Here is a 114,845-nt window from a genome sequence, read left to right as displayed (position 1 = left end):
TAGCCGAATGCAGGCGGACTATGTCTATCCGACCTTTGGCGACCGGACATCACCCAAAGAATGGGCCGAGCTGGGCAAGCCAGACTTGATCGACAAGGCAACCGCGCGGAAAGAGGAAATCCTGTCCATGCCGTCACCAGCCCGGTTTGATCCACTGCTTGACGCCCAGATCCGCGCAGGGTTCAACATTCACCTTCCCGCGTAACCGCACAAAAAGGGTAAAAAAAGGGGGCCGAGGCCCCCTTTAGTTTCGCTTTCCAGGCTCATGTCGTTGACCGCCCGGTGATTTTTTTGCCTGCGGCCTGGACTGCGCATGGGACGAGCGCACCCGTCCCGTGAAAGAGTGGGAAAGAGCAATATTCCGCCCCACCCTGTTCCCGGTCGACACGGGCATGTCGACCGAGTGGAAAAAGGCAGCTTAGGTAAGTCTCAGTGCCTTTCTCCGTATTCGTCGGGACCGGATATCCGGGGGGAAGATCACGGTCCCTACGCCCCATTGCCGAGGCGCTTGCCTTAGCTACACCCGCTTGTTGCCCCGCAGGTGTTGCATTTCATGCAGGTGCCGTTGCGCACCAACGTGTAATTTCCGCACTCGCCGCAAGGATCGCCCTCATAGCCCTGCATCTTGGCTTTGGTGCGAGCGTCCATACTGGTTGCCACTGCGGTTTCTGCGACCGGGGCCTCAAACGTGGCCGCGCTTTCGGCCATGCCATTCACCTCGGGCTGACCACCATTGAACACGACCAAGTCTTGTGGCAACCGCTTGCGCAGATATCCGGTCGAGCTGATTTGTTTTAGCACTTCCAGTGACTTGGAAGCCGCAGTTTCAGTGACCTCCGAGACGTTCGAGACACCTTCTTCCTCGCCGCGGCCCAGATCGTCGAAAGTTGCGCCTTCGGGCTTCACATGGGCCAGATCGGTGCGGTCCAGATAGCTGACGGCCAGTTCGCGGAAGATGTAATCAAGGATCGACGTCGCGTTCTTGATCGAGTCGTTGCCTTGCACCATCCCTGCCGGTTCAAACTTGGTGAAGGTAAAGGCGTCCACGAACTCCTCCAGCGGTACACCGTATTGCAGGCCGACCGACACAGCGATGGCAAAGTTGTTCATCATCGCCCGGAAGCCAGCGCCTTCCTTGTGCATATCGATGAAGATTTCACCCAACTGTCCGTCTTCAAACTCACCGGTCCGCAGGTAAACCTTGTGCCCACCAACGATCGCTTTCTGGGTGTACCCTTTGCGTCGATGCGGCAGCTTTTCGCGATGGCTGCGGATGACTTCCTTGACGACCACCTTCTCAATGACCTTTTCGGCCAGAATGGTGGCTTTTTCCTGCGGCGAGCCGCTTTCCAGAATTTCGGCCGCCTCGTCGTCATCCTCGACCAGCGCCGCCGCCAGAGGTTGCGACAGTTTCGAGCCATCGCGATACAGCGCGTTGGCCTTCACACCCAGCGACCACGACAGTTCGTAAGCCTTCTGGCAATCCTCGATGGTCGCGTCATTCGGCATGTTGATCGTTTTGCTGATCGCACCCGAGATAAAGCTCTGGGCTGCCGCCATCATGGTGATGTGGCTATCAACCCCAAGGAAACGCTTGCCTTTCTTGCCGCACGGGTTGGCGCAGTCGAAGATGGAATAGTGTTCTTCCTTCAGATGCGGCGCGCCTTCCAGCGTCATGGTTCCGCAGACGTGGTCATTGGCTGCGTCAATATCGGCCTTGGTGAACCCAAGATGGCGCAGCAGGTCGAAGGTCGGGTCATTCAGCTTGGTCGCCGGGATACCCAGAACGCCCGTGCAGAAATCCTCGCCCAGCGTCCACTGGTTGAAGACAAACCGGATGTCGAAGGCGCTTTCCAGCGCGGCATCCACCTTGGCCAGCTCATTCGGGCCAAAGCCATGACCAGTCAGCGAAGTGTGGTTGATCCCCGGCGCGTTACCGATGGTGCCGTGGCCAACCGCATAACCCACGATCTCTTCGATCTGAGACGAGGAATAGCCCAGCTTTTCCAGCGCCGACGGCACAGAGCGGTTGATGATCTTGAAGTAACCGCCACCGGCCAGCTTCTTGAACTTGACCAGAGCAAAGTCCGGCTCGATCCCCGTGGTGTCGCAATCCATCACCAGACCGATGGTGCCGGTCGGCGCGATCACGGTGGCCTGCGCGTTGCGGTAACCGTTCTTTTCGCCGAGGCTCAGCGCCTCATCCCAAGCGGACATGGCCAGATCAACCAGACGCTTGTCCGGGCAGTTGCCGTGGTCCAGAGGCACCGGCTTCACCGCCAGTTTCTCATAACCTTCGGTCACACCCTGCGACGCGCGGCGGTGGTTGCGGATGACGCGCAGCATGTGATCTGCATTCCGCTCATAGCCTTTGAACGGACCCAACTCTCCGGCGATCTCGGCTGAGGTCGCATAGGCGACACCGGTCATGATCGCGGTCAGCGCACCACAGATCGCCCGGCCTTCGTCCGAGTCATAACTGTAGCCCATATTCATCAGCAGACCGCCGATATTGGCATAACCCAGACCCAGCGTGCGGAAGTCATAAGAAAGCTGCGCGATTTCCTTCGACGGGAACTGCGCCATGGTCACCGAGATTTCCAGCGTCAGGGTCCACAGACGCGACGCGTGCATGTAATCCGCCGCCTGGAACTCACCATCCTTGAGGAAGGTCAGCAGGTTCATCGACGCCAAGTTACAGGCCGTGTCGTCCAGGAACATGTACTCCGAGCACGGGTTCGAGCCGCGAATCTCGCCGTCTTCGGGGCATGTATGCCATTCGTTCACTGTATCATGGAACTGGATGCCCGGATCGGCACAGGCCCAAGCTGCATGGCCAACCTTTTCCCAAAGATCGCGCGCCTTGACGGTCTTGGCGACCTTGCCATCGGTGCGGTTGATAAGCTGCCAATCGGCATCTTTTTCAACGGCGGTCAGGAACGTGTTGGTCACGCGGATCGAGTTATTCGAGTTCTGGCCCGAGACCGAGCTGTAGGCTTCCGAATCCCAGTCCGTGTCGTAGGTCGGGAATTCGATACTGTCGTGGCCCTGTTTGGCGTAATCCAGCACGCGCTTGATATAAGTCTCTGGGATCGCAACCTTTTTAGCCTCGCGAACCGCTTTCTTCAGGCTTTCATTCTTATTGGGATCATACGCATCATCCTGCGCACCGTCCCAGCTGCGGATGGCCTCGAAAATGCCGTTCAGCATCTTCTCGTGCATCTTCGATCCGGCAACGATCGAGGCCACCTTCTGCTCTTCGATCACCTTCCATTCGATGAATTGCTCGATGTCCGGGTGATCTGCATCGACGATCACCATCTTTGCTGCTCGACGGGTTGTCCCGCCTGATTTGATCGCGCCAGCGGCGCGGTCGCCGATCTTGAGAAAGCCCATAAGACCCGAGGACTTGCCGCCACCCGACAGCGCTTCGCCCTCTGCACGCAGATGGCTGAAGTTGGTCCCGGTGCCCGAGCCGTATTTGAACAGGCGCGCCTCGCGCACCCAAAGATCCATAATGCCGCCTTCGTTCACCAGATCATCATCGACGGACTGGATGAAGCACGCGTGCGGCTGCGGATGTTCGTAAGCGGATTTCGATTTGGTCAGCTTGCCGGTTTTGTAATCGACATAGTGGTGCCCCTGCGCGGGACCGTCGATACCATAGGCCCAGTGCAGGCCGGTGTTGAACCACTGCGGCGAGTTCGGCGCGGCGCGCTGGGTCGCCAGCATATAGCGCATCTCGTCAAAGTATGAGCGCGCGTCTTCCTCGGTCGTGAAATAGCCGCCCTTCCAGCCCCAATAGGCCCAGGCACCGGCCAGACGATCGAACACTTGCTTGGAAGACGTCTCTCCGTCGAATTCCGCGCCATCGGCAGGCACCGAGCGCCACAGGAATTCGGGAACGTCTTTCTCTTTGACCTTTTTCAGCTTGGACGGAACACCCGCCTTGCGGAAATACTTCTGCGCGATGACGTCGCTTGCGACCTGGCTCCAGCTTGCTGGAACTTCAATATTGTCCAACCGGAAGACGATGGTCCCATCCGGGTTCCGAATCTCAGAAGTGGCCGACACGAAGTCCAGATCTGCGTAAGCATCCTGTCCCGATTTGGTGAATTTTCTGTCAATCTTCATGTCCGCCGCCCTAGATTCAATCACTTGTTCATTTGGCATCAGGTCCAGAACATTGGACCCTCGACCTTGCCCGAAATTTAGGGCGCAATAGCCCGGGCGCTGTCTTCGACAACGCAAACCCGTCCTAACGGTTGCACGTTAGTATGATGTGCTTTCCGACCCTCGCCCTGTGCCATACTTTGGCTTTACCACCAGATTTAGTGGCACCACCTTCGGCCCATACAATCTGGCGTATTCACCCATAGAAGGTCAACGTCATTTTTCAGTCATTTTTGAAATCTTTTTTGTTGACCCGCTGTCAATAAACGCCCCGCGAGGCGCTGCGCATGATTCCTCCACAGTTTCATCCACGGCGCCCGGTCTTTTCAGCAGCCCGGGGTCAGAACAATTAACTGTGTTTGCGCACGCGGTTATCAGCAATTGATAATCCTGCGCTAAGGTAACTAAGCTGAAGCAGAATCAAAACCGGACCGATGCAGCAAGCAGAAGCGGTCACAATATGCGGTGTGATGGAAATGGAGTGCCGAATCTGATGTTGTCGCTTCGCTTGTTTCCAGTGCTGCTGTTAATAGTGGCCTGCACACCACAAGATGTACCCCGCCCCACACGCAGTGCCCAATTCCAAAGCTACCCTCAACGTTTGTTCGATACCTTTGAAATCGGGTGTGACGGCCCCGGAGAGGAATTTAGCCGCGTGGGGAATCGGGTTTTTGAATGCTCTGAACTTCTACCGCCAGACACGACCGCCTATTTGATTCTCAACTACGACGGCTATCCTCAAGACCTCCCCAAAAGCGTCATGCGACTGACATCAACTAAGAACACCACAGGCTATCGCGTTGATGCCGATTTGTACTTTAGCGTTCCGCAACGAACCGGACCGTCCGTCAAAGTGCCTGTGGAAAGCCAAACACTGGATAAAGCGCTGTCCGCGCTCTACCAGGCAATGGGTGGATCACCAGCATTGTAAGAAGAAGTGGTCGGGGCGGCAGGATTCGAACCTACGACCCCCTGTACCCAAAACAGGTGCGCTACCAGACTGCGCCACGCCCCGGACCGTGCGCCTTCCTAACGATGCCTTTCTGATTTGAAAAGCCCTAACAGGGCCAAATTGCAGGCCCGTGCGAAAAAACTTCGTGCTGCATCAGAGTTCCCGGTGTGATCAGGTAGCGGTCAGCAAGGCCAGCGTTGATTTCCAGCACGGCATACACCGAATCTCCGCCTCCAATCGGTGTGAGATCGCCGGGTACTGCGTGGCTGTGAACGTGAATCACTGTGCCGACTCGGTCCAAAAATATCATGTCGAGCGGAATCAGCGTGTTCTTCATCCAGAACGCAACTCGTTGAGGTGGGTCGAATACAAACAACATGCCCGACCGCGGCGGAAGTGATTCCCGAAACATCAGCCCGCGCGACCGTTCTTTCGGTGTCACTGCCAGTTCGACTTCAAAACTGACCTGCGACTTGTCATTTCGCAGATTTACGCGATCCGCTCTGCACGCCGCCAACGCCCCTTCGGTCCAAAGCATAGTCAAAATCGCAAGAACCGTAAGAACTCTGATCATGTCGGATTAGTCGTCCAGCGCCGCTTCCCAGGCGAGCACCTGCGCCGCCATGCGTCCACGCTTGCCGTCGATCACACGCATCGCCAACGCTTCGCCCGGCTGCAGATCTGCCAGCCCGGATCGGCGAAGAACCTCGATATGCAGGAATACGTCTTCGCCTCGACCAAAGACATTGGCAAACCCAAAGCCCTTGCCCTTGTCGAACCACTTGACGCGCGCCGCTTCAAGCGGAGCCTGCGCGATAACGACAGGGTCCAGCTCTGCAAAATCCGCAAGCATCATCGTGTCTGTACGTACCGGAGGATCAACGCTGATCACCTCAACCGCCTGCACGCCACGATCTGTGCGGTGGGTCATAATCTCGATGCCTGCGCCATCGGCCACAGAGCTTTGGCCAAAATTACGCAAAACATTCACGTGCAGCAGAATGTCCGGGCCGCCATCGTCAGACACAACGAATCCATACCCCTTTGCGGGGTCGAACCATTTTACGTGTCCACGAACGCGGTACATGCTGTTCAAATCTTCTGGCACGGTGTTTCCATCGAGAGTTTTAGCACTTCGTTAAGGGTCCGATGTGTATGGGAATGACCCACAATTTCAAGCCGAAAAAATCCTTTATTTTCAGCGTTTTGCATTTCTCGGCACGCGAACGTCATGGATTCAACCTTTGTATTTGCCAAGACGAACCTGCGCGCTCTCGCCGCCATTGAAACCGGTCGTGCAGTCGAAACGCTCCGTCGGCCCAAAACTCGATCTCGGTCGGCTCCAACCGATACCCACCCCAGAACGGCGGACGCGGAGGATTCGGCCCCATTTTCGCCGTTACCTTGGCAACCTCGGCCATCAGGGCCGAGCGGCTGCTGAGAGGCTGAGATTGTTTTGACGCCCAAGCTCCCAACCGGCTTTTCAAAGAGCGAGACGCATAATATTCATCGGCTTGCGGCCCACTTTCCCGAGTTATTGTACCACGAACTCGAATTTGACGCCGCAAAGATTTCCAATGCATCACAAAAGCGGCTTTGCCGGCGCTATCAAGTTCGGCAGCTTTCGCACTTTCGTAGTTGGTGTAGAAAACAAATGCGTTCTGCTCGATCTCTTTCAGCAGAACCATCCGCACATTGGGCAAACCATCAACGTCCACGGTCGCCAGGGCAATCGCGTTGGGATCATTCGGTTCACTGTCCCTGGCCTCTTCCAGCCACCGCGCCGCGATAATAAACGGATCGGCTCCGGCGAAAATGCCGTCTCTTTCGCTCATTTCCATCCCCTGGAAACTATTGTGGTCCACAGTAGGGCGAGAACCCGCCACGGGCAAGAGCACACGGCCTTGATGCAACGCATCCAATGGCATAAACCATCCCAACATGACGCGAAGACAGGCGGAGAACCGAACATGTCAAATCAGTTGATGGCCGGCAAGCGCGGCCTCATCATGGGACTGGCCAATGATAAATCAATCGCTTGGGGAATCGCCCGTGCATTGTCAGAAGCTGGAGCAGAGCTGGCTTTTTCCTATCAGGGGGATGCGCTGAAAAAACGCGTCGACCCCTTGGCGGCGCAACTCGGCAGCGAAATCGTCCTGCCCTGCGACGTCAGCGATGAAGAGTCGATCGACGGACTTTTCACGGCGCTTTCTGAAAAATGGGGCAAGCTGGACTTCATCGTTCACGCCATTGGATTTTCGGACAAGAACGAACTGCGCGGTCGCTATGTCGATACGTCGCGCGCGAATTTCAAGCTGACGATGGACGTATCGGTCTATTCCTTCACAGCCGTCATGCAGCGCGCCGAGAAGATGATGTCCGAGGGCGGCAGCGCCATCACGTTGACGTATTACGGTGCCGAACAGGTGATGCCGCATTACAACGTCATGGGCGTCGCAAAGGCTGCGTTGGAAGCCTCTGTAAAGTATCTGGCCGAAGACCTGGGCAAGGACGGTATCCGGGTCAACTCGATCTCGGCCGGTCCTATCAAGACACTGGCCGCCAGCGGGATTGGCGACTTCCGCTATATCATGAAGTGGAACGAATATAACTCGCCCCTGCGCCGCAACGTGACAATCGACGATGTGGGCAAGTCGGCACTGTACCTGCTGTCTGACCTGAGCAGTGGCGTGACTGGTGAAAACCTGCACGTCGATTCGGGCTATCACATCGTCGGCATGAAAGCCGTCGACGCACCAGACGTTGAGAAGGGTTAACAGCATGAGCGCCAAGGACCGTCTGCCCCACGAAAAGGGCTTTCACATAAGCTGGGATCAGATTCATCGCGATTCCCGTGCTTTGGCATGGCGTCTGGATGGGCAAGGCCCGGACGACGGTGCATGGCGCGCTGTTGTTGCCATCACACGTGGCGGCATGGCCCCCGCGATGATTGTCAGCCGCGAGTTGGACATTCGGACCGTTGATACAATCAGCGTGCGGTCCTACCACCATCAGGAACAGGGTGAAGCCGAGGTTCTCAAGGCTCCGGACGCGGATTTGATGGGCGACGGAACCGGCGTTCTGATCATCGACGATCTTGTCGACAGCGGAAAAACGCTGGAGCTGGTGCGCGCGATGTATCCCAACGCCCATTTTGCGACCGTCTACGCCAAGCCCAAGGGCCGGCCAATGGTGGATACCTTCATCACTGAGGTCAGCCAGGACACGTGGATTTTCTTCCCGTGGGACATGGCCCTGCAATATGTCGAACCCTATCGCGGTACCGACTAACCCTGACGCCTCAGCGCCGATTCTTTCTAAAGTCAGAGAATACAGATGACCCGGACACGCACTGCCTCAACCTTCGCGCCACCGGTGATGGAGGCGCGGCGCTGGCTGGACGGTGTGGACTTCCCGGAGGACCGCCCGCTGATCAACGTCAGTCAGGCGGCTCCGGTTGATCCCCCGCCGCTGGCTCTGCGGCAGGCCATGGCGGAATTCGCGATTTCCGAGGATTCGGCTCATCTCTATGGACCCGTGCTGGGGAACTCTGACCTGCGCGATGAACTGGCCGCCCAGATCAGCGCGCATTACGATGCAACGGTTCGCTCGGATCAGGTCGCAATAACCTCGGGGTGCAATCAGGCATTCTCGGCCGTGATTTCAGCGATCACTGATCAAAGTGATGAGGTGATCCTGCCAACCCCATGGTATTTCAACCACAAAATGTGGTTGGACATGGCTGGCGTGCGTGCCGTCGACCTACCGACCGGCGATGATCTTCTGCCCGATCCTGATGCCGCCCGAGCGTTGCTGACGGACAAGACCCGGGCAATCGCACTGGTTACCCCCAACAATCCGGGCGGCGTCGAATACCCCGCCGATCTGGTGTTAGCGTTCTACGAATTGTGTCGCGACGCGGGTATCCGGTTGATCGTGGACGAGACCTATCGTGACTTTGACAGCCGCAGCGGACCGCCGCACGATCTGTTTCGCCAAACTGGTTGGGAAAACACTCTGGTTCACCTTTATTCCTTCTCAAAAGCCTATCGGCTGACCGGCCACCGCGTTGGGGCAATCGCCACCGATGTCGCGCTGCTGGGTGAGATCGAAAAGTTTCTGGATACTGTTGCGATCTGCCCCGGTCAGATCGGTCAATTCGCGGCACTTTGGGGCATGCAGAACCTTCCTGAATGGCTTGCGGGTGAAAGAGAAGAAATTCTCGACCGGCGCGCCGCCATTCAAGAGATGTTGCCTGTTTTGACCGGCAAAGGATGGCGTCTGCTTGGGCTTGGAGCCTATTTCGCGTATTTCGAGCACCCGTTCGACATTCCGTCAGACGAGCTGGCCCGCCGTCTGGTGCCAGAGGCCGGTGTCCTGCTGCTGCCCGGCACCATGTTCATGCCCAAGGGTGACCCGGACGGGGAACGGCAAGTGCGCATCGCATTCGCCAATCTGGATCGCGCCGGACTGGGTCAACTGTTCGATCGCTTACAAGCCCTTTCCTTCTGAGCTTGCCCCCCGGCGGTGCGCGTCGTATTCAGGGCCGCAACCGACGGGGCAGTAACCTGCCAAAAAGCACAAAGAGGGCAAAATGGCCGCAGGCATGAAAAACCTTTCAAAGACATTTGTCTGGATATTGATGGGCCTTCTGATGCTGGGTCTGGCCGGTTTCGGGGCAACCAGCCTTACCGGGACTGTTCGGACAGTTGCACAGGTGGGCAACGAGGATATCTCGGTCAACGAATATGTGCGTGAGCTTCAGCGTGAAATTCGCGCCGTCGAAAATCAGACCGGCCAACCGCTGCAAATGTCTCAGGCGCTTGAGTTCGGTTTGGATCAGCTCGCCCTGTCCCGCCTGACCGCTTTGGCCGCGTTTGACAACGAAGTTGGTTTGCTGGGCATTTCAATCGGTGATGAGAACCTGCAGAAGGAAATTCTGGCCATTCCCGCCTTTCAGGGCGTTAACGGCACGTTCGACCGCGAAGCCTATCAGTTCCAGCTTGAACAGGTCGGCATGACCGACACAGAGTTCGAGACCGACCTGCGCAAGGAATCGGCCCGTACCATCGTGCAGGGCGCGATCATGGGTGGTGTTGAGATGCCGCAGACCCTGACAGATGTCCTGACGGATTTCATCGGCGCACGACGCAGCTTTACCGTCGCAACGCTGGCACCTGATGCCCTGACCACGCCCGTTGCCGCCCCCACGGACGCGCAGGTGCAGGCATACTATGATGAGAATTCCGACCAGTTCACCCTGCCTCGCACCAAACAGCTAACCTATGCGATCCTGTCGCCCGACATGCTGCTGGACAGTGTTGAGGTTGACGAGGATTCGGTTCGCCGCCTGTATGATCAGCGCTCGGCCGAATTCCTGCAACCCGAACGCCGTCTGGTCGAACGCCTTCCCTTTCCGTCCGAGCAAGAGGCCAAGGACGCAATGGCGCAGCTAGAGGTCGGTGGAACCTCGTTTGAGCAACTCGTTCGTGACTACGAGCTTGAGCTCAGCGACATCGACCTCGGCGACGTGACCCGCGAGGATCTGGAAGGTGCTGCCGACGCCGTTTTCGCGGCCGAGCTGGATACAGTCGTCGGACCATTGCCGACGGTCTTCGGACCTGCATTGTTCCGCATCAACGGCTCGCTTGCGGAAAACAACACCTCCTTTGAAGACGCCGCCCCGATCCTGCGCGAAGAACTGGCCGCAGATCGCGCGCGTCGTCAGATCGAGGCGCAGTCCGAGGACATCAATGACTTGCTGGCCGGTGGTGCCACCTTGGAAGAACTTGTTGCCGAAACCGAGATGGAACTGGGCCAGATTGACTGGACACGCCAGAGTGAAGACGGCGTCGCGGCCTATGAAGGCTTCCGTTCCGCCGCCGAAGTAGTTCAAGACGGTGACTTCCCCGAGGTCGCTTTTCTGGAAGACGGCTCGATCTTTGCGTTGCGTCTGAACGACGTTCTGCCGCGCCGACCTGAACCTCTGGACACAGCCCGCGAACGCGTGGCCGCAGCTTGGACTTTGGCCGAAACAGGCAAAGCCCTTGAGGAACAGGCAAATGTGGTTCTTGAACAACTGAAGGAAGACGGCGATTTCACTGCCACAGGTCTGCCGTTCCGGGTGGAAAATGCCCTTACCCGCACGGCCTTCCTGGAAGACGTGCCTGCCGACTTCATGACACAGGTTTTTGAGATGGAGCCGGGCGAGATGCGCGTTGTTCCCGCCGCCGGAACCGCCCTGATCGTGCGTCTGGATGAGCTGTTGCCGCCGGACGAAACCGATGAGCTGCGTCAGGCGCAAGAAGCATTGGCCGCGCAGTTGAACCAAGCTCTGGCACAGAACATTTTCGACGCTTATGTCCGCGACGCGCAGGTGCGTGCCCGCCCTGTCGTGGATCAGCGTGCCCTGAACGCCGTGCAAGCGAGCTATTAAAGAGACCCAAGATGGCCCTTACCCCAGATTTCGACAGTTTCGCACGCGCTTATGAGGCGGGTGAAAATCAGGTCGTTTACACGCGTCTTGCCGCTGATCTGGACACTCCGGTGTCGCTGATGCTCAAGCTGACCGGTGCGCAAAAAGATGCGTTCATGCTGGAATCGGTGACTGGCGGCGAAGTCCGCGGACGGTACTCGATCATCGGTATGAAACCCGACCTGATCTGGCGGTGCCACGGAGAAACCTCGGCCATGAACCGCTCGGCCCGGTTCGACCCCGAAGCGTTCACCCCGCAAGACGGCAACCCCATGGACAACCTGCGGGCGCTGCTGGCAGAAAGCCGGATCGCACTGCCCGACGACCTGCCGCAGGCCGCTGCCGGATTGTTTGGGTATCTGGGCTACGACATGGTTCGTCTGGTCGAGTATCTGCCGGACGTGAACCCCGACCCGCTTGGTCTGCCGGATGCGGTGATGCTGCGCCCTTCGGTCGTCGCAGTGCTTGACGGCGTGAAGGGAGAGGTGACCGTCGTGTCGCCAGCTTGGGTCAGCGAAGGACAATCTGCGAAAGCTGCCTACGCGCAAGCGGCAGAGCGTGTCATGGACGCGGTGCGCGATCTTGAACGCGCCATGCCTGCTGAGACACGCGATCTGGGGGATGCGTCCGAGGTCGCCGCGCCGGTATCCAACTTTACCAAGTCCGGCTACATGGAAGCCGTTGAGAAGGCCAAGGAATATATCCGCGCTGGCGATATCTTTCAGGTCGTTCCGGCGCAACGCTGGACGCAGGATTTCCCGCAACCGCCCTTTGCGCTCTACCGATCCTTGAGGCGCACAAACCCGTCGCCCTTCATGTTCTATTTCAACTTCGGCGGCTTTCAGGTTGTCGGTGCCAGCCCCGAGATTCTGGTGAGGGTGTTCGGGGATGAGGTTACGATCCGTCCGATCGCCGGAACCCGCCCGCGTGGAGCGACCCCAGAGGAAGACAAAGCCAACGAGGTGGACCTGCTGGCCGACAAGAAAGAACTTGCCGAACACCTGATGCTGCTGGACCTGGGCCGCAACGATACCGGTCGCGTCGCAAAGATCGGCACGGTGCGTCCGACAGAAGAATTCATCATCGAACGCTACAGCCACGTCATGCACATCGTATCGAACGTCGTTGGAGAACTGGCCGACGACAAAGACGCATTGGACGCGTTCTTTGCCGGAATGCCGGCCGGTACGGTCTCGGGCGCGCCTAAAGTGCGGGCGATGGAAATCATCGACGAGCTAGAGCCTGAAAAGCGTGGAATTTACGGCGGTGGCGTGGGGTATTTCAGCGCGGGCGGCGACATGGATATGTGCATCGCACTGAGAACGGCGATCGTGAAGGACCACAAGCTGTACATTCAGGCAGGCGGCGGTGTCGTTTACGACAGCGACCCCGAGGCTGAATTCATGGAGACCGTCCACAAGTCCAACGCGATCAGGCGCGCAGCCGCGGATGCCGCGCGATTTACCGGCAGCGGAAACAGCTAAGCGAGAGGCTAATCCGGGATTGGCCTCGCAACCTCTTATTGAACCTCTTGCATCATGACTGCCGAAATCGGCGCCATGGCGACTCGGCCACCGCGATCTTCCAGCCCCCACAAAAGCAGGGCTGAGATCGTGTCGGGCCGCAACCTGCCGAGCATGACAACGGTTCCCTCCTGCCCGGCGCGAAATGCGGCCTGATCCAGAAAACGCCGCATGATTTTGGGGTCCTGACGGGCACCATCTATGTCACGAAAGATCACACCCGACGGAATACCGTTTCGCGCGGCGAGTTTCTGCACCGTGTTCAGGCCGTTATCCTGCGTGATCAATCCGCGCCCCGTGCCGCCCGCAATCGCAGCGACCTGATCTGCCAGTTTTCTGTTGCCCTGAATTCCGGTCTCGACACCTTCGAGAATACCTACTGTTTCAGGAAGCACGTCCAGCCACACGGACAAAGAAACCTCGGCGTCCTGTGCGCTTGCTGCCTTGGGCAAGTCAGCCATTGCCAAAACCTCAAACCCCGCCGCGCGGTGCTTGGCCATCTTTTCTGCTGCATCCGGGTCAGTGGGGCTAATGGCAAAACTTATCGGGTAAGGGAAATCCTGCAGCGCCTCGGCACCATAGGCACCTTCATCGTCAATCAGAATAATCGACATCAGCGGCTTGGCCTCGGGGTTTTCAAACTCTGCGGCATAAGCTTCGATCGGTTTTCCTGGGGCAACCGGTTCACCTTCGGTCGTCGTTGCGGCGGCCTCGCTGTCTCGCTCGGTTAACGGCACGACCCTCTTGCCGATCGAATTTGGAGCATCCTGCGATTGTTCCACACCGATCTGGGGCACCGCGGCGATCCGGGGCAAGCTGCGTGGAAGAACATCTTCGTCACCTTCGACCGCAATCGGACTATCCTCGAAGGGTTTTTCTTCGTTTTCCTGCTCGTCCAGCGCAGCGACCTCTGTCTCATCTGGGGCAGCCTCAACCTCGGCCTCCTCAACAACCGGCGCGGGAGGTTCAGGCGAGTCTTCCGCCACAATCGGATCTGCTTCTGCAAGAGGAGCCTCGGGCAACGGTGCTGGCGCTTGCGGGGCAATAGGAGCCTCGGTCGAAATCGTCACGTCGGCACCGCCAGCCTGCTGCGGAGATTGACCGACCTGGGCAGCCATGTCGTTAACCTGTGGCTCTGCATCCGTTGCCGTTTCAACATCAGACAGCCCAGCCAACGTGTCTGCCTGTTCCTCTGCCGCTTCCGCCTCACGCGGGGGCAGCTTTACCAATCCAGCATCCGAGACGGGCTCAGAGACATCCGAATTGCCTTCAACCGTTTCCACGGGTGCCGGTGTCGGAGCGTCTTCAGCCACGGCGGGCTTTCGGGTCAAAGGTGTGTTCAAGGACAAGGCCGCACCCAGCAGCAACACAACGACCGCGCCCGCGATCAGTCCGCCCACAAATCCGCCCATAACAATTGCCTCTCGTCTTAATCCTGCTTCGATCGCCTGTGCGCCGTCTCATGCGACACTCACCTACAGGCTCGTCAAGATTGGGATGTCCCCTTGACGCTGCCTCGCAAGCCTGAACATGTATGTGCGAACATTATATCGCGGCTCGGGGCTGCATCGCCAGTCCCAAATGCCCAATCCGAGACAAGTGCCCAAATGCTGCTGCTGATCGACAACTACGACTCGTTTACCTACAACCTCGTCCATTATTTAGGCGAACTTGGCGCCGAAATGGTCATTCGCCGAAATGACGCGCTGGATGTTCAGGAAGCGATGGCGATGAACCCCGCCGGTATCCTTCTCAGCCCGGGGCCGTGCGACCCGGATCAGGCTGGAATTTGCCTTGCTCTGACCGAAGCTGCCGCTGAAACCGGTACGCCTTTGATGGGAGTTTGTCTGGGGCATCAAACAATCGGGCAAGCGTTTGGGGGCAAAGTCACGCGCTGCCACGAGATCGTGCACGGAAAAATGGGCACGATGCACCACACAGGCAAAGGTCTTTTTGCCGGATTGCCCTCTCCGTTTGAAGCCACCCGTTATCATTCGCTGATCGTGGACCGAGCCACCCTGCCCGATTGCCTTGAAATCACTGCTGAGCTTGAAGATGGCACCATCATGGGCCTGCAACACAAGGAACTGCCCATCCACGGTGTTCAGTTCCACCCGGAATCCATTGCATCAGAGCACGGCCACGCCCTGCTCAAGAACTTCCTGTCCGATATGAAAGTCCCCGCATGAGCGACGCTCTGAAACCACTGATCGGAGCCGCTGCCGACCGGCCCCTGACCCGCGCCGAGGCCGAAGACGCCTTTGGCATACTTTTTGACGGAGCAGCCACACCCAGCCAAATTGGTGGGCTGCTTATGGCCATGCGCACTCGCGGAGAAACCGTTGAGGAATACGCAGCCGCGGCGGCTGTCATGCGCGCCAAGTGCAACGCGGTCAAAGCCCCGGCGGGGGCTATGGACATTGTCGGAACGGGCGGTGATGGCAAGGGCACCCTGAACATCTCAACCGCGACCGCCTTTGTCGTCGCAGGCGCAGGCGTGACCGTGGCCAAGCACGGAAACCGCAATCTCAGCTCTAAATCAGGTGCCGCAGACGCGCTTGGACAATTGGGAATCAACGTTATGGTTGGCCCGGAAACCGTTGAAAAGGCGATAAAAGAGGCTGGCATCGGCTTTATGATGGCACCGATGCACCATCCAGCAATCGCCCATGTCATGCCGACCAGACAAGAGCTTGGCACACGTACCATCTTTAATATCCTGGGTCCGCTTACAAATCCGGCAGGCGTCAAGCGACAACTCACAGGCGCGTTCAGCCGCGAGCTGATCCGCCCCATGGCCGAAACCTTGGGGCTGCTGGGGGCAGAACACGCCTGGTTGGTTCATGGTTCCGACGGAACGGATGAATTGACCATCACAGGGCTAAGCTGGGTTGCTTCACTTGAGGACGGTGTGGTCAAAGAGGTTGAATTGCACCCTGAGGATGCCGGACTGCCCGTGCATCCATTTGAAGACATTCTGGGTGGGACACCCGAGGAAAACGCCGTCGCTTTCCGCGCCCTTTTGGACGGTGCACCATCAGCTTATCGCGACGCGGTATTGCTGAACGCCGCGGCCGCCTTGGTGGTGGCAGACGCGGTCGGGGATTTAAAGGAAGGCGTGGCAAAGGCTGCCGAAAGTATCGACAGCGGGAAAGCTAAAGAAAAAATTGCGGTCTTGGCCCGCATTACTCAGGAGGCCGCATGACCGAGACGGTTCTGGACAAGATCAAAGCCTACAAGCTCGAGGAAGTTGCATCAGATAAAGCACACAAATCCTTGGAAACACTGGAAAGTGAGGCGAAGGGAGCACCCGAAGTTCGCGGATTTTCCAAGGCTCTGCAATCTGCCGCGCGGCAAGGATACGGACTGATTGCCGAGGTGAAAAAGGCCAGCCCGTCAAAGGGTCTGATACGCGCGGATTTCAACCCGCCTCAACTGGCGCAAGCCTATGAAGAAGGAGGCGCGGCCTGTCTTTCGGTTCTGACAGACACGCCCAGCTTCCAAGGTGCAAAAGACTATCTGGTCCAAGCACGCGCGGCCTGCTCACTGCCGGCGCTACGCAAGGATTTCATGTATGATCCGTATCAGGTTGTCGAAGCCCGCGCTTTGGGCGCAGATTGTATCCTGATCATCATGGCCTCAGTCGAGGATGAACAAGCGGCCGAGCTTGAACAAACTGCCTTCGACTGGGGAATGGACGTTTTGATTGAGGTCCATGACGAGGTGGAACTGGAACGGACAACCAAGCTGAAAAGCCCTCTGATTGGGATAAACAACCGCAATCTCAAGACGTTCGAGACGACTCTTGACACAACACGGCGGCTATCCAAACTCGTGCCCGCAGACCGGACGATCGTATGCGAAAGCGGCCTGAGCACGCCGGCTGACTTGGCGGATATTGCCAGATATGGCGCGCGGTGCTTTCTGATTGGTGAAAGCCTCATGAGGCAGGATGATGTCGCCACGGCCACACGAAACCTACTGGCGAACCCTCTGATACCCGGAGTGATGTGATGCCACTGACGCACTTTGATGCACAAGGTCAGGCCCACATGGTGGACGTGTCCGACAAGGCTGTGACAGACCGGGTTGCTGTCGCTGCCGGTCACATCAAGATGATGCAGGAAACCTTTGATTTGATTTCCGAAGGCCGCGCCAAGAAGGGCGACGTTCTTGGGATCGCACGCCTTGCGGGGATCATGGGAGCAAAGAAAACACCGGACCTGATACCCTTGTGCCATCCTTTGCCGGTCACCAAGGTCGCAGTCGAGTTGACATTGGACCCGGACTTGCCGGGTGTCCAGATTGAGGCCACCGTCAAAACTGCAGGTCAAACCGGCGTTGAGATGGAGGCGCTGACCGCGGTCTCAACCGCAGCTTTGACCGTCTACGACATGACCAAAGCCGTGGACAAAGCCATGCAGATTGGCGGCATTCGAGTCCTTTTGAAAGATGGTGGCAAGTCAGGACGTTACGAGGCGTCATGATTTCGGTTGAGGACGCACGGGCGCTACTTTTTGATCTCGTCCCGAAACTTCCGGGCGAAGCTGTTCCACTGGCACAAGCCGCCGGGCGTATTCTGGCAGAAGATGTGACCGCCACGCGGGATCAGCCTCCGTTTGCAGCTTCTTCGATGGATGGGTACGCCGTCAAATCCTCGGAAGTGGAACTGCACGCCATGTTCAAGGTGGTCGGGGAATCCTCGGCTGGGCGTCGCTTTGAAGGCCGCGTCGGGGCGGGCCATGCCGTTCGGATTTTCACCGGGGCACCGATACCGGATGGCGCTGATTTTGTTGTAATACAAGAAGATACAGATCGTCGTGGAGACCTGATTACGATCACTGATCTGCCCGGAGCCAAGGACAACATTCGGCCCGCCGGAGTAGACTTCAAGGTCGGCACCAAAATTACCGCGCCGCGTATCCTACGACCGGAAGACGTGGCGCTTATGGCTGCGATGAACGTCGCAACTGCTTTTGTGGCGCGTAAACCGTCGGTGGCTCTCATTTCCACCGGAGATGAGCTTGTGATGCCCGGTGAGGTACCGGGACCGGATCAAATTATCGCTTCAAATACCTTTGGTCTCAAAGCCTTGCTGGAAAAAGCCGGAGCAGATGTTCGGATTCTTCCAATTGCGCGAGATACCATAGCGTCCCTTGAAGCCGCCTTTGGCCTTGCGAAAGGTGCCGATCTGGTTGTGACGATCGGCGGGGCATCTGTAGGAGACTATGACCTTGTGTCCAAAGCCTCGACCGGATTGGGGATGGAGAGGTCTTTCTACAAAATCAGGATGCGTCCCGGCAAACCCCTGATGGCCGGTCGTTTGGGAAATACGCCGATGGTCGGGCTTCCGGGAAACCCTGTAAGTGCAATGGTTTGCGGCTATTTGTTCCTCGTGCCGATGGTTCAGCGGATGCTGGGACTTGAACAGGCCGTACCTGCGTTCCGCCGTGCTGTACTGACCGAACCTATCGCCGAAAATGGTCCGCGTGAGCACTATATGCGGGCTGTTCTGGATGAAAATGGCATTCGGGCCTGCAAAGATCAGGACAGTTCCCTTCTCAGTGTTTTGGCCGACGCGAACGCCCTTTTGGTCCGAGAACCCAATGATCCCGCGCGACCTGCTGGTGACAAAGTCTGGTATCTGCCGATTTAAACCTATAGCAAAATCATTGACACAAAACGTGAACATGCGTAGAACAAAATAAAACGCATGATCGGTGAGGTATGAGCAATGCTGACCAAGAAGCAGTTGGATTTGTTGGAATTCATCCACAAACGCGTTCAGGCGGACGGTGTTCCGCCCAGCTTTGATGAAATGAAGGCCGCGCTGGATCTGCGGTCAAAGTCAGGCATCCATCGCCTGATTACTGCGCTGGAGGAACGGGGATTTATCCGCCGTCTGGCTCATCGGGCGCGAGCTATAGAAATTGTGAAGCTGCCGGAAAGCCTTGGCGGGGAACCAACTGTCGCGTTCAAACCTCGGGTGATCGAGGGTGACAAGCCCGAAAGCCAACGCCCGGCGAACTTGGAACCGGTAACTGCCAATGCGATGGAACTACCGGTTATGGGCCGCATCGCTGCTGGCGTTCCGATTGAGGCGATCAGCCATGTCTCGCATCACGTCGCTGTCCCCGGCATTATGGTGTCCGGCAAGAGCGAGCATTATGCCCTTGAGGTACGCGGCGATTCGATGATTGACGCAGGTATCAACGATGGTGACGTCGTGGTGATCAGAGAATCCTCCGTGGCCGACAACGGGGACATCGTCGTCGCATTGGTCGAGGATCAAGAGGCGACTTTGAAACGTTTCTTCCGTCGCGGGCATGCGATAGCACTCGAAGCAGCTAACCCGGCATATGAAACCCGCGTTCTGCCTGAGGAAAAGGTGAAGGTCCAAGGCCGTTTGGTCGGCTTGATCCGTAGCTACTGATAACGTTTGCGGCCCTCACCCTGTCGTGGGGACCACAACCTGCTGCCGATCTCATCCCTGCTGCTTGTCAGTTTGTTCCCCGATAATGCAAGACTGCCGGTTTCCGTTAGGTTATCGGGATCGAAAATCCTGCATTCGCCCGACAGGTCAACTGCCACCGCGGAAACTATGATTTGGTTCGATTCGCATTCATCAAAGATACGCGCGGCACGTTTTCCTGTGAGATGAACCACTTCAGTACCTTTCCAAAAGTAGCGCTGAACTAAATCAGCCCCCGGCCAACGGTCGGCAGCTTGGATTTGGTTTGCGCCATCCCCGTCATTCTCAAGCCAAACCGTTGCAATGAACCCGCTGCCCTTCTTTTTGCTCAGCGCCCTGCCCTGATCCGTCATTACGCCAACCAAGCCTCCTGAATCGGCGATTAAAATGTCAGGGCGCTGACCCTGCCCCCAAAGCAGAAAAGCCACGGCTACAGCGACACCTCCGACCCATCTTGCAGAACCGCTCCACAGCGTCAGCCACAAGGCACCAAGCGCGAACATGGGAAGGACATAGCTGGGCGGGCTAACCACGTGCCCCTGCGCTCCGTCCAGGCCAGACACCCAATCCGCGACCACCAGTATCCATTCAAGACCCAGTCCCATCACGGCCAATGCCAGCATCTCGAGCCCAAATGGAGCGAGCAAGGCTGCAACAACTGCGGCCGGCACTACAATCGTTCCCATCATCGGAACTGACAGCATGTTGGCCAGCAACCCATAGTGTGAAATTGTATTGAAGTGAGCCGCCCCGATCGGGGCTGTCGCGAACCCGGCGATGGCAGAAGACATCAGCAATCCGGTAACAGGCTTTGACCATTTTGGCCCGGGCAACGGGCCGTAGTCACGTAGCGCCCCAAAGACCGCAACCAGTGCCGTAGTTGCCGCAAACGACATTTGAAACCCCGGACTCAGCAAGGTTTCTGGCCGTAGCGACAGAACGATCAAAGCTGCCACTGCAACAGCGCGCAGAGAGATTGCGCGCCGGTCGATCAGTATCGCAACCAGCATCACACTCGCCATTATGAACGCGCGTTCTGTCGCGACGTTTCCGCCAGACAGCATCAGGTAAATGACGGCGGCGATCAGTGCTCCAACCGCTGCAAGTTTGCGCACCGGCCATCTGAGGGCAATCATTGGTAGGGCGGAAAGCGCAATCCTGAAAGTCAGAAAAACGAACCCTGTCAGCAACCCCATATGCAAGCCGGAAATTGCCAACAAATGCGCAAGGTTGGACGCCCGCAACGTGCTCAACGTCTCATGCCCCATTCCGCTGCGGTCTCCGGTCGTGACGGCGGCGGCAAATCCCCCAACCTCACCGGGCAGGAGAGAGCGAACATGCTCGGAAACCGACATGCGCCACGCCGTTATGCGAACGCGTTCGGTATCCTGCGGTGAAATAATCAGAACCGGAACGCGTGTGTAGCCTACCGCGCCAAGGCTCTGGAACCATGCGTGACGGCGAAAATCGAAACCTCCGGGCTCAACCGGGCCTTGCGGCGGCGACAAGTGGCCGGTCGTCATGATCCTTTGTCCGGGCGCAAGCGCGACATCTCCACCATGCAGCGATAGCCGGGCGCGCTGCGGTCGGCTGTCACCATCCACGCCGTCCAGCCGCACCTGGTCCAGCGTCACCCGCAGAGCATCCGACGCGGACCGATCAATGGCCACAACCCGCCCTTCAATCGGGCCGTAGTAGCGCCAGGACAAGACCGGCGCGGCCACGGTATGGGCCCGCACTCCCGCAAGAATGAATCCGGTGGCAATCAGAGCGCCACCGATCACCAACGCCACCCAGCCGGACCGCCACTTGCAAACTATTGCGCAGGCGATCGCGATTGCAGCCAAAAGACTGGCATAGACCTGCCATCCCGGTTCAAAGCGGAGCGAAAAGTACAGCCCGATACCGATGGCGAGACAGACCGGAGACCATTGAAACAATTGGCCCGTCTGGTTCAGTAGCGCGGTCTCGACCCGTGCCAGAACACGCATGGTTGCCCCCGTCCTTCCGGCTCGTTAGACAGGCGCCAATCTATGCCCGACACGGTTACCAAAAGGTTAATCCACACAATGTCTGATCAGGTCGTCACCCGTTTCGCCCCGTCTCCCACCGGCTTTTTGCACATCGGTGGCGCACGCACCGCTCTGTTCAACTGGCTTTTCGCGCGCGGTCGCGGGGGCAAGTTTCTGCTACGGATCGAAGATACGGACAGGGAACGCTCGACCCCTGAAGCGACGGCCGCCATCCTTCAGGGTATGGAGTGGCTGGGGCTTGATCACGATGGCGACGTGATCAGCCAGTTTGAAGGCGCACAGCGCCACGCAGAGGTCGCGCATCAACTGCTGGCCGAGGGCAAGGCGTATAAGTGCTTTTCAACACAGGAAGAAATTGCGGCCTTCCGTGAACAGGCAAGGGCCGAGGGTAAGTCCACCCTGTTCCGCAGCCCCTGGCGCGATGCTGATGCCTCAACGCACCCGGATGCTCAGTTTGTGATCCGTATCAAGGCTCCGCAGGATGGCTCGACGGTGATCCGAGACCAGGTGCAAGGGGACGTGACAATTCGCAATGACCAGTTGGATGACATGATCCTGCTGCGCTCGGACGGTTCTCCGGTCTATATGCTGGCGGTTGTGGTTGACGATCACGATATGGGCGTGACCCACGTTATTCGCGGCGACGACCACCTGAACAACGCTGCGCGCCAAATGATGATCTACGAAGCAATGGGCTGGGACGTTCCTGTCTGGGCGCATATTCCGCTGATCCACGGGCCAGACGGCAAGAAGCTGTCAAAGCGTCACGGCGCATTGGGCGCTCAGGAATATCAGGCGATTGGATATCCGGCCGCTGGAATGCGCAATTACCTCGCCCGGCTGGGATGGAGCCACGGCGACGACGAATTCTTCACGGATGAACAAGCGAAAGAGTGGTTTGACCTGGACGGAATCGGTAAGAGCCCTGCCCGCTTTGACTTGAAAAAGCTTGAAAATCTCTGCGGTCAGCACATTGCAATCGCCGACGATGCCGCACTGCGGCAGGAAATCCAAGCCTATCTGAAAGCGGCGGGACTGCCTGCGTTGACGGACACACAATCCGGTGATCTGGAGCGTGCGATGTATTGCCTCAAGGATCGGGCGCGCACATTCCCGGAACTGCTTGAAAAAGCGCATTTTGTACTGACATCCCGCCCCATTGAACCAGACGAGAAGGCGGCGAAAACACTCGCCTCTGTATCCGATGGTATACTGAATGAATTGACGCCGCATGTGCAAAATGCTAGCTGGTCGCGGAACGAACTGGAGGATGCCCTGAATTCTTTTGCAGAGGCGAAAGGGCTGAAGTTCGGCAAGCTGGCTGGACCCTTGCGGGCCGCTTTGGCTGGTCGGGCTGTAACTCCTTCGGTTTTTGACATGATGCTTGTGTTGGGGCGCGATGAAACCCTGGCACGGCTTTCTGACGCAGCGAGTTAAACCAAAGCTTAACATTTGGGTAACGCTGCTCCGCTAACACCCGGACTGCGCGTCAGCGCGCATCCGTTGCCCGTAGGCTCGGACAGCGATCCGACTTGCGCATGAATGAGGAAGGGACACTATGACCGACAGCAACAAATCAGCCACTCTGACAGTCCATGGTGAAACGTACGAGTTGCCGGTTCATTCGCCAACCGCAGGCCCGGATGTCATCGACATTCGCAAGCTGTATAATCAAGCCGGTGTCTTCACCTATGACCCGGGCTTCACCTCGACGGCGAGCTGTGACAGCACAATCACCTATATCGACGGTGAAAAAGGTGAGCTGCTGCACCGTGGATACCCCATCGACCAGCTGGCTGGAAAATCTCACTTCCTCGAGGTTTGCTACCTGCTGCTGTACGGAGAGCTGCCAACAGCACCCGTTCTGGAAAAATTCGAGACCACGATCACCCGCCACACCATGCTGCACGAACAGATGCAGTATTTCTATCGGGGCTTCCGCCGTGACGCGCATCCGATGGCGATCATGGTTGGCGTTGTGGGTGCGATGTCCGCCTTCTATCACGACTCGACTGACATCAACGATCCGCGCCAGCGCGAGGTCGCCTCGCACCGCCTGATCGCCAAGATGCCGACCATCGCGGCATGGGCGTTCAAGTACCACACCGGTCAGCCCTTCGTGTATCCGCGCAACGATCTGGACTATGCGTCTAACTTCCTGCGTATGTGTTTCAGCGTTCCGGCGGAAGAGTATGAGGTCAACCCGATCCTCAGCCGTGCCATGGATCGCATTTTCACCCTGCACGCGGATCACGAGCAGAACGCCTCGACCTCGACCGTGCGTCTGGCCTCGTCTTCGGGTGCGAACCCATTTGCCTGTATCGCGGCTGGCATCGCCTGTCTTTGGGGTCCGGCCCATGGTGGTGCAAACCAAGCATGTCTGGAAATGCTGGAGGAGATCGGCAGCGTCGATCGCATCCCAGAATATATCGCACGCGCCAAGGACAAGAATGATCCATTCCGCCTGATGGGTTTCGGCCACCGTGTCTACAAGAACTTCGACCCTCGTGCGAAGGTGATGAAGCAGTCCGCCGATGAAGTGCTGGATCTGCTGGGCATCGAAGACAACCCGAAACTGCAAGTCGCCAAGGCGCTGGAAAAGCAGGCTCTGGAAGATCCGTATTTCGCCGACAAAAAGCTGTTCCCGAACGTGGACTTCTACTCGGGCATCATCCTCGAGGCGATGGGTTTCCCGACCTCGATGTTCACCCCGATCTTTGCCCTGTCGCGCACCGTTGGCTGGGTCAGCCAGTGGAAGGAAATGATCGCCGATCCACAGAACAAGATCGGTCGTCCGCGTCAGTTGTACCTGGGCGAAACCAACCGCGACTATGTGGACATCGAAAACCGCTGAAAATAGCGAAATATCTGAAAGCGCCCCGGACCAAGTTCCGGGGCTCTTTTTGTTTAGAACAGGGTAAGCTGATCCCCCGCCTGAGCGGGCTTTGCAAACAGGTCACAACGCAGCGGTGGCGTCTGCGATGCAAGCCCCAACCGCTTAAGAGCCAATGAAAACCTCTTGGCGATCAGTCCGGCATACTCTCCTTCGCCGCGCATTCGGTGCCCCCAGCGCGGGTCATAGTCCCGCCCACCGTGCATCTCTCTGAGCTTTGACATGACCTTTTCAGCTCGCGCGGGTTCGTGATCGCGCAACCATTCCTGCCATAAGCCGGACACTTCACGCGGCAGGCGCAGCATGATCCAGCTTGCAGCGTCCGCGCCTGCGTCTCGTCCCGCTTCAAGCAGGTGCTCCAACTCGTGATCCGTCAGGCCGGGAACAAGCGGCGAGGTCATGACGCGAACAGGAACCCCGGCACCGGTTAACCTACGAATGGTCGCCAGCCTTCGCTTGGGCGACGGCGCGCGCGGCTCCATCCGGCGAGACAGATCGGGGTCCAAGGTCGTCAGCGATACACCTACGCGCACCAAACCGCGTTCAGCCATCTCAGCTAGAATGTCCAAGTCACGCTCGACCAGCGTACCCTTGGTCACGATACCGACCGGATGCTGAAACTCTTGCAAAACAGACAAACAAGACCGAGTTATCGAGAGGTCCTTCTCAATCGGCTGATATGGATCGGTATTTGTCCCAAGAGCGATCGGCGCGACCTTGTAGCCGCGTGCTGACAACTCGTTTCTGAGGACCGTCGCAGCATTCGGACGTGCAATCAGCCGGGTTTCAAAATCCAACCCTGGCGACAGGCCGAGATAGGCGTGCGTCGGACGCGCAAAACAGTAAACGCACCCATGTTCGCACCCTCGATAAGGATTGATGGAGCGGTCAAATGGCAGATCGGGCGAGCGGTTATACGTAATCAGGCTACGCGCGATTTCTTCTGAGACATCGGTCCGAAGTACTGGCAAGTCGTCATCGGCAGCCCATCCATCGTCAAATTGTTCGGACTCGAATCTCTCAAACCTTCCCGCCGAATTTGACGTGACCCCCCTACCCTTAATGTTAGGCGCAGCCATTTTTGTTTCCCTTTTGTTCTCATTCTAGACATAAGGGAACTGAGTAAACCGGACAAGCCCCCTCGTTGAACAAGGGCGACGCAACTAGAGTGTCACGTTGGTGCGGTTTCAAACCCTTTTCTGAACGAAATGCAGGATGTTCATGCAGAAAATGACGTCGAGTTGATCAATATTTTGCCGTATAGGTCGGTCCCGGAACCGCCAAGGTCGCAATCGTCACAGTCGAACTGCGGCGAAATGGCCAAAACGGAAAAAATGCCACCACGGGCAATATGCCCGAACAGATCAGGGAAACGCCCCATGTCCGATGAAGAAGACATCGTCCTGTCCGAACTGAATGACGACGAACTGGTCGAACAGATGTTCGACGATCTTTATGACGGCCTGAAAGAAGAAATCGAAGAAGGTGTGAACATCCTGCTGGAACGCGGATGGACCCCTTATGACATCCTTACCAAAGCTCTCGTCGGTGGCATGACCATCGTTGGCCATGACTTCCGCGACGGCATCCTGTTCGTTCCCGAAGTTCTGCTGGCCGCAAACGCGATGAAGGGCGGCATGTCCATCCTGAAGCCTCTGCTGGCCGAAACCGGCGCACCGCGTGTTGGCAAGATGGTCATTGGCACTGTGAAGGGTGACATCCACGACATCGGCAAGAACCTTGTGTCGATGATGATGGAGGGCGCTGGTTTTGAGGTCGTGGACATCGGCATCAACAACCCGGTCGAGAACTATTTGGAAGCGCTGGAGTCAGAGAAGCCGGACATTCTGGGCATGTCCGCACTGCTCACGACCACGATGCCATACATGAAAGTGGTAATCGACACACTGGTCGAGCAAGGCTTGCGTGAAGACTACATCGTTCTGGTCGGCGGCGCGCCTTTGAACGAGGAATTCGGAAAAGCCATCGGCGCAGACGCCTACTGCCGCGATGCCGCCGTTGCGGTGGAAACAGCCAAGGATTTCGTGTCGCGCAAGCACAATCAACTTGCAGGCTAAGCGCCGTTCAAGCATTTAGACTAAGGCTGCCCCTTGAGGGCAGCCTTATTCGTTTAACCACTTGCATATAAATATAATTTTACTAACTCTCCATTTGCGGGAGTTGAACTCGCGTATTAAGCGAATTTCATTGAAGAAATTTTGGGGTTAGTTGATGCCAACAACATTCAACGTAATTTTTCTGGGCGACCTTCCACTCATCGACCCGACCGAGGGAAATAATGTGGCCGAGAACGCAGGCGCATTGGTTGGTCAAACCTTCGGCGGCCCCGGCACGCCCCTGTTTGAAAACGCGGCCGTCTGGAGCCCCGTCGGAAACCCTGGTGCAACCTACGAAAACGACTCGAACGTTGATTTTGATCTATTCTCTGTCGACGGCAATGTAACCCTGTTCGACGCAGCCGTCGCGTACAACGCGACGATTACTTATCTTGACGGAACAACCGCAGACATTACCGCCGTTGTTGCCCAAGATGTTTTCGGAAATACTTACCTCGTGCCCGAATTTTCAGCCAATGCTGATCAGGCGGCTCTTGAAGCTCAAGCCATTCTTTCGGTGTCAATAAACAGCATCGACACTGACACAACGAATGGACTGACTGCAAACCGCCAGGACTGGAACATCGCGACATGTTTCACGACTGGAACGCTGATTGAGACAGACCAGGGACAGATCGCGGTCGAGGATTTGAAGGCGGGGGATCAGATCCGCACCTATGATCACGGGCTGCAATCGCTTCGCTGGGTTGGCCGTAGAACGGTGCGCGCCACTGGTACGTTTACCCCGGTGCTTTTCAAAGCCGGAGCGCTGGGAAATTCTCGGGACTTGTTGGTGTCGCAACAGCATAGAATGTTGGTAAGTGATTGGAAAATTGAACTGAATACCGGCCACGCAGAGGCGCTTGCCCCTGCCCGCCAACTTTTGAACGATACCGACATAGTGATGCGGCCCGGCGGTTTGGTAACCTATTTTCACCTGATGTTCGACCAGCACGAACTGATTTGGGCCGAAGGTTGTCTGACCGAAAGTTTTCACCCCGGTGTCCAGGCTTGGAACAGCCTGGCCGACGCAACACAGCAAGAGATTCTGACACTGTTTCCAGAGCTGTCAGCTCAAGGAGTTTCTGCCTATGGCCCAACCGTCCGCCCGTCACTACAGTCGTATGAAACACGTGCGTCGGTCGCCTGACGCAGCATGTCGGAAGCGGGCTTGCCTTCATCATTCTTTCGTCCTTTGATGCTGCGATCGCACCGGGAATGAAGCCATGCCGCATAACAGCACGCCAGATGACGCAAGCCTGACGTCACAGGGTTATACCGAATCCGGTCGCAAGGGCGGTATCCTGCTGCTGGCCTGCGGTGCGCTTGCGCGTGAGATTCTGGACCTGAAAAACCGCAATGGCTGGGATCACATGTCATTGACCTGCCTGCCCGCGATTTTACATGTCTACCCCGAGCGGATTACTCAAGCCGTCGAAGAGGCTGTCGCCAAACACCGCGACGAGTTTGACCAGATTTTTGTTGTCTATGCTGATTGCGGAACCGGGGGGCTATTGCAAAAAGCCTGCGCGGAGATGGGCGTAGAAATGGTTAAAGGGCCGCACTGTTACTCATTCTTTGAAGGGAACCAAGCCTTTGACGCTCGTGCCGAGGACGAGACAACGGCCTTCTACCTGACAGACTTTCTAGCCCGACAATTCGACGCCTTTGTCTGGAAACCACTGGGGTTGGATCGCCACCCTGAGCTTAGGGACATGTATTTCGGGAACTACACGAAGCTGGTCTATCAAGCGCAGACAGACGATCCCGACTTGACCGAGCGCGCGCGCAAGTGTGCCGAACGCATGGGGCTGACGTTCGAGCGTCGCTTTACCGGGTACGGAGACCTTGAGACCACTCTTTCAGGTTGGGCCAGTCGCGGCCACTCGGACTAAGGAAATCAGGCGTTTTCCTGAGCCACTTCGCGAATGCGTTCGATCATGGCCCGAAGACCGTTTGAACGCTGGGCTGACAGGTGATCGTGCAGACCAAGACGCGCCAGTTCGCCACCCGCATCGATCATCGGCACTTCGCTGACCGGCAAACCGTTATACAACGACCGCAAAACCGCGATCAGACCACGCACGATCAACGCATCGCTGTCGCCGTCAAAATGAAAAACTCCGCCTTCGATCACCGGGTGCAGCCAAACTTGACTGGCGCAGCCATGCACCTTTGTAGCTGGAACCTTGAGCGCGTCGTCCAGCGGCTCCATCGCCTTGCCTTGATCAATGACATGGCGATACCGGTCTTCCCAGTCCTCCAGGAACTCGAAATCCTCAACGATTTCTTCAAAGGCAGGCGTTGCCATTTCGCGGCGGTCCTTTTGTTGCAGCTACATTGGTGTAGCTATGCCCCCGACCGTCGACTGTCCAGCCCTTGGGATGGGTTTTCAAAGACGGGAAATTGCGATAACCCATTGCGGAATTTAACGCTCTGAGCTGGGTCCATGCAAAAACCGTTGTCACTTGTAATATTCGCCGTACTGACCCTGTCTGCCTGTAATAACTGGAGTGACTCGCGCGCCAACCCGTCCAATTGGTTCGGTTCCAGCACGTCCACGCCGACAGAAGCACCAGCATATGATCCGAACGTGCTCGTGCCGCCGGAACGTGAAGGCACCGGCCTGTTCTCAAGACCCGATCCCGTAGACAACAGCGTGCCGATTGCAAGAATCGACGAGCTTAGGATCAATCCGACGCCCTCGGGTGCGATAATCTATGCCAGCGGAACTGCGGCGCGACAGGGTGCACATGGCGCGCAGCTTGTTCGCGTTGAAAGCGAGGAAAACCGAAAGAATGGTGTTCTCGAATTCACCTTCCGCGTCAGCTATCCCAGCTATGCAACAAACCAGGGCACAGAACGGTCGCGGGCGGTGTCAGACGCAGCAAATGTCAGCTTGGATGATCTGCAAAACATCCGTCTGGTGCGCGTCGTAGGTCAGCAGAATACGCTGGAATCTCGTCGCCGGTAACAACGGTCAGAGTGAAACGACCTTCACCGACTGCCCTTTGGCGGCCAGCGCAATCTTGCCTTCGCATAGTTTGAGCGCATCCTCACCAAAAGCCTCGAACCGCCACCCTGACATGGCTGGTAGTTCGCGTTCACCGGCTGCGATCTGATCCAACTCGGAACTGGTGGCGATCAGCTTTGCCGCGACACCCAGACTTTCTGTCTTGGACTTCAACAATACGCGCAGGAGGTCAGCCAATGCCGGGTTGACCTTCAGCTTGTCCCGGCTGTTGTCCACGCGCGGCATCTGGTCTGGCGGGCAGTTAACGCCTTTTTTGACAGCCGCCAAAATGCCTTCGGCAATCACGCCCTTGCGTGCCTCACGCAGCAAGAGCCGGGATCCCCCCAGGTCTGACGCCGACTTGGGCTTGGTCGATGCAAGCTCGATCAGGGCGTCGTCCTTGAACACTCGACTACGCGGAACGTTGTTTTCCTGCGCATAAGCCTCGCGAAACTGGGCCAACTCTCGGACGACGGCCAGAAATTTAGCGGAATTCGTGCGGGTTTTAACACGTTTCCAAGCGTCTTCCGGGCGGATGTCATAGGTTGCCGATTGTGTCAGAGTCCACAGCTCCTCGGCGACCCAATGGCTGCGTTTAGATTTCTCCAATTCCGCAGCGAGGTGTTCATAGATTTGTCTAAGATGGGTCACGTCCGCCAGAGCATATGTCTTTTGCGCCTCGGACAGCGGGCGTCTAGACCAGTCGGTAAAGCGGGATGTCTTGTCTACACCCTGCTTGCAAATCTTGCGGACAAGGGTTTCGTAGCCAACCTGCTCACCAAATCCGCAGACCATCGCGGCCACCTGCGTATCAAACAATGGCTTGGGGAAAACGCCGGCTTCTACCCAGAAAATCTCAAGGTCCTGGCGAGCCGCGTGAAAGACCTTAACCACGTTTTCATTGCTGAACAGCTCGTAAAGCGGGTCCAGGGACATGCCATCTGACAACGGATCGACGAGAACGGCGCTATCTTCATCGGGCGAAGGGACTGCCAGTTGCAACAAGCACAACTTGGAATAGTACGTGCGCTCTCGCAGAAACTCGGTGTCTACGGTGACATAGGCGTGATCCGCGGCGGCTGCGCAAAACTCGGCCAACTCTTGCGTCGTTGTCAGGGTTTTCATTCGAGGTGCTATTCTTGCTCTTGTATTTTGTTACTGCCCGTCAGTTCTTTGACATCCCAAGCTGTGGTGCAGACCATAGGCTGAATACCGGGCAAGTGTAAATCACCCTGACAGGTTCACGGCAGCAGCACTGGGGTTCGATCACCGCTGGCGTAGCGCCGCAGAACGGCCGGATATAGTTTGTGTTCCCAAACCAGAACACGCGTGGCCAATGCTTCGGGTGTCTCGTCTGGTTCAATATTCAAACGGGCCTGCCCCAAGATCGGGCCGTCATCCAACGCGGCCGTGACCTCATGTACCGAGCAGCCATGTTCCGCATCGCCAGCGTCGATCGCGCGAGCGTGCGTATTCAGACCCTTGTATTTAGGCAACAGTGACGGGTGGATATTCAGCATCCGCCCCTGAAAACGCGACACGAAATCCGCGGTCAGAACCCGCATGAAGCCAGCAAGACAGACGATATCCGGCTGGGCTTGTTCCAACGGCTTCATCAACTCGGCCTCGAACGCGGCGCGGTCACCCTTGAACGGTCGGTGATCAACCGCAGCCGTGGCAATGCCGCGATCGGCGGCCTTCACCAAGCCGCCCGCCTGGGGATCATTTGACAACACCAGACAGGGCCGCGCGGGGTGATCGCCGGTCATGCTATCAACCAGCGACACCATATTGGAGCCGCCCCCCGAGATTAAGATGGCGACGCGCTTGTGGCTCACAGCAGTTTGCCCGAGTAAGACACGCCCGGCACGTCTGTGACGGTGCCGATCCGGGCAACTGTCTCTCCTGCCTCGGCCAACAAGGTGGTCAGCTCATCTGCGCGTGCGGCGTCACAGACGACAATCATGCCGATGCCGCAGTTGAAGGTCTTGAGCATTTCTGCCTCGGCTATGCCGCCAACATCAGCCATCCAACGGAAAACCGGCGGCAAGTCCCATGCGTTCAAGTCAATCTGCGCGCCAAGCTCATCATGCAGCACACGCGGGAGGTTTTCAGTCAGGCCACCACCGGTGATATGCGCCAGCGCATGAACGCCCCCTGCCCGGATCGCTTGCAGCGCCTGTTTGACATAGAGACGCGTGGGCGTCAGCAGCGCCTCGCCCAGCGACCCCTCGCTGAACGGCGACGCAGCGTCCCAGCCCAGCCCGGACATCTCGACCAGTTTGCGCACCAGAGAATAACCGTTGGAATGCACTCCGTTCGAGGCCAGCCCCAACAGCACATCGCCCTGCTGAACTCCGGCGGGCAAATGGGCGCCGCGCTCCATCGCGCCGACAGAGAAACCGGCCAGATCAAAATCACCATCGGGATACATACCCGGCATTTCGGCAGTTTCGCCACCGATCAGGGCGCAACCGGACTGAACGCAGCCCTCGGCAATGCCTTCGATGATCCGTGCGGCAGTGTCCGTGTCCAACTTGCCCGTTGCGAAATAGTCCAGAAAGAAAAGAGGCTCGGCCCCCTGACAGATCAGGTCGTTGACACACATGGCCACCAGATCAATGCCGACACCATCCACGACGCCGGTATCGATCGCGATGCGCAGTTTGGTACCCACGCCGTCTGTTGCACCAACCAGAATCGGATCCTGATACCCGGCGTCCTTGAGGTCGAACAAAGCGCCAAACCCGCCAAGGCCGCTCATCACGCCCGAGCGGTTCGTCCGCTTGGCTGCTGGCTTGATCCGGTCGACCAGAGCATTCCCTGCATCAATATCAACACCCGCATCAGCATAGGTGATTCCGTTCTTGCCCGCTGTCATGGCCAACCCCTTATGAATGGTTCTCGGGCGGGTTAGTCGATTGTTGGGAATGTTGCAACGGTCAGGCTTGACGCGGACGTTCACCGTGATACCCAAGGCGCGTAGGCGGGCCTGTAGCTCAATTGGTTAGAGCAGAGCGCTCATAACGCTTTGGTTGGGGGTTCGAGTCCCTCCGGGCCTACCAAAATTCTGCTTTAGCGCCAGCTAACGAACTGGCACACGGAGTAGAAATAGTCACACGGATCAAACCATCCGAGGACAATAACACTGGATACGGCAGCTACTATTGCCAATATCAACCAATTCAATGACCTCACCTCACTAGTAACTTGGACACACATCAGTGTTTCCGGGTTTCAAGCGAAACAATTCAGGTCGACACAAATCGACATACGGAAACAAAGGTGAGGGCCAGCCGAATCAATGGCCTAACTATGCCCCAAACACCCGCTATTCGTTCCCTAACCCTATCATAGCACACTCAAGCATCTGGAAAGGCATCACTTTCGATTCTAGGTGAAATTTCTTCCGAGCGTGTCTTTTTGCGAACCAAAAAGGCTACCGTCCGATTATTATATCAGCACTCAGCCCACCCAAGCGTTCGCTTTTGCCCAGCCGCAGCACGCCGCCATGCGCGCGGGCGATATCAGAGACGATCGCCAGACCAAGCCCAACGCCGCTACCCTGATTCTGGTTGCGTGCGGGATCCAACCGGGAAAACGGCTTCACCGCCTCAGAGCGCTGTTCAGGCGCGATGCCGGGCCCGTCATCTTCGACCCGTATTCGCACCGCCTTGGGCGTTACCGACAGGCTCACTTCAGCGCGGTCACCGTAGCGAACAGCGTTACCAATCAGGTTCTCAACCGCGCGACGGATTGCGGTGGGACGTAACAACGCGGTGCCTTCGCCTTCCACTGAAACCAAGCTGGCCTCCAGCCCTGCGCGGCGAGCATCCTCGACAATCTGCCGCAGCAATTCCTCGGGCTGAACTGTCTCAGGCGGGCCTTCAGCAGCGCCGCGCGAGAAATCCAGGAATGCGTCCAGCAACAATTGCATCTCATCCACATCTTGCTGCAGAGGTGCTGCCTCATCTTCGGGCAGCATGGACAGCCCGAGCTTCAGCCGCGTCAGCGGTGTCCGTAGATCATGGCTGACCCCCGACAACATCAGCGTGCGTTGCTCCATCTGCCTTTCGATACCAGCGCGCATGTCCAAAAAGGCGCTTCCTGCTGCGCGCACTTCTATTGCGCCTCCGGGGGAATACGGCACGACCCTGCCCCGACCGAACGCCTGGGCCGCGTCTGCCAATCGTGTGATCGGGCGAAGCTGGTTGCGCATATACAAAAATGAAATCGAGGTCATGACGACGGCAAAAAACAACATTGTCACGATCAACTGATGCGGAGCGGTGGGCGACAGACGCCGACGGTCCAAGGTCAGCTCAAGCAGACCAACTTGAGTTTCGAGGTACAATCGCGCCTCGTCCCCGATGGGCAGTGCAACGGCGACAAGATCCTGCAACATTTCGTGCAGATCGGATTCAACCTGCGGAGCGATAAAGTCGTACCAACGACGGATACCCAAGTCTGGCTCTTCGTTAATGTCCAGAAAACGGGCCTTCATATCCAGTGCAGCTATGTCCTGACGAATTGCGGCTATGGCCTGTTGCTGAGTTTCGGCATCCTCTGTCGCCCCCACAACCAGCAGAACCTCTCGCGCGGCTGCACTGGTCATTTGCCCTGTCACGTCCTCGAGGTGCTTTTGCAGGAAGGCAACGCCTACAACCAGCAACAGCACGACCACTGGCAGAACCAGGATCAGAACCGCGCGGGCATACAGGCTGCGCGGCATATAAGATTTGAGCCACCGGCTGGACATGCGCTAAACCTAACGGGCTGATCGGACAAGAGAAAGAGTTCAAAATGCAGGCACCCGATGATTTCAACCCGACTCCCGGTCAGCCTATCGAGCTTCGGACCGATCTTCGACTTATCCTAGCGCCGAATCCCTCGCCAATGACCTATCGCGGAACGAATACCTATCTACTCGGAGAAAAGGACTGCGCTGTCATCGACCCCGGCCCTCTGAACGAGGTCCACCTACACGCGATTCTGAATGCACTGCGCCCAGATCAGCGGATCAGCCATATCATCGTGACACACACACATCTGGATCATTCCCCCTTGGCCGCACCGTTGGCCGAAAGAACGGACGCGCCGATTCTCGCATTTGGCGGCCCCGAGGCTGGCCGCAGCCCCGTCATGAAGAAGCTGGCGCAACAAGGTCTTGCAGGCGGTGGCGAAGGCATCGACAAGGATTTCCGTCCCGACATCGAACTTTCTGATGGAGAACTGATCGAAGGTGACGGCTGGAATCTTGAGGTCATCCATACACCCGGCCATCTGGGAAACCACATAGCCTTGGGATGGAAGGATGTCTGTTTTACAGCCGATCACGTTATGGGATGGGCCAGCTCATTGGTTTCACCACCGGACGGAGATCTGACGGACTTCATGCACGCATGCTACAAACTGCGACAGCGAAACTGGTCCATTTTTCACGCAGGTCACGGCGCGCCAATCCCGAATCCTGCTGACCGGTTGGACTGGCTGATCAATCACCGGCTTGCGCGCGAAGCACAGATTCTTGAGGCACTGGCAGACAAGCCCGGCACCGCTCGGGATTTGGCAGAGAGTATCTACACCGAAACGCCTGCGGCTTTGTTACCTGCGGCCGAAAGGAACGTTTTTGCGCATCTTGTCGATTTGTACGGTAAATCAATGGCTTCCCCCATCGACCAGCTATCGGCCAGCGCGCAGTTCAAGAGGCTGAAATGATCTGGCAATTTTTTTTCAACCCAGTGACATTCTGCTCTGGACGTCAAAATTTGTGATTGTTATACGGCCATCAGTTCCGGCGTAGCTCAGCGGTAGAGCAGTTGACTGTTAATCAATTGGTCGTAGGTTCGATCCCTACCGCCGGAGCCAAATCACCCCTCAAAAATGATAGTGTGTTTTGGCAAAAAGCCTGACCTGAGAAGTGTCGAACCCTGTCTAAAAAAACTTCCATCAGCCCTCTGGACGGCGCAGATGCAGGTTGCTATACGGCGCAAACCGTTCCGGCGTAGCTCAGCGGTAGAGCAGTTGACTGTTAATCAATTGGTCGTAGGTTCGATCCCTACCGCCGGAGCCAATTTCACACATCCTTTGCAGTGTCTCGCCGTTAATTCTAATCAAGGGCGAGCTGCGTGCGCAGCTATCATCAGGCTGGCTGTCGCTTATGCAGTAATCAGGTTGGCTAATAAGAACTCGCCACTGGGAACGCGATCACAATCCTTAGTTGGAACTACTTGTGTAGGTCGCCTAGCTTGCATCAAGGTTTGTCGATTGAAGACCAAGCCCATTGAATCGATGCGGCTAAGGTTGCTGGCAACTTTTTTGTTGTGCCGGGCATTTCAACTGCGGAATGGGCGGCTCAGAAATCGAAGGGACCAAGTATCATTTGGTCACGTGTTCAATCTCAAACCGCCCAAGCGCTTTGCATTTTGGGCACCAGTTTAACCTGCCAGTTCATCCGAAAAGTCGGCGCGCAAGTTGCGTTTCAGAACTTTGCCCGTGGCGTTCAACGGCAGAGCGTCCACAAAGACCACTTTGTCCGGCACCTGCCATTTGGCGATTTTGCCATCAAAGAAGGACAAAAGCTCCTCCTCTGTGGGATTTTGGCCTTCTGCTTTTACCGCAACCAGCAAGGGGCGCTCATCCCATTTGGGGTGTGGAACGCCAATCACGGCTGCGGTAGCTAGTTTGGGATGGGCTACGGCGATGTTTTCTAGTTCGACCGAACTGATCCACTCACCCCCTGATTTGATGATGTCTTTGGATCGGTCGCGAATGGTCATGTATCCGTCGGGGTCCAAAGTCGCCACGTCTCCGGTGGCGAACCAGCCGTCCTGTAGCAAATCCTGATCCTGCATCTGGAAATAGCTATCCAAAACCCAATGACCGCGCACCATCAGATCACCCTGAGTTTCTCCGTCGCGGGGCAGCTCATTGCCGTCGTCATCCACGATTTTCATCTCAACGCCATAGCAGGGGCGCCCCTGACTTTCACGCAACTTGTGTTGCTCTGCCGCTGGCAACTTATCGTGCTTGGCCAAAGGCTGGTTCGCGGTGCCAAGGGGGCTCATCTCGCTCATGCCCCAAGCGTGAACCGTATCGACATCATACGTCTCGCGGAACGTTTCGATCATGGATGGCGGGCAGGCCGCGCCTCCTATGACCGTGCGCTGCAGGCTGGCCAGTTTGCTGCCGGACTTATCGGCATAGGCCAACAGCCCTTGCCAGATCGTTGGAACCCCCATTGCCAGCGTGACGCCATAAGTGTCTATTAGCTTGACCAGCGCTTCGCCGTGCAAATCCGGCCCCGGCAATACCATGCGTGAACCGGACATCGCGCAGGCATAGGGCGAACCCCATGCGTTTACATGGAACATGGGAACAACGGGCATAACCACGTCCATCGCGGAATACCCGATTACATCACGCGTGTTCGAGCCGAAGCTGTGCAAAACTGTCGAGCGATGAGAATACAGCACGCCCTTTGGATTGCCCGTTGTGCCCGACGTATAGCAAAGACTGGATGCGGTGTTTTCGTCAAAACTGGGCCACTCAAACCCTTCGTCGCCGGTTTCGATCAGCTCATCGTAAAACTGAACACCGGGAATTTGCGAGATCGCGTCATCGTTCCTTGGCCCCATCAGAACGAAATGCTGCACTTCGGTCAGATGCTCTTTGATCGCCGCGACCAGAGGAATAAAGGTCGCGTCAAAGAACAGAACCCGGTCTTTCGCATGGTTCATGATGTAGGTGAGTTGCTCGGGGAACAGTCTTGGGTTGATCGTGTGACACACAAAGCCCGCACCGGAGGTTCCATAATAAATTTCCAGATGCCGCCGATTGTTCCACGCCAGTGTCCCGATACGCGCTTGCGGCTCAAGACCCAGTTTGGTCAAGGCTGACGCCAGCTTTCGCGCATTTACGGCTATTTGAGACCAGCTACTTTCAGTCACCGTCCCGTCAGTTTCGACCGATATGATCTCGGTCTGACCGTGATAGCAGTCTGCGTGCTCAATCAGCGACGAGATCAGCAATGGCTGCGTCATCATTTGTCCTAGCATGGACATCCTCCCTATGTGTGGGCCGCTTCTGTGTGGCGGCTCCTTGTTCTTGCTCTGCCGCGTTCAGCAGCAAAGCACGCGTTCCAGTTGGACCCTGCCAATCATTTAATTGTCTGACAATACGAGAATGTAGTGTGCCATCATACCGGATCCCAATTTTTTGTTATCAACCCCGATGACGCATGGCGTAGGCCACCAATGCGGCGGTTGAACCATCCTTTTCCGCGGCACTTTCCTGCCCATCTACGATCGGCCCAAGAGACGTGGCCAGTTCCTTGCCCAGCTCAACGCCCCACTGGTCGAAGGAATTGATCCCCAGCAACACGCCCTCAACGAATACACGGTGTTCATAAAGCGCGATGATCTGACCCAAAACAAACGGAGAGAGCTTGGGATAGATCAGTGTGGTGGATGGGCGATTGCCGGGAAAGACACGATGGCGGGCCTGACGTTCAAGCTCGGAACCCTGTAGTCCTTTTGCGGCCATCCGTTGCCGCGCTTCCTCCAGAGATCGTCCTCGCATCAACGCTTCGGACTGAGCGAGGCAGTTCGCAAACAATAGCCGATGATGGTGCGAAAGCTCAGGCTCGTGCCCCTCGGCGGCAACCATGAACTCACACGGGATCACGTCGGTGCCTTGATGGATCAACTGATAAAAGGCGTGCTGCCCGTTGGTTCCGGGCTCGCCCCACACGACAGGCCCGGACGGAACGGTTAACGCGGCCCCATCCATAGCCACGGATTTGCCGTTCGATTCCATTTCGAGCTGCTGAAAATATGCAGGCAACCGTAACAACCGCTGATCATAGGGTAATACCGCGCGGCTGGCGTGGCCAAGCACTTGCCGATGCCAGACACCGACAAGCGCCAGCAGCACCGGCATGTTTTCACCCCAGTCAGCCGCGCGGAAATGCACATCCATCGCCTGACCGCCGCGCAGAAAGGCGTCAAAAGCGTTCGATCCCACGGCAATCATCACGGGCAAACCAACCGGGCCCCAGACCGAGTATCGGCCTCCGACCCAGTCCGCAAAGCCGAATACCCTGTCTTCGGGAATGCCGAACGTCTTGGTTTTGTCCAACGCGCTGGATACCGCCGCGAATTGGGCCGCCGGATCGCCCCCGCCATCGGTCATCCATGCCCGAGCCGTGCGTGCGTTGGTCATGGTCTCAATGGTCGTGAAGGTTTTTGAGGCGACAATGACCAGCGTCCGCGTCGGATCCAGTTGTCGCAACGTGTCCGCGATATGCGCGCCGTCCACGTTCGACACGTAATGCAACCGTGGCCCATCGTGATACGGGGACAAAGCATGAGTGGCCATGACCGGACCCAGATCAGACCCACCGATTCCGATATTCACCACATCCGTAAAGCTGCCCCCTGCCCCGGCGATGGCACCGCCGCGCACCTCCTCCGCAAAAACCCGCATGCGTTGAAGCGTGTCCAATACGTCAGGCATGACATCCAGACCATCAACCTCGACCGAGCCACCGTCCAGATTACGAAGGGCCGTATGCAGCACCGCGCGACCTTCGGTTTCGTTGATCTTCTCTCCGGTGAACATCGCCTCGCGACGGTCGGCCAGCCCTGCCTCGTCGCACAGTTGGATCAGGGCATCACGGATCGTCCCATCTATCTGAGTTTTCGAGTAGTCAAACAGCAAATCCCCGGTCGAGGCTGAAAAACTCTGCGCCCTGTCTGGCGACTGCTCGAACAAATCCAAAATTGCGCGATCCTGCGCGCCGTTTGCCAGTGCTTTGAGGTTGCTCAGTTTCATAGCTGTCACTCCGCCCAGTGTACCGTCATGCCGCTTAGTACCGCTGCGATCGGTGCCTCATCCGGGTGCAACGTGAGTGCGCGGTTCAGAGCTTCGCGCTTTGCGGCCCCGAAAATCACCAGATGTTTGGACAACGCCCCATCCAAAATCGGCGCCGTCAGGGTGATACGCGCCTCCGGCTGGACTTCGGTCCGGGCGATTGCCAGCGGCGGGGCGTGGCTATCAAGGGCTGCCTCCAAACCCTGCATTCCGGGAAACAACGATGCGGTGTGCATGTCTTCCCCCATCCCAAGAACAAGAACAGACAAGGGAAGGACCGGAGTGATCAGGCTTTCGATTTCCGGCAGCACCGCCTCGGGGTCTTTGCCGTCCAGATATAGCGGAACGTATTGCGCCGCAGATGCACGATTTGTCAGCAGACGCTCACGGATCAGTTTTTCGTTGGATCGGTCACTGCTGCCGGGCACGCAGCGTTCATCCGTAGGAAGAACGCGCACCCTGTCCCATTCCAGATCAGCGGCGCACAACCCGTCAAAAATCGGCCCCGGAGTAGTGCCGCCCGGAACCGCCAACGAAACCATATCATGATGCAGCAACGCGGCGTCCAACTCTCCGGCCAATACGTTTGCGACGTCGATGGCCAGCATGTCCCTGTCGGCGTATTCCTGAATTTTCATGGGTTTATTCCTTGCCAGCGGCGACCATCTCGTTTCATCAGCAGCTCGGCGTCGCCCGGTCCTGTGCTGCCACTTTCGTAAGGTTTCGGAACGTCTCCGCGCGCGCGCCACCCCGCAATGATCGGATCAGTCCACGCCCATGCAGCTTCGACCTCATCCCCGCGCATGAACAAGGTCTGGTTGCCGCGGATGACATCCATCACCAGCCGTTCGTAAGCATCCGGCGGATCCTGATTTTCCGGCCCCAATGCCTCGGCAAAGCTCATATCCAAGGGCACATCGACCAGACGCATCCCCCCTTGCCCCGGTTCCTTGATCGTCACTTTGAGCGTGATACCTTCGTTCGGCTGAAGGCGGATCGATAGTACGTTAGCATGGCGACCGTCCTGTTCGCCAAAGATGGAATGTGGCGCGTCCTTGAACATCACGTTAATCACCGACGATCGGGCCACCAACCGCTTGCCCGTGCGCAAGTAAAACGGAGTTCCCGCCCATCGCCAGTTGCTGACATGCGCCCTCAGCGCCACGTAACTTTCCGTGGTGGAACGTGGATTGCCAACGATCTCACGATAGCCTGGCCCACCTCCCTCAAACTGGCCGCGCACGATGTGATGCGGCTCGACCGGGTCCAAGGCGCGGATGACCTTCAACTTTTCGTCCCGCACGGCGTCTGGATCGAATTTGGCCGGCGGCTCCATCGCGATCAGGCACAAAAGCTGCATCAGGTGGTTCTGCATCATGTCGCGCATCGCACCAGCGCGTTCATAATACCCCTCCCGACCGTCGATCCCCACGGATTCAGCCACAGTGATCTGAATATGATCCACGTACTGGCTGTTCCAGAGAGGCTCGAACAACATATTACCGAACCGTACAGCCATCAGGTTCTGAACAGTCTCTTTGCCCAGATAGTGGTCGATCCGGTAGATTTGTTTTTCGCTGAAATGCACGGCCAAGGTTGCGTTCAGCGCGCGTGCGCTCTCCAGATCATGGCCAAAAGGTTTTTCGACAACTATCCGCGTCTGAGGGGTCGCAAGGTCATGAGATTTGATCCGCTCGGCCAAAGGGCCGAACAATCCCGGCCCTACCGAGAAATAAAACGCACGCACGCGATCAGGCTTCAACTTGCCGGATAGCTGATCCCACCCGTCGTCAGCAGCACCGTCAAGCGCCACATATTCAACGCGTTCCAAGAAAGCGCTCAGCGCGACCGAGTCCAAACAATGCGCAGGGGCATGGGTCGCCAGCGATTCGGCAACCAGATCACGAAAGTCGGCACTGTCATGTTTCGTCCTGGCGGCGCCGATGATTTGCACCCCATCGGCCCACTGGCCAGCGCAAAACCGACGAAACAGAGCCGGAAGGATCTTGCGCTGCGCCAGATCACCGGTTCCGCCAAAAATGACCAGATCGAATGGGTCAACGGGTATGACACGAGAAACCATGCGTTTTCCTTACCTTGCCCCAAAGGTCATGTCCAATGTTAGCGCAATCACTACTGCAAATTTCCGCAACATCAAATCTCTGTCAGGTTGTGCGCACCCCACTTAACGAACCGCAACCAAAAAGCTAAGTCAGTGTAAGGACTTCAAGGAACCGGAAACCGGAATGAAAGACGACGCCCCAAGCAGCGCCAATATCGGCAAGTTTCAGAACAAATTGGTGACAGCAGACGGACAGGCCCGCGCGTCCGTGGCACTGAAAAACCCCGAAACCCTTTGGTTCAACACGGGCACCTTGTGCAATATCGAATGCCTCAATTGTTACATAGCCAGCAGCCCGACAAACGACGCTCTGGTCTACATTACCGCGGATGAGGTGCGCGACTTCCTGGATCAGATCGAGGAACGGAATTGGCCTGTGCGCGAAATCGGGTTCACGGGCGGCGAACCGTTCATGAACCCCGAAATGATCGAGATGGCACGCGCCGCGCTTGAACGGGGTTATGAAGTGTTAATCTTGACCAATGCCATGCAACCTATGCTGCGCCGAAAAATGCGCGACGGGCTGCTGGGCTTGCGTCAAGACTTTGGCGACAAGCTGTCATTGCGAATTTCTGTAGATCACTATCGGGCTGAACTGCATGACAAAGAGCGCGGCGAAGGCACCTTTGACAAGACCGTGGCTGGAATGGAGTGGCTGCGGGACAATGGTTTCAAGATGGCCGTAGCCGGACGAACGGTTTGGGACGAAACCGACTCACAAAGTCGCGCGGGATATGCGGCCTTTTTTAAGGCACAGGGGTTTGACATAGACGCGCAGAATCCGGCGCAGACCGTCCTTTTCCCCGAGATGGACGAAACTGCCGAAGTTCCTGAAATTACAACAGCTTGCTGGGGAATTTTGGACAAGTCTCCTGAGGCGGTAATGTGCTCAAATGCGCGGATGGTGGTAAAGCGCAAAGGCGCAGAAAAACCTGCGGTGCTTGCCTGCACGCTTCTCGCCTACGAGCCAGAGTTTGAGATGGGCCATACGTTGGCCGAGGCCGAGGCCGACGTCCATCTGAACCACCCGCACTGCGCAAAATTCTGTGTTTTGGGTGGGGCAAGCTGCTCTGGCTGATCAGTTCAGTTCAGGAGATTTCCAGTATTTGGTTCCTGAGGCACCAGCGGACACACGCCACCCTTTCTTGCTGAGCACAAAAAAGGACCGACCATCAGTAAAGCGCAACGTTTCGTCAGTGCGTTCATCCCCGTACATTGCGGCCGATTCAGCGGTCGCGTCATAGCCTTGAGCGATGAACTTGTCCAAATCCGCCTGTGTTTCAAACAGGATAACAAATTTGGTCTCGAACCCGCCTATTCCGATCGCCGCCCCGACGCCGCCAGTACCCATGTTCATATAGACGTGCTGGCCAGTTTCCTTGGACACTGCAACACCGCGCCCGTACCCAGCCGACACAGGGAAAACTGTCACCTTCCGCGAATCAAAAACTGCATATCCCGCGCTGACATCGTACAGCGCCTCCGCCTCTGGATTCTCGGCCAATAATTGCGCCAAGACATCGCTTGCCATGACATCCAGCTTGGCGCGTGTTTCTTCCGGGGTTGCTTCGTTTGACAGCAAATCGGCAGTAGAGTCGATCGTATCGTCAACCGCGCCGACACCTTTTTCAACCGTACTCCCGACACTCTCAGCGCCACGACCGATGGCATCCGCAGTGTTTTCCGCGCCCTTTTTGATTTTATCCAACACCCCCTGAGCGTCAGCGGACTGGCAGAGAAGCGTCGCTGCGACGGCAAGAAACAAACCACGGTGCATAAAGCGATTCCATATGTGACCAACAAGTTGTCCGTCACTTTAACCGATGTTGGCGCAATGAAAACGCCGTTCAATTCACCCGAAATTCACCCACCACATTTCGCCATTCGCCAGGCGCGATCATCTTGCGATGTGTGAACCGGACCGAGTGCAGCGGTCCCTCAATCTCTCGCTGCCAGAAATCTATGAAATCGAACAGTTTCGGATGATCGGGCGCAAGATCATAATCCTGCCAAATAAAGGTATTCAGAACGTGGATGTAGTCGGGCATGTGATAGAAAAATTCCGCCGTCGTCAGCCCGTATCCCTTGAGCATTAATTCGGTTTCGCTTTGCTCCATGCAGACCTCCAATTTCTTGCAAGGTCTCTTTAGCGTAGCACAGAAATCACCAAATACTTGGATAACAATATGTTACCCCAGTGTTACCGTGGTTTTTTGCTCGAAATGCTCAGCTTGCTTGCACCTTATGTGCCGGGTCTGATAAGATGCACACACAAGATATAGACCCAAGCCAAAGATCGGGCAGTTTACGTGAGCGATACGCCAGAAACCCCAGAAAACATGGATGAAACCCCGCCCGAGCGTCCCGTTTATGACGGCCCGACGGTGTCCATCGAATCCGAGATGCGCACGTCCTATCTGGACTATGCCATGTCGGTCATCGTGTCCCGCGCGATCCCTGATCTGCGCGATGGCTTGAAACCGGTTCACCGGCGCATTCTCTACGCCATGCACGAAACCGGGAACACGCACGATAAAGCCTATCGCAAATCGGCGCGTCCGGTGGGCGATGTGATGGGTAAGTACCACCCACACGGCGACAGCGCGATTTATGACGCGCTGGTGCGGATGGCGCAGGATTTCTCGATGTCGCTGCCGCTGCTGGATGGTCAGGGCAACTTTGGCTCGATGGACGGCGATAACCCGGCGGCCATGCGCTATACCGAAGTGAGAATGGACAAGCCTGCCGCGTCCCTTCTGGCCGATATCGAAAAAGAGACGGTCGATTTTCAGGACAACTATGACGGCAAGGATAAAGAGCCGACCGTCCTGCCCGCGCGTTTCCCGAACATGCTGGTCAATGGCGCCGGTGGTATCGCCGTGGGCATGGCGACGAACATCCCGCCGCACAACCTTGGCGAAGTCGTCGATGCGACTCTGGCCCTGATCGACGATCCCGACCTGACATCCGAGCAACTGATTGAATACGTCCCCGGCCCCGATTTCCCGACCGGTGGTGTGATGCTGGGTCGATCCGGCGCGCGCAAGGCATATCTGGAAGGTCGTGGCAGCGTCATCATCCGCGCCAAGACGCGGACCGAAGAAATCCGCAGGGACCGTTATGCCATCGTCGTGGATGAGATTCCCTATCAGGTGAACAAGGCCGCGATGATCGAAAAGATCGCCGAAGCTGTGCGTGAGAAACGCATCGAAGGCGTGGCCCACGTGCAGGACGAATCCGACCGCAACGGCGTGCGGGTCGTCGTGGAGCTGAAACGCGATGCGACGCCCGAGGTGGTCTTGAATCAGCTCTATCGCTTCTCGCCTATGCAAACCTCGTTCGGCTGCAACATGCTGGCCCTAAACGGTGGCCGGCCCGAGCAATTGACCCTGCGCCGGTTCCTGACCTCGTTCATCGACTTCCGTGAAGACGTTGTCGCCCGCCGCACCGCATACGATCTGCGCAAAGCGCGCGAACGCAGCCACATCCTGTGTGGTCTGGCCGTGGCCGTATCGAACGTGGACGAAGTGGTCGCGACCATTCGGTCCTCGGCAGACGCGGCCGAAGCCCGCGAAAAGCTGATGACCCGCCGCTGGCCTGCGGCTGAGATTGAGGGCTATCTGCGCCTGATCGACGATCCTCTGTCCAAGATGAACGACGACGGCACCTATAACCTGACCGAAGTTCAGGCCCGTGCGATCCTTGAACTGCGCCTGCAGCGCCTAACCCAACTGGGCGTCAAAGAGGTCACGGACGAGCTGGAGCAACTGGCCGCCAAGATCAAGGAATACCTCGACATTCTGTCCTCGCGCGAACGCATCATGTCGATCATCGGCGATGAGCTGCGCGAAGTTCGCGATCAGTTCGCCGTACCCCGTCGCACCGAGATCGTCGACTGGTCTGGCGACATGGAAGACGAAGACCTGATCGAGCGTGAAGACATGGTCGTGACCGTCACCTCCGGCGGATACATCAAGCGTACCCCTCTGGCCGATTTCCGCGCGCAAAAGCGTGGCGGCAAGGGCTTGTCGGGGATGCAGACCAAGGAAGAAGACGTCGTCACCAACCTCTTTGTGGCGAACACGCATACGCAACTGCTGTTCTTCACCACCGAAGGGATGGTCTACAAGCTCAAGACCTGGCGTCTGCCGCAGTCCAGCCGAACCGGTAAGGGCAAGGCCATCGTCAACATCCTGCCGATCCCCACGGGCGTCTCTATTGCCGCGATTATGCCCGTCGATGTGCCGGATGAGGAATGGGAAAACCTGCAAATCGTCTTCGCCACCAGTGCGGGCGACGTGCGGCGGAACCGTTTGTCAGATTTCACCAATGTGCGCCGCAACGGTAAGATTGCGATGAAACTGCCCGAGGGTGTTGAGCTGGTAAACGCCCGTATTTGTTCCGAGGACGAAGACGTGATGCTGGTCACCAATTCGGGCCGTGCGATCCGCTTCCGCACCACCGATGTCCGCGTCTTTAACTCGCGCGAGTCGACCGGTGTGCGTGGCATCAGGCTGACCAACGGCGACCGAGTTGTCTCGATGTCCGTCATCCGCCATTTCGAGGCCGGTCCGGACGAGCGCGCCGCCTACCTCAAGATGCGCCGCCTGATGGCTGGCGTCACGGATGAGACCGAAGCGGATGAGGACGAAGGTAACGCAGACAGTGTGCTGCCCCAGGAACGCTATGCCGAGATGTCGGCGGCCGAAAACCTGATCCTGACCATTACCACTGGCGGTGCGGGTAAGCTGAGTTCCAGCCACGACTACCCGGTGCGGGGGCGTGGCGGTATGGGCGTCGCAGCCATGGACAAGGCCATGCGCGGCGGCGAACTGGTGGCCTCGTTCCCGGTTGAGATCGACGACCAGATCATGCTGGCGACGTCCAAAGGCCAGTCGATCCGTGTTCCGGTTGACGGCATCTCATTCCGATCACGCAGCGCGGGCGGGGTGAAAGTCTTTAACACCGGTAAGGGCGAAGAGGTTGTGAGCGTCGCCTGGATTGCCGATCAAGGCGACGAAGACGCGGCAGAATAGCCTTCTGACACTCAAGTCCCCCGCAGCACAAGTTGCGGGGGATTTTTTTGGCTCACCGTTGGCCGCACCATACTCCCTTTACCACGCAACTGGCTCTCACTTTTTTCAGGTAGACGGAACGCCTATACAACCCTTTGAACGTCAAACAGATAGAAGTCAAAATGATTACTTTCCCAAGTTTTTTCCGATCTTTGTTCCACGCTTTGATGCTGTTCACGGCCGCCCCAACATTCGCGGCGGAACTGTTTGTTATGCCCGGCAGCAGTGCAATGTTCTCGTAGGAATACGCCCAATTTGCACCTGACCGAACTCTTGACGAGAAATACGAGCAATGTGACCTGCTTCTGACCGGAGGTATCGTTCGCGGTGACCTTCAGCGCTTTCATCAGCTTTATGACTACTGGGACGATGACGAAGGCGGTTCGTATACAACGTTCATAGAAGACGCCACGCTTTGCCTTTCAAGCCCCGGCGGGGATCTGTACGAAGCCCTCCGAATTGCGAGTTTCTTCCGCTATATCGACGCCGATTTGCATACAACCGTTCTTAGCGGAGACCTGTGTGCGTCTGCCTGTTCTATCCTGTTTCTTGCCGGTGCTGATTTCTTTGAAGGCGAAAGCTATTCGACTTTCGCCACCCGTGCGATTCAACCCGGTGCACAGCTTGGAGTTCACGCCCCCCGCATCGAACTGGGCGGAGAAGGCCCATACTCCAAGCATGACGTCGAAAGCGCGTATTCTTCAGCGATCATTAGTTCGGCAAAGATTTTTGAGTTTTCTCAAGAGCTTGACGTCGAGGGGCGGGCCTATATGAACCCGTACCTGTATCAGCGAACACTCAGCACTCCTCCGCAAGACATGTACTATATCGACACTGTGGGCGATGCGATACTTGGCGATGTCCCGGTGTCAGGCGTCAAACTGCACGCCACGTTGAACGAGACCCTGATCGACACCATTTGCGACAATGCATTCATGCTGGATGACGGTCTGTTTGATTGGGCCTTTGGTCCGACCTGGAAACGCCATCCGCTTGCATCGGCCAAAGAGATCGCTTGGGACTTCTACGACATGCTTGACGATGTTGAGACACAGGAATGGGACCCCGATCCGGACTACCGCACAAACACGAAGGTCGAACAGGTAAACCACACCGCCTATGGCTTCAAACGCGGCTATCAGGTGAGCGGACCATACTACGCCCAGGATTGCCTGGTTCGTATCGACACGTCCAGCAATGTTGGCGATGATGTTTATCTGGCCAACCACGAAGACATCTGGTCCGCCAATTTCGACAGCCCCAAAATTCAGATTATGGTTGCCGAGCAATTCCCTCATGGTTTTGCAGACAGCGACGAAGACTACGTCGCACGCCCTTCTACGTATTGGGAAGCCGAGGCCACATCAGACGAATCGCAAATCCGGGAATACTCGGCTTTGATGGCCTTTCCCTTTGAGATGCCATTGGCGGAATTGCCGCGCCAAGCCCCCAAGCCGGAACAACCACCTGAACGATCACTTCACGACTTTGACTGTGACGAATTGTGGTATGCCAGAAACTACCTGTTTCACATCAACGGGTATTGCTTTGGCTCCGACCGCGGCAAGAGCGTTTTCAGCAACGACGAATGCTTTACCAAGTCACCGGAACTGGACGATGTGGAACAGACTCTCATGAAGGTCATAAAAGCCCGCGAAAATGAGCTTTCCTGCAACTGATCCTCTAGCTAAGACAGCGGACTGCAGCCTAAGAAGGCTGCGGTCACAGCCCGTAAAGACCGCCGAACTTGCTTTCGAGATAGTCCAGCAGTGGATCTGCGCTGGGCTCTATCCCGCTTGCCCTGCGAATGACTTCGCGCGGGGCGAACAACCCTCCGTGACGCTGTACGGTATCCCTCAGCCACCCAGTCGCCCCGCTTGTGTCGCCCTGCGCAAGCTGCTTGTCCAGGCTGGGGACAGACGTTTGCAGCGCTTGATACAGACATCCTGCATAGACGTTGCCCAAAGAATAGGTCGGGAAATACCCAAACAGCCCAACTGACCAGTGCACGTCCTGCAAACATCCGTTGGAAGGCTTATCGACCGCGTACCCGAAATCAGCTTTGAAACGGTCGTTCCACGCAGCTTCAAGGTCTTCGACCTGCAGATCACCTGACATCAGGGTGCGCTCAAGATCGAACCGCAGCATGATATGCAGGTTGTACTGCACCTCATCCGCTTCGGTCCTGATATAGCCGTTATGCACACCGTTCACGGTGGCATAAAATGTGTCCTCGTCCGCGATCCCGAAGTCGCCAAAGGCTTCTGTCATCTGACGGAATAGCCACCCGGTAAAGGCACGCGAACGCCCTATCTGGTTCTCGTAGATCCGGCTTTGGCTTTCATGAACACCCATCGAAGCACCGCTTCCCAACGGGGTCAGCGCATAGGCTTGGTTGATGCCCTGTTCATAGGCCGCGTGACCGACCTCGTGAATTGTCGAATAGAAACAGTTGAACGGGTCCGTCTCACTGGTACGGGTGGTGATCCGAACGTCCAGCCCACTGCCCGAGCTGAATGGGTGAACGGCCTTGTCCACTCGACCTGTGTTCAGGTCATAGCCGAAGGTGGTGGCCAATTTCTGAGACAGCCGCATTTGCGTAAGCTCATCAAACGTGCCCCTCAGCGTCTGAGCCGCAGGTTTGTCCAGCACCGCCGAACGCAGAGCTACCAGTCTTGGGCGCATCTGATCGAAAATCTCCGCGATCTGCGCTCCAGTCGTGTAAGGCTCGTAGTCCTCGACCATCGCGTCGTAAACATCGCCACCCTGCGCCAGCGCCTCGCCTTCTTCGCGCTTTAGGGCGACGACCTCATTCAGCACGGGCAGAAAGGCTGCCACATCCTCGTCCGCACGCGCCTGCGCCCATGTGCCCTGCGCGGCCGAGGTAACGCGAGCGATGGCTTTGGCCAGATCAGCAGGCACCTTGATCGTGCGCTCATAAGATCGGCGGATTTCGCGCAGCTGCGCCTTGCCGACCTCATCCTGCGGATCGGCTTGCTCTAGCCAATCGGCCACGCGCGGGTCCGAGCGGCGGGCATGTAGAACAGCCTCAATCGCGGCCATTTCCTCGGCCCGTTGCGGGGCGGCCCCGCGCGGCATCACCGTTTCCTGATCCCATCCAAGCCGCCCGGCAATCTGCCCCAGCGCCGAGGTTTCGCGTTGAAAGGCCATCAGGTCGTCAAAAGCGGTCATGTCACGCTCCGCGGATCGAGGTTGCGATTGGATAGGCGGTCAGGAACCGCGCGCGCAGGATCAGAGTCCAGACGACAACGGCCATGAACTGATGGAAAATCGCGATCTGCCACGGAGCGGCATAGACCACGGTCGCGATCCCGATCACCACTTGTAGCAACAGTGCGGCGAAGGCTGCGTTAAAGGCGAAACGGGTTTGCGGATGCGCACTGGTACCGCCGCGCCGCCAGACAATGACGCCAAAGATCAGCAACAAATAGCCCGCGCAGCGATGGATGAACTGCACCAGACCGGGGCTTTCAAAAAAGTTGCGCCACATCGGTTCAAGCATCGTGGCATCAGGCGGCAAAATCTGCCCGCCGATCAACGGCCAGTCGGTAAAGGACCGCCCTGCGTCGATCCCGGCCACCAGAGCGCCGAACAGAATTTGCAGGAAAGCAAAGTGCATCAGGCCGGTCGAGAGAGAGAACAGCTTCGCCTCTTTCGCGCGTCGGGCCTGCATCAGGTCGCGTTCCTCGCGGCCCAGCTCGAAAATGTACCAGGCCAGAAAGCCAAGGATCACAAAAGCTAGGCCCAGGTGCACCGCAAGGCGATAGCTGGCGACGGCGGTCATCCCCTCGCCCTGCGTCACGCCCGAGGCGACCATCCACCAGCCAACGGCCCCTTGCACGCCGCCCAGTACGCCGGGGATCAGCAGCTTAACGGTCCAACCGGTCGGAATTTTCCGCGCCACAAGGAAACCAAAGAACCCGATCGCCCAGACCAGACCGATCACGCGCCCCAGTTGGCGGTGGCCCCATTCCCACCAATAGATGAATTTGAAGTCATCCAACTCCATCCATTGATTCTGAATGCGCCACTGGTCGATCTGTTGGTATTTGTCGAACTCGGATTGCCAGTCGGCCTCGGTCATCGGTGGGATGGCCCCAGTAATGGGCCGCCATTCGGTGATCGACAAGCCGCTATCGGTCAGGCGCGTCAGCCCACCCACGGCGATCATGATCACGACCAGCGCAAACAGCACCATCAGCCACGCCCGGATCGCCTTGCGCGCACCACCGCGGCCGCGGTCGATCATACCGGGCTGAACCGCTTCTTGTTTCTCGTCGCCCGAGACCTCTTGGAAGATGCTGCGCTTACCGCTCATGCTGTCCTCATGTCCTTGTTTCGTCGCAAGCTAGGGTGAAGCGGAAGAGAGGTCCAGCCTCAGCCCTTTTCCTTCCAGCGGACCATCTGACGCATGATCCCGTGCAACATCTGCACATCCGCCCGCGTCATCCGCATCCGCGACCACAGGTTGCGCAGGTTGGTCTTCATACCCTCGGCCTTTTCGGGAGGGTAAAAGAACCCCGCCTCGTCCAGCCGATCCTCATAATGTTCAACCAGTTTTTCGACCTCGATACCCGTGGCCCAGTCGCCCTTGCCCAGATCGGTGGCCTCATGAACGACATCGGCGCTCTGGCGCATCCATTCATAGGCGGTCAGCAACACGCATTGCCCAAGGTTGAGCGAGGCATATTCCGGGTTCACCGGGACCGAGATAATCGCATTGGCCTTGGCGATATCCTCATTTTCCAGCCCCGCGCGTTCGGGGCCGAAGAGAACGGCGACCTTTTCGCCTGCCGCGACTTTCTCGGCCGCAATCTGCATGGCGCGTTCGGGACTGTAGACCGGCTTGGTCAGGCCGCGCTGCCGTGCGGTTGTGGCAAAGACAAAAGTGCTATCAGCCAGCGATCCGGCAAGATCGTCGAACAACTGCGCCTCGTCCAGCAACCGCCCCGCCCCGCTGGACATGGCCACGGCCTTTGGGTTCGGCCACCCGTCGCGCGGGGCCACGATCCGCATCCGGTCCAGCCCGAAATTCCACATCGCGCGCGCGGCGGCTCCGATATTCTCACCCATCTGAGGGCGCACGAGCACAAATGAAGGCTGGGGCTGATCGCTGGGCATGGCTATCTCCGAAAAACTCCGGCCTGCTCTAATCCCCCCGCCTGATTAGGGCAAGCCGCCCCTGCTTCTTCTGTTCCCAAATACTTCCGCCGGAGGCATAAAAGTTTGCTTCCCCCGTTCAATCCGCTAAACCGCGCCGAGAACTGGAAACCGAAGGACGCGCCATGGACACCCCCGAGCAGCCGCAGATTTACCTGATTACGCCTCCGACCATTGCGCTCAGTACCTTTCCCGAACAGTTGGGTCGCGTGCTGGACAGCGCCGAGATCGCCTGTATCCGCTTGGCTCTGGCAGGAAATGACGAAGACACCATCGCCCGCGCTGCTGACGCCTGCCGCGAAGTCGCCCATGCGCGCGACGTGGCCATCGTGATCTCGAACCATGTCCTCCTGGCGCAACGGCTGGGCTTGGACGGAGTGCATCTGGATGACGGCTCGCGCTCGGTTCGCGCTGCGCGCAAGGAACTGGGTACGGATGCCATCGTCGGCAGCTTTTGTTCAGCCTCAAGCCATGACGGTATGACCGCCGGTGAAAACGGCGCGGATTACGTGGCTTTCGGCCCGGTCGGTACATCTACTTTGGGTGACGGCACCATCGCTGAAAAAGACCTGTTCCAGTGGTGGTCCGAAATGATCGAGGTGCCGGTTGTCGCCGAAGGCGGCCTGACGCCCGAGCTGATCCGCGACCTCGCCCCCCATACCGATTTCTTTGGCATAGGCGACGAAATCTGGTCGCAGGACGATCCGGTTGCCGCTCTGAAAGCGCTCACCAACGCGATGTAAGCGTTAACCCTTGCACCGGCGCTGACGCTGCGGCATGACACGGGCATGACTCAGAACAGCAACATCCTGTGTATTGGCTCGGTCCTGTGGGACGTGATCGGACGCTCGGCCAGCGCCATGCGGCAGGGATCGGACGTGCCGGGGCGGATCACCCGCCTGCCCGGTGGCGTGGCCATGAATATCGCCATGACGCTGGTGCGGTTCGGCATGACGCCAACGCTGCTGACCGCCATTGGCCGCGACCCCGAAGGGGATGAGCTGGTCAATTCCTGCGCCCGATTGGGAATGGTGACAGATCACGTCTATCGCTCGCAGGATTTGCCGACCGACCGCTACATGGCCGTCGAGGGCGCCAACGGACTGATCGCCGCCATCGCCGACGCCCATTCGCTTGAGGCAGCGGGGGCCAAAATCCTGCGCCCGCTGATGCACGGACCTTTGGGCTATGAGAATACACCGTTTGCAGGTCCGATTGCGCTGGACGGCAACCTTACGCTGGCGCTGTTGGAGGAAATCGCCCAAAGCCCGGCCTTCGCCAAGGCCGATCTGCGCGTGGCCCCGGCCTCACCCGGCAAGGCCGAGCGCTTGCTGCCCTTCCTCAAACACGCCCGCGCGACGCTTTACGTAAACCTCGAAGAGGCCGGCATCCTGTGCCAGCGCGAATTCACCGATTCCGAATCCGCCGCCAAGGGTCTGCTGGACCGTGGCGCGCTGCGGGTGCTTGTCACGGATGGCGGTAGCTCTGCCACCGTCGGCACCGCAGATGAAATCCTGACCCAAACACCCCCGTCCGTTCTGGTCACCCGTGTCACTGGCGCGGGTGACACATTTATGGCGGCCCATATCGCCTCAGAATCCGGCGGAGCAACCAGCGACGAGGCTTTGACCCGCGCCCTGCACGCCGCCGCAACCTACGTTTCCGGAGAAACCCCACTGTGATCGACATTCACTACTCAGCCGAAGTGCGCGCCGCCAAAGACGCAGGCCAGCCCATCGTTGCGCTGGAAAGCACCATCATAACCCACGGGATGCCCTACCCTCAGAATATCGAGGTTGCCGCGCAGGTCGAACAGGACATCCGCGACGCTGGCGCGGTGCCCGCGACAATGGCGGTTATCAAGGGCACGCTGCATGTCGGGCTTGAGGCAGACGAACTCACCTCTCTGGGGCAGGCTCAGAACGTTGCCAAGCTGTCCCGCGCGGACATGGCCGCGTGTATGGCCACAGGCGGCACAGGCGCAACAACGGTTGCCGCCACCATGATCGCGGCCCGCTACGCCGGGATCGAGGTCTTCGCGACCGGAGGCATTGGCGGTGTCCATCAGGGGGCCGAGACATCCTTTGACATCTCTGCCGACCTTCATGAACTTGCGCAATCGCCCGTAACCGTTGTGGCCGCAGGCGCAAAGGCGATACTGGACTTGGCCAAAACGCTGGAAGTCTTGGAAACGCTGGGGGTTCCGGTCATTGCCTATGGCCAGGATGAATTCCCCGCCTTCTGGTCCGCAAAGTCCCAATTCGACGCCCCTTTGCGCATGAACAGCCCGGATGACATTGCGAAATCCCACGCGACCCGGCGCGCGCTCGGTCTGCCCGGTGGCCAGCTTGTCGCCAACCCCATCCCGACTGAGGATCAAATCCCCGCCGAAGAGCTGGCCCCCATCATTGCATCGGCCCAGGCTGACGCTGACGCGCACAGGATCACAGGCAAAGGCGTCACGCCCTACTTGCTGCAACGGATCTATGAGCAAACCGAAGGCCGGTCGCTAACGGCGAACATCGCACTGGTGCGTAACAACGCGCGACTGGCGGCCGGGATAGCGCGCGCACTGTCAGAACGAAGCGAATGACATAACCCTATTGTACCAAGACCCCGGACTGCTTAACTAATTCGGCAAACCACTCAGGACCGCAATGAACACACCGTTTGATGAAGAACCGCACCGTCGCCCGGGACTTTTCTCCCGTCTGCGCGCCTCTTTTCTGACGGGCATTGTAGTCATTGCGCCGGTTTGGCTGACGATATGGTTGATCTGGTCGGTTGTTGGCTGGATCGACAGCGCTGTTCTGCCCCTGATCCCACAGCGGTTTCAGCCTGAAGAATATGTAGGCATCAACCTGCGCGGCGTCGGTGTCGTCATTTTCCTGATCTTTACCGTGATCGTGGGCTGGATCGCCAAGGGGATTTTGGGACGTTCACTGATCCATTTCGCCGAAAGCCTTGTGAACCGGATGCCGGTTGTTCGTTCGGTCTATTCCGGGATCAAACAGATTTCGGAAACTGTATTTGCCCAGACCGAGCGATCTTTCGAGAAAGCCTGCCTGATCCAGTACCCCCGCCGGGGAATCTGGGCTATCGGTTTTGTCTCGACCACTGCGAAAGGCGAGGTCACACTGCACGCAGAAACCGCGGGCGAGCTTTTGAGTGTGTTCGTTCCAACGACACCAAACCCGACATCGGGCTTTTTGCTGTTCTTCCCAGCCGAGGACGTGATCCTTCTGGATATGTCGATTGAAGACGCGGCCAAATTGGTGATTTCCGCAGGGCTAGTTTACCCCAACGAAAAAGACCCGACGCAGCCGCCCGAGTGATCAGCCGAACATCTCGGGCAGATTGACCGTACTGCGTGCCCCAAGATCGTCCTTGTGGTTCGCCAGAAACCGATCTGTTGCCCCGCGCCCTGCATCCTTGAGCTTTCGCAAAATCACCGGATTTGGGACCGTCTTGGTCGCCACCGACAGATCATTCATCAACTCGTCATCCGCGATCATGTGAACCAGAACGCGGCTCATCTCTCCGGCCTTGAGTTTGCCGTCCGCCAATAGCCGTTGAACAAAGCTGATAGCACGCAGTTCCCGAAACAAGGACGAGTTGAAGCTGATCTCATTGATACGGTTCTGAATCTGCTGAGGAGTTCGCGGAACCTCGTCCCGTTCCAGCGGATTGATATTCACAACGACCACATCGTCAGGCAGATCACCCTTAAACAAAGGATAAAGCGCCGGATTGCCGGTATATCCACCGTCCCAATAGGCCTCGGTCCGGCCGGATTTCGGATCGAAAATCTCGATCGCCTGAAACAGGTTCGGCAAACAGGCCGAGGCCAGAATAGCATCCGTCGAAACCTCGTGTCCGGTAAAAACCCGTATCTTTCCGCTGCGCACACAGGTCGCGCAAACAAAAAGCTGCGGCCCTTGATCTGCGCAAATCTCGTCGAAATTGAATCGGTCCACCACCGGCTCAAGCGGATTGCGGTAGAAGGGGCCATAGGCGTAGGGCGAAACCAACCTTGACCAGGCATCGCCAACGGAAAACGGCAGCGAATATTCCATCGCCTGCGCGATCTGCGCAGGTTCCAACGACTGCATCCAATTGGCGAGACGCATGTCCCCGACTGCACCCATCCGGGACCACAAGACGTTCAGACTTTCCCGCGCCCCGTCGCGCCCGTCGCGTACCATGCCCGACTTGAACGCCGCCCCGTTCAACGCCCCGGCCGAGGTTCCTGTGATTGCCGCAACCTCGATATCTTCTTCATCCAGAAACCGATCCAGCACACCCCAGGTAAACGCCCCATGCGCACCACCGCCTTGCAAAGCCAGATTGATCCTTTTCACGATCCCACCCCTTCTTCTGTTTAAAAATACTTCGGGGGTGTGGGGGCAGCGCCCCCACGAAATCTCACAAAGCGGTCCAGCCGCCATCCACGGAAATCGTCGTCCCAGTGATCTGCGCCGCCGCGTCCGAGCACAGGAACACCGTCGTGCCCCCCAGTTGCTCGACCGTTGCAAATTCTTTCGACGGCTGTCGCTCCAACAGGACGTTCTTCACAACGTCCTCACGGCTCATGTTGTATTCCTTCATTGTGTTGGGAATCTGGGCGTCGACCAATGGCGTCAGCACATAGCCCGGACAAATCGCGTTGCAGGTGATCGGCTCCTGCGCAGTCTCAAGCGCGACGGTTTTCGTCATCCCCACCACCCCATGTTTGGCCGCGATATAAGCCGCCTTGTAGGGTGAGGCAGTCAGACCATGCGCCGACGCGATATTGACCACGCGCCCCCATCCGGCCTTGCGCATCATCGGCAGCGCAGCGGCGGTCGTGTGAAAGGCCGAGCTCATGTTGATCGCAATGATTGCGTCCCACTTGTCGACCGGAAACAGGTCGATCGGTGAGACATGCTGAATACCCGCATTGTTGACCAGGATATCGCAGGCCCCCGCCTGTTCGATCAGCGCGCGACACTCATCCCCCTTGGACATATCCGCCTTGATATAGCGCGCGTTAGTGCCGGTCTCTTGCGAGATTTCAGCGGCTAGGGCGTGATCTTCATCCAGATCAGTGAAAGAGTTCAGAACCACGTCCGCCCCAGCCTTGGCCAGTTCGCGCGCAACCCCCAAACCAATCCCTGAATTCGACCCTGTTATGACTGCGGTCTTTCCTGCAAGGCTCATGGCCACTCTCCCTCAGACTCCATGTTGGCCACACAGTGCCATGCTGCACATGCAAAGAAAACGGGGAATGAACCAAGCGGCTCGCTTAAAGAACCAGCACAAAAAAAACGCCCGCACGAAGCGGGCGTTAAGTTATTGAGGCAGGTTTCATACAGGCAAGAAACCTATCGAGCAGTGCATCCTTTATAGGCAATTCCACGCTTCCGTCCAAGCTAAAAGTTTGAAAAGAAGAAAAATCATCGGTACGATGAATCCCAACAAAATAAGGCCAGAGCAGGATTGTTTCCAAAATGAGCCCCGATTTTCTACGACCCGTTCGCCAAGTGACCACGGGAATCACTCTGCTTTTGGGCGCGTCAATCGCCAATGCAGATTCGTCGCATGGCATAGCTATGTACGGGGACCCCGCCCTACCACCGGATTTTGTGTCTCTGCCTTACGCAAACCCCGACGCGCCGAAAGGCGGGAAAGTCGTGTTCGGAAATACCGGCGGCTATAACAGCTTGAACCCGTTCGTGCAAAAAGGGACCTCTCCTTGGCAGTTGCGGTTTTGGACGCATGAAAGCCTGATGGGGCGTTCGTGGGATGAACCCTTCACACTTTACGGCCTGTTAGCCGAATCAGTTGAGACTGCTCCGGACCGGTCTTGGGTCGAATTTACGCTGCGCGAAGGGGCGCAGTTTTCGGACGGAACCGCCGTCACGGTCGATGACGTCATCTGGTCGTATGAAATCCTGGGCACCGAAGGGCACCTTCGGTATCGCGGTCTTTGGGGCAAGATCGACACCATCGAAGCAACCGGCCCCCGGACCGTGCGGATCACATTCAATGAACCCGACCGCGAACTTGCTTTGATCGCCGGGCTGCGTCCGATCCTGCAAAAGGCTCAGTGGGAAGGTAAGGATTTTGCCAACGCGGCGCTGCACGATATCCCGATTGGCACCGGACCGTATGTGATCGACGGGTATGAGGCTGGTCGGTTCGTCAATCTGCGCCGTAACCCTGACTATTGGGGCAACGACATCCCGTTCCGTCGCGGAACGATGAATCTGGATGAAATGCGGATCGAGTTCTATGGCGACGGCACTGTTCTGTTCGAGGCGTTCAAAGCCGGAGAATTGACCGCCGTGCGTGAGTTCAATGCTGATAAATGGGAAACTCAATACAATTTCCCTGCTGCTCAGCGAGGCGATATCGTCAAAACCGAAATCCCGCACGGCAAGCCGTCGGGTATGACCGGCTATGTCATGAATACCCGCAAAGCGCCGTTCGACGACTGGCGCGTTCGCGAAGCCCTGACGCTGGCCTTCAATTTCGAGTTCATCAACGACACGATCACCGGCGGCGCGCAACCCAGGATCACGTCCTATTTCTCGGGTTCGGATCTGGCCATGCAGCCGGGTGCGGCGACAGGCCGGGTGGAGGAGCTGCTTCAGCCCTACGCCGCAGACCTACCGCCCGGAACGCTAGAGGGGTATGTCCTGCCAGAGGGTGATGGCTCGGCCCGCAACAGGTCAAACATCCGCAAGGCCACTAAACTGCTGTCCGACGCAGGTTGGACCATTCAGGACGGCGTCCTTCGCAACGCCAATGGTCAGGCATTCACGCTGAACGTGCTGCTGCAACAGGGCGACAGCGAAGGCGAGACCGCCATCGAAATCTATACCCGCGCGCTGGAGCGTCTGGGGATTCAGGTTTCGACAGAGCAGGTAGACAGCGCGCAGTTTACGGGGCGTACCTCTGATCTGGATTTTGACATGACGTTTTTCCGGCGCGCGCTTTCATTGTCGCCGGGCAATGAACAAAGACTTTATTGGGGCAGCGAGAATGCCGACACCCCGGGTACTCGCAACCTGATGGGTGTCTCCTCTCCCGCTGTGGACGGGTTGATTGACGCCATGCTTGCGTCAGAAAGCCATGAGGACTTTGTTGCCGCCACCCGTGCGTTGGACCGTGTGTTGACGGCCGGTCGGTACGTCATTCCAATCTGGAACTTTGATGTCGGGCGAATTGCCCACGCCAAGGAACTGAAACAGCCGGAAACTTTGCCAATTTACGGGGATGGGCCGGAATACATGCCGCAGGTTTGGTGGTTCGAGGAATAATTCAGGCAACCGCACCTTCGCTGGAACGGCAGCCGACGCCTATGGCCGCCCGGCTTTCGGCGGAAAACAGCACACGCCTGCTGTGGTTCCACATATAGCGGTCAGGGAATTTTCGTTCCGCTACAACTTGAGCCGCATACTATTGACTGTTTCATACTGGAATTTCCACACAAAGGGCTTTACGCAATACATCTTTGCGATGTAACCTAAGGGCATTATTGCGCTTAGTGTTTTCTGATTATTGCTTTGACTTTAGAAACATAGCTTTTTCTCAGCAACGCAGCGCACAGAATTCGCGGACCAGCTTCCACTCACTCCAATCTTAGGTCCGTATGCCCGTTGCGGATTGCCTGCAACGGGCACCTTGCTTCTCAGGAAAGTCGATACGCAGTGCGACATTTTGTCATACGCTGATGGGGCAACCCCCTCCGTACCCTGTTTGTGGCCGAGCAGCTTTGAAACCTGGAAACCGGAAAGCTTGCAGATGTTGAACTGGAATGATCTGACGCAAGATTGGGATGCGATGTACACACGCGCCAAGCGGCGTTTTCCGAACCTGCGCGACAAGGACAAACTGCTGCTCAGCAAGGATCGCAAAGGGTTCGAGGCGTATCTTGCCGAACGTCACCACCTGACAGTGAACGAAGCCCATGAAGAACTTGAGGACTTTCTGTTCACCGAAGGTCTGAATCGAGAATTCAGCCGAGCCCTAAGTAAGTGATGTCACCCAAAGAATAGTCGCGTCTTCGTCACTGACAGACACCACGTTGTGGCCCATGCTACCGTCGTAATAGGCGCTATCGCCGCGGCGCATTTCAACGGGTTCGTAGAACTCGGTGTACAGGTGAACAACGCCCGTAAGCACGTATAGAAACTCTTCACCGTCGTGACGCACCCAGCCGTCGAACTCGTCCATCGAACGCGCGCGCACTCTGGCTCGGTATGGTAGCATCTGCTTTTTCGTCAGCGTCTCGGCCAGCAATTCATGCTCATAGGTGGTGGTTGGATGGGCGGCGCCCTCACCCATACGCGTAACGGCCATCCGGCCGATCACCTGTTCTCGCTGCGGCGGAGTGAACAACTGGGGCACTGATATCTCAAGCCCGGTCGCCAACTTCTTTAGCGCGTCGTAGGTCGGAGACATCTGACCGTTTTCAATCTTGCTGAGCGTTGACCGCGCCAGCCCCGCCTGCGTTGCGGCCTGCTCGAGCGTCCAATTCCTTGCCTTGCGCAGTTCGCGCACGCGCGCGCCAAGGTCCAACGGCTCAACTTCCGTTGGTTCGCCCGAGTCTCGGGCAATTCGTATCAGGGATGTCTGGTCTTGGGTGCTCATGCGCCATTCATAGGGCCAGCCAGACCTGCTTGCAACGCAACATACGCCACGTTAGCCAGACGATATGCTTTCTGTTTTCGATCAAGGCCCTCCTCCTCGCTGTCCCGCCCCTTTCAATCTGGCGGCTCATGTGCTGCGACAAGCGGACCGAAACGCCGAAAAAACCGCGTTGTCGGTGCTTGGGCAGTCTACTGCCGAACACTGGACATACAGCGACCTAAAGCAAGCTATTCTGGGAACAGGCACTGGCCTGCTACAAGCTGGGCTGAAACCCGGTGACATCGCGCTGATGCGGTTGGGAAACACCGTGGATTTCCCGGTGGCATATCTGGGCGCGATCTCTGTTGGCATCATCCCCGTGCCGACCTCGTCGCAACTGACCGAACCTGAAACAGCCCGCATGATACAGGAACTGACCCCGGCGGTCGTGCTTAGAGATCCAGCCGTTTCCTGTGCCCCTCATCCGTTTCAGATCGACCTGGCCGACCTTGCCGAAATGAGGAACCTACCCGCCGCGCCATATCAAATGGGCGACCCGGATCGGATGGCCTATGTCGTCTATACCTCGGGCACTTCGGGGAGACCTCGGGCCGTTGCCCATGCGCACAGGGCGATTTGGGCACGCCAGATGATGGTCGACGGCTGGTACGGTCTTCGTGAGACGGATCGCCTGTGTCACGCCGGCGCGTTCAACTGGACCTACACACTGGGCACTGGGTTGATGGACCCGTGGACCATCGGCGCGACCGCGCTGATCCCCGAGCCGGGTACGGACCTGTCCACGCTGCCAACTCTTTTGCGCGATCAACGCGCCACCATTTTCGCCGCCGCCCCCGGTGTTTTCCGCAAAATCGTGAACGTGGCACCGGACCTGCGCCTGCCCCATCTGAGGCATGGCCTGTGCGCCGGAGAAAAACTTTCGCCGACGCTCCACGCACAGTGGAAACGCGCCACCGAAACCGAACTGTATGAAGCCTATGGCATGTCCGAGTGTTCAACCTTCATCTCGTCCAGTCCCGAGCACCCCGCGCGAGGCGAGGCGCTGGGACAACCGCAACCCGGTCGCCGCGTGGCGATCCTCGGGCCGGACGGCCCGGTCCCGCAGGGGCAGGAAGGCACCATCGCCATCCATCGTTCGGATCCCGGCCTGATGCTGACCTATCTGAATGCCCCCGACGAAGCGCAGGCACGGATGCAGGGCGATTGGTTTCTGACCGGCGATCAGGGTGCAATGGCGGTAGATGGGCAGATCACCTATCTGGGTCGTGACGACGATATGATGAACGCAGGCGGGTATCGCGTGTCCCCGGTCGAAGTTGAGGCCGTGCTGTCCCAATACCCCGGCATCACACAGGTTGGTGCTGCGGCAGTTGAGGTAAAACAGGACACATTCGTGATCGCAGCTTTCTATACCGGCCCAGAAAAGCTGGACGAAGATGCGTTGCGCACCTATGTCGAGGCAAATCTGGCGCGCTACAAACAGCCGCGCGCCTTTGTCCACCTGCCCGAGCTGCCAACCGGCGGCAATGGCAAACTCCTGCGCCGGGCGCTTCCGGCCTATTTCAAGGCGACCACCGAATGACCCAGACCGTCAAACTTGACATTATGTCCGACCCGATCTGCCCGTGGTGCTATATCGGCAAGACCCATCTGGACAAGGCGCTGGCCGCGATCCCGGATCATCCCTTTGTCATCGAATGGCACCCTTTCCAGCTTAACCCTGATATGCCCGACGCAGGCATGGACCGCCGCGAGTATCTGGAACGCAAGTTTGGCGGCAAGGACGGTGCTGTCCAGGCCTATGCCCCGGTTGTCGAGCACGCGGAAAATGCCGGTCTTAAGATCAATTTCGAGGGGATGAAGCGCACGCCCAACACGCTGGACGCCCACCGCCTGATCCATTGGGCTGGGATCGAAGGAAAGCAAAACGCAGCCGTCGACGCCCTGTTCGACGCCTATTTCGTACAGACCCGCGACATCGGAGACCACGAAGTACTAGCCGATATCGCCGATAGCATCGGCATGGACGCTGCCGTCGTGCTGAAGCTGCTGAAATCAGATGCCGATCGTCAGGATATCAGCGATCGCGACACGCATTCGCGCCAGATGGGGGTAAGCTCTGTGCCGACCTTCATCGTCGCCAACCAGCACGCGGTTCCCGGTGCCCAACCACCGGAAATGTGGGAGCGTGTGATCGGTGAAATCATGTCTCAGCTTGAGGCTTCCCCTGCAAATTAGCACAGACCTCTGTGCACATTTGATCTCTGGCGCCACCTGACCCACCGTGATAGCGCGATCAGGTTAGGAGGTTGAAATGGCTGATCGCATGTCTCGGGGAGAGTTCGTCGCACTTGTCGCGATGATGTTCGCAACAATCGCGTTCTCGATCGATTCCATGCTGCCCGCCCTTCCTGAAATTGGCGCGCAGCTTAGCCCTAACGATGTGAACAAGGCTCAGTTGATCCTGACATCGTTTGTGTTGGGCATGGGGATTGGGACATTTTTCACCGGTCCTCTTTCTGACGCTTTTGGCCGCAAACCGGTCATCTACGTCGGGTCAGCGCTGTATATCCTGGCCGCCGCAGTTGCGTGGACCAGCTCTTCGTTGGAAATGCTGCTGATTGCTCGCGTCGTTCAAGGCATTGGCAGCGCGGCACCGCGCGTTGTGGCCATGGCCGTTATCCGCGATCTTTATTCGGGTCGAGAGATGGCGCGCATTGTCTCGATCGCCATGATGATCTTCACTCTGGTCCCGGCGATTGCGCCCATGCTTGGGGCCGGTGTTATCGCATTGACCGGGTGGAGGGGAATTTTTGCCTCGTTCATAGTGTTTTCTCTGATCACCATCTTCTGGATGGGATTGCGCCTGCCCGAGTCTCTTGCAGTTGAAAATCGCAGGCCGCTTCGCCTGCCCTTGATGATGGATGCCGCACGGCAAATGTTTACGCACCCGACCGTGCGGGTTTCGATCATGGTGCAAACGTTGTGCCTGGGGATGCTGTTCACCATGCTGACGATGGTGCAGCCAATCTATGACATCATCCACGACAGCGCCGAGAGCTTTCCGTTCTGGTTCGGTTTCGTGGCGCTGATGTCAGGCTCTGCCAGCCTGCTGAACGCGGCCTTGGTTATCAAGCTGGGCATGCGCAGAATCGTGACGTGGGTTCTGGGTGCTCAGATCGTGTTTACAACTTCGGTCATCATTCTGAACACGGCAGACTTGTCGCCAAGTGTGTCCTTCGCCGTATTCGTAAGCTGGCAGACCGCAGTCTTTTTCATGGCAGGTATGACCATGGGCAACCTGAACGCCATCGCGATGGAACCGATGGGCCACATTGCAGGCATGGCAGCCTCGGTCATCGGAGCGATTTCAACGGTCTTCGCCGCCGCGATTGCAGCACCGATTGGCCTGCTGTTTGACGGCTCAATCGCGCCTCTGGCGGCCGGAATTCTGACGATGAGCACGCTAGGCTTTGGCCTGATGCTGCATATGGGGCGGATCGAAAACAGATTGCTCGCCTGATCTGTGCAGTCCCGGTGAATCAGGCTAGTCTCCCCTCAATCCGAGGAGAGATTTTCAATGAGCGATTATTACGATCTGGGCACACATACATGCGCGGTCACGACCACCTCAGCCGAAGCGCAGCTTTGGTTCGACCGTGGGTTGGTCTGGACCTACGGTTATAATCACGATGAGGCCGTCGTCTGCTTCCAACGCGCTGTCGAAGCTGACCCGGATTGCGCAATGGCGCACTGGGGTGTCGCCTATGCCGCTGGCCCAAACTATAACCTGCCCTGGGATCTTCTGGATGAACGCGGGAAGAAGAAGGCGCTGACGCTGGCTTATGACGCAACCCAACGGGCGCTTGCTTTGTCCGACGGTTGCACTCCGGTGGAACAGGCGCTGATCCGTGCACTGCCTGCCCGATATCCGCAGGGCGCCCCAACGGGCGATATGCACCAATGGGACCACGATTTCGCGGACGCCATGCGCGCAGCCTTTGCCGAGCTGCCCGACCATCTGGACCTGCGCACCATCTACGTTGAATCGCTGCTGAACCTGACGCCCTGGCAGATGTGGGATTTGAAAACAGGGAAGCCGGCCGAGGGTGCAGCAACACTCGAAGCGCAAGACGTGCTGGAAGACGCCATGGCGAATGATCCAGCGGCCATGTCTCATCCCGGCCTTCTGCATCTTTATGTGCACCTGATGGAGATGTCGCCGACCCCCGAGAAAGCGTTGAAAGCAGGGGACATCCTGCGCACCTTGGTGCCTGATGCAGGTCATCTGGTGCACATGCCCACTCATATCGACGTTCTTTGCGGTCATTACCAGAACGTCGTGCACTGGAACGAAAAAGCGATCGAAGCAGACCTGAAGTATTATGAGCGCGAAGGCGCCTTCAACATATACACCGGCTATCGCCAACACGATTATCACTTTGTCATCTACGGCGCGCTGTTTCTGGGTCAGATCGAACCCGCTCTGCGCGCCAATCAGGGCATGTGGGACACCACGCCCGAAGAAATGTTGCGCATCGAAAGCCCACCGATGGCGGATTATTTTGAAAGCTACATGTCTATGGGGCCGCACATCCTGATCCGCTTTGGCCGCTGGGAAGAAGCCAAGGCGCTTGAGCCACCCGAGGACACCGATCTGTTCCTTACCCTGACCGCAACGACCTATTATGCCCGCGCCATCGCTTTTGCGGCGACCGGTCACGTGCCCGAAGCCGAGGCCGAGGAACAGCTTTTTCTTGCCGCCAAAGCCCGCGTCCCTGATACGCGGCTGTTGCACAACAACCGTGTTGTCGACCTTCTGGATGTCGCGCGGGAAATGCTGCGGGGCGAGATCGAGTACCGCAAAGAGAATTACGATACAGCCTATGCGCATCTGCGACGCTCGGTCGAGTTGGACGACAACCTACCTTATGATGAGCCGTGGGGCTGGATGCAGCCTACTCGTCACGCTTTGGGTGCGTTGCTGTTTGAACAAGGTCACACCGCCGAGGCCGAAGCAGTCTATCGCGAGGATTTGGGATTAGGCGGCACCCTTAGCCGCGCCTCGATCCACCCTGACAATGTCTGGAGCCTCAAGGGGTTGTACGATTGCCTGAAAGCGCGTGGTGAGACCGACGAGATCAAGCAAATCAGCCAAAGGCTGGACCTGGCATTGGCCCGCGCTGACCGGGCTGTTGGTGCATCCTGTTTTTGCGCTCAGGCGGCGATGAGGGCCGCAGAATGAAATACATCTTAATGCTCGCCGCTGTCATTTGCGGCCCGGCCCTAGCGGATCGCCAGTCATTCCCTCCGGTAGACGAGGCGGATCAGGATCCAACCCTCGTGGCGTTTCGCAGTGATTTGTTGGCCAAAATAAAAGCGCGCGACACCGAAGCGGTTATCGCCGCGGCCTGCCCCGACATTTATCTCAGTCATGGAGGGGACGGAGGTCCAGAAGAATTACGCGAACGTTTGGTCCTCGATCCTGAGACGCTGCCTGAACAGGATCGCAGGCACGCCGACAAGATCAGCGAATGGTTTTGGACGGATATGGAGCACACGCTCGCTCAACCCGGATATTTCAACGACGAAGGCGAGTTCTGGATGCCGCATCAATGGCAGATCACCCTACCCGCCTCGCTTGACCCCTACATGGCTTATTTCGTCAGCGCCGAGGATGTGACACTGCGCCAAAGCCCGAACCTTGGTGCGCCCATTCTGGATTTGATCAGCTACGAAGTCGTCATCGTCCGCGAATATTCCGAGTTTGATGACTATCAGCAGGTTCTGTTGACCGATGGCGGCCAAGGCTACATGCACGGCAAATTTCTTTGGCCGATGGTCGGGTATCGCGCTGCATTTGCCAAATCAGACACCGGCCAGTGGCAGTTGTGCACATTTGTTGCGGGCGACTAGTACGCCCACCTAGCAAACGCTCAATACGCTCTAGGTTTTGGCCTTTTTCTGGGCCATTACCTTTTCTGCCAGATCCCGCGCGATAGAAAACGCACCCTTGATCTTGTCGCTGTCCTTTTTCCAATCGCGCCGCACGACGATCTTGTTGTCTTTGACCTTGGCCAGCCCACGCTGGTTCTGGATGAATTCGACCAACCCCTGAGGCGACGCGAATTTGTCGTTGTGGAACTGGATCGTCGCGCCCTTTGGCCCACCGTCCAGCTTTGCAATACCGGCGCGTTTGCACATTGCTTTGATCCGCACAACCAGCATCAGGGTGTTGACCTCTTTCGGCAACTTGCCGAAGCGGTCAATCAGTTCCGCTGCAAAGCCTTCCAGTTCGACCTTGGTCGAGAGCGACGAGAGGCGACGATACAGGCCCAGACGCACATCCAGATCGGGCACGTAATCCTCGGGGATCAGAACGGGCACACCCAGATTAATCTGCGGCGCCCATTGGTCATCGGCATCCGACAGTCCCTCCATCTCACCGGCTTTGATCTTGGCAATCGCTTCTTCCAGCATCGACTGGTAGAGTTCATAGCCCACATCGCGCATCTGGCCAGATTGTTCCTCGCCCAGCAGGTTGCCCGCGCCGCGAATGTCCAAATCTTGGCTGGCCAGCGTGAACCCGGCGCCTAGCGTATCCAGCGACCCCAGAACGCGCAGGCGTTTCTCGGCCGTTGCGGTCAGTTTCTGGCGAGGTTTCGTTGTCAGATAGGCGTAGGCACGCGTTTTTGATCGCCCTACCCGGCCGCGTATCTGATAGAGCTGCGCAAGGCCGAACATATCCGCCCGATGCACGACCATCGTGTTCGCGGTCGGAATATCCAGCCCGCTTTCCACAATCGTTGTTGCCAGCAGAACGTCATATTTGCCGTCGTAAAAGGCGTTCATCCGGTCATCAAGTTCGCCCGCTGCCATCTGCCCATGCGCGACCACATAGGTCAGTTCGGGCAGTTGCTCTTTCAGGAATTCCTCAATCTCGGGCAGGTCCGAGATGCGCGGGACCACATAGAAACTTTGCCCACCGCGATAATGTTCACGCAGCAACGCCTCGCGGATTGTCACCGCATCGAACTCGCTGACATAGGTGCGGATCGCCAGACGGTCGATGGGTGGTGTGCCGATGATCGACAGGTCGCGCACCCCGGTTAGCGACAGTTGCAGCGTGCGCGGGATCGGCGTGGCGGTCAGGGTCAGAACGTGGATGTCCGAGCGAAGTTGTTTCAAGCGCTCTTTGTGACCGACGCCGAAATGCTGTTCTTCGTCGATGATCAGCAGGCCCAGATTGTTGAACCGTATCCCCTTGGCCAACAGCGCATGGGTGCCGATCACGATATCCACCGTGCCGCGCGCCAGGCCGTCGCGTGTTTGCTGAGCGTCTTTTGCAGAGACAAAGCGCGACAACTGCCGCACCTCCAGCGGGAAGCCCCGGAACCGTTCCTTGAAGCTGGCCGCGTGTTGGCGGGCCAGCAGCGTGGTCGGCGCAACCACGGCCACCTGAACACCTGACATGGCGGCGACAAAGGCGGCGCGCATGGCGACCTCGGTCTTGCCAAAGCCCACATCGCCACAAATCAGACGGTCCATCGGCGCGCCCGAGTGCATGTCCTCCATCACCTCAGAAATCGCGCGCAGCTGGTCGTCGGTTTCCTGATAGGGAAAACGGGCGCTGAACTCCTCCCACGCGTGGGGCGGCGGGTCCATCACGGGCGCTTTGCGTAGCGCACGCTCGGCGGCGATGCGGATCAGCTTGTCCGCCATCTCGCGGATGCGCTCTTTCAGCTTGGCTTTCTTGGCCTGCCAAGCGCCGCCACCCAGACGGTCCAGCAAACCTTCGTCATGGCCGTATTTGGACAGCAGTTCGATGTTTTCGACCGGCAGATACAGTTTGGATTGCTCTGCATACTCCAGCAGCAGACATTCGTGGGCGGCACCGGCAGCGGTGACGACCTCCATGCCGATATATCGCCCGATACCGTGATCCACGTGCACCACCAGATCGCCGGGGCTGAGGGATTGGGTTTCGGTCAGGAAATTCTCGGCCTTGCGGCGTTTCTTGGGTTGGCGGATCAGGCGATCACCCAGCACGTCCTGTTCGGCAATGACCGTCAGGCCTGGGGCTTCAAACCCATGTTCCAACGCCCAGACAGCCAGATGCAGCCCACGTTTGCCAACGCGCGTGCCATCGGTAACGGGGATCGCCTCGGCCAGACCTTCATCCTCGATCAGTCCGGTCAGACGTTCCCGCGCGCCTTCGGAATAGGACGCGATCAGCACCGGGCCTTTTGCCATCTTGTCGGTGATATGTGCGGCCAGCGCCCCAAACAGGCTGATGCTTTCCTGCTGACGCTCAGGCGCAAAGTTGCGCCCGATCCGCCCGCCCGCGTCGATCACACCCGGCCCGCTGGCCTGTGGCAGAGGGCTAAATTGCAATACCCGCCGGTCTCCCACAGCCTGTTCCCACGCCGCATCGTCCAGATACAGCAATCCGGGAGGCGTGGGCTTATAAACCGTGTCCATGCGCGAACGGTTTTCCAACGCCAGACGCCGGGTTTCATACTGATCGGCAATCGTATCCCACCGCGCCAGACGCGCAGGCGTCACCTGATCATCCAGCGAGATCGTGGCCCCCGGCAGATAGTCGAAAAGGGTTTCTAATCTTTCGTGAAAAAAGGGAAGCCAATGTTCAACGCCCTGATGTTTACGCCCCGCGCTCACCGCCTCGTACAGTGGGTCATCGGTGCCCGCCGCGCCGAATTCAATGCGATAGTTCTGGCGGAACCGGGTAATGGCGGCTTCGTCCAAAATGACCTCAGACACCGGGGCCAGTTCCACAACCTCAAGCTTTTCTGTCGTCCGTTGCGAGACAGGATCGAACCGGCGCGCGCCGTCCAGAACGTCTCCGAATAGGTCCAGCCGCACGGGGCCGGACTCTCCGGGTGGGAAAATGTCGATGATACCGCCGCGAACGGCATAATCTCCGGGCTCCATCACGGTGGGACTTTGGGTAAAACCCATGCGCACCAGAAACGCGCGCAGGGCTTTTTCGTCAACGCGGTGATTCACTCGTGCGGTAAATGCGGCCTGCTTCAGCACTTCGCGCGCCGGAACACGCTGTGTTGCCGCATTGAGGGTTGTCAGCAACACGAAACGCTCTGGCATCTGATGGACCAGAGCCGCCAAGGTCGCGACCCGCGCAGCCGCGATATCCGCATTCGGCGACACCCGGTCATAGGGTAAGCAGTCCCAGCCGGGAAACACGAAAACAGGGACGTCTGGCGCAAAAAAGGCAAGCGCCGCGCGCATCGCTTCCATCCGCTTGTCATCACGCGCGACATGGCAGACCGGACCGCCGGTCCGGGTCATTTCGTTCAGAACAAGCTGTGCGTCAAACCCTTCGGGGGCGCCGCCAACCGTTACATGGTTCGGAGCCGTCATCGCCTTGCCTTTCCGAATTCTCTATCCCAGAACGCTGATCGAAAAGTTTTGATACATACCCCAGAGCGATGTGATCAAGATCGAAATCATCCCGACGATCTGCGTATAGATTCTGCATCGTGACAGAATCTTTGAAACGATTTCCATACCGGCCTCTGCGCGTCGCAGTTTGCGCGCGGCGGATATGTTGATCAGCATCACTACGCACAGCGGAAACAAAAGCAGAAATACCGCCTGCGCGAACTCTACACCGTAATAAAAACCAAGCGTCGCTAGCCCCGTAAAGCAGAAGCAACTCAGCGCAAAAATAACCAGCCCGGACACATCCGCGATGTACAACAGCCGATTCCTGTTGATCCTGACAATGTCCATAAGATCTTTCTCGGCCTGCCCGCCCATACGGCGCGCGCGCACGACCAGATCATGCGGCACACCCATGGCCCAATGACTAGCCGAGGACCATAGAACCGCCAGCACGATCCAATACCAAAGATTGGAAAAGCTGCGCATGTCAATAAGTTCAAAGATCGAAGAGTATACGTCCACGCGCCAGCCCTTTGTTCACTGTCCTTAGGGACCCTCTTCGCACTGCCGCGTCCATCGTTACCCTTGAGACTACGCCGAATTCATGCCACCCAATGCAGGATTATTCAAGGAGAGCGCGACATGAAACCGACCATCGCCCCTTTTCCAATGACCCGTTTTCGCAGAGTGCGTCAATCTCAGGCGGTGCGGAACCTTGTGCGCGAAAACTCCTTGACCGTCGACGATCTGATCTGGCCGGTTTTTGTGCGCGATGGTGAAGGCATCGAAGAACCCGTGCCATCCATGCCGGGTGTCGTTCGCCGTTCGGTCGATCTGATTGCGAAGGCCGCAGTCGAAGCGCAGGCACTTGGTATTCCCGCGATCTGCATCTTCCCATACACCGACCCCAGCTTGAAGACCGAAGACTGCGCCGAAGCATGGAACCCCGACAACCTGTCCAACCGTGCCATTCGCGCCATCAAGTCCGCAGCCCCGGACATTGCAGTGATGACGGATGTTGCATTGGACCCCTACAACATCAACGGCCACGACGGGTATGTTGTCAATGGCGAGATTGTGAACGATCAGACGATCGAGGCGCTGGTGAAAATGACGCTGGCCCAGGCTGACGCGGGCGCTGATATCATCGGACCATCTGACATGATGGACGGCCGGATCGGAGCGATGCGTCGCGCGCTGGAATCCGCAGGCCACCAGAATGTGATGATCCTGAGCTACGCCGCCAAATACGCCAGCGCATTTTATGGCCCGTTCCGCGATGCTGTCGGGGCGTCGGGCGCGCTGACCGGGGATAAGAAAACATATCAGATGGACCCAGCCAATTCAGACGAAGCTCTGCGTCTGATCCAGCGTGATCTGACCGAGGGCGCGGACATGGTTATGATCAAGCCGGGCATGCCCTATCTGGACATCTGCCGTCGGGTGAAAAACACGTTTGGCGCACCGACCTACGCCTATCAGGTATCCGGTGAATACGCGATGATTCAGGCGGCTGCGCAGAACGGCTGGGTAGATGGGGAAAAGGTCATGCTGGAAAGCCTTCTCGCGTTCAAGCGCGCAGGATGTGACGGCATCCTGACCTACTTTGCCCCAGAGGTAGCCCGTCACCTTCAGCGCTAATACCTCAAACTTTCGCGATAATTCGCCGATTGTGAACGGGGGCGGCGCAGCTTTCCCGTGACAGGTGGACTCAATAGGCGTATCCTCGCCCACAAGATCGGGAACACCCGACAATTCAGGCAGTCATACAGAGAAAAAACAATGAGCAGTTCCAATCCCATTCGACTAAGTCGTCGTGGCTTTGCCTTTGGCATGGCCGGGCTGACCCTGACCGCAGCTTGCGGCAACGGCGTCGGCAACTCGAACGCGGCCACGATCGACGCGCGCGTCGATGCCACGCTGACCGAAATGTATTCTCGCTATCCGAACACCGTAGAGATCGCGGAAAAAGCCAACGGCATGCTGGTCATGCCCTTGATAACCGAGGCCGGATTTGTCTTTGGCGGCGGTTACGGCCGCGGCGCATTGCGGATCAACGGTGCGACGGTCGACTACTATTCAGCCGTAAAAGGCACCGCTGGACTGCAGGTCGGCGCACAGCAATACGCCCACGTTCTGTTCTTTATGACGCAAGACGCACTGAATGACTTCCGCCGCTCCAGCGGTTGGACCGCCGGCGCTGATATCGGCTATGTGGTCAGCGATCAGGGCGACTCGCTCTCGACGGACACAACAACGTTGCGCTCCCCGGTTCTGGCAGCCGTCTTCGGTCAAGCGGGCCTGCAGATCGGCGCGACAGTCGAAGGCACAAAATATACGCGGATCATACCGTAAGTCAGCACTAACCCCCTCAGTGCTTAACCCCTGCCATGGGCGCGTCTCTGTGGCAGGGGTTTTTCTTTGCGACGTTGCGCAAAGATGCACATTCTGCGGGCGTTCCTCTTTCGGTTGGGATGGGCTTCCACTACTCTGACGCCAAACGGAGCTAGATCAGAAAATGAGCCTCAGATGGGATTAGTATTTCGTTGGCTGGTGCGCGTTGCCACGGGCCTCGTCCTTCTTACTGTGGCCGCTGTACTTCTGGTCTATTTTCTAGCCAGCCAATCCCTGCCCGAATACAATCAGACCGTCGAGGTGCGCGGGCTGACTGCGCCCGTGGAAATCGTACGTGATACAGCCAATGTGCCGCATATTCTGGGTGAGACTGACCCGGATGTCTTCTTCGGGCTTGGGTATGCACATGCGCAGGACCGGCTTTGGCAGATGACGGTCTTGCGACGCACCGCGCAGGGGCGTCTGTCCGAAGTGTTCGGCGCTCGCACGGTATCAATCGACAAATTGCTGCGTCGGTTTGACCTTTATGGCCTTGCCCATCGCTCGGTCGACGTACAGGACGACTATACCAAGGCCGCGCTGCGTGCCTACGCTGCGGGGGTTAACGCGCGGCTGGACGAGATCAATGAGATGGCGCTTGGGCGCGGCGCGCCCGAGATGTTCCTGTTCAACGCGCCGGTTTCCCCTTGGCAACCCGGTGACAGCATCGCTGTGATCAAACTGATGAGCCTTCAGTTGTCGGGCCATCTTGAGGATGAGGTGCTGAGGGCGCGCACCTCGCTTTTGCTGAACAACCCGGCGCGGCTGGCGGATATCCTGCCTGATGTACCCGGTGCCGGGATCGCGGCCCTGCCCGAATATGCCGCCCTGTTCCCGGGCGTGCCCCGATATGCCGCCGGATCGCCCATGCCCGGCAGTCCGCTCTCGCCATTCCCAAAACGGGGGCTGGCCGGTGCGTCAAACGCTTGGACCGCAGCACCTTCACGATCCGCCATTGGCGGGACGCTGCTGGCAAACGATCCGCATCTGGGGTTCACCGCCCCCGGAGTTTGGTATCTGGCCCGGCTGGAACTGGAAAAAGGCGGTGTCATCGGCGCGACGATTCCGGGCATCCCCTCGGTCATGGCGGGGCGCAGCGATCGGCTGGGATGGGGGCTGACATCGTCCTATCTGGATGATCAGGACGTTCATATTGAACAGCTCAACCCCGACAATCCCGAAGAATACCTGACCCCCGACGGGTACAAGACGTTCCGCAACCGCCCCTCGATCATCGAGATCAAGGACGAGGCGCCCATCACTCTGACCCTGCGATGGACGGAAAACGGCCCCGTTCTGCCCGGCAGCCACTACGACCTGGGAACCATCACACCGCCGGGTCACGTCGCATCGCTGTCCTGGACCGCCCTGAGTGCGCGGGACACGTCGATGACCGCGTCGATGGCCTTGATGAATTCCGATACCGTGCCGCAGGCGATTGACGCAGCCGAACTGTTCATCGCCCCGTCTCAGAACCTGTCAGTGGTGGACAAGGACACGATCGGCATGAAGCTGATCGGGGCCATGCCCAAGCGCGACCTGCGCAACCAAAGCCGTGGGCGCATCCCCACCCCCGGATGGCTGACCGAAAACCGCTGGCAGGGCCGCCTGCCCTATGCGGACAACCCGGAATTTGTAGCCCCGGTCGGTGGCATACTGGGCAATACAAACAACAAAGTCATAGACCGCCCTTTCCCCGAGCATGTTTCATATGAATGGGGTGACACGCAGCGCATTCACCGCTGGGAACGCCTTATGCAATCGCGCGAGGTTCACACGCGCGACAGTTTTATCGAGGCGCAGCTGGACACCGTCAGCTTTACCGCCCGCTCGCTTCTGCCCTTGATCGGGGCTGACTTGTGGTTCACCGGCGCCTCGGCCCCCGAAGGCACGCCCGAGCGTCAGCGCCAGATCGCGCTGGGTTTGCTGGCCGAGTGGAATGGCGAGATGAACGAACACCTGCCCGAGCCGCTGATCTATGCCGCTTGGCTGCGCGCGCTGCAAATCCGCCTGATCTCGGACGAGCTTGGCCCGCTGGCCGCTGAATACAAACATGTCGAACCGCTATTCATCGAACGCGTCTACCGCGATATCGACGGCGCGGCGGTTTGGTGTGACGTGCGTCAGAGCGCTCCGGTCGAGACCTGCACAGATATGGCTCGAATGGCGCTGGATGACGCGCTGATCTGGATTTCCGAGAAATATGGCGGATCGCTGGAATCCCTGCGCTGGGGCGACGCGCATCAGGCCACCCATGATCACCCGGTTCTGGGCTCGGTCCCGGTTCTGCGGTTCTTCGTCAATATCCGCCAATCCACCAGCGGCGGCGACAATACCCTGCTGCGCGGGCGCACTTCGGGCGAAGGCCCGGACCCGTTCCAGAACGTGCACGGCGCGGGATATCGGGGCGTCTATGATTTCGCGGACCCTGACAGCTCGGTCTTTATCACGGCCACTGGTCAATCTGGTCATTTCCTGTCGCGCTACTATGACGACCAGGCGCAACTCTGGCGGCGTGGAGAGTATATTCCGATGTCGCTGGACCTTGATCTGGCCCGTGCAGCCGCTGTTGGCGTGACGAATTTGGTGCCGCGCTGAGGCCATCTTTCGGCAAGACCTCGCCCCTTTTTTGCGCTTCCGTGGACGCAGCCCCTTGTTTTGGCTTACGATCCCAGGGGTCAGCGATTTGAACCGGGGGTATTCATGGCCAGTATTCGGGATACGTTGAACAACCTTGCGCGGGACTACGCGATCGCGTGGAGCTCGGGCGATCCTGAAGCGGTCGCCAGCTTTTTCGCACCGGACGGGAAAATCGAGATCAATCGCGGCGAGCCTTTCGTCGGACGCGCAGCAATTGCAGACATGGCGCGCGGCTTCTTTGCCGACTTCCCGGACCTCGAAGTCCGATGTGACATGCTAAGATGGGCCGGAACCCACGCAATCTTTGTCTGGACCTTGGAAGGGCATCATGCCCAAACCGGAAATCACGTTGTCACACGCGGTTGGGAAGAATGGGAAATGACCACGGACAACAAGGTGCAATCTTCGCTTGGTTGGTTCGACGCCGAAGACTATCAAAGACAGATCGACGGCGTTTGATCCTTAGAGGGCCGCAAACTGCGCGGCTTGTTTGTCGGTCCAAAGAACTGTGATCTTGAACCCATCGTCCTCCTGCTTTTCAGACTGGACAACATCCTGACGGAACAGCCACGCGCGCTTGTCGCCCTCGGCAAAACCCAATTTCAAGGTCGTTTCGTGCCGCACGCCCTGTAGCTTGACCGCGATATCGGCCAATAGCGGTTCTATCCCTTCACCCGTCACCGCGGAAATCGCAAAGATCGCAGGATCGCGATCCGTGCGCGCGATGGCGGCTTCGCGGTCGTCGTCGCTCAGCAGATCGATCTTGTTCCAGACCTCAAGCCGCGGACGCTCATCGTCGACCCCAAGCGAAGTCAGGATCGTTTCGACATCCCGAGCTTGCTCATCGCTTTCGTCGTGGCTGATGTCGCGGACGTGGACAATGATGTCTGCGCCTAGAACTTCCTCCAGCGTGGCACGGAAGGCCGCGACCAGCTCGGTCGGCAGGTTCGAGATAAAGCCCACCGTATCCGACAGGATCACCTCGGGGCCGTCAGGCAGTTCTACCCGGCGCATGGTCGGGTCCAAGGTGGCGAACAACATGTCCTTGGCCATTACTTCGGCCCCGGTCAGGCGATTGAAAAGCGTCGACTTCCCGGCGTTCGTGTACCCCACCAGCGCAACGATGGGATATGGCACCTTGGCGCGTGCGGCCCGGTGCAGCGTCCTCGTTTTGACCACCTTCTGCAACTGCCGCCGCAAGCGCACAAGCTGTTCGTCAATAGCGCGCCGGTCAGCTTCGATCTGGGTTTCGCCGGGTCCACCGACAAATCCAAGCCCGCCCCGCTGCCGTTCAAGGTGGGTCCACGCCCGAACCAGACGCGTCCGCTGATAGCTGAGCGCCGCCATCTCGACCTGCAAAACACCCTCTCGGGTCCGGGCACGATCGCTGAAAATCTCAAGGATCAGACCCGTCCGATCAAGGATTTTGACCTTCCAGGCTTTTTCAAGGTTGCGCTGCTGAACGGGGGTAACCGGCCCGTCGATCAGAACCAGTTCGATCTGGTTGTCGTGCAGCCGCTCTGCCAGTTCCTCAATCTTGCCACTTCCGAAAAGCAAACCAGGCTGGGCACGTTGCAGGCGCACAATTTCCGATCCGATCACGTCAAGATCGGGCAAAGCAGCAGCCAGCGCCACCGCTTCTTCCAGCGCCGGTTCGGGGACACGGCGCTGTTCATCTGACTTAATTTCCGGATGCAGCACCCAAGCGCGGGTGCGCGTCCTATCGTGTTCCATCAAGAGGCGTCTTCGCCCTCATACAGGCTGATCGGCTGCGACGGCATGATGGTCGAAATCGCGTGCTTGTAGACCAACTGCGACTGTCCGTCGCGGCGCAACAAGACGCAGAAATTATCGAACCAGGTGATTACACCTTGCAATTTCACACCGTTGATCAGGAATATCGTGACCGGGACTTTTGCTTTTCTTACATTATTCAGGAACGCGTCCTGCAGATTCTGTCTGTCCGAAGCCATATTTTTATAATCTCGCCATTGTTCTTGCTACGCGCTGCGGACCAACGCGCTCCCTCCGGCAGAGTATGGAGTGTCGTTAACCGAGTTTCCAGATGAAAAATAAGACATTCTGCGGGTGTGGATTCTCAGCCCCGCCAGAGCGCCGGCGTGATCAAGGCAATAATCGCCAGGGTTTCAAGCCTGCCAATTACCATTGCAGCACACATCGTCAGCTTTGCGCCTGCTGACAAATCGACCAATCGCAACGGAACATCGGTGGCCAGTTCGATCAACGGGCCAGTCGTGCTGAGCGCTGCAACGGTCAGAACCATGGCCTGTTCAAACCCGGCCCCTGTCGCTGCCAGCAGCAAATTGAACGCCGCTGCGGTCAACGCAAACATCATCAGGAAGATCCAGGCAATAAAGGCTCCATCGCTTTGGATGCGCCTGTTGCCGCCGCCCACCCCGCTGACCGAGGACGGATAGATCAGCCGGTCAATCTCACGCGCGCCATTGAGGTACAGGGCAAAAACCCGCAATAGTTTGACCCCACCAGCCGTAGTCGCAACGCCGCCGCCGATCAGCGCCAGCCCCATGAGGATCAATCCGGGCGTGCCAAGGCCAGACAACTGCTGCGCATCATTCCAATTGGCGCTTTCAAATCCGGCGGTGGTCAGAAAAGACAGCGCCGTAAAGGTCATACCCCAAATGACACTCAACGCCTGTAGCGGCTCCATCGTGTTGCCGATTTCGTTGACCCCAGCCCAAACACGAAAGAACAACAGGATCGCGACGGAACCGACAATCAACAGGCCGATCCGAAATTCAGGGTCTTTGTCCAGCCGTGAATATCCCGTCATGGCCGTATCGGTCGAAAACGTAAGACGAGACAGCGCGAAGAAAAGAAAAAGGAACAGGATTGCTTCTCCTGTCACACCGGCCTGCGCCCCCTCAAGGCCGCCGACAGGCGAGATACCCGAGGTCGCCATCGTGGACATTGCGTGACAAATCGCGGTCAGCCCTTGCTCGCCTGCGATCAGCAACAGTAGCCATATCACTGCGGTCAAACCTGCGTAGACCGGTGTCAGGGTCCGTGTGACTCGGATCAAGCGACCTCGCGGGTCCACTTTTTCGCTCTGCGCGACACCAGAAACCGGGCGACCCGGCTGCCCGCGTGCGGTGACCTCGAACCCACCAAGCGACAACGGCGCCAGAATAGCGGCGGCGGAAATCCACATCAAAAGACCGCCCATCCATCCCACTTGCGCACGCCACAAATGCAGCGAGGGCGTCAAACGATCGGGGTCGGGAAATATATCGGCACCGGTCGTGGTCATCGCGCTGACCATATCGAAATAAGCGTTCAGGAATGTCGTATTCCCAAGCGCGTCGTGTAGCGGAATGGCAAGAAATATCGGTAGCACCGTGAAACAGGCCAGCAAAACGGCCAGTTGCCCCAGAGTCCCGCGACGGGGAACTCGGTTGGACGACGCCAGCGCAATACTTGCGACGACGAACAGCCCCAAAAGCCCCGAATAGAAAAAGGACCGCGATGTATCGTGGTCATCCAGCGCCAGTGCGTAGATCGCGGGTATCCACATCGACAATGCGGCAATACCCCAGATGAGAAGGAACAGCGGCAATCGCCGCACCAACCCGATCTTCTGTGCCCGAGCCCGCTCCATCAGAAGAAATCAATCGAAACCTGCAGCAAACGTTCGACCTCGGGGACGTCCTTGGCCATGGCAAAAATCGCGACCACATCCTTTTCCTCGATCCGCAAGCTGCCGCTCGGTCGAAACAGCTCATCCCCTTTGCGGATTGCACCGACCAGAACACCTTCGGGAAAATCAATGTCGCGCAGTTTCTGGCCAGCCATCGGTGAGGTGGACAGAACTTCGGCCTCGATCACTTCGGCCTCGGCATCGCCGATGGAATAGACTTGTCGCACACGCCCATGGCGAATGTGGCGCAGAATCGAGCTGACCGTGGTCGCACGCGGGTTGATATAAGCGTCAATGCCCAGTGGTCCCATCAGGGCAACCATGCTGGGATCGTTGATCAAGGCGATCGCCAACGCACAGCCTTCGGCCTTGGCGCGAACGGCGGCCAACATATTGGCACGGTCGTCATCTGTGACGGCCAGCATCGCATCGGCACGTTCGATCCCGGCCTCGCGCAGCAACGCAGCATCCAACCCGTCGCCGTTCAGAACGATTGTACGTTCCAACGCCTCGGCCGCGAGTTCCGCGCAGCGGCGATCACGCTCGATGATTTTTGCCCGGACGCGGCTTTCGCGTTCTTCCAGCGTGCGGGCGACCTCAAGCCCGACATTCCCGCCGCCGACGATAACTACGCGATCCTGTTTCTTTTGCGCCTTTCCATACACTTCCAGCGTGCGGTCCACGTCCTGGACGCTGGCAAAGACGTAACATTCATCCCCAACAAATAGCTGGTCTTCGGATTCGGGGGCAAACAGGGTGCCCTCGCGACGAACGCCAACAACAACCGAACTCAGGGTGGAAAACAGGTCGGTCAGTTGCCGTAAAGGAGTATTCACGATCGGACAGTCTTCGTCGATGCGAATCCCCAAAAGCTGCGCCTGCCCGTCCATGAACATTTCGGTATCAAAGGCAGATGGGGCAGACAGACGGCGCATGGCCGCTGCCGCAACCTCTCTCTCCGGGCTGATCACCACGTCGATTGGAAGGTGATCCCGACGATACAGGTCCGAGTGGATTGCCTCGAGGTAGGACTTTGACCGCAGCCGCGCGATCTTCCGCTGAATCGAGAATACCGAATGCGCCATCTGGCAAGTGACCATGTTCACTTCGTCAGAGTGCGTCGCGGCTATGATCATCTCAGCGTCGCGTGCGCCTGCACGCTCTAGCACGTCGGGATAGCTGGCAAACCCGGCGATCCCCTGAACGTCCAGCGTTTCCGTGGCGCGCCGCACGAGGTCTGGATTGTTATCCACCACCGTAACGTCATTCAATTCGCCCGAAAGGTGCCGTGCAATCTGCCAGCCAACCTGACCGGCACCGCATATGATGACCTTCATGTTTTTGGCCCTTCTGCCTGAAATCTTTGAATGACAGATGCCCCCAAAGCGGTCAATTGATTTGTCATACATGTTCAGTCAAGGCAAGATAAGCGTATGAAAACAGTACTTCGCTTGATTATTCCTATTATGTTCCTCAGCTCTTGCGGTCCTCTGTCGCTGTATTACCGCGAAGGCGAAAGTGTCTCGCGCATGCAAACAGAAACCACCGAGTGTCGCGTTCAGGCGCTCAAGGACGCGCCTGTGGCCAACCAGGTACGTCAATCCCCCCCGACATACTGGCCCGGGCGGACCTACTGCCACGGAGACGGGCGGTGTTATCGCTCACCAGGATGGTGGCAACCCGGGCAGGTCTATACCGTGGACGTCAACCAAGGGCTGCGCAACACGGTCGAGGCGCAATGCATGGCGAAAAGGGGGTATCGTCCGATAAGTTTGCCGCCCTGCAAGCAGAACGTGAAATCACGCGTTCCGGCACAGCCGACGACAAAATTGCCGCCGCTCAGCACCGAGTCGTGTTTTGTAAAGTTCGACAACGGCTCTTTCCAGATCATCACACCGGGTCAGGCGGGGTGACCTACCGGCGGTTTATTCCGCCGGTTCAGGTTCGTCCAACTGAGCAACCCGAGCGCCCGACTTGTTCGACGTCACGACACCCAGCGATTTCAACTTACGGTGCAGCGCGCTGCGTTCCATACCGACAAAGCTGGCTGTTCGGCTAATATTGCCGCCGAAGCGGTTGATCTGCGTCAGCAGGTATTCGCGCTCGAACGCCTCTCGCGCTTCACGCAGTGGCAAGGTTGCCAAGGCACCAGACAAAACGACACGACCGGAATCGTCCGCCTTTTCGTCTTCGGCAGGCAGTTCCTTTGCTTCGATCGGCCCAGTGCCGTCGCCAAGGATCAATACGCGTTCGATCAGGTTTTTTAACTGGCGCACGTTGCCGGGCCAAGTCATGGTCTGCAGCAGGGCAACCGCTTCTTCCGAAATCTCGCGCACCGGCAACCCTTGGGATTCGTTGCACATTTCTATGAAGTGCTGTGCCAGAACCGGTATATCCTCGCGCCGGTCTTCAAGCGAAGGGACGTCAATCGGCACGACGTTCAAACGGTGATACAGCTCCTCGCGGAACCGTTCCGCAGCGATCTCTGCATCAAGATCCTTATTTGTCGACGAGATTACGCGCAGATCGACCCGAACCTTGTCAGACCCGCCAACGCGCTGGAATTGCTGATCGACCAGTACCCGCAGGATCTTGGACTGAGTACCCAGCGGCATGTCCGCGACTTCATCGAAATAAATCACCCCGCCATGAGCTTCTTCCAACAACCCAGACTCAACACCGCGTTCCGAGGATTCACGCCCGAACAGAACCTCCTCAACGCGCTCAGGTTCAATACCCGCACAGTTAACCGTCACGAACGGCGCATTTGCACGATTTGAATGCGCGTGAATATACCGAGCCGCGATTTCCTTGCCTGCCCCGGCAGGGCCGCTCAGCATCACACGACCATTCGACTTGGTGACCTTGTCAAGCTGGCTCTGCATCGAACGGAAGGCAGCGGACTTGCCGATCATGTCGGAATCCGTGACCTCCTTGCGCTTGAGCGAAGCGTTTTCGCGACGCAGGCGCGAGGTCTCCATCGCGCGACGGATCACCACCATCAGCTGGTCTATGTTAAAGGGCTTTTCGATAAAGTCGTATGCCCCCTGCTTGATCGCCGCCACCGCGATTTCGATATTGCCGTGGCCCGAGATGATGACCACCGGAACATCCGGGTTGTCGCGCTTTACGGCCGTGAGGATGTCGATCCCATCCATTCGGCTGTCCTTTAGCCAGATATCCAGGATCAAAAGCCCCGGCGGTTCCGAATTGATTGCCGCCATGCACTCGTCCGAGTTGGCAGCCAGCCGGGTTGAATAGCCTTCGTCCTCCAGAATGTCGGACACCAGCTCGCGAATATCGCGTTCGTCATCTACGATCAGAATGTCACTCATCTTTGGCCTGCTTTCAGTTTGTTTATATTGATTGCCTGCTTCTGTGGCGCCGCCGTCTGGGAGAATTTGCCCCCTGGCAAACGGATCACGGCCATCGCGCCAAAATGGTCCTGTCCGTCAAATACCGGTGCATCTTCCAAAGTCAGCGCACCGCCATGTTCTTCGATGATCTTCTTGACGATGGGCAATCCCAAACCTGTCCCTTCGTCGCGTGTGGTTACGTATGGCTCAAAAAGCCGCGCCCTGTCTTCGGGCAACCCTATTCCGTTATCTGCAATCGTGATGACCGTCCCAGCGTCATCACAGGATACATCCACTTTTATCTGTGGTTTCAGGTTTTCCGGAGCACCCTTTTGTTTCAAGGTTTCAATCGCTTCTCCGGCATTCTTGATCAGGTTCGTCAGAGCCTGATTCAACATCGTCGCATCAACATCCGCCAGAACCGGATGGTCTGGCAAAGTGGCGTCAATCTGCACATCTGGCTGACCCGATTGTTGCAGCAAGACAGCCTCGCGCACCAAATCTATGACGTTTTCTTCATGCCGGTCGGGTTCCGGCATACGCGCGAACTTCGAGAACTCGTCCACAATTCGCCGTAGGTCATTGGTCTGACGCACGATCACGTCCGTCATGGACACAAGGCTATCGCAATCTTCCTCATCCAATTTTCGTGAGAACTTTCGCTTTATCCGCTCGGCGCTCAGTTGAATGGGGGTCAGAGGGTTCTTGATCTCGTGTGCAATACGCCGCGCCACGTCGCCCCAAGCCGCCATACGCTGCGCGCTGACCAAATCGGTCACGTCGTCAAAGGCCACCACGTACCCTTCAAGACCGCCGTCTTCGCCGCGCCGAGTCGCCATGCGAACCAACAGATTTTCCAACCTGCCTTTGCGGGTCACTTTGATTTCGCCCTGCACGGCCTCCTGACCGCTTTCCTTCAGGCTCTCGAACAGAGGCAGGAACTCAGGCACCGCAATGCCGATTGCCAGATGTTCTTCCCCGCGCGACCAGTCCAATAGGCGTTCCGCCGACCGGTTCACAAATGTCACGCAGCCCTCTGAATCCACGCCCACGACGCCGGATGTCACCGAACTGAGCACCGAATCGAACAGACGGCGGCGGCGTTCAATCTGACGTGTATTCTCAAGCAGAGTGTCGCGCTGCCCTTTCAGTTGTCTGGTCATCTGGTTGAAGTAACGACCCAGCATGGCGATTTCATCATCGCTTGCTTCTTCGATGACCTGAACGCTCAAGTCCCCGGCTCCGACGCGCTGAGCCGCCGTGGTCAACCGCCCGACGGGACGCGACAAACGTTCCGCGAACCACATCCCCAGAGACATTGCCGCAAGGATCAGAATCACTGCGAACCCCAGATACAGCAGGCCAAACTCAAACAGCACCCTGCCCCTCTCGCTTTCGAGTTGCTGGTAGAACTGTGCCGTTTCCTTCGTATCGTCGAGAAGCGTGAGAAGTTGCCCATCCACCTCACGGCTGACGTAGAGGTATCGGTCCAGATAGGCTTGCAAAGGCACCAATGCCCGGAATTCACTATTCTGCCAGTCTGCAATGATCAAAAGGCCACTATCTGTCGCCTCGATCATCTGCTCGGGCGTTGGTGGTTCAAAATTGAACAGGTAAGACCGATCACCGCGCGATTTTATTTCGCCACTGCCATCAATGACATAGGCTTCGCGCAAACCACGTTGGATTTGCGATTGCCCTTGCGCCAGAACCGAACGCAGCTCGGCGTCCGAGATATAGTAGTCACGCGCGCGCGCCGTGTCCAAGAAACGCGCCAGTACGGTCGCGTCTTGCGTAAGCCCCTCGCGGTGTTCCTGCTCATAGGCCTCGGCCGCCGTCAAAGATGAACCGACAACCTGACGAACACGATCCGAGAACCACCCTTCAAGACCGATATTCACAGTAAGGCCCGCAAAAATCGCGACCGTCACTGTAGGAACCAGCGCCAATAGAGTGAAAGCACCGATCAGACGCAGGTGAAGCCGAGAGCCCGCAGATTTCGCCCGGCGCGCAGCGATCAGGCTGCCGAGCTGACTCAAAACCAAGGCCGCGACCACCAGAACGTAAACCAGATCGGCCAGCAGGATCAGGCGCAATGTCGGTGCAGTCGTGCCCAGATTAAATGGACCAATGACAAGGTATGTGGCCAAAGCCAGCACTGGACCCAGCAAAACCAGGCCCAAGGTGCTAAAATTGCGCAGCTTTCGGGATTTCCTCCACCGATTGATCGATAGGATCAGCCCGCTCTGTGCTCGGGTTGCCACCGTCTGCCCTCACCCTGATGTGCCGCTCGCGCGGCTTACCGCCATATTTCGTGGTCGTTGCCGGATGTGTACCCGGATGCCACGCTTTGTGTGGCGATATTACATCAGTTTGCGGCGTCGTGTCACCTGAATATCGAGATCTGTAATCTTTTTGCGCAGCGTGTTCCTATTAATGCCCAGAAGATCGGCACATTTCGCCTGATTTCCGCCAGTTGCATCCAATGCAAGCTCGATCAAGGGGCCTTCGACCTCGCGCAAAATCCGCTGGTACAGCCCCGGAGGTGGCAACAAATTGCCGTGCAGATCAAAATAACGACGCAGATGACGGGCCACGGACGCGGACAGTTTTTCGCGTTCACCGTCACCCAGAACCGGCTCCGCTTCGGGCTGACTACCCAAAACCATTTCGACCTCGGCCTTGGAAATCTCGTCTGCGCGGCTGGTCAGGCTCAGACGGCGGATCGCATTTTCAAGCTGCCTCACATTGCCCGGCCATGAGTACCGGCGCACCAACTCAACCGCATCCGGGCTGAGCCAACGTTTGGCGCCATGCTCACGCTCCTCTCGTGCAAGGAAGTGGTCGGCCAGCAGAGTAATGTCATCCACCCGTTCGCGCAGCGCCGGAACGTGGATTGTCGCGCCGCAAAGCCGGTAATACAGATCCTGACGCACGCGACCGCTCTCCATCGCTTCGGTCAGGTCCGACTGGCTGGTGGCCATGAACCGGGGCACGTGGTCGCCCGGCGTATCCATCATGCGAACGATCCGCGCCTGCAATTCGTCCTCGATATCCGCGATTTCGTCGATCAAAAGCGTGCCTCCGCGCACACGGGCCATGACTCGCGCCGGGCCTTCCAGATCGCGAAGGTCCGCAGCGGTGGCGGTGACAAACGGCAATGTGCGACGATCCGAAAAGTCGTGAATAGCCCTTGCAATCAGCGACTTACCCGTCCCACTTTCGCCCGAGATCATCACGGACAAATCGGTATTCATTACCCGCGCCACCAGCCGGTACAAGGCTTGCATGACCGGTGTGCGCCCAACCAGAGGCAGTTCTTCGGGGCGATCATCGGCGGGTTCAACCACTTCGGTCTGAACGCGCTGTTTCTGCTCCAGCGCCCGCGCGGTTCGCTTCATCAAATCCGGCAGGTCAAACGGCTTGGGCAAGTAGTCATAGGCATCCGCTTCGGCCGCCTGAATCGCCGTCATGATTGTGTTCTGCGCCGAAATGACGATCACCGGCAAACCGGGTCGATCCTGCGCAATCTTGGGCAGCATTTCCAACCCGTTCCCGTCTGGCATGACCACATCCGAGATCACCACGTCACCCTTGCCTTCACCGACCCACCGCATCAGCGTCGTCAGCGAAGACGTCGCGTGCACCTTGCACCCGGCCCGCGTAAGGGCCTGAGTCAGAACGGTGCGGATCGTGCGGTCGTCATCTGCGACCAATACTGTTCCATCCATCGGGTGCTCTCCTTATTTTGCTCTTATCGGCATTTGTTGTCTCAAGTTGCGTCGCGCGGTGCTCGCCTAAGCGAGATGCGAAACACCGTTCGACCCGGAACCGAGTCGGCGGAAATCCATCCGTCATGGTCCGAGATGATCTTGCTCACCAGCGCCAGCCCAAGGCCGGTACCGTTTTCCTTTCCCGAAACGAACGGGTCAAAGATGTCGCTGCGAATCTTGTCTGGCAGGCCCGGCCCGTCGTCGATGATCTCGACCTGCAGCGGCAGCGAATGTCCTGACCCGTCGCTGCGGCGCAGTCTGAACGAATGCTCGAAATACGTCCGCAGCCGGATTGTTCCCCCTTTGGGATCGGCCGCTTCCGAAGCGTTTTTCAACAAATTCAGGATCACCTGCAAAAACTGATCAGGGTCGCCATAGGCCAAAGGTAGCGAAGGGTCGTAGTCCTCGACGATTTTCATATGCGCGCCAAAGCCCAAAAGCGCCGAACGCCGTGCGCGGTCTAGAACATCGTGAATATTAACCGGTCTGAAATCGGGCTGCGACAGGTTGCCAAACTGTTCGACCTGCTCCAACAGCTTCACGATCCGGCGGCTCTCGGCAACAATTAGGTCAGTTAGTTCAAGGTCTTGCTGCGAGATATTCATGCTGAGCAACTGCGCAGCACCGGTGATCCCAGCCAAAGGGTTCTTGATCTCATGGGCCAGCATTTCCGCCATGCCGATCGCAGATTGCGCCGCGGATTTGACCGTGTTCCCTCGTGTCATCCGCCCCGCCAATTCTCGCGGCGAGATGATCATGATCATGGACCCCGAATGCCCGACCAAAGGCGCGATTTGCAGCGCACATTGCAGAGGCGCGCGACTGCCCGAGCCAACATCAACGTCATTTACAAACAACGGCGTGCTCTGCTGACGCGCCCTAAGAAAGGCTTCTTCCAACGGCGCATCAACGGCAATCTGATCCCAGACCGGGTTCCCGATGACGGATTTACGCGAAGCGTTCAAAAACCCTTCGCCCGCCGAATTCACATCGGTAATCCTGTCATCCGCATCAATTATGAAGGCCGGGACAGGCAGCGAGGCCCAGATACTTTGGTCCGAAGTCATGCTGCGACCTCCGCACTGCTGTTCAAAGCGTCACCCAACAGACGCAGCACTTCGTTCGTATCCCGAGATGTAAGAACAGCACGACGCAGCGCCGAGGGTGTGCCCACCTCATCCATGTACCAACCCAGATGCTTTCGAGCGACCCGCAAGCCCAGATCCTCGCCATAAAACTCAAGCATGGACTGATAGTGCCCCCGCACCAGTTCGGTCAGCTCCTCCTCTGTAGGAACGACCGGAGCAACTGTTCCATAGAGTTCGGCGCAAATCTGGGCCAGAACCCACGGCCTGCCCTGCGCGCCTCGCCCGACCATAAAGCCGTCTGCGCCCGACTCAGACATTGCAGTCCGAGCCGAGGTTGAGTCCACGATGTCACCATTTGCTATGACCGGGATTGAAACCGCATCTTTCACCGCCCGGATCGCGGCCCAATCTGCGTGGCCCTTGTAGAACTGGCACCGGGTTCGCCCGTGGATCGTAACCATCCGGATACCCGCATCCTGCGCCCGCCGCGCAACGTCCGGCGCATTCAGCAAACTATCGTCCCATCCAAGTCGGGTTTTCAGCGTAACCGGCACGTCCACAGCGCCCACCACTGCCTCGATCAATTTCAGGGCATGGTCTGGTGTCTTCAATAGTGCCGAGCCTGAATAGCCGTTTGTTACCTTTTTCGCGGGGCACCCCATGTTAATGTCGATGACCCGCGCACCCCGATCTGCGACCTGCCGCGCGGCCTCAGCCATCCAATGCGCTTCACGCCCGGCCAGTTGCACCGCAGTATTTTCAACGTCCGCTGACAACTCGGCACGCTCGCGCACGCCGGGTTTTACCTGAACCATTTCCTGGCTGGCAACCATCTCGCTGACGACCATGCCCGCGCCGAAGCGCATCACCAAATCACGAAACGGGCGGTCCGTGATTCCAGCCATCGGAGCCAGCATAACCGGCGGGTTAATGTCTTTTTCAGCGAGCTGCAGTGTCAACGTGCTTAATCCTTGGGCAGTTGGGGCTTTGATACCGAATTGAGCGTATATGAACAACAAATCGGGCGGCGAAAAGCCCGGAAAATCATCATGTGCTTAATTTTTAGGCGCACTTACGCAGGTGATTGCCACTCCATTCACCGCGCCCTAAACATTGCTCACAAATCACCAAAGGGAACGCCCCATGATCACCGCTGCCATTATCGTCGCCGCAGGACGCGGAACGCGCGCGGGCGGGGGTACTCCGAAACAATGGCAGCCTCTCGCAGGACGACGGGTCGCGGATTGGACGATTGACCGTTTTAAAGGTCAGGTCGATCACATTGTTCTCGTACTGTCTGAGGACGATCAATCCGCCTGGAGCGAATTTGAAGGAACGAACCTGATCCTCGCGGCAGGTGGGCAAGACAGAGCGGCGTCCGTGCGCAACGGATTGGACGCGCTGGCCGATTTGGACATCAAACACGTTCTGATCCACGATGTGGCGCGCCCATGCGTGACCACCGGGCTTATTCAGAGTGTTCTTTCGGCGCTGAAGGCATCCCCCGCGGCCGCTCCGGGACTTGCCATCACGGATGCATTATGGACCGGTGATGGGCGCGTTGTAACGGGAACTCAGGACCGCACCGGGCTGTTCGCCGCACAAACGCCTCAGGGCTTTCACTACGACGCAATCGTCTCAGCCCACGCGACCCACCCCGGAGGCGCGGCAGACGATGTCGAGGTCGCGCGCGCAGCGGGTTTGGACGTGGCGATAGTTCCGGGTGATGCGGACAATCTGAAAATAACACGGCCCGAGGATTTTGCCCGGGCGGAACGCATATTGGGAACGGATATGGATGTAAGACTGGGCAACGGATATGATGTGCATCGGTTTGGCGACGGGGATCATGTGATCCTGTGTGGTGTGAAAGTGCCGCATGATCGCGGCCTTCAGGGGCACTCGGATGCGGATGTCGGAATGCACGCCGTTACTGACGCGATCTACGGCGCGCTGGCGCAAGGCGACATTGGCCAGCACTTTCCGCCCTCGGACCCGCAATGGAAGGGTGCCGCCAGTGAAATTTTCCTGCGTCACGCGGTCGAGCTGGCCGAGACGATGGGCTACGCGATCTCGAACGTGGATTGCACCCTGGTTTGCGAATACCCCAAGATTGGCCCCCACGCCGAAGCGATGCGCGTGGAAATGGCGCGGATCACGGGCCTTCGCGCCGATCAGGTTTCGGTCAAGGCGACCACGTCGGAACGGCTGGGCTTTACGGGACGAAGTGAGGGGATCGCCTCGCTTGCCACTGCGTGTCTGGTGAAATCATGAATGTTGCGCGTCTGGTCGGAACGGTCTGCGGTGCAGGCTATCTGCGCCCCGCGCCGGGCACGTGGGGGTCGCTGGCCGCCCTGCCCTTGGCGTGGGTTCTGCATACGCTTGGCGGCTTTCCCTTGCTGGTGATCGCCACGATTGCAGCTTTCTTCGGCGGCCTTTGGGCGACCCGCATAATGACCGAGGGGCAAGACGATCACGACCCGTCCGAAATTGTCATCGACGAGGTTGCCGGGCAGTTCATCGCACTTTGGGCGGTTTCCTATCCGTCTTGGGCACATGGGATCGAGATCACGGCACTCTGGCCCGGCTGGATTGCCGGGTTCCTGCTGTTTCGACTGTTCGACATCACCAAACCCGGCCCCGTTGGATGGGCAGACCGCAAGGGGGATGCGATGGGTGTGATGCTGGATGACGTCATCGCCGGGGTCTTTGCCGCCATTGGCGTGTTACTGCTGGCCGGGCTTGCGCATGGGGTTCTGGGGCTATGAACGTGACTGACCTGCTCGACCGCGCCAACGCGCAAGGGGTGATGATCGCCACCGCCGAAAGCTGTACCGGGGGTATGGTGGCCGCCGCACTGACCGACATCCCCGGCAGTTCCGCCGTGGTCGAGCGCGGCTTTGTCACTTACACCAATACGGCCAAGCAGCAGATGCTGGGCGTTCGGGCCGAGACGTTGGAGGCTCATGGTGCGGTCTCGGAACAGGTCGCCCGTGAAATGGCAGAGGGCGCATTGCAGCACTCAGAGGCGAAACTAGCCGTCTCAATCACCGGCATCGCTGGCCCCGGAGGATCAGAGCACAAACCAGAAGGACGTGTATGTTTCGGAGTCGCCGCAGACGGGCAGCCGACCTTTGTCGAAACCGTCGAATTCGGCGCACTGGGTCGCGCCAAAGTGCGCCTGGCAGCGCGGGATCACGCGCTTGAGCTGCTATCTAGGGCGATTTCCTAAATCGACTATTTTTTAGTCAAACTTCTATTTTGCACGCACATTTAGTCACCATTTGTGCAAAAGCACCAAATTTAGGCACGATTTTTGCTATCTGCCTCTTTTTTCCTCACCTCCCCTCCGCTTCAAAGCCCGCTACGCGAGTTTAAGAGGAGAGCGGCTGATGAATGGAGCCGATACCGCCTGGATCATAGTTGCAACGGCACTGGTCCTTTTCATGACACTTCCGGGCCTGGCCCTGTTCTATGGTGGCCTCGTGCGCGCCCGCAACGTGCTGAGTGTCTTCATGCACTGTTTCAGCATTGCGTGCCTGATGAGCATTCTTTGGCTCGTCGCGGGCTACTCGATCGCGTTCGGCGACAGCGGGTCGGGGCTTTGGGGCGGTCTGGGCAAAGCCTTTCTGAACGGCGTCGACGCCGACAGCTTGTCGGGAACCCTGCCGGAAGTCCTCTTTTTTGCTTTCCAGATGACTTTCGCCATCATCACGCCCGCGCTGATCGTCGGTGCCTATGTGGAACGTGTGGGCTTTGGCTTCGTTATGATCTTCTCGGGCCTGTGGATGCTGCTGTGCTATGCGCCCGTGGTACATTGGATCTGGGGCGGCGGCATCCTGACCGACGGCGGAATTCTGGGTGAGGTCGGCGTGCGCGACTTTGCGGGTGGCATCGTGGTGCATGAAACTGCGGGTCTGGCTGCGCTGATCATTGCTGTTGTGCTTGGTCCTCGCCTGAATCGTACCACTCCGCCGCACAACCCCGGATTTGTGATGGTTGGCGCCGCGATGCTTTGGGTTGGCTGGTTCGGCTTCAACGGCGGGTCGCAACTGGCCGCTGACGGCGGTGCTGCGATGGCGATGACCGTGACGCATATCTCGGCCGCGACAGCCTCACTGACATGGGCGCTGTACGAGCGGATCAAGTACGGCAAAGCCTCGATGGTCGGTCTGGTGACCGGTACGATTGCGGGTCTGGCCTCGATCACCCCGGCTTCGGGCTATGTCGATCCAGTGCAGGCGCTGATCATTGGCGCCGTCGCAGGCGTACTCTGCCAAGAGGCCGTCAACGTCATCCGCAACATTTTGAAAATCGACGACACGCTGGATGTCTTTGCCGTTCACGGCATCGGCGGCATCTTTGGCACGATCATGATCGCCGTATTCGGCCTTGGCGCGTGGACCGCACAACTGGGCGGGCTGGTCATCGTGGGTGTCTTTACGGCAGTTGTCACCTTTGCCCTGATCAAGGTGGTTGCGCTGATCACACCGCTTCGCGTAGACGCCGAGACCGAAACAAATGGCCTCGACCTGTCGGTACACGGCGAACGAGCCTATGACATGAGCAGCTAAGCCCACCTTGGCGCTCGGGTCCGTTTTGGACCATGGCGGGCCTCGCATCTGCGGGGTCCGCTTTTCTTTTGGCTGGCCTCTCGACTCTGGGGGGTGCGGCGCGTTATCAGCCCGCAACCTGTTTTCAGCCCAGAGGTTTGCATCATGATCCCCAGCTCCTACCCCGACAGCACCGAAATCGCCCGCCTGACCGCGCGGATGCTGCTGGAGATCAAGGCCGTCCACTTCAATTCGCGTGAACCGTTTACACTGGCCTCGGGCCTACCCAGCCCGACCTATATCGACTGCCGCAAGCTGATCTCATACCCGCGCATTCGTTCGACCCTGATGGATTTCCTGACCGTCACCGTGATGCGCGACGCGGGGTTCGAGGCGTTCGACAACATCGCCGGTGGTGAGACCGCGGGTATCCCCTTTGCCGCGATGGTTGCTGAACGCATGGCCCTGCCGATGACCTATGTTCGGAAAAAGCCCAAAGGGTACGGCCGCAACGCGCGCATTGAGGGTGCGATGAGCGAGGGCGAGCGCGTGCTGCTGGTCGAAGACCTGACCACCGATGGCGGATCAAAGCTGTCGTTTGTGGATGCGATCCGCGACACCGGCGCGACCTGCGGGCATACGGCGGTGATCTTCTACTACGGCATCTTCCCCGAGACGGAAAAGACGCTGGGCGACCACGGCGTGCAACTGCACCACCTGTGCACCTGGTGGGATGTTCTGGCCGAAGCCAAGGCGCAGAAAGCCTTTGATGCAGAGACACTTGATGGGGTCGAGGCTTTCCTGAATGACCCGCGTGGATGGCAGGAAGCCCACAAGAGCTAAAAAACCACCTGTGTATAAGCTGGGGGTAACTCGCCACAGAATCGCCCCCAGAGCACTTGCATCTAGTGTCGTGAACATGGCGTCGCACTAAATGTTGCGCCGCGCGGTGTTCTTTGGCAAAGTTGTCCAAACTTATCCCAAGCTGAAGCAGAGTTATACGCGACTTATCTTCAGAGATTTACAGATGGCCCTGTCGGTGCCGGATTGATTAGAACTGTCGCACGGGCAGCGGGGACAAAATGAACGAGATAAGCAGTATCGAGCAGGCAGCGGCGCAAATTCAGAACGCCGAAACCATGCCGCACTCTATCGAGGCCGAGCAGCAGCTTCTGGGCGCGATCCTGACGAATAATGACCTGTATGACCGGGTGGCCTCGATCATCGGGGCCGAGCATTTCTATGACCCAGTTCATGCCCGCATCTACGAAGTCGCGGCCAATCGCATCGCCAAGAATGCGCTGGCCTCGCCTGTGACGCTGAAATCCTTCATGGCCGAGGATGAGGGCCTGAAGGAACTGGGTGGTCCGGCCTATCTGGTCAAACTGGCCGGTGCCTCGATCAGTGCGTTCGCGGTGCATGATTACGCCCAGATGATCTATGACCTCGCCATCCGGCGCGAGTTGATCCGGCTGGGCCGTGACATCTCGGACAAGGCGGCACGGGTTGATGTCTCAAGCGAGCCAAAAGAACAAATCGTCGAGGCCGAACAACAGCTTTATCAGTTATCCGAGCAGGGCCAGACCGAACAGGGATTTCAATCCTTCCTCAAGGCGGTCACAGAAGCCGTCAACGTCACCAACGAAGCGTACCAGCGCGGCGGTGGCATGGCGGGGATTTCCACCGGTCTGGCCGATTTGGACAAACAGCTTGGCGGGTTGCACCCGTCGGACCTGATCATTCTGGCCGGGCGTCCGTCGATGGGGAAAACCTCATTGGCGACCAACGTGGCGTTCAACGTGGCCAAGGCATATAAGCGCGGCACCAAATCGGACGGATCCGAAGGGGCGGTTGACGGCGGCGTGGTCGGGTTCTTCTCGCTCGAAATGAGCGCCGAGCAGTTGGCGGGCCGGATTCTGGCCGAAGCGTCCGAGATTTCCAGCCACAAAATCCGTCAGGGCGACATGACGGAATCAGAATTCCGCCGTTTCGTGGATGCCGCGAAAGAACTGGAAGCCTGCCCGCTGTTCATCGACGACACCCCGGCCCTGCCGATCTCACAACTCGCCGCCCGCGCGCGGCGGTTGAAACGGACGCATGGGCTGGACCTTTTGGTGATCGACTATTTGCAGCTGTGCCGGGGTATGTCCGACAACCGCGTCAACGAGATTGCCGAGATTTCGATGGGCATGAAGGCCATCGCCAAGGAACTCAACATCCCGGTCATCGCGCTGTCTCAGCTCTCGCGTCAGGTGGAAAGCCGCGACGACAAGCGCCCGCAACTGTCCGACCTGCGGGAATCAGGCTCGATCGAGCAGGACGCCGACGTGGTGATGTTCGTGTTCCGCGAGGAATACTACAAAGAACGCGAAAAGCCCGGCGATCACGAGCTGGAAAAGATGGAAGAGTGGAAACAGGCGATGGAGCGTCTGCACGGCAAGGCCGAGGTCATTGTCGGCAAGCAGCGACATGGTCCCATCGGTACCGTCGAACTGTCGTTTGAGGCGCAGTTCACCCGTTTCGGAAATCTGGTCAAACCCTGGCAGCAGGACGGCCAGATCGAGGGCTACTGACCTACCACAGCTCGGGTTTGTCAAATGCAGGAACGCAGCGCGACGGACCCGAGAGAGGGGCCGCATCGCCCCCGGTCAGCGACTGCCCAATCCATCCCTGTGGTTGGCTCAGCTTTTGGGGCGGACGGGCAAAATCTTCAGTCATCGGCTTGAATCCTGTTTTGCCGTAGTAAGCGGGATCACCGTAAGTTATTGCGAAATCAACGCCTTGCTCCTTTAGGTCATCCAGCGCAAAACGGATTAGCTTCTGCCCGATCCCCGCTTTCTGGCGATCGGTTTTTACGGCGACCGGCGACATCAAAACGACGTTGCGCGGGTCTTCATCGTAAAACAGGCGCGAAAACAAAATGCATCCCAAAAGAACTTCAACATCGTGTGCCAGATAGCAGCGCAGATCGTCGTCGCGTGTCGCCATTAAGTCCTGTACCAACGACGTCAGAGCCTGACCTTCGGCGGCCCCTTCGGAGGCGGTAAAAACTTCCCCATAAAACGATGGTATTTGCGCCTCGAAACCAGCGTATCCCGACGTGAATTCAATCATGTTCGCTCTCTTTCCTGTGGCCGTAACCCAGGTGAACGATTCCCCGGGCAGACGGCTGTTGATCACAGGTTAAACACAATAGGGCACCCGTAAAAATGAAAACCCGACCGGCAAATTGGTGCGCCTACTTCAAAATACAGGCCACATGCCGCCCACGTTCCGTTCAATCGAGGTAATTATCGGCGCGTACCCCCTTGACCTGCCGCGATCCAATGTCATGAACAGAGCCATGAGTACCGCACGTTTGACGATCAATCTTCATGCGCTGGCCAGCAACTGGCAGGCGCTCGACGCGAAAACCAATGTCGAGACCGGCGCAGTGGTCAAGGCCGACGCTTATGGCCTTGGGGCCGAGCCTGTTTCGGCAACGCTGGCCGAGGAAGGCGTGCGCAAGTTCTTTGTGGCAGCAGCGGAAGAAGGGGCCGCCGTCCGGCAGGCGGTCGGGCCTGTGCCAATGATCGGCGTGTTTTCGGGCCATATGGAAGGCGACACCGACCTGTTGCGCGACCATGACCTGACACCCTTGATCAATTCGCCCGAACAGTTCCAGCGCCACATCGAAGCCCTGCCCGATCAGGCGTTCGGGGTTCAACTGGACAGCGGTATGAACCGCCTGGGCCTTGAACCGGCGGACTGGGCGGAACTGCGCCCCAGGGTTGAACCCCTGAAACCGCTTGTTGTCATGTCGCATCTGGCATGCTCGGACGAGCCTGACCACCCCATGAACCAGCAACAATTGCGCAGCTTCCGCGAGATGACTGATGGAATTTCCGCGCCGCGCTCGCTGGCGGCCACTGGCGGAACGCTGCTTGGCCCCGAATTCCACTTTGACTTTTGCCGCCCGGGTATCGGTCTGTATGGCGGGTTGCCATTTGCTGACGCGAAACCGGTGGTGACCGTAGACTTGCCGGTCATACAGGTACGCGAACTGGAAGTCGGAGAGACGGTCGGCTATGGCAACACCTGGACAGCCCGGCGACCGTCGCGCATTGCAACCGTCGCCGCAGGTTATGCGGATGGGTTGCACAGGGCAATCGGCGGCGGGATCGACGCCTTTTCAGGTGGTCAGCCCTGCCCCGTCGTTGGGCGTATTTCGATGGATCTTATTACCGTCGATGTCACCGATTTGCCCAAAGACCCCGAGCGTCTGCGCATCCTGAATGGTCACCAGACCGTCGATGATCTGGCCGAGGCCGCCGGCACCATCGGATATGAAATTCTTACATCGCTGGGCGCGCGATATTCCCGAGGCTACGTGGAATGAGCGCGCTGGACTTGCTGGGCGGTCTTGGTCGCGCAGTGCTGACCTTGCTTGCGACCTTTGGCAAGGTGGCCCTGTTTACCGTGGATGCGATCTCGCACATATTCCGGCCACCTTATTACCCGCGCGAATTTGCCGTGGCACTTATGAATATCGGATGGCTGTCTCTGCCCGTTGTTGGCCTGACGGCCATCTTCACCGGCGGTGCGCTGGCGCTGCAAATCTATGCAGGTGGCGCGCGGTTCAACGCCGAGGCCGTGGTGCCGCAGATCGTTGCGATTGGCATGGTGCGCGAGCTTGGCCCGGTTCTGGTCGGTCTGATGATCGCCGCCCGTGTAACCTCGTCCATCGCGGCTGAAATTGCGACCATGAAAGTCACCGAGCAGATCGACGCGTTGGTGACACTGTCGACCCACCCGATGAAATACCTAACAGCGCCCCGCGTTTTGGCCGCGCTGATCACCGTGCCCCTGCTGGTGGGCATCGGGGATATCATTGGCATCGCCGGAGGGTACGTTGTCGCGACCGAGAATCTGGGCTTCAACGCCGCGACCTATCTGCAAAACACGGTCAATTTCCTTGAAACGCGCGACATCGTCTCATCGCTGGTCAAAGGGGCGGCGTTTGGCCTGATCGCGGCGATCATGGGCTGCTACTACGGCATGAATTCAGGACGCGGCGCGCAAGGCGTCGGTCGGGCGACCAAGTCCTCGGTCGAATCCGCCGCAATCATGATTCTGGCCGCAAACTTCATTCTGACAGGGGTGTTCTTCTCGGTATGATCAGGATGGACAATGTACACAAAGCCTTTGGCACCAATCAGGTTCTGCACGGTATGAGCCTTGAGATTCCCAAGGGCACCTCGATGGTCATCATCGGCGGATCCGGCACCGGCAAGTCCGTGGCGCTGAAATGCATTCTTGGCCTGATCAAGCCCGACAACGGCATGATCTATGTTGACGGCAAGGACGCGACCAAAGGTGACCGCGATGCGTTTCTGGCGCGGTTCGGGATGCTGTTTCAAGGTGCGGCGTTGTTTGACTCGCTCCCTGTCTGGCAAAACGTGGCCTTCCGCCTGTTGCGCGGCCCGTTAAAACGTCCACCAGAATATGCACGCGAGATTGCGATTGAGAAACTGCGCCGCGTAGGTCTGAAATCCGACGTGGCGGACCGGTTCCCGTCTGAGCTGTCCGGCGGGATGCAGAAACGAGTGGGCCTCGCCCGCGCCATTGCCGCCGAGCCCGAGATCATTTTCTTTGACGAGCCCACCACCGGTCTGGACCCGATCATGTCCGGCGTCATCAACGACCTGATCCGCGAGATCGTGACCGAGATGGGTGCCACCGCGATGACCATCACCCACGACATGAGTTCCGTCCGCGCGATTGCCGACAACGTCGCCATGCTGCACGGAGGCGTCATCCAATGGACTGGTCCCGTTGGGCAAATGGATGCCTCGGGTGATCCTTACGTGGAGCAGTTCATCAGCGGCAGTGCCGAGGGGCCGATTGAGGCGGTGCGGTAGCTGGTCCCTTTATGGGATCCGCCATTCCAAAGTCTTGGTGGTACATATTCCAAGCACAGATGTATCGTAAGCACTTGAATCGTCATTTGTAGGGACGACGAAAAACTTGCAGCCTGTTTTTCTGCCCCATAGATGTTCAGATGCTCAATCTGGACTTGCCAATGACCCTTCGCCTCGCCACCCTCTCGCTGCTGATCCTCTACCCCATCGCGTGGTTCGCCCCACTGATGCGCGCGGGGCTTCTGCCGATCTTCGGCCTCAGCGAGATCAGCGTGATCACCGGCCTGCAGTCCCTGTGGAAATCTGACATCTTCCTCGCGCTGATCGTCACCGTCTTTGCCTTGTTCGCGCCCTACATCAAGACGATCGGCACCGCGCTGGTGCAGTGGGACCTGCTGGACGCCCGCGTTCAACCCGCGCTGAATATTATGGGCAAGCTGGCGATGGCCGACATTTTTCTGATCGCGCTTTACATCACGCTGGCCAAGGGCATCTCCTATGCCACCATCGAAACTGCGTGGGGGCTTTACCTTTTTACAGCCTGTATTCTGGCCTCAATCGCGCTGGGATACATTACGGAAATGACATCCAATTCACGAAAAGCTCAGACCTGATTGATTGAAAACCTTCATCTGGCTATCATCTTAATATTTCGAGCAGCAACAATTAGTAGTTTCAGGTCCGCAGCGGATCAATCTGTGTGTGTTAATTGTCCTCCGCTCTGACCTGATTTGTGCCGGTTTGAGAAGGAGTTCGTCTGTCATGACCGCCCTCCATAATATCACTTTGCAATTTCAGAATGCCTTTTTAAGACTTACTTTTTTCCTAATATGCGCTGCGGCGCTTTTATCTGTTGCGACCACGCTTTTATCTGCGCTTGGCGTGCTTCCGTGGTTGTCCATGCAAGCCGCGTTCGGCTCGGGCACGTATGTCGATGCGGGTATGTTCATTCAAATTGGATTGACCGTCCTGATTCTTATGCTGGCGTTCTATCTGCCTGCAAACGCCCGCATGATGGCGCTGGAAAACGCTCATCGAAAATTTGCTTTGAACATGCAGGACATTTCCTACGCATATCAACTGGCCCACGCTGCGGATCGCGGAAATACCTTTCTGCTGTCCTCGGAATTCGATGCGGTCAAGGAACGGATGGCCTTTCTGCGCCACCACCCAGACCTGCAATCGCTGGAGCCTGAAATCCTGGAACTGGCCGCACAAATGAGCCAGATCAGTCACGAACTGGCCGAAACCTACGGCGACGCCAAAGTTTCGCGTGCGCGTATGTTCCTGCAACAGCGTCAGGAAGAGATTGAGCAATTCCAGCAGCGGATCGGCGACGCCCAGACCATCCAGCAGGAACTGCGACAGTGGACACGCGATATCGAGATTGAGGAATCCATCGCCAAGTCCCAACTCGCAAGGCTGCGCGATGAGTTGTTCGAGCTTCTGCCGGAACTGTCCGCACAGTTGCAGGCGCCGCTCGAAGAGCGCGAGACCTCGGAATCCAGCGTTATTGCGATGTCGCCACCGCGTGCTGCGGAATAGGCGCGTCAGCGCCCGCTGCGGACGATGACCCATAGGGTCTGAGGACGCAGCGCGCCACCGTCGGTGAGGAAAGCCCTTAAGGGCTTGAAGAACCGACCGTTCTCGGGCACCAAGGGCGGCATGGCGAAGACGACTTCTTTTTCCTGTTCGGCCTGTGGTGCCACCCATTCCCGCTGGTCCGGGCGGTGCGACAGTTGCGGCGAATGGAACACGATTGCGCAGGATGTCCCCCTTTCGGCTGGCCCTGCAAAAAAATCCCTCGGCGGCAAACGTGGCCAGCCAATCGCACTCACGGACCTGTCGACCGAGGAAACACCCCCGCCCCGCACGCTTTGCGGGGTTGATGAACTGGACCGCGTTCTGGGTGGTGGACTTGTACCCGCCTCGGCCTTGCTGGTGGGCGGAGACCCCGGCATCGGCAAATCCACTCTGCTGCTGCAGGCCGCCGCCCGCTTCTCGCGTGCTGGTGTCAAAACCATCTATGTGTCCGGCGAGGAAGCCAGCGCACAGGTACGGATGCGCGCGCGTCGTTTGGGGCTTGAAGACGCACCGGTGCAACTGGCCGCTGAAACAAACCTGCGCAACATCCTGACCACGCTCGAGGCTGAAAAGCCCGGCCTTGCCATTATCGACTCGATTCAGACCATGTGGGCAGACAACGTAGACAGCGCCCCCGGCTCGGTGTCACAAGTAAGGGCCGCAGCGCATGAATTGACCACGTTTGCGAAACGACACGGCATCTCGATCATCATGGTCGGCCATGTCACCAAAGAGGGTCAAATCGCGGGTCCGCGGGTCGTCGAACACATGGTCGATACGGTGCTGTATTTTGAGGGCGAGCGCGGCCACCAGTTCCGCATCCTGCGCGCGGTCAAGAACCGTTTTGGCCCTGCCGATGAGATTGGCGTGTTCGAGATGACTGGAAAAGGACTTGCGCAGGTCACCAACCCCTCGGCCTTGTTCCTGTCCGAACGCGGCGCCCCCAGCCCCGGTTCGGCTGTTTTTGCAGGTATCGAGGGCACGCGACCGGTTCTGGTTGAATTACAGGCACTTGTCGCGCCTTCCCCACATTCTCAGCCGCGCCGTACCGTAGTGGGTTGGGACAGCGGACGGTTGGCCATGATCCTGGCGGTGCTTGAAGCGCGGTGCGGCGTGCCCTTCACCGGGCTTGACGTTTACCTCAACGTGGCCGGTGGCCTGAAAGTCAGCGAACCCGCCGCCGACCTTGCAGTCGCTGCCGCGTTGCTCAGCGCGCGCGAGGACTCTGCCTTGCCTGCAGATACAGTCGTATTCGGAGAAATCTCATTATCCGGGGCACTTAGACCGGCACCTCAAACCGAAAATAGGTTGAAAGAAGCCCAAAAACTTGGTTTCACATCTGCCATAGCTCCGGCGGGTGGTAAAACGGGTACTGTGGCAGGTCTGACACTCACCCGACCCTCTGATTTGGTTGGGTTTGTTGGCGAAACCTTCGGAGCAGGTTAAGGTAACGCCTTAAGAGGCTGAAAAAAATACAGGCGAGGGCCATGGAAGGTTTTACAATTATTGACGGGGTGGTAGCCCTGATCGTCGTGGTGTCAGGTCTGCTGGCCTATTCGCGCGGCCTTTTGCGTGAGGTTTTGGCGATTGCGGGTTGGGTCGCAGCCGCCGTTGTCGCCTTTATTTTCGCGCCACAAGTCGTACCGCTGGTGAAAGAAATTCCAGTGGTCGGGGACTTCCTGCGCGACAGTTGCGAACTGTCGGTGATTACCGGTTTTGCCGCTGTATTTGCAGTTGCTCTGATTGTGGTCAGTATCTTTGCCCCGCTGTTCTCGTCGGTCGTGCAACGCTCGGCGCTGGGTGGGCTGGATCAGGCTCTTGGCTTCTTTTTCGGCATCGCGCGAGGGCTTCTTCTGGTTGCCATCGCGTTCTTTGTCTACGACACGGTCATGACAGGCCAGTCTTATACTATCGTCGACGAAAGCCGTTCGGCGAAAGTATTTGAGCAATTCAGCGACAAGATCGAGGAACAAAATCCCGAGGCAGCCCTTGGTTGGGTGACACAGCAATACGAAGAACTGGTAGCAAGCTGCACCGACAGCGCCGCACCGGTCGAAGGTTCTGCACCGACCGAAGACACAACGGCCCCGGCCACAACCGAATAGACGAAAGCCCGGTGAAAGCCGGGCTTTTTTCTTCGGCTATTATGGCAAATTCAGATGAACCCTTCACCCGCGCACACGGTGCAGCGGATGCTCTTTAGACCGAAGCAGCCGTCGCAGCGGCTCAAAATTGGCTTCCCGAAAACATCGCGACTTTTAACGATCTCACCGGCCCCGTTGCATATCTGACAAGGCGCGCGCCCCATGCCGCGACAGCGGTGACACCGGCGCCTAGCCGGTTCCTCCTTCTTTTGCCCTTGTTTGTGCTGCCACATGCCTGAAACTCTCTAAAAAATTTGCATTATCAAACAATCATTTTTATCGAATTGACAGCACAAGCCGCACCCCATGACACCTTTTCACGCGCATTGTGGCAAAATCCACCTGCGTCAAATCGCAAGTGTGATCCTTTGATGACACCGGCAGCGATAGGCATTATGTGAGTGCCGAACTGACATGGAATCGGAGCCACCGATCTTGCTGTATCTGTCTTTTTTCGCGCCTGCCCTTTACAACGATGGCGCGTACGACTCGTCGCCCGGACGAGCCGCCCGGCGCACAGATGCTAACATGCGAATGTTCCAACCCTCGTCGCAAATCAAAACGTCATAGAAATTGGAGCCCGTACATGTGTGGGATTTTGGGGATCGCAAGCAGAACGCATGATGTGTTTGCGGAAATCTATGACGGGCTGCTGATGTTGCAGCACCGGGGTCAGGACGCCTCGGGGATCGTCACATATACCGGAGAATTCTTTCGCGAGAAAAAGGCCAACGGTCTGGTCAAAGATGTGTTCAACTCCAAGGACGCCGAAACGCTGATGGGGAAAGTTGGCATCGGCCACGTCCGCTATCCGACAGCCGGGTCACTCAGCGCGGCGGAAGCACAGCCGTTTTTCGTGAACGCGCCCTACGGGATCTACTTGGTTCACAACGGCAATATCACCAACACCGCGCAACAGCGCGAAAAGGTCACGGGTAAATACAGCCGCCATCTTCGCACCACTTCGGATTCGGAAATCCTTTTAAACGTGATGGCCGACAAGGTTGCTGACGCGATCAAGGTCAACGGCAACGCCGATCCGATCCGAAACATCTTTGCCGGTGTGAAGATGACGATGGAGCGTGTGCAGGGTGCTTATTCCGTCATTTGCCTGATCGCAGGCGTCGGGATGTTGGCGTTTCGGGACCCTCATGGCATCCGCCCCCTGTCTGTCGCGATCCGCGAGACCGAAGGTGACGGCGACGACTATGCCTTTGCCTCGGAAGACGTGGCTTTTGGTATCAACGGGTTCAACAAGATGCGTGACCTTCGCCCGGGCGAAGCGATCCTGATCGACCTTGATGGCAACATGCACGAATTCCAGGCCGTCGAAGGCAAGCTGACGCCGTGTATCTTTGAATACGTGTACCTTGCGCGTCCGGATTCGCTGCTGGACGGCGTATCTGTCTACAAGACTCAGATGCGCATGGGGCAAACTCTGGCCAAGCAGATTCAGGATTCTGGGCTTGAGATTGACCGGATCATCCCGGTCCCTGACAGCGCCCGCCCTGTCGCGCTTGAGGCTGCCAAGATCACCGGCATTCCGTATCGCGAAGGTTTGGTGAAGAACCGTTATGTCGGTCGTACCTTCATCATGCCCGGTCAGGAAGAGCGCCAAAAATCCGTGCGCCGCAAGCTGAACGCCGTACCGCTGGAATTCGATGGGCATAATGTACTGCTGATCGACGACTCGATCGTGCGCGGCAATACGATCAAGAAGATCGTCCAGATGTGCCGTGAGGCTGGTGCGAAAAAGGTCTATATCGCCAGCGCCTCGCCTCCGGTGAAGTACCCCAACGTCTATGGGATCGACATGCCCACCAAGCATGAATTGATCGCCAACGGAAAAGAGATCGAGGAAATTCGGCAAGAGCTGGGTGCAGACGCCCTGTTCTACCAACATCTCGACGACCTGATCTGGGCGGCCAAGGAAGGCAACCCCGAGATCGAAGCATTCGACTGTTCATGCTTTGACGGGAAATATATCACCGGCAGCGTCAGCAAAGACTATTTGGACACGCTGGAAAACAGCACTCGGGTCAGCAAAAAGCGTGAGGACATGCAGGTGCCCGGCGGGTCGTGGAACGCGGCAAAGCTGGCCTCTGGTTAAGCCCCACATCGCGAATCAGTTACGAAAATGGCCCGGATTGCTTAGGCGACCGGGCCATTTTTTATGTTCGTCCGCTGACGGATTGGTCGATTTCCGCGCACAACCCTCTGGCGAAGGAAACGCGTTCGCAATGGGTTCGCCGGGCTGTCATATCATGTGACGGAACGGCCCGCCGACCACACCTTTTGTTCCGGTCGCGCGTTTGATAGCCCCCTGCCACCAACTACTCAACACAAGGGGCTGGGGCCGTGTGCCCCGGCCGCAGTTCATGTCAAACGCCACCGTCACAAGCGCTGCCACGCAGAAGGGCGCGTTGAAGAAAAACTCTGTTTCCCTGCTTGGGGTCTTTGGCCCGAAAACCGATATGCGGGCGCTGGTGCGTTTGTCTTCGGGTCGCGTGAAAGAAGTCAAACTGGGCAGCCGTGTCTCCTCGGGCACTGTAGTCGCAATCGATGCTGAAGGTGTCATGCTGCGACAAAGCGGCCAAACCAAGCGGATCGCGATACCCGGCAGCTAATCCTGTCTTGACGCCTTGCGCGCAGAGGTTCAAACCGCGTGCATGACCGATCAGACCAAAATAGCTCTTGTCACCGGGGCGTCTCGTGGGTTGGGCGCGGCCCTTGCCGAGGCACTGGCGCCCGAACACCACATCGTTGCCGTTGCCCGCACCACCGGCGGGCTTGAAGAACTGGACGACCGCATTCAGGCCAAAGGCGGATCAGCGACGCTGGCCCCTATGGATATTGCCGATCCCAACGCGATGGCGACCCTGTGCAGGGGCATCCATGACCGCTGGGGCAAGGTGGATTTGTGGATACATACCGCTGTCCACACCTCGGCCCTGACGCCCGTTCACTTTGTGGATCCCAAAGAGTGGACAAAGGCCGCAAGCATCAACGCAACGGCGACGTCCATTCTGATCCCATACGTGGCACCTTTGCTGGGTGAAACTGGACATGCCGTGTTTTTCGATGATCCAAAGGCAGGTCAGAAATTCTATGGCATTTATGGCGCGACCAAGGCGGCCCAGATCGCCTTAGCGCGCAGTTGGGCCGCAGAGACCGAACGCACCGGACCGCGTGTGTCAATCGTTGAACCCGCACCTATGCCGACTGCCGTTCGCGCCAGATTCCATCCCGGAGAAGATCGCGATGCGCTGACCTCCACAGCAGACGAAGCCGCGCGGATTCTAGCCTTGCTTTAGGGATGGCCCGTTCCGGGCCATGCCTCCGGCGGGGATATTTTTAGCCAGATGAAGCGGGCGGATTACCCGATATGGGTTCCGTTTCGCCCCGCCAGATCGACAAAGAACTGCCATGCCACCCGGCCCGAGCGTGCACCGCGCGTAGCCTGCCATTCGATTGCCTCGGCACGCAGCGTTTCGGGGTCTACGGTCACACTGTAAGCGGCACAGTACTGGTTGATCATTGCCAGGTACTCGTCCTGATCGCAGGGGTGAAAACCCAGCCACAGCCCAAACCGATCTGAGAGCGAGACCTTTTCTTCCACGGCTTCAGACGGGTTGATGGCGCTGGAGCGTTCGTTTTCAATCATGTCCCGCGGCATCAGGTGGCGGCGGTTCGAGGTGGCGTAGAAGACGACGTTTTCCGGGCGGCCTTCTATACCACCATCCAGCACCGCCTTGAGCGATTTGTAGTGCTGGTCATCATGGCTGAAGGACAAGTCGTCGCAGAAAAGGATGAACCGGTGCGGGGCGGCCCGCAGGTGGTTCAGCAGGCGCGCGACCGAGCCCATATCCTCGCGCTGGAGTTCCACCAGTTTCAAGTTGGGGTGGTCGGATTGCAGGGCACCGTGGACGGCCTTGACGAGGCTGGATTTACCCATCCCCCGCGCGCCCCACAGAAGTGCGTTGTTGGCTTTGAAACCTGTTGCAAAGCGCCGGGTGTTGTCCAGCAGTGTATCGCGGGACCGGTTGATCCCAACAAGCAGATCCAGATCAACCCGGTTGACCTTGGTCACAGGCTCAAGCCGATCGGGTTCCACGTGCCAGACAAAGGCCGGAGCCGCGCTGAAATCCGGCGCGGCCAAGGGTGCAGGGGCCATCCGCTCCAGAGCGTCAGCGATGCGGTTCAGGGCTTGGTCGTCCATGGGGGCCTCCGGTCTTGTCGTCGCGGTTTCAAACCATGTTCCGGCTTGCGCAACAAGGTCCAGAAAGGAAAAAGGCGCGCCAACCGGTAGCGCGCCTTATTTTCAGTTCAAAGAGCGGTTATTTACCGTCTTCTTCGCGAATGATCTCGGCATCCGCCTCTTCTTCGTCATCGTAGTAGCCATCGGCACGCAACTGTTCCTCGCGCTTTTTCTCGACGCGGGCGACGAGGAAGATCGATATCTCGTAAAGCCCGTAGACCACCACAAACAAGATGACCTGAGTGATCACGTCAGGCGGTGTCACCAACGCCGCCAGCACCAGAATGGCGACCACGGCGTATTTGCGGACCGAGCCCAGACCTTCGGCCGTCACCAGCCCCGCCTTGCCCATCAGCGTCAGCAGAACCGGAAGTTGAAAGCACAGGCCAAAGGCCACGATGAACTTGATCGTCAGGTTCAGATATTCCTGCGCCGAGCCTTGGAACACCACGCTCAGCGGGGCGGCGGTTGCGCCTTCGGTCACGGCCTCACCTTCGGCCCCGAACTGCTGGAAGCCAAGGAAGAAGTCATAGGCCAGCGGTGTGACCACGTAGAAGGCAAAGCTGGCACCCAGAAGGAACATGAAGGGCGAGGCCAGCATGAACGGCAGGAACGCGTTCTTTTCCGATTTATACAGCCCAGGGGCCACAAACCGCCACATCTGCATCCCGATATAGGGAAAGGCCAGAATGAACCCGCCCAGAAGCGAGACCTTGATGGCCACAAAGAACCCTTCCTGCGGCGAGATGAAGATCAACCCGCAATCCTGCCCGCGTTCGGCCAGAACATCGCATAACGGGCGCGTCAGGAAGTTAAAAAGAGGCGTGGCCACCGTAAAGCAGATGATCATCCCGATCAGAAACGCCACGACGCAGTGAATGAGCCGCGTGCGCAACTCCGCCAGATGCTCGATCAATGGGGCCGAGCTGTCCTCGATCTCGTCGGTCTTGGTCATGTCTTGCTTTCGGTGTTCAGCGCGGCTTCGGCTTCTTCCGCCTTGGCCAGAGCTTCGGCTGCTTCCCTAGCCTTGCGTTCGGCCGCAGCACGCGCAGTCGAGGCCTGAATCTTCTTCGCCTGTTCCGCCCGTTCAGCCGCCAGCTTGCCGGTTTCACTGTCAGGGTCGAACTTGGTCGGATCCATGCTCTTGGCCATTTCCTGCGCGGCTTCTTTCACGCCGTCCATGGCCGTGCCAACCGGATTGGTCGCCGCGTTCAGCCCCTTCTTGATTTCATTGACACCGGCCTGATCCGCAGCCTCGTTCATCGCACTGCTGAATTCACGCGCCATACCACGCGCTTTGCCGACCCAGCGGCCAACATTGCGGAACAGCACAGGCAGGTCCTTTGGCCCCACAACGATCAGGGCCACGATGCCAATGACCAGAAGCTCGGTCCAGCCCAGATCAAACATCTGGTCTTATGCCTTGTCTTTGTCAGTCTCGGGCGTGACGTCCTTGGCCAGCTCGGACGCGTCCTGTTCCAACTCATCCGCGCCTTCTTTGACGCCCTTTTTGAACGAGGTGATGCCCTTGCCCACCTCACCCATGAGCGAGCTGATCTTGCCGCGGCCAAACAGCACCAGCACCACGACAGCAATCAGTAGAAGACCGGGAAGACCGATATTGTTGAGCATGTCATATCTCCTTGTACATCGACGCACTGCGTCGGGAATGTGATCTGAGTTTGTGTCTACGCCCGGATCCCGGCTCGCAAAAGTGAGACCTTGCTATTTGGGCGCCAAAATTGACCGCCATACGCGGTTTTTTGAGACTCGCAATTCTCAACTGCCAGGTTTATGTCAGTTGATAGTGGCTAGGTACAGACCATCGAAACCTGGTCAACGGAGACTCAAATGACCCATGTTGCAGAAATCGTCACCTTCAGCCTCGCCAATGGCACCACTCCGGCAGAGTTTGTAAAACTCAGCCAGGCCTCCGAAGGCTTTGTCCGGTCTGCGCCCGGCTTCACCCACCGCCACCTGAGCCAGGGCGAGGATGGCCGCTGGACCGACTACGTGGTCTGGACGGATATGAAGGCGGCCAAAGACGCCGCCGCGCAATTCCCGCAACAGGATTTCTGCGCGGATCTGATGGCTGCGATCAACCCGGAAAGCATCCAGATGCGTCATGAGAACGTGCTATGGAACATGACCGCCTGATCGCGGTCGGAACGGCGTGTCATGCGCCGCACTGACCGCCTGTTCGACATCATCCAGATCCTGCGCGACGGCAAACTGCACCGCGCGCAGGATATCGCGGATCGGCTCGAGGTGTCGGTCCGCACGATCTATCGCGACATGGATACGCTGGTCGCCTCGGGCGTTCCGGTCGAAGGCGAGCGCGGCGTGGGCTACATGGTGCGTGAACAGATCACCCTGCCTCCTCTGAACCTGACCCCGGCCGAGCTTGAGGCGCTGAACCTCGGCATGGCAATCGTAGCCGAAGCCGCCGACCCGGATCTGAAAGCCGCCGCCGAAACGCTGGCCGACAAGATCGACGCAGTGCTGCCGACACAGGTCGTGGCCGAGGCCGACACCTGGAAATTCGCCGTCTATCCCTTTGCCGATGCCGCGCGCGGGCTGGCGCATATGGCACCGATCCGGTCCGCTATTAAGTCACGCCAAAAACTACACCTGGCCTACCGCCGCATCGACGGCGTGTTGACGGACCGCACCGTCCGCCCGCTCCATATGGAATATTGGGGCCGCGTCTGGACCCTGACGGCATGGTGCGAATTACGAAAAGGCTTCCGCGTCTTCCGCGTAGACCTAATCGAATCTGTCCACCCACTGCCAGAGATCTTCGCCGACGAACCCGGCAAAAGGCTCAGCGACTTCGATCCACACGCGTGATCCGCGCTTCATCTGGCTAAAAATATCCCCGCCGGAGGCATGGTCCGGAACGGACCATCCCTATTGCTTCAAGTAAGGTTCCGGATCGACGGCTTCAAACCCTTTGCGAACCTCGAAATGGACATAAGCATTGTCGCCGCCGCGCAAGGACGCGATTTTCTCGCCCCGGCGAACGCGATCACCTTTTTTCACCGTGATTTTTTCGACATTGGCATAAACGGTCAGCAAATCGTTCTTGTGCTTTACAACGATGATCGGCACCTGATCCGCGTCGGCTGTAATGGCCGCCACCGTTCCAGCCTCGGCCGCCTTCACGGACGCACCCGGCGCTGCGGCAATATCAATCCCTTCGTTCTTACCTTTCTTGTAAGCGCGAATAATCGTTCCGGTGACAGGCATTCCCAATACGGAATTGCTTTGGTTCGTCGGTGCCTCGGCTGTGACGTCAGGCGCGGGCTCAGCAGGGGCGATAACTTCATCCGGCAACGGCTGAGTGGCACTCGGCGGCGTCGGTGTCGGTGACCCCTGCCCCGGCTGCGTGACATTGGTTGCAGGTTGGCTTGTCTGTTGCGGCGCAGGCTGGCTTTTGATTGGGATCAGCAAGAACTGCCCCTCGCGCACGGTAAAGTCCGAATCCAAACCGTTCCAGTCGGCAAGGGCGTCCACCGGCACGTCATAAAGCCGTGAGATCGTAAAGGCGGTTTCACCCCGTTTGACCTTATGCCGGATCGGTTCCGGACCCGCAGGCGTTGGCGCCGGAGCAGGAGCCGCCGCAGGTTGCGCAGGTTCCAGAGTAGAGGTCCGAACAGACCCGTCCGTCGGCGCGTCGTCAATCGCGGTTCCGGCAATCGTGGCTATATCCACTGTGCTCGCCGCACCCACCGCCCGCGGCAGAGCGACAACTTCGCCATCACGCAGAGTGTCAGTCGGCTTGAGGCCGTTGAAGGTGGCAAGCTCGCCCTCAGGCAGGCCGACCCGAGCGGCCACGTCCCTCACCGTGTCACCACGGCGCGCTATGGCGACCTGATAGGTCGGGTACGTGATAACGCCCCGCGTGTCTGGCGCCGGTCGGTTCGTGGTCGCGGATTGCGCGGCGTCGGTGGTCGAAAATCCACCGACCTGCCCGCGCAGATCATAGTCCAGCGGGCCTTCACACCCGGCCAAGATTGCCAGGGCCGCGACCCCTGGTGCGCAGCGGCGTATCGCTGATTTGGAAACTGCTCTCATTTTACTGTCCTCAACACCTGCCCCTGTTGGCCGGGGTTCCGGTGCATATTGCAGAATATTCCTTTACGCCCCTTCTTTTCCCAGCCCCTCTAACAGGGGTACGAAACGAACGGGCAACAATTCGTCATAGTCCAGACCGGCCTCGGTTCGCCGCACGCGGATCAACGTCTGAACCGCATCCGACTGCCCCACCGGCAAAACCATGATACCGCCGATTTTGAGCTGCGCCAAGAGCGGCCCCGGCGGGTCTTCGGCGGCGGCCGTCACAATAATACGATCAAACGGAGCCTGCTCGGGCAGGCCAAAAGACCCGTCAGACAGCATGGCCGTCACATTGGTCAGTCCGAGGTCTCGGAAAAGCTGACCCGTTTCCCTCACCAGACGCTTATGGCGCTCGACTGTATAGACCCGGCGCGCCAGTTTCGACAGGATCGCCGCTTGGTAACCAGAGCCGGTCCCAATCTCCAGAACCGTGTCCCGTGGCCGAACCTCCAGCGCCTGCGTCATCAGCCCAACGACCGAAGGCTGGCTGATTGTCTGGCCACAGGCAATCGGCAGCGGCGTGTCCTCATAGGCGCGTTTGGCGAATAGTCCCTTGACGAATTGCCCCCGGTCGATCTGCTCCATCGCGGCGAGAACGCGCGCATCAGTCACCCCGCGCGAACGCAGGGCAAACAGGAACTGCATGGTGGTTTCTGCGCTTGGTCCGGTCATTCGATTACCTTCAGCGCCTCCACCGCGTCATGCGCCGTCAGGTCCGCCCGCATCGGTGTCACCGAAATATACCCGGCCAAGTTCACCGCTGCATCCGTCCCCGGCGCTGTTGGGTTGTGCTGATAGCCCCCCTTGATCCACAAAAAGCGCCGCCCCGACGGAGAGCTATGCGGTTCGACCGAGAAATGAGTATCCCGACGGAACCCCTGTGGCGCAATCCGGGTGCCCAGCACTTCGTCCGCAGGAACGGGCGGGAAGTTCACGTTATAAAACAGTCGATAGTCGCCCTGCTCTGCTGGCGACGCATCCAGAATTTTGCGCACAAGATCAGCCCCATACCGGGTTGCCGTTTCAAAGGGATCGTCCAACCCAAGGTTGCGCGGGCCAAAATACTGGGACAACGCGATGGCGGGGATACCCTGCAACGCCGCCTCCATCGCGCCACCGACCGTTCCGGAATAAAGCGTGTTTTCAGCCGAGTTATTCCCACGGTTCACCCCCGACAAAACCAGATCAGGCGGCGCATCCTTCATCACATCATGCAGACCAGCAAGCACGCAATCAGCCGGAGAGCCCTCGGCTGCAAATCGACGTTCGCCCAGCTTGGCCACCATCATCGGATGCGTGTAGCTTATGCAATGACCAACGCCTGATTGTTCAAACGCAGGCGCAACAACCCAGACCTCACCTTCTGGCCCGGCAAGCTCTGCGGCAATCGCCTCAAGAGCGATCAGCCCCGGAGCATTAATTCCGTCATCGTTGGTCAGAAGAATACGCATATGCCCCATCCGTCCCTGCGTTTTTCCCTTGATAGACCTGCCCCCGCGCGGCGGCAAGCGAACCGCACCCCCATTCTGAGGCTTTCGCGCACCACTTGTGTCAAAACTGCAAAGTCAGGTTCTATTTTGGAAAAACAAAACAGCGGTCACGACGAACCGTCAACCACATGACCCGCCCCGGATTTGGCACAAAAACATTGGGCACCGTCGCCTTGAGGATCGACCCGTCGTGATCCATCCGAAATTCGACCAAACTCTCGTTGCCAAGAAACCGTGCGCGCTCGACCACACCTCGGGCCGCGACGCCGTCAGTCGCCGTTGGAAGTGGACCTTTGCCATTGCGGTCAAAATCCAGCCGCAGGTGTTGAGGCCGGAATACGATCTCGACATTCGTGCCATCCGGTACGCCCGGCGCAAGAAACTGGCCAAACGGAGTGTCGGCCAAAGCCCCATTAACTTGCGCGTTCAACACATTGACATCACTAAAGAAAGCAACTGCCGCCTTGTCCGCAGGGCGGGTATAGACGTTGTACGGCGCACCTTGCTGAACAATCTTGCCTCTGCGCATCAGCGCGATTTCGTCGGCCATGCGCATCGCTTCTTCCGGTTCATGCGTAACCAGAACGACGGCCGCGTCCTCTTCTTTGAGGATCGCGAGCGTCTCGTCGCGGATACCGTCGCGAAGGCGGTTGTCGAGGCCCGAAAAAGGCTCGTCCATCAGCATGATCCGAGGGCGCGGCGCCAAGGCCCGCGCAAGCGCTACCCGCTGCTGCTCGCCGCCTGACAGGTGATGCGGATAACTATCCATGAACCGCATCAAATCAACTTTGCGCAGAAGTTCTTCCACCCGCGTGCGTTTTTCGTCTCTGTGACCCTTCAACCCAAAAGCCACATTATCCGCCACGCTTAGATGTGGGAACAACGCAAAGTCTTGAAACATAAGCCCGATTTCACGACGTTCCGGGGGCACCCGAAAAACTGTATCGCAAATCAGCTTTCCATCGACGTAAATCTCGCCGGATTCTTGCATCTCGACCCCGGCAATCATGCGCAGCGTCGTCGACTTGCCGCATCCCGATGGCCCCAGCAGGCAAGTCACCTGCCCCGCTTGCACAGTCAAAGACACGTCATCCACAACAACCCGCCCCTCATACCGCGCGATCAGGTTGCGGATTTCCAGCCGTGGAGGAGTTGCGTCTACTGTCACCGATGGACCCCGTTGCCTTTCCCGATCAAAACCATCGGGCTTGGGCGGGGATAGCAACCCCGCCTCTTAGGTGCAAGAGATCAGCAGCACCCACCTGACGGCGCTTCTGCGGTGGCTTCAAATGGGCTTTCGCCGCCACACCCTTCAAAAATGCCATAATGGGTCGAGAAATCGCCGATGAAGTCGAAATGCCGGGCAAATCGCGTGCTTTTCAACATCATCCACGTATTGCCGCACACCGGAAAGACCTTGCCGGTTTCAATCGCATGGTGGTCGTCCAGTTCAAACAAATGCGGAGCGTGAGGGATAGTGCCCTTGTAGATCACCGCCTGGCCGTAATCCTCGCAAGCGGGCTCCAGCTCTGAGAGTTTGAACAGACGATACGTTGCTGAAAGGAACTTCAACGGCGCAACGCGTTCCTCCAACACCGGGTTTTCAATGGTCAGCGGTCGGTGGGTCACGCGGCGCGGATCGCCAAAGCCCGCCTTGCGCGAGATCGACAGGAAATCATTCCAATACAGCGCCCCAGACAGGCATTCGCCGTACAGAACCTCATCCTCGGCCATGGCTTGCGGCACGCGCCGGTCGGCGTAAACGTCCAAGAAATACATCTCGCCGCCTTCTTTCAGCAGACGGTGCGCCCCGCGCAAAACCGCCTCTTTATCTGTGGCCAGATTGATCACGCAATTCGAGACAATGATGTCGAACGAGCCCGGCTCAAGGTCCAGTTCGTCCAGCTTTTCGATGTATCCATGATGGAATTCAACATTCGACGCGCCATGACCAAAGGCCTGTGCGTGAAAGTCCTGGTGCGCACGGGCGACGTCCAGTTGCTCGGGCGTCATGTCCACACCAACCACGCGGCCTTTTTCGCCGACCATCGCGGACAGGGCGTAGACGTCGCGCCCGGCCCCGCACCCCAGATCGAGAATGCTCATCCCCTCAAGATCAAGCGGCGCGATCAACCCGCATCCATAGTAACGGGTCAGCACATCGTCATGAATTTGCGAAAGAATCCTCTTTACGTGATCCGGCATGTCATCCGGCGTGCAACATGCGTTGGTCTGCAGGTCCGAACTGTCTTGCAAGACTTCGCCATAGTAGTTCTGCACCGACTCATGCTTCATCGTAAGGTTCCCCGTATTTCGCGTCTTAAACCTGCTAGTTCAGAGCGGTCTCAGGTGCAATCCAAGCCTCCGGCATCTAACAGAACTGTGAGTTGCCCACCTTAGTCCAACAGATCGAAATCAACGCCCGCGCGCACCCGGCCATTTACCTGAATCTCCAACCTGTGCGCACCGGGAACCAGCTTGAAGGTTGTCGCATCGGCCTTGAGCTTGTGCTTCTTGGCCAGTCTCAACACTCCATCGCGCAACATCGATTGCTTGAGCTTGTGCACCTTGGCTGAGGTCTTTCCCCCAGGGCGTTGAAAGTGAACGATATAATCCACCAGAACCGGCTGATCACCATCGCCATTCAGCACCACATCAAACTCCAGCGCCCCGCCGATCCTGGCCTCACCGAGGACAGCGACGCTTGCCGACATCTCGGCCTCGGGATCGAAGCCCAGAATCTTCATGGCCTCCGGGTGGCCCGATTTGACCAGTCCGCGCAGAGTGTGCGTGGTCATCCAGCGCAATTCCTCGGCATCCTGCTGCGCGTCCCGTGACCAGCTTTGCAAACGGTCCAGAACCAGCTCTGAGTTCTTTTTTGTAATATCATTCAAATGGTTGGCGACCGAACGTGTCACATATCGGGTCTTGTCCGCATGCAGCCGGTCAAGCAGTGGCAGCGGATCGGTCAGGTCCAGCCCAACCGCCTGCCCCCAAGGAAGCCTGGGCCGTGTGCCTTCGCTGACCAGTCTGCGCACGTGATAGCTGTCGTGATCGCACCAAGCCTCCATGCGCGCCATCACCTTGTCAGGATGGTGGTTCAGGAATGGGCGAATGGCCCATTCCATTGAAAACCTCTGCGTCAGTTCTTCGATCACATCCAGCGCCAGATCGGGATGATCCAACCCAACGTCCACAACCCAGTCGCCCAAGGGTGCAAAGATGAAGTCCCCAAAGTCGTCATCCGTCTTGGTCGGGTCCAACGGGGGCGGCAAGGCCCCCAACAACGTCGGCGCGATGTCCGGCAGATCACCGGGAACGGCCTGTCTCAGACAGGTGGCAATCCACGCCATACGTTCTTTCAACTCAAGATCAGGCAGGCGGGACATGACGTTTCTCTCAAACGCCAGCCCATCAAAAGACGGGCTGGCGGCCGCAAACAACCCTGCCAGAAAGCGGGCTTTATCCGCGTTAAAAAGCTGATCTTTAAGAGAAAAGTTCTGCGCCATTGTTACATCGTCAGGTTGGTTGCTCCGCCATCCAGCAAGATGTTCTGCCCAACGATGAATCCGGCGTGCTGCGAACACAGAAATGCGCAAGTCGCGCCGAATTCTTCGCGCGAGCCGTAGCGTCGTGCCGGGATCGTGGCGGCACGCTCGGCGCGTGCCTCGTCGATTGAAATACCCTTTTGGGCCGACACACCACCATCCAGCGCATTCGCACGATCCGTCGCATGAATGCCCGGCAGCAGGTTGTTGATCGTCACCCCATGCGGGGCCACTTGACGCGAGGTTCCGGCCACATAGCCCGTCAGCCCGGTCCGCGCCGCGTTCGACAGGCCCAGCACAGCGATCGGCGCGCGCACGGATTGCGAGGTTATGTTGACCACGCGCCCCCAGCCTTTGTCC

Annotated in this window: 104 protein-coding genes and 4 tRNA genes (2 of these 108 cut by a window edge); 60 read left to right on the top strand and 48 right to left on the bottom strand. The window is 58.0% G+C overall.

Going from position 1 to position 114,845, the window contains the following annotated elements:
- Positions 1-205 carry the 3' end of a trimethylamine methyltransferase family protein gene (locus tag ACR0KS_RS08610; RefSeq protein ID WP_170566902.1) on the top strand. 1,340 nt of this gene lie to the left of the window's left edge, so only the last 205 of its 1,545 coding nucleotides appear in the window; its start codon lies off the left edge, out of view; it ends in the stop codon at positions 203-205.
- A 308-nt stretch (positions 206-513) separates the two neighbouring features.
- On the opposite strand, the gene ACR0KS_RS08605 is transcribed toward ACR0KS_RS08610, so the two are convergent.
- Positions 514-4,134 carry a vitamin B12-dependent ribonucleotide reductase gene (locus tag ACR0KS_RS08605; RefSeq protein ID WP_170566904.1) on the bottom strand — a complete coding sequence of 1,207 codons (3,621 nt, stop codon included), beginning with the start codon at positions 4,132-4,134 and terminating at the stop codon, positions 514-516.
- 520 nt (positions 4,135-4,654) lie between these two features.
- Between ACR0KS_RS08605 and ACR0KS_RS08600 the strand changes: the two genes are divergently transcribed.
- A complete protein-coding gene (locus ACR0KS_RS08600; RefSeq protein ID WP_480693168.1) occupies positions 4,655-5,104 on the top strand; it encodes a hypothetical protein in 450 nt (149 codons plus the stop codon).
- A 7-nt stretch (positions 5,105-5,111) separates the two neighbouring features.
- Here ACR0KS_RS08600 and ACR0KS_RS08595 read toward each other — a convergent pair.
- From ACR0KS_RS08595 to pdxH, 4 genes are all read right to left on the bottom strand, one after another.
- A tRNA-Pro gene (locus tag ACR0KS_RS08595) sits at positions 5,112-5,188 on the bottom strand.
- A 43-nt stretch (positions 5,189-5,231) separates the two neighbouring features.
- Positions 5,232-5,699 (bottom strand): DUF192 domain-containing protein, encoded by a 468-nt coding sequence (locus ACR0KS_RS08590; RefSeq protein WP_170566906.1) that lies wholly within the window; start codon positions 5,697-5,699, stop codon positions 5,232-5,234.
- A gap of 6 nt (positions 5,700-5,705) precedes the next feature.
- On the bottom strand, positions 5,706-6,233 hold the full coding sequence (locus ACR0KS_RS08585; RefSeq protein ID WP_170383197.1) for a cold shock domain-containing protein: 528 nt from the start codon (positions 6,231-6,233) through the stop codon (positions 5,706-5,708).
- Positions 6,234-6,354: 121 nt separating this feature from the next.
- Complete coding sequence (pdxH, locus tag ACR0KS_RS08580) at positions 6,355-6,960, bottom strand: pyridoxamine 5'-phosphate oxidase (RefSeq protein ID WP_170481833.1); 606 nt, start codon at positions 6,958-6,960, stop codon at positions 6,355-6,357.
- A 135-nt stretch (positions 6,961-7,095) separates the two neighbouring features.
- On the opposite strand from pdxH, the gene fabI reads away from it, so the two are divergent.
- The 5 genes from fabI to trpE all read left to right on the top strand — a co-directional run bounded on the left by fabI (position 7,096) and on the right by trpE (position 13,084).
- Positions 7,096-7,902: an enoyl-ACP reductase FabI gene (gene fabI, locus ACR0KS_RS08575; RefSeq protein ID WP_170383192.1), complete on the top strand. Its 807-nt coding sequence runs from the start codon at positions 7,096-7,098 to the stop codon at positions 7,900-7,902.
- 4 nt (positions 7,903-7,906) lie between these two features.
- Complete coding sequence (gene gpt / locus ACR0KS_RS08570) at positions 7,907-8,416, top strand: xanthine phosphoribosyltransferase (protein WP_170413262.1); 510 nt, start codon at positions 7,907-7,909, stop codon at positions 8,414-8,416.
- Positions 8,417-8,461: 45 nt separating this feature from the next.
- A complete protein-coding gene (locus tag ACR0KS_RS08565; protein ID WP_170566908.1) occupies positions 8,462-9,637 on the top strand; it encodes an aminotransferase in 1,176 nt (391 codons plus the stop codon).
- Positions 9,638-9,719: 82 nt separating this feature from the next.
- Positions 9,720-11,561, top strand: a complete 1,842-nt coding sequence (locus ACR0KS_RS08560; RefSeq protein WP_170566909.1) for a peptidyl-prolyl cis-trans isomerase — start codon at positions 9,720-9,722, stop codon at positions 11,559-11,561.
- An 11-nt stretch (positions 11,562-11,572) separates the two neighbouring features.
- The gene (gene trpE / locus ACR0KS_RS08555; RefSeq protein ID WP_170566911.1) at positions 11,573-13,084 is read left to right on the top strand and encodes an anthranilate synthase component I; all 1,512 of its coding nucleotides are present in this window, start codon (positions 11,573-11,575) and stop codon (positions 13,082-13,084) included.
- 35 nt (positions 13,085-13,119) lie between these two features.
- Here trpE and ACR0KS_RS08550 read toward each other — a convergent pair whose 3' ends face one another.
- On the bottom strand, positions 13,120-14,535 hold the full coding sequence (locus ACR0KS_RS08550) for a divergent polysaccharide deacetylase family protein (protein WP_170566913.1): 1,416 nt from the start codon (positions 14,533-14,535) through the stop codon (positions 13,120-13,122).
- A 195-nt stretch (positions 14,536-14,730) separates the two neighbouring features.
- Here ACR0KS_RS08550 and ACR0KS_RS08545 point away from each other — a divergent pair, with 195 nt between their 5' ends.
- The 6 genes from ACR0KS_RS08545 (at position 14,731) to lexA (ending at position 19,556) form a co-directional block, all read left to right on the top strand.
- The gene (locus ACR0KS_RS08545; protein WP_170566915.1) at positions 14,731-15,312 is read left to right on the top strand and encodes an aminodeoxychorismate/anthranilate synthase component II; all 582 of its coding nucleotides are present in this window, start codon (positions 14,731-14,733) and stop codon (positions 15,310-15,312) included.
- Positions 15,309-16,328, top strand: a complete 1,020-nt coding sequence (gene trpD / locus ACR0KS_RS08540) for an anthranilate phosphoribosyltransferase (protein WP_170551412.1) — start codon at positions 15,309-15,311, stop codon at positions 16,326-16,328. The genes ACR0KS_RS08545 and trpD overlap by 4 nt, the downstream gene beginning before the upstream one ends.
- Positions 16,325-17,137: an indole-3-glycerol phosphate synthase TrpC gene (gene trpC / locus ACR0KS_RS08535; protein ID WP_170566917.1), complete on the top strand. Its 813-nt coding sequence runs from the start codon at positions 16,325-16,327 to the stop codon at positions 17,135-17,137. Before trpD ends, trpC begins: the two co-directional genes overlap by 4 nt.
- A complete protein-coding gene (gene moaC / locus ACR0KS_RS08530) occupies positions 17,137-17,610 on the top strand; it encodes a cyclic pyranopterin monophosphate synthase MoaC (protein ID WP_170413284.1) in 474 nt (157 codons plus the stop codon). The genes trpC and moaC overlap by 1 nt, the downstream gene beginning before the upstream one ends.
- Positions 17,607-18,779, top strand: a complete 1,173-nt coding sequence (locus ACR0KS_RS08525) for a molybdopterin molybdotransferase MoeA (protein WP_170566919.1) — start codon at positions 17,607-17,609, stop codon at positions 18,777-18,779. The genes moaC and ACR0KS_RS08525 overlap by 4 nt, the downstream gene beginning before the upstream one ends.
- 78 nt (positions 18,780-18,857) lie before the next feature.
- Positions 18,858-19,556 carry a transcriptional repressor LexA gene (gene lexA, locus ACR0KS_RS08520; protein ID WP_170566921.1) on the top strand — a complete coding sequence of 233 codons (699 nt, stop codon included), beginning with the start codon at positions 18,858-18,860 and terminating at the stop codon, positions 19,554-19,556.
- On the opposite strand, the gene ACR0KS_RS08515 is transcribed toward lexA, so the two are convergent.
- Positions 19,550-21,586 (bottom strand): ComEC/Rec2 family competence protein, encoded by a 2,037-nt coding sequence (locus tag ACR0KS_RS08515; protein WP_170566923.1) that lies wholly within the window; start codon positions 21,584-21,586, stop codon positions 19,550-19,552. The genes lexA and ACR0KS_RS08515 overlap by 7 nt on opposite strands.
- Before the next feature lie 78 nt (positions 21,587-21,664).
- Here ACR0KS_RS08515 and gltX point away from each other — a divergent pair, with 78 nt between their 5' ends.
- Positions 21,665-23,065: a glutamate--tRNA ligase gene (gene gltX / locus ACR0KS_RS08510; protein ID WP_170567090.1), complete on the top strand. Its 1,401-nt coding sequence runs from the start codon at positions 21,665-21,667 to the stop codon at positions 23,063-23,065.
- A 121-nt stretch (positions 23,066-23,186) separates the two neighbouring features.
- The gene (gene gltA, locus ACR0KS_RS08505) at positions 23,187-24,482 is read left to right on the top strand and encodes a citrate synthase (protein ID WP_170413292.1); all 1,296 of its coding nucleotides are present in this window, start codon (positions 23,187-23,189) and stop codon (positions 24,480-24,482) included.
- Positions 24,483-24,535: 53 nt separating this feature from the next.
- On the opposite strand, the gene ACR0KS_RS08500 is transcribed toward gltA, so the two are convergent.
- Positions 24,536-25,600 carry a PA0069 family radical SAM protein gene (locus ACR0KS_RS08500; protein WP_170566925.1) on the bottom strand — a complete coding sequence of 355 codons (1,065 nt, stop codon included), beginning with the start codon at positions 25,598-25,600 and terminating at the stop codon, positions 24,536-24,538.
- Positions 25,601-25,900: 300 nt separating this feature from the next.
- On the opposite strand from ACR0KS_RS08500, the gene ACR0KS_RS08495 reads away from it, so the two are divergent.
- The 3 genes from ACR0KS_RS08495 to ACR0KS_RS08485 all read left to right on the top strand — a co-directional run bounded on the left by ACR0KS_RS08495 (position 25,901) and on the right by ACR0KS_RS08485 (position 28,533).
- Positions 25,901-26,599: a cobalamin B12-binding domain-containing protein gene (locus tag ACR0KS_RS08495; RefSeq protein ID WP_170383124.1), complete on the top strand. Its 699-nt coding sequence runs from the start codon at positions 25,901-25,903 to the stop codon at positions 26,597-26,599.
- A 154-nt stretch (positions 26,600-26,753) separates the two neighbouring features.
- Positions 26,754-27,788 (top strand): Hint domain-containing protein, encoded by a 1,035-nt coding sequence (locus tag ACR0KS_RS08490; protein ID WP_170566927.1) that lies wholly within the window; start codon positions 26,754-26,756, stop codon positions 27,786-27,788.
- 76 nt (positions 27,789-27,864) lie between these two features.
- A complete protein-coding gene (locus ACR0KS_RS08485; RefSeq protein ID WP_170481782.1) occupies positions 27,865-28,533 on the top strand; it encodes a DUF1638 domain-containing protein in 669 nt (222 codons plus the stop codon).
- A 5-nt stretch (positions 28,534-28,538) separates the two neighbouring features.
- On the opposite strand, the gene ACR0KS_RS08480 is transcribed toward ACR0KS_RS08485, so the two are convergent.
- Positions 28,539-28,949, bottom strand: coding sequence for a SufE family protein (locus ACR0KS_RS08480; protein WP_170481779.1), 411 nt, complete (start codon positions 28,947-28,949; stop codon positions 28,539-28,541).
- 138 nt (positions 28,950-29,087) lie between these two features.
- Between ACR0KS_RS08480 and ACR0KS_RS08475 the strand changes: the two genes are divergently transcribed.
- The gene (locus ACR0KS_RS08475) at positions 29,088-29,612 is read left to right on the top strand and encodes a hypothetical protein (protein WP_170566929.1); all 525 of its coding nucleotides are present in this window, start codon (positions 29,088-29,090) and stop codon (positions 29,610-29,612) included.
- A 6-nt stretch (positions 29,613-29,618) separates the two neighbouring features.
- Here the strand turns inward: ACR0KS_RS08475 and rnd are convergent, their stop codons facing one another.
- The 3 genes from rnd to purM all read right to left on the bottom strand — a co-directional run bounded on the left by rnd (position 29,619) and on the right by purM (position 32,532).
- Entirely contained in the window at positions 29,619-30,776 is a 1,158-nt protein-coding gene (gene rnd / locus ACR0KS_RS08470) for a ribonuclease D (RefSeq protein WP_170566931.1), read from the bottom strand.
- Between the two features lie 116 nt (positions 30,777-30,892).
- Positions 30,893-31,489: a phosphoribosylglycinamide formyltransferase gene (gene purN, locus ACR0KS_RS08465; RefSeq protein ID WP_170566933.1), complete on the bottom strand. Its 597-nt coding sequence runs from the start codon at positions 31,487-31,489 to the stop codon at positions 30,893-30,895.
- A complete protein-coding gene (gene purM / locus ACR0KS_RS08460; protein WP_170566935.1) occupies positions 31,486-32,532 on the bottom strand; it encodes a phosphoribosylformylglycinamidine cyclo-ligase in 1,047 nt (348 codons plus the stop codon). The genes purN and purM overlap by 4 nt, the downstream gene beginning before the upstream one ends.
- Positions 32,533-32,639: 107 nt before the next feature.
- On the opposite strand from purM, the gene ACR0KS_RS08455 reads away from it, so the two are divergent.
- A tRNA-Ile gene (locus ACR0KS_RS08455) sits at positions 32,640-32,716 on the top strand.
- Between the two features lie 374 nt (positions 32,717-33,090).
- Here the strand turns inward: ACR0KS_RS08455 and ACR0KS_RS08450 are convergent.
- Positions 33,091-34,410 (bottom strand): ATP-binding protein, encoded by a 1,320-nt coding sequence (locus ACR0KS_RS08450; protein ID WP_170566937.1) that lies wholly within the window; start codon positions 34,408-34,410, stop codon positions 33,091-33,093.
- Between the two features lie 44 nt (positions 34,411-34,454).
- Between ACR0KS_RS08450 and ACR0KS_RS08445 the strand changes: the two genes are divergently transcribed.
- The 3 genes from ACR0KS_RS08445 (at position 34,455) to ACR0KS_RS08435 (ending at position 35,724) form a co-directional block, all read left to right on the top strand.
- Complete coding sequence (locus tag ACR0KS_RS08445) at positions 34,455-35,369, top strand: MBL fold metallo-hydrolase (protein WP_170566939.1); 915 nt, start codon at positions 34,455-34,457, stop codon at positions 35,367-35,369.
- Between the two features lie 75 nt (positions 35,370-35,444).
- Positions 35,445-35,519: transfer RNA gene (locus ACR0KS_RS08440), tRNA-Asn, on the top strand.
- 130 nt (positions 35,520-35,649) lie between these two features.
- Positions 35,650-35,724, top strand: a tRNA-Asn gene (locus ACR0KS_RS08435).
- 364 nt (positions 35,725-36,088) lie between these two features.
- Here ACR0KS_RS08435 and ACR0KS_RS08430 read toward each other — a convergent pair.
- From ACR0KS_RS08430 to zwf, 4 genes are all read right to left on the bottom strand, one after another.
- On the bottom strand, positions 36,089-37,708 hold the full coding sequence (locus ACR0KS_RS08430; protein WP_170566941.1) for a long-chain-fatty-acid--CoA ligase: 1,620 nt from the start codon (positions 37,706-37,708) through the stop codon (positions 36,089-36,091).
- Positions 37,709-37,874: 166 nt separating this feature from the next.
- Positions 37,875-39,485 (bottom strand): glucose-6-phosphate isomerase, encoded by a 1,611-nt coding sequence (gene pgi, locus ACR0KS_RS08425; protein WP_170566943.1) that lies wholly within the window; start codon positions 39,483-39,485, stop codon positions 37,875-37,877.
- Between the two features lie 5 nt (positions 39,486-39,490).
- Positions 39,491-40,162 carry a 6-phosphogluconolactonase gene (pgl, locus tag ACR0KS_RS08420; protein ID WP_170566945.1) on the bottom strand — a complete coding sequence of 224 codons (672 nt, stop codon included), beginning with the start codon at positions 40,160-40,162 and terminating at the stop codon, positions 39,491-39,493.
- Positions 40,159-41,607 (bottom strand): glucose-6-phosphate dehydrogenase, encoded by a 1,449-nt coding sequence (gene zwf, locus ACR0KS_RS08415; protein ID WP_170566947.1) that lies wholly within the window; start codon positions 41,605-41,607, stop codon positions 40,159-40,161. Before zwf ends, pgl begins: the two co-directional genes overlap by 4 nt.
- Before the next feature lie 163 nt (positions 41,608-41,770).
- Between zwf and ACR0KS_RS08410 the strand changes: the two genes are divergently transcribed.
- Complete coding sequence (locus ACR0KS_RS08410; RefSeq protein WP_170566949.1) at positions 41,771-42,724, top strand: radical SAM family protein; 954 nt, start codon at positions 41,771-41,773, stop codon at positions 42,722-42,724.
- Here the strand turns inward: ACR0KS_RS08410 and ACR0KS_RS08405 are convergent, their stop codons facing one another.
- Both ACR0KS_RS08405 and ACR0KS_RS08400 read right to left on the bottom strand, forming a co-directional pair.
- Positions 42,725-43,423 carry a hypothetical protein gene (locus ACR0KS_RS08405; RefSeq protein WP_170566950.1) on the bottom strand — a complete coding sequence of 233 codons (699 nt, stop codon included), beginning with the start codon at positions 43,421-43,423 and terminating at the stop codon, positions 42,725-42,727. It abuts the gene before it with no gap.
- Between the two features lie 70 nt (positions 43,424-43,493).
- Positions 43,494-43,763, bottom strand: coding sequence for an usg protein (locus tag ACR0KS_RS08400; RefSeq protein WP_170481731.1), 270 nt, complete (start codon positions 43,761-43,763; stop codon positions 43,494-43,496).
- A gap of 192 nt (positions 43,764-43,955) precedes the next feature.
- Between ACR0KS_RS08400 and gyrA the strand changes: the two genes are divergently transcribed.
- Both gyrA and ACR0KS_RS08390 read left to right on the top strand, forming a co-directional pair.
- Entirely contained in the window at positions 43,956-46,682 is a 2,727-nt protein-coding gene (gene gyrA / locus ACR0KS_RS08395) for a DNA gyrase subunit A (protein WP_170566952.1), read from the top strand.
- A gap of 530 nt (positions 46,683-47,212) precedes the next feature.
- Complete coding sequence (locus ACR0KS_RS08390; RefSeq protein ID WP_170566954.1) at positions 47,213-48,400, top strand: YARHG domain-containing protein; 1,188 nt, start codon at positions 47,213-47,215, stop codon at positions 48,398-48,400.
- 43 nt (positions 48,401-48,443) lie between these two features.
- On the opposite strand, the gene ACR0KS_RS08385 is transcribed toward ACR0KS_RS08390, so the two are convergent.
- The 3 genes from ACR0KS_RS08385 to ACR0KS_RS08375 are packed head-to-tail and all read right to left on the bottom strand — an operon-like array spanning position 48,444 to position 51,863.
- The gene (locus ACR0KS_RS08385) at positions 48,444-49,913 is read right to left on the bottom strand and encodes a carboxypeptidase M32 (RefSeq protein ID WP_170566956.1); all 1,470 of its coding nucleotides are present in this window, start codon (positions 49,911-49,913) and stop codon (positions 48,444-48,446) included.
- Between the two features lies 1 nt (position 49,914).
- Positions 49,915-51,060, bottom strand: a complete 1,146-nt coding sequence (ctaA, locus tag ACR0KS_RS08380) for a heme A synthase (RefSeq protein ID WP_170566958.1) — start codon at positions 51,058-51,060, stop codon at positions 49,915-49,917.
- 59 nt (positions 51,061-51,119) lie between these two features.
- Positions 51,120-51,863, bottom strand: coding sequence for an RNA methyltransferase (locus ACR0KS_RS08375; protein ID WP_170413413.1), 744 nt, complete (start codon positions 51,861-51,863; stop codon positions 51,120-51,122).
- Positions 51,864-52,027: 164 nt separating this feature from the next.
- Here ACR0KS_RS08375 and ACR0KS_RS08370 point away from each other — a divergent pair, with 164 nt between their 5' ends.
- The 4 genes from ACR0KS_RS08370 (at position 52,028) to ACR0KS_RS08355 (ending at position 55,237) form a co-directional block, all read left to right on the top strand.
- Positions 52,028-52,645: a thiamine phosphate synthase gene (locus ACR0KS_RS08370; RefSeq protein WP_170566960.1), complete on the top strand. Its 618-nt coding sequence runs from the start codon at positions 52,028-52,030 to the stop codon at positions 52,643-52,645.
- Between the two features lie 45 nt (positions 52,646-52,690).
- Positions 52,691-53,584, top strand: a complete 894-nt coding sequence (locus ACR0KS_RS08365) for a PfkB family carbohydrate kinase (protein ID WP_170566962.1) — start codon at positions 52,691-52,693, stop codon at positions 53,582-53,584.
- Entirely contained in the window at positions 53,581-54,495 is a 915-nt protein-coding gene (locus tag ACR0KS_RS08360) for a pseudouridine-5'-phosphate glycosidase (protein ID WP_170566964.1), read from the top strand. Before ACR0KS_RS08365 ends, ACR0KS_RS08360 begins: the two co-directional genes overlap by 4 nt.
- Positions 54,496-54,559: 64 nt before the next feature.
- Positions 54,560-55,237: a DUF502 domain-containing protein gene (locus ACR0KS_RS08355; protein ID WP_170383071.1), complete on the top strand. Its 678-nt coding sequence runs from the start codon at positions 54,560-54,562 to the stop codon at positions 55,235-55,237.
- Here ACR0KS_RS08355 and ACR0KS_RS08350 read toward each other — a convergent pair whose 3' ends face one another.
- Positions 55,238-56,266, bottom strand: coding sequence for a patatin-like phospholipase family protein (locus ACR0KS_RS08350; RefSeq protein WP_170567092.1), 1,029 nt, complete (start codon positions 56,264-56,266; stop codon positions 55,238-55,240).
- Positions 56,267-56,327: 61 nt separating this feature from the next.
- Positions 56,328-57,101 carry a 3-hydroxybutyrate dehydrogenase gene (locus ACR0KS_RS08345; RefSeq protein WP_170566966.1) on the bottom strand — a complete coding sequence of 258 codons (774 nt, stop codon included), beginning with the start codon at positions 57,099-57,101 and terminating at the stop codon, positions 56,328-56,330.
- Between the two features lie 290 nt (positions 57,102-57,391).
- On the opposite strand from ACR0KS_RS08345, the gene ACR0KS_RS08340 reads away from it, so the two are divergent.
- Together ACR0KS_RS08340 and ACR0KS_RS08335 are read left to right on the top strand one after the other, a co-directional pair.
- Positions 57,392-59,206 carry an extracellular solute-binding protein gene (locus ACR0KS_RS08340; RefSeq protein ID WP_170566968.1) on the top strand — a complete coding sequence of 605 codons (1,815 nt, stop codon included), beginning with the start codon at positions 57,392-57,394 and terminating at the stop codon, positions 59,204-59,206.
- A gap of 484 nt (positions 59,207-59,690) precedes the next feature.
- Complete coding sequence (locus tag ACR0KS_RS08335; protein WP_170566970.1) at positions 59,691-59,927, top strand: hypothetical protein; 237 nt, start codon at positions 59,691-59,693, stop codon at positions 59,925-59,927.
- Here the strand turns inward: ACR0KS_RS08335 and ACR0KS_RS08330 are convergent.
- Entirely contained in the window at positions 59,916-60,539 is a 624-nt protein-coding gene (locus ACR0KS_RS08330) for an XRE family transcriptional regulator (protein WP_170383063.1), read from the bottom strand. The genes ACR0KS_RS08335 and ACR0KS_RS08330 overlap by 12 nt on opposite strands.
- A 64-nt stretch (positions 60,540-60,603) precedes the next feature.
- Between ACR0KS_RS08330 and ACR0KS_RS08325 the strand changes: the two genes are divergently transcribed.
- From ACR0KS_RS08325 to ACR0KS_RS08305, 5 genes are all read left to right on the top strand, one after another.
- Positions 60,604-62,121, top strand: a complete 1,518-nt coding sequence (locus ACR0KS_RS08325) for a class I adenylate-forming enzyme family protein (RefSeq protein WP_170566972.1) — start codon at positions 60,604-60,606, stop codon at positions 62,119-62,121.
- Positions 62,118-62,777, top strand: a complete 660-nt coding sequence (locus ACR0KS_RS08320; RefSeq protein ID WP_170566974.1) for a DsbA family oxidoreductase — start codon at positions 62,118-62,120, stop codon at positions 62,775-62,777. Before ACR0KS_RS08325 ends, ACR0KS_RS08320 begins: the two co-directional genes overlap by 4 nt.
- A 76-nt stretch (positions 62,778-62,853) precedes the next feature.
- Positions 62,854-64,062, top strand: coding sequence for a multidrug effflux MFS transporter (locus ACR0KS_RS08315; protein WP_170566976.1), 1,209 nt, complete (start codon positions 62,854-62,856; stop codon positions 64,060-64,062).
- Between the two features lie 57 nt (positions 64,063-64,119).
- Positions 64,120-65,784: a tetratricopeptide repeat protein gene (locus ACR0KS_RS08310; RefSeq protein ID WP_170566977.1), complete on the top strand. Its 1,665-nt coding sequence runs from the start codon at positions 64,120-64,122 to the stop codon at positions 65,782-65,784.
- Entirely contained in the window at positions 65,781-66,455 is a 675-nt protein-coding gene (locus ACR0KS_RS08305) for an SH3 domain-containing protein (protein WP_170566979.1), read from the top strand. The genes ACR0KS_RS08310 and ACR0KS_RS08305 overlap by 4 nt, the downstream gene beginning before the upstream one ends.
- Before the next feature lie 30 nt (positions 66,456-66,485).
- Here ACR0KS_RS08305 and mfd read toward each other — a convergent pair whose 3' ends face one another.
- A complete protein-coding gene (mfd, locus tag ACR0KS_RS08300; RefSeq protein ID WP_170566981.1) occupies positions 66,486-69,938 on the bottom strand; it encodes a transcription-repair coupling factor in 3,453 nt (1,150 codons plus the stop codon).
- 21 nt (positions 69,939-69,959) lie between these two features.
- Complete coding sequence (locus ACR0KS_RS08295) at positions 69,960-70,484, bottom strand: component of SufBCD complex (RefSeq protein ID WP_170481687.1); 525 nt, start codon at positions 70,482-70,484, stop codon at positions 69,960-69,962.
- Positions 70,485-70,604: 120 nt separating this feature from the next.
- Here ACR0KS_RS08295 and hemB point away from each other — a divergent pair, with 120 nt between their 5' ends.
- From hemB to ACR0KS_RS08275, 4 genes are all read left to right on the top strand, one after another.
- On the top strand, positions 70,605-71,603 hold the full coding sequence (gene hemB / locus ACR0KS_RS08290; protein WP_170566983.1) for a porphobilinogen synthase: 999 nt from the start codon (positions 70,605-70,607) through the stop codon (positions 71,601-71,603).
- Positions 71,604-71,744: 141 nt separating this feature from the next.
- Positions 71,745-72,317 carry a YSC84-related protein gene (locus ACR0KS_RS08285; RefSeq protein ID WP_170383043.1) on the top strand — a complete coding sequence of 191 codons (573 nt, stop codon included), beginning with the start codon at positions 71,745-71,747 and terminating at the stop codon, positions 72,315-72,317.
- Between the two features lie 174 nt (positions 72,318-72,491).
- Entirely contained in the window at positions 72,492-74,954 is a 2,463-nt protein-coding gene (locus ACR0KS_RS08280; protein ID WP_170566985.1) for a penicillin acylase family protein, read from the top strand.
- Between the two features lie 105 nt (positions 74,955-75,059).
- Complete coding sequence (locus ACR0KS_RS08275) at positions 75,060-75,455, top strand: nuclear transport factor 2 family protein (RefSeq protein WP_170566988.1); 396 nt, start codon at positions 75,060-75,062, stop codon at positions 75,453-75,455.
- Positions 75,456-75,458: 3 nt separating this feature from the next.
- On the opposite strand, the gene hflX is transcribed toward ACR0KS_RS08275, so the two are convergent.
- The 4 genes from hflX to trkA all read right to left on the bottom strand — a co-directional run bounded on the left by hflX (position 75,459) and on the right by trkA (position 80,009).
- Positions 75,459-76,730, bottom strand: coding sequence for a GTPase HflX (gene hflX, locus ACR0KS_RS08270; RefSeq protein WP_170566990.1), 1,272 nt, complete (start codon positions 76,728-76,730; stop codon positions 75,459-75,461).
- The gene (gene hfq, locus ACR0KS_RS08265) at positions 76,730-76,969 is read right to left on the bottom strand and encodes an RNA chaperone Hfq (RefSeq protein ID WP_010440340.1); all 240 of its coding nucleotides are present in this window, start codon (positions 76,967-76,969) and stop codon (positions 76,730-76,732) included. Before hfq ends, hflX begins: the two co-directional genes overlap by 1 nt.
- A gap of 125 nt (positions 76,970-77,094) precedes the next feature.
- Positions 77,095-78,633 (bottom strand): potassium transporter TrkG, encoded by a 1,539-nt coding sequence (locus ACR0KS_RS08260; RefSeq protein WP_170383035.1) that lies wholly within the window; start codon positions 78,631-78,633, stop codon positions 77,095-77,097.
- A complete protein-coding gene (gene trkA / locus ACR0KS_RS08255; RefSeq protein WP_170566992.1) occupies positions 78,633-80,009 on the bottom strand; it encodes a Trk system potassium transporter TrkA in 1,377 nt (458 codons plus the stop codon). Before trkA ends, ACR0KS_RS08260 begins: the two co-directional genes overlap by 1 nt.
- Before the next feature lie 96 nt (positions 80,010-80,105).
- On the opposite strand from trkA, the gene ACR0KS_RS08250 reads away from it, so the two are divergent.
- Entirely contained in the window at positions 80,106-80,585 is a 480-nt protein-coding gene (locus ACR0KS_RS08250; protein ID WP_170566995.1) for a hypothetical protein, read from the top strand.
- Between the two features lie 12 nt (positions 80,586-80,597).
- On the opposite strand, the gene ntrX is transcribed toward ACR0KS_RS08250, so the two are convergent.
- The 5 genes from ntrX to dusB all read right to left on the bottom strand — a co-directional run bounded on the left by ntrX (position 80,598) and on the right by dusB (position 87,848).
- On the bottom strand, positions 80,598-82,007 hold the full coding sequence (gene ntrX, locus ACR0KS_RS08245; protein ID WP_170383028.1) for a nitrogen assimilation response regulator NtrX: 1,410 nt from the start codon (positions 82,005-82,007) through the stop codon (positions 80,598-80,600).
- Positions 82,004-84,292: a sensor histidine kinase gene (locus ACR0KS_RS08240; protein ID WP_170566996.1), complete on the bottom strand. Its 2,289-nt coding sequence runs from the start codon at positions 84,290-84,292 to the stop codon at positions 82,004-82,006. Before ACR0KS_RS08240 ends, ntrX begins: the two co-directional genes overlap by 4 nt.
- A 99-nt stretch (positions 84,293-84,391) precedes the next feature.
- A complete protein-coding gene (locus ACR0KS_RS08235) occupies positions 84,392-85,759 on the bottom strand; it encodes a sigma-54-dependent transcriptional regulator (RefSeq protein WP_170383024.1) in 1,368 nt (455 codons plus the stop codon).
- A 41-nt stretch (positions 85,760-85,800) separates the two neighbouring features.
- Positions 85,801-86,868 carry an ATP-binding protein gene (locus ACR0KS_RS08230; protein ID WP_170383022.1) on the bottom strand — a complete coding sequence of 356 codons (1,068 nt, stop codon included), beginning with the start codon at positions 86,866-86,868 and terminating at the stop codon, positions 85,801-85,803.
- A complete protein-coding gene (gene dusB, locus ACR0KS_RS08225) occupies positions 86,865-87,848 on the bottom strand; it encodes a tRNA dihydrouridine synthase DusB (protein ID WP_480693167.1) in 984 nt (327 codons plus the stop codon). Before dusB ends, ACR0KS_RS08230 begins: the two co-directional genes overlap by 4 nt.
- 184 nt (positions 87,849-88,032) lie before the next feature.
- Between dusB and ACR0KS_RS08220 the strand changes: the two genes are divergently transcribed.
- The 6 genes from ACR0KS_RS08220 (at position 88,033) to ACR0KS_RS08195 (ending at position 94,015) form a co-directional block, all read left to right on the top strand.
- Complete coding sequence (locus tag ACR0KS_RS08220) at positions 88,033-89,163, top strand: bifunctional 2-C-methyl-D-erythritol 4-phosphate cytidylyltransferase/2-C-methyl-D-erythritol 2,4-cyclodiphosphate synthase (protein ID WP_170566998.1); 1,131 nt, start codon at positions 88,033-88,035, stop codon at positions 89,161-89,163.
- Entirely contained in the window at positions 89,160-89,657 is a 498-nt protein-coding gene (locus ACR0KS_RS08215) for a phosphatidylglycerophosphatase A family protein (protein WP_170567000.1), read from the top strand. Before ACR0KS_RS08220 ends, ACR0KS_RS08215 begins: the two co-directional genes overlap by 4 nt.
- The gene (locus ACR0KS_RS08210; protein ID WP_170567002.1) at positions 89,654-90,121 is read left to right on the top strand and encodes a CinA family protein; all 468 of its coding nucleotides are present in this window, start codon (positions 89,654-89,656) and stop codon (positions 90,119-90,121) included. Before ACR0KS_RS08215 ends, ACR0KS_RS08210 begins: the two co-directional genes overlap by 4 nt.
- 160 nt (positions 90,122-90,281) lie before the next feature.
- Positions 90,282-91,463 (top strand): ammonium transporter, encoded by a 1,182-nt coding sequence (locus ACR0KS_RS08205; RefSeq protein WP_170567004.1) that lies wholly within the window; start codon positions 90,282-90,284, stop codon positions 91,461-91,463.
- 144 nt (positions 91,464-91,607) lie between these two features.
- A complete protein-coding gene (locus tag ACR0KS_RS08200) occupies positions 91,608-92,285 on the top strand; it encodes an orotate phosphoribosyltransferase (protein WP_170481649.1) in 678 nt (225 codons plus the stop codon).
- Between the two features lie 239 nt (positions 92,286-92,524).
- Positions 92,525-94,015, top strand: a complete 1,491-nt coding sequence (locus ACR0KS_RS08195; protein WP_170567006.1) for a replicative DNA helicase — start codon at positions 92,525-92,527, stop codon at positions 94,013-94,015.
- Between the two features lies 1 nt (position 94,016).
- Here the strand turns inward: ACR0KS_RS08195 and ACR0KS_RS08190 are convergent, their stop codons facing one another.
- Complete coding sequence (locus tag ACR0KS_RS08190) at positions 94,017-94,556, bottom strand: GNAT family N-acetyltransferase (protein WP_170567007.1); 540 nt, start codon at positions 94,554-94,556, stop codon at positions 94,017-94,019.
- Positions 94,557-94,785: 229 nt separating this feature from the next.
- On the opposite strand from ACR0KS_RS08190, the gene alr reads away from it, so the two are divergent.
- From alr to ACR0KS_RS08140, 10 genes are all read left to right on the top strand, one after another.
- A complete protein-coding gene (gene alr, locus ACR0KS_RS08185) occupies positions 94,786-95,820 on the top strand; it encodes an alanine racemase (protein WP_170567009.1) in 1,035 nt (344 codons plus the stop codon).
- Positions 95,817-96,599, top strand: a complete 783-nt coding sequence (locus ACR0KS_RS08180; protein ID WP_170383005.1) for an MlaE family ABC transporter permease — start codon at positions 95,817-95,819, stop codon at positions 96,597-96,599. The genes alr and ACR0KS_RS08180 overlap by 4 nt, the downstream gene beginning before the upstream one ends.
- Positions 96,596-97,342, top strand: coding sequence for an ATP-binding cassette domain-containing protein (locus ACR0KS_RS08175; protein ID WP_170567011.1), 747 nt, complete (start codon positions 96,596-96,598; stop codon positions 97,340-97,342). Before ACR0KS_RS08180 ends, ACR0KS_RS08175 begins: the two co-directional genes overlap by 4 nt.
- A gap of 161 nt (positions 97,343-97,503) precedes the next feature.
- Positions 97,504-97,956 (top strand): paraquat-inducible protein A, encoded by a 453-nt coding sequence (locus tag ACR0KS_RS08170; RefSeq protein WP_170382999.1) that lies wholly within the window; start codon positions 97,504-97,506, stop codon positions 97,954-97,956.
- 148 nt (positions 97,957-98,104) lie between these two features.
- Positions 98,105-98,887, top strand: coding sequence for a DNA repair protein (locus tag ACR0KS_RS08165; RefSeq protein ID WP_170413505.1), 783 nt, complete (start codon positions 98,105-98,107; stop codon positions 98,885-98,887).
- A gap of 120 nt (positions 98,888-99,007) precedes the next feature.
- Positions 99,008-100,372: a DNA repair protein RadA gene (gene radA, locus ACR0KS_RS08160; RefSeq protein ID WP_170567096.1), complete on the top strand. Its 1,365-nt coding sequence runs from the start codon at positions 99,008-99,010 to the stop codon at positions 100,370-100,372.
- Between the two features lie 41 nt (positions 100,373-100,413).
- Positions 100,414-101,031, top strand: a complete 618-nt coding sequence (locus ACR0KS_RS08155; protein ID WP_170481632.1) for a CvpA family protein — start codon at positions 100,414-100,416, stop codon at positions 101,029-101,031.
- A 625-nt stretch (positions 101,032-101,656) separates the two neighbouring features.
- Positions 101,657-103,180, top strand: a complete 1,524-nt coding sequence (gene purF / locus ACR0KS_RS08150; RefSeq protein WP_170551584.1) for an amidophosphoribosyltransferase — start codon at positions 101,657-101,659, stop codon at positions 103,178-103,180.
- 268 nt (positions 103,181-103,448) lie between these two features.
- Positions 103,449-103,697 (top strand): hypothetical protein, encoded by a 249-nt coding sequence (locus ACR0KS_RS08145; protein ID WP_170382986.1) that lies wholly within the window; start codon positions 103,449-103,451, stop codon positions 103,695-103,697.
- Positions 103,698-103,739: 42 nt separating this feature from the next.
- Positions 103,740-104,384 carry an SDR family NAD(P)-dependent oxidoreductase gene (locus ACR0KS_RS08140; RefSeq protein WP_170481625.1) on the top strand — a complete coding sequence of 215 codons (645 nt, stop codon included), beginning with the start codon at positions 103,740-103,742 and terminating at the stop codon, positions 104,382-104,384.
- Between the two features lie 62 nt (positions 104,385-104,446).
- Here ACR0KS_RS08140 and ACR0KS_RS08135 read toward each other — a convergent pair whose 3' ends face one another.
- The 4 genes from ACR0KS_RS08135 to ACR0KS_RS08120 all read right to left on the bottom strand — a co-directional run bounded on the left by ACR0KS_RS08135 (position 104,447) and on the right by ACR0KS_RS08120 (position 106,960).
- A complete protein-coding gene (locus ACR0KS_RS08135; RefSeq protein ID WP_170567013.1) occupies positions 104,447-105,289 on the bottom strand; it encodes an ATP-binding protein in 843 nt (280 codons plus the stop codon).
- Between the two features lie 118 nt (positions 105,290-105,407).
- Positions 105,408-106,283, bottom strand: coding sequence for a twin-arginine translocase subunit TatC (gene tatC / locus ACR0KS_RS08130; RefSeq protein WP_170567015.1), 876 nt, complete (start codon positions 106,281-106,283; stop codon positions 105,408-105,410).
- Positions 106,280-106,738: a Sec-independent protein translocase protein TatB gene (gene tatB / locus ACR0KS_RS08125; RefSeq protein WP_170382977.1), complete on the bottom strand. Its 459-nt coding sequence runs from the start codon at positions 106,736-106,738 to the stop codon at positions 106,280-106,282. The genes tatC and tatB overlap by 4 nt, the downstream gene beginning before the upstream one ends.
- Positions 106,739-106,744: 6 nt before the next feature.
- Positions 106,745-106,960 (bottom strand): twin-arginine translocase TatA/TatE family subunit, encoded by a 216-nt coding sequence (locus tag ACR0KS_RS08120; RefSeq protein ID WP_039531114.1) that lies wholly within the window; start codon positions 106,958-106,960, stop codon positions 106,745-106,747.
- Between the two features lie 219 nt (positions 106,961-107,179).
- On the opposite strand from ACR0KS_RS08120, the gene ACR0KS_RS08115 reads away from it, so the two are divergent.
- On the top strand, positions 107,180-107,485 hold the full coding sequence (locus ACR0KS_RS08115; RefSeq protein ID WP_170481616.1) for a hypothetical protein: 306 nt from the start codon (positions 107,180-107,182) through the stop codon (positions 107,483-107,485).
- Between the two features lie 21 nt (positions 107,486-107,506).
- A complete protein-coding gene (locus ACR0KS_RS08110) occupies positions 107,507-108,178 on the top strand; it encodes a helix-turn-helix transcriptional regulator (protein WP_170567017.1) in 672 nt (223 codons plus the stop codon).
- Between the two features lie 60 nt (positions 108,179-108,238).
- On the opposite strand, the gene ACR0KS_RS08105 is transcribed toward ACR0KS_RS08110, so the two are convergent.
- The 7 genes from ACR0KS_RS08105 to ACR0KS_RS08075 form a co-directional block, all read right to left on the bottom strand.
- Positions 108,239-109,405: a peptidoglycan DD-metalloendopeptidase family protein gene (locus ACR0KS_RS08105; protein WP_170567019.1), complete on the bottom strand. Its 1,167-nt coding sequence runs from the start codon at positions 109,403-109,405 to the stop codon at positions 108,239-108,241.
- Between the two features lie 63 nt (positions 109,406-109,468).
- On the bottom strand, positions 109,469-110,119 hold the full coding sequence (locus ACR0KS_RS08100) for a protein-L-isoaspartate(D-aspartate) O-methyltransferase (protein ID WP_170567021.1): 651 nt from the start codon (positions 110,117-110,119) through the stop codon (positions 109,469-109,471).
- Positions 110,116-110,898: a 5'/3'-nucleotidase SurE gene (gene surE, locus ACR0KS_RS08095; RefSeq protein ID WP_170382967.1), complete on the bottom strand. Its 783-nt coding sequence runs from the start codon at positions 110,896-110,898 to the stop codon at positions 110,116-110,118. The genes ACR0KS_RS08100 and surE overlap by 4 nt, the downstream gene beginning before the upstream one ends.
- 121 nt (positions 110,899-111,019) lie before the next feature.
- Positions 111,020-112,105: an ABC transporter ATP-binding protein gene (locus ACR0KS_RS08090; RefSeq protein ID WP_170413533.1), complete on the bottom strand. Its 1,086-nt coding sequence runs from the start codon at positions 112,103-112,105 to the stop codon at positions 111,020-111,022.
- An 80-nt stretch (positions 112,106-112,185) separates the two neighbouring features.
- Positions 112,186-113,232, bottom strand: coding sequence for a methyltransferase domain-containing protein (locus ACR0KS_RS08085; RefSeq protein ID WP_170567023.1), 1,047 nt, complete (start codon positions 113,230-113,232; stop codon positions 112,186-112,188).
- 101 nt (positions 113,233-113,333) lie between these two features.
- Positions 113,334-114,446, bottom strand: coding sequence for a hypothetical protein (locus ACR0KS_RS08080; protein ID WP_170567025.1), 1,113 nt, complete (start codon positions 114,444-114,446; stop codon positions 113,334-113,336).
- Between the two features lie 2 nt (positions 114,447-114,448).
- On the bottom strand, positions 114,449-114,845 hold the 3' portion of the coding sequence (locus tag ACR0KS_RS08075) for an SDR family oxidoreductase (protein ID WP_170567027.1). It continues 383 nt past the right edge of the window; the window shows 397 of its 780 coding nt (coding positions 384-780); its start codon lies off the right edge, out of view — the gene reads right to left on this strand; it ends in the stop codon at positions 114,449-114,451.

Source organism: Ruegeria sp. BC7 (genome assembly GCF_056539165.1).
The sequence above is the reverse complement of the archived record's forward strand: the minus strand, read 5'-3'. Positions and strand labels throughout refer to the sequence as shown.

Bases quoted from the DNA above. Each gene is read 5' to 3' on its own strand.
- ACR0KS_RS08605 (WP_170566904.1), bottom strand. From the start codon at position 4,134: ATGAAGATTGACAGAAAATTCACCAAATCGGGACAGGATGCTTACGCA.
- ACR0KS_RS08590 (WP_170566906.1), bottom strand. From the start codon at position 5,699: ATGATCAGAGTTCTTACGGTTCTTGCGATTTTGACTATGCTTTGGACC.
- pdxH (WP_170481833.1), bottom strand. From the start codon at position 6,960: ATGAGCGAAAGAGACGGCATTTTCGCCGGAGCCGATCCGTTTATTATC.
- fabI (WP_170383192.1), top strand. From the start codon at position 7,096: ATGTCAAATCAGTTGATGGCCGGCAAGCGCGGCCTCATCATGGGACTG.
- gpt (WP_170413262.1), top strand. From the start codon at position 7,907: ATGAGCGCCAAGGACCGTCTGCCCCACGAAAAGGGCTTTCACATAAGC.
- ACR0KS_RS08565 (WP_170566908.1), top strand. From the start codon at position 8,462: ATGACCCGGACACGCACTGCCTCAACCTTCGCGCCACCGGTGATGGAG.
- ACR0KS_RS08560 (WP_170566909.1), top strand. From the start codon at position 9,720: ATGGCCGCAGGCATGAAAAACCTTTCAAAGACATTTGTCTGGATATTG.
- trpE (WP_170566911.1), top strand. From the start codon at position 11,573: ATGGCCCTTACCCCAGATTTCGACAGTTTCGCACGCGCTTATGAGGCG.
- ACR0KS_RS08550 (WP_170566913.1), bottom strand. From the start codon at position 14,535: ATGGGCGGATTTGTGGGCGGACTGATCGCGGGCGCGGTCGTTGTGTTG.
- ACR0KS_RS08545 (WP_170566915.1), top strand. From the start codon at position 14,731: ATGCTGCTGCTGATCGACAACTACGACTCGTTTACCTACAACCTCGTC.
- trpD (WP_170551412.1), top strand. From the start codon at position 15,309: ATGAGCGACGCTCTGAAACCACTGATCGGAGCCGCTGCCGACCGGCCC.
- trpC (WP_170566917.1), top strand. From the start codon at position 16,325: ATGACCGAGACGGTTCTGGACAAGATCAAAGCCTACAAGCTCGAGGAA.
- moaC (WP_170413284.1), top strand. From the start codon at position 17,137: ATGCCACTGACGCACTTTGATGCACAAGGTCAGGCCCACATGGTGGAC.
- ACR0KS_RS08525 (WP_170566919.1), top strand. From the start codon at position 17,607: ATGATTTCGGTTGAGGACGCACGGGCGCTACTTTTTGATCTCGTCCCG.
- lexA (WP_170566921.1), top strand. From the start codon at position 18,858: ATGCTGACCAAGAAGCAGTTGGATTTGTTGGAATTCATCCACAAACGC.
- ACR0KS_RS08515 (WP_170566923.1), bottom strand. From the start codon at position 21,586: ATGCGTGTTCTGGCACGGGTCGAGACCGCGCTACTGAACCAGACGGGC.
- gltX (WP_170567090.1), top strand. From the start codon at position 21,665: ATGTCTGATCAGGTCGTCACCCGTTTCGCCCCGTCTCCCACCGGCTTT.
- gltA (WP_170413292.1), top strand. From the start codon at position 23,187: ATGACCGACAGCAACAAATCAGCCACTCTGACAGTCCATGGTGAAACG.
- ACR0KS_RS08500 (WP_170566925.1), bottom strand. From the start codon at position 25,600: ATGGCTGCGCCTAACATTAAGGGTAGGGGGGTCACGTCAAATTCGGCG.
- ACR0KS_RS08495 (WP_170383124.1), top strand. From the start codon at position 25,901: ATGTCCGATGAAGAAGACATCGTCCTGTCCGAACTGAATGACGACGAA.
- ACR0KS_RS08490 (WP_170566927.1), top strand. From the start codon at position 26,754: ATGCCAACAACATTCAACGTAATTTTTCTGGGCGACCTTCCACTCATC.
- ACR0KS_RS08485 (WP_170481782.1), top strand. From the start codon at position 27,865: ATGCCGCATAACAGCACGCCAGATGACGCAAGCCTGACGTCACAGGGT.
- ACR0KS_RS08480 (WP_170481779.1), bottom strand. From the start codon at position 28,949: ATGGCAACGCCTGCCTTTGAAGAAATCGTTGAGGATTTCGAGTTCCTG.
- ACR0KS_RS08475 (WP_170566929.1), top strand. From the start codon at position 29,088: ATGCAAAAACCGTTGTCACTTGTAATATTCGCCGTACTGACCCTGTCT.
- rnd (WP_170566931.1), bottom strand. From the start codon at position 30,776: ATGAAAACCCTGACAACGACGCAAGAGTTGGCCGAGTTTTGCGCAGCC.
- purM (WP_170566935.1), bottom strand. From the start codon at position 32,532: ATGACAGCGGGCAAGAACGGAATCACCTATGCTGATGCGGGTGTTGAT.
- ACR0KS_RS08450 (WP_170566937.1), bottom strand. From the start codon at position 34,410: ATGTCCAGCCGGTGGCTCAAATCTTATATGCCGCGCAGCCTGTATGCC.
- ACR0KS_RS08445 (WP_170566939.1), top strand. From the start codon at position 34,455: ATGCAGGCACCCGATGATTTCAACCCGACTCCCGGTCAGCCTATCGAG.
- ACR0KS_RS08430 (WP_170566941.1), bottom strand. From the start codon at position 37,708: ATGCTAGGACAAATGATGACGCAGCCATTGCTGATCTCGTCGCTGATT.
- pgi (WP_170566943.1), bottom strand. From the start codon at position 39,485: ATGAAACTGAGCAACCTCAAAGCACTGGCAAACGGCGCGCAGGATCGC.
- pgl (WP_170566945.1), bottom strand. From the start codon at position 40,162: ATGAAAATTCAGGAATACGCCGACAGGGACATGCTGGCCATCGACGTC.
- zwf (WP_170566947.1), bottom strand. From the start codon at position 41,607: ATGGTTTCTCGTGTCATACCCGTTGACCCATTCGATCTGGTCATTTTT.
- ACR0KS_RS08410 (WP_170566949.1), top strand. From the start codon at position 41,771: ATGAAAGACGACGCCCCAAGCAGCGCCAATATCGGCAAGTTTCAGAAC.
- ACR0KS_RS08405 (WP_170566950.1), bottom strand. From the start codon at position 43,423: ATGCACCGTGGTTTGTTTCTTGCCGTCGCAGCGACGCTTCTCTGCCAG.
- ACR0KS_RS08400 (WP_170481731.1), bottom strand. From the start codon at position 43,763: ATGGAGCAAAGCGAAACCGAATTAATGCTCAAGGGATACGGGCTGACG.
- ACR0KS_RS08385 (WP_170566956.1), bottom strand. From the start codon at position 49,913: ATGACCGCTTTTGACGACCTGATGGCCTTTCAACGCGAAACCTCGGCG.
- ctaA (WP_170566958.1), bottom strand. From the start codon at position 51,060: ATGAGCGGTAAGCGCAGCATCTTCCAAGAGGTCTCGGGCGACGAGAAA.
- ACR0KS_RS08375 (WP_170413413.1), bottom strand. From the start codon at position 51,863: ATGCCCAGCGATCAGCCCCAGCCTTCATTTGTGCTCGTGCGCCCTCAG.
- ACR0KS_RS08370 (WP_170566960.1), top strand. From the start codon at position 52,028: ATGGACACCCCCGAGCAGCCGCAGATTTACCTGATTACGCCTCCGACC.
- ACR0KS_RS08365 (WP_170566962.1), top strand. From the start codon at position 52,691: ATGACTCAGAACAGCAACATCCTGTGTATTGGCTCGGTCCTGTGGGAC.
- ACR0KS_RS08355 (WP_170383071.1), top strand. From the start codon at position 54,560: ATGAACACACCGTTTGATGAAGAACCGCACCGTCGCCCGGGACTTTTC.
- ACR0KS_RS08345 (WP_170566966.1), bottom strand. From the start codon at position 57,101: ATGAGCCTTGCAGGAAAGACCGCAGTCATAACAGGGTCGAATTCAGGG.
- ACR0KS_RS08340 (WP_170566968.1), top strand. From the start codon at position 57,392: ATGAGCCCCGATTTTCTACGACCCGTTCGCCAAGTGACCACGGGAATC.
- ACR0KS_RS08335 (WP_170566970.1), top strand. From the start codon at position 59,691: ATGTTGAACTGGAATGATCTGACGCAAGATTGGGATGCGATGTACACA.
- ACR0KS_RS08330 (WP_170383063.1), bottom strand. From the start codon at position 60,539: ATGAGCACCCAAGACCAGACATCCCTGATACGAATTGCCCGAGACTCG.
- ACR0KS_RS08325 (WP_170566972.1), top strand. From the start codon at position 60,604: ATGCTTTCTGTTTTCGATCAAGGCCCTCCTCCTCGCTGTCCCGCCCCT.
- ACR0KS_RS08320 (WP_170566974.1), top strand. From the start codon at position 62,118: ATGACCCAGACCGTCAAACTTGACATTATGTCCGACCCGATCTGCCCG.
- ACR0KS_RS08315 (WP_170566976.1), top strand. From the start codon at position 62,854: ATGGCTGATCGCATGTCTCGGGGAGAGTTCGTCGCACTTGTCGCGATG.
- ACR0KS_RS08310 (WP_170566977.1), top strand. From the start codon at position 64,120: ATGAGCGATTATTACGATCTGGGCACACATACATGCGCGGTCACGACC.
- ACR0KS_RS08305 (WP_170566979.1), top strand. From the start codon at position 65,781: ATGAAATACATCTTAATGCTCGCCGCTGTCATTTGCGGCCCGGCCCTA.
- mfd (WP_170566981.1), bottom strand. From the start codon at position 69,938: ATGACGGCTCCGAACCATGTAACGGTTGGCGGCGCCCCCGAAGGGTTT.
- hemB (WP_170566983.1), top strand. From the start codon at position 70,605: ATGAAACCGACCATCGCCCCTTTTCCAATGACCCGTTTTCGCAGAGTG.
- ACR0KS_RS08285 (WP_170383043.1), top strand. From the start codon at position 71,745: ATGAGCAGTTCCAATCCCATTCGACTAAGTCGTCGTGGCTTTGCCTTT.
- ACR0KS_RS08280 (WP_170566985.1), top strand. From the start codon at position 72,492: ATGGGATTAGTATTTCGTTGGCTGGTGCGCGTTGCCACGGGCCTCGTC.
- ACR0KS_RS08275 (WP_170566988.1), top strand. From the start codon at position 75,060: ATGGCCAGTATTCGGGATACGTTGAACAACCTTGCGCGGGACTACGCG.
- hflX (WP_170566990.1), bottom strand. From the start codon at position 76,730: ATGGAACACGATAGGACGCGCACCCGCGCTTGGGTGCTGCATCCGGAA.
- hfq (WP_010440340.1), bottom strand. From the start codon at position 76,969: ATGGCTTCGGACAGACAGAATCTGCAGGACGCGTTCCTGAATAATGTA.
- ACR0KS_RS08260 (WP_170383035.1), bottom strand. From the start codon at position 78,633: ATGGAGCGGGCTCGGGCACAGAAGATCGGGTTGGTGCGGCGATTGCCG.
- trkA (WP_170566992.1), bottom strand. From the start codon at position 80,009: ATGAAGGTCATCATATGCGGTGCCGGTCAGGTTGGCTGGCAGATTGCA.
- ACR0KS_RS08250 (WP_170566995.1), top strand. From the start codon at position 80,106: ATGAAAACAGTACTTCGCTTGATTATTCCTATTATGTTCCTCAGCTCT.
- ntrX (WP_170383028.1), bottom strand. From the start codon at position 82,007: ATGAGTGACATTCTGATCGTAGATGACGAACGCGATATTCGCGAGCTG.
- ACR0KS_RS08235 (WP_170383024.1), bottom strand. From the start codon at position 85,759: ATGGATGGAACAGTATTGGTCGCAGATGACGACCGCACGATCCGCACC.
- ACR0KS_RS08230 (WP_170383022.1), bottom strand. From the start codon at position 86,868: ATGACTTCGGACCAAAGTATCTGGGCCTCGCTGCCTGTCCCGGCCTTC.
- ACR0KS_RS08220 (WP_170566998.1), top strand. From the start codon at position 88,033: ATGATCACCGCTGCCATTATCGTCGCCGCAGGACGCGGAACGCGCGCG.
- ACR0KS_RS08215 (WP_170567000.1), top strand. From the start codon at position 89,160: ATGAATGTTGCGCGTCTGGTCGGAACGGTCTGCGGTGCAGGCTATCTG.
- ACR0KS_RS08210 (WP_170567002.1), top strand. From the start codon at position 89,654: ATGAACGTGACTGACCTGCTCGACCGCGCCAACGCGCAAGGGGTGATG.
- ACR0KS_RS08205 (WP_170567004.1), top strand. From the start codon at position 90,282: ATGAATGGAGCCGATACCGCCTGGATCATAGTTGCAACGGCACTGGTC.
- ACR0KS_RS08200 (WP_170481649.1), top strand. From the start codon at position 91,608: ATGATCCCCAGCTCCTACCCCGACAGCACCGAAATCGCCCGCCTGACC.
- ACR0KS_RS08195 (WP_170567006.1), top strand. From the start codon at position 92,525: ATGAACGAGATAAGCAGTATCGAGCAGGCAGCGGCGCAAATTCAGAAC.
- ACR0KS_RS08190 (WP_170567007.1), bottom strand. From the start codon at position 94,556: ATGATTGAATTCACGTCGGGATACGCTGGTTTCGAGGCGCAAATACCA.
- alr (WP_170567009.1), top strand. From the start codon at position 94,786: ATGAGTACCGCACGTTTGACGATCAATCTTCATGCGCTGGCCAGCAAC.
- ACR0KS_RS08180 (WP_170383005.1), top strand. From the start codon at position 95,817: ATGAGCGCGCTGGACTTGCTGGGCGGTCTTGGTCGCGCAGTGCTGACC.
- ACR0KS_RS08175 (WP_170567011.1), top strand. From the start codon at position 96,596: ATGATCAGGATGGACAATGTACACAAAGCCTTTGGCACCAATCAGGTT.
- ACR0KS_RS08170 (WP_170382999.1), top strand. From the start codon at position 97,504: ATGACCCTTCGCCTCGCCACCCTCTCGCTGCTGATCCTCTACCCCATC.
- ACR0KS_RS08165 (WP_170413505.1), top strand. From the start codon at position 98,105: ATGACCGCCCTCCATAATATCACTTTGCAATTTCAGAATGCCTTTTTA.
- radA (WP_170567096.1), top strand. From the start codon at position 99,008: ATGGCGAAGACGACTTCTTTTTCCTGTTCGGCCTGTGGTGCCACCCAT.
- ACR0KS_RS08155 (WP_170481632.1), top strand. From the start codon at position 100,414: ATGGAAGGTTTTACAATTATTGACGGGGTGGTAGCCCTGATCGTCGTG.
- purF (WP_170551584.1), top strand. From the start codon at position 101,657: ATGTGTGGGATTTTGGGGATCGCAAGCAGAACGCATGATGTGTTTGCG.
- ACR0KS_RS08145 (WP_170382986.1), top strand. From the start codon at position 103,449: ATGTCAAACGCCACCGTCACAAGCGCTGCCACGCAGAAGGGCGCGTTG.
- ACR0KS_RS08140 (WP_170481625.1), top strand. From the start codon at position 103,740: ATGACCGATCAGACCAAAATAGCTCTTGTCACCGGGGCGTCTCGTGGG.
- ACR0KS_RS08135 (WP_170567013.1), bottom strand. From the start codon at position 105,289: ATGGACGACCAAGCCCTGAACCGCATCGCTGACGCTCTGGAGCGGATG.
- tatC (WP_170567015.1), bottom strand. From the start codon at position 106,283: ATGACCAAGACCGACGAGATCGAGGACAGCTCGGCCCCATTGATCGAG.
- tatB (WP_170382977.1), bottom strand. From the start codon at position 106,738: ATGTTTGATCTGGGCTGGACCGAGCTTCTGGTCATTGGCATCGTGGCC.
- ACR0KS_RS08120 (WP_039531114.1), bottom strand. From the start codon at position 106,960: ATGCTCAACAATATCGGTCTTCCCGGTCTTCTACTGATTGCTGTCGTG.
- ACR0KS_RS08115 (WP_170481616.1), top strand. From the start codon at position 107,180: ATGACCCATGTTGCAGAAATCGTCACCTTCAGCCTCGCCAATGGCACC.
- ACR0KS_RS08110 (WP_170567017.1), top strand. From the start codon at position 107,507: ATGCGCCGCACTGACCGCCTGTTCGACATCATCCAGATCCTGCGCGAC.
- ACR0KS_RS08105 (WP_170567019.1), bottom strand. From the start codon at position 109,405: ATGAGAGCAGTTTCCAAATCAGCGATACGCCGCTGCGCACCAGGGGTC.
- ACR0KS_RS08100 (WP_170567021.1), bottom strand. From the start codon at position 110,119: ATGACCGGACCAAGCGCAGAAACCACCATGCAGTTCCTGTTTGCCCTG.
- surE (WP_170382967.1), bottom strand. From the start codon at position 110,898: ATGCGTATTCTTCTGACCAACGATGACGGAATTAATGCTCCGGGGCTG.
- ACR0KS_RS08085 (WP_170567023.1), bottom strand. From the start codon at position 113,232: ATGAAGCATGAGTCGGTGCAGAACTACTATGGCGAAGTCTTGCAAGAC.
- ACR0KS_RS08080 (WP_170567025.1), bottom strand. From the start codon at position 114,446: ATGGCGCAGAACTTTTCTCTTAAAGATCAGCTTTTTAACGCGGATAAA.